102 protein-coding genes (2 of these 102 running past the window's edge) are annotated in these 113,176 nt (G+C 69.8%); 48 read left to right on the top strand and 54 right to left on the bottom strand.

Features of this window, described 5'->3' with window-relative positions; genetic code table 11:
* The 5 genes in view from nbaC to GTZ93_RS03805 are tightly spaced (each overlapping or abutting the next) and all read left to right on the top strand, a layout consistent with a single transcriptional unit that may run on beyond the window.
* Positions 1-502 carry the 3' portion of a 3-hydroxyanthranilate 3,4-dioxygenase gene (gene nbaC / locus GTZ93_RS03825; RefSeq protein ID WP_120577672.1) on the top strand. Its footprint begins 23 nt before the window's first position, so 502 of the gene's 525 nt are visible here — the last part of the coding sequence; its start codon lies beyond the left edge, outside the window; the stop codon is at positions 500-502.
* Entirely contained in the window at positions 499-1,515 is a 1,017-nt protein-coding gene (locus GTZ93_RS03820; RefSeq protein ID WP_139919682.1) for an amidohydrolase family protein, read from the top strand. The genes nbaC and GTZ93_RS03820 overlap by 4 nt, the downstream gene beginning before the upstream one ends.
* On the top strand, positions 1,512-2,789 hold the full coding sequence (gene kynU, locus GTZ93_RS03815) for a kynureninase (RefSeq protein WP_139919683.1): 1,278 nt from the start codon (positions 1,512-1,514) through the stop codon (positions 2,787-2,789). Before GTZ93_RS03820 ends, kynU begins: the two co-directional genes overlap by 4 nt.
* Positions 2,776-4,167: an FAD-dependent oxidoreductase gene (locus tag GTZ93_RS03810; RefSeq protein ID WP_139919684.1), complete on the top strand. Its 1,392-nt coding sequence runs from the start codon at positions 2,776-2,778 to the stop codon at positions 4,165-4,167. The genes kynU and GTZ93_RS03810 overlap by 14 nt, the downstream gene beginning before the upstream one ends.
* Positions 4,157-4,882: an SDR family oxidoreductase gene (locus GTZ93_RS03805; protein ID WP_261777582.1), complete on the top strand. Its 726-nt coding sequence runs from the start codon at positions 4,157-4,159 to the stop codon at positions 4,880-4,882. Before GTZ93_RS03810 ends, GTZ93_RS03805 begins: the two co-directional genes overlap by 11 nt.
* Here GTZ93_RS03805 and GTZ93_RS03800 read toward each other — a convergent pair.
* Positions 4,879-5,388 carry a hypothetical protein gene (locus GTZ93_RS03800; protein WP_139919686.1) on the bottom strand — a complete coding sequence of 170 codons (510 nt, stop codon included), beginning with the start codon at positions 5,386-5,388 and terminating at the stop codon, positions 4,879-4,881. The genes GTZ93_RS03805 and GTZ93_RS03800 overlap by 4 nt on opposite strands.
* Positions 5,389-5,503: 115 nt before the next feature.
* On the opposite strand from GTZ93_RS03800, the gene GTZ93_RS03795 reads away from it, so the two are divergent.
* From GTZ93_RS03795 to GTZ93_RS03780, 4 genes are all read left to right on the top strand, one after another.
* Complete coding sequence (locus GTZ93_RS03795) at positions 5,504-5,983, top strand: hypothetical protein (RefSeq protein WP_139919687.1); 480 nt, start codon at positions 5,504-5,506, stop codon at positions 5,981-5,983.
* Complete coding sequence (locus tag GTZ93_RS42605; protein ID WP_257979288.1) at positions 5,980-6,561, top strand: hypothetical protein; 582 nt, start codon at positions 5,980-5,982, stop codon at positions 6,559-6,561. Before GTZ93_RS03795 ends, GTZ93_RS42605 begins: the two co-directional genes overlap by 4 nt.
* Positions 6,562-6,730: 169 nt before the next feature.
* Positions 6,731-9,895 carry a TonB-dependent receptor gene (locus GTZ93_RS03785; protein WP_167547879.1) on the top strand — a complete coding sequence of 1,055 codons (3,165 nt, stop codon included), beginning with the start codon at positions 6,731-6,733 and terminating at the stop codon, positions 9,893-9,895.
* Between the two features lie 40 nt (positions 9,896-9,935).
* A complete protein-coding gene (locus GTZ93_RS03780) occupies positions 9,936-10,688 on the top strand; it encodes a hypothetical protein (protein WP_257979289.1) in 753 nt (250 codons plus the stop codon).
* Here the strand turns inward: GTZ93_RS03780 and GTZ93_RS03775 are convergent.
* Positions 10,660-11,373, bottom strand: a complete 714-nt coding sequence (locus tag GTZ93_RS03775) for an HAD family hydrolase (RefSeq protein ID WP_120577663.1) — start codon at positions 11,371-11,373, stop codon at positions 10,660-10,662. The genes GTZ93_RS03780 and GTZ93_RS03775 overlap by 29 nt on opposite strands.
* Before the next feature lie 212 nt (positions 11,374-11,585).
* On the opposite strand from GTZ93_RS03775, the gene GTZ93_RS03770 reads away from it, so the two are divergent.
* The 4 genes from GTZ93_RS03770 (at position 11,586) to GTZ93_RS03755 (ending at position 14,635) form a co-directional block, all read left to right on the top strand.
* Entirely contained in the window at positions 11,586-13,229 is a 1,644-nt protein-coding gene (locus GTZ93_RS03770; RefSeq protein ID WP_120577662.1) for a sigma 54-interacting transcriptional regulator, read from the top strand.
* Between the two features lie 18 nt (positions 13,230-13,247).
* Complete coding sequence (locus GTZ93_RS03765) at positions 13,248-13,619, top strand: hypothetical protein (protein ID WP_257979438.1); 372 nt, start codon at positions 13,248-13,250, stop codon at positions 13,617-13,619.
* Between the two features lie 141 nt (positions 13,620-13,760).
* Positions 13,761-14,138, top strand: a complete 378-nt coding sequence (locus GTZ93_RS03760; RefSeq protein WP_257979439.1) for a hypothetical protein — start codon at positions 13,761-13,763, stop codon at positions 14,136-14,138.
* Positions 14,139-14,275: 137 nt separating this feature from the next.
* Positions 14,276-14,635 carry a hypothetical protein gene (locus GTZ93_RS03755; protein ID WP_139921953.1) on the top strand — a complete coding sequence of 120 codons (360 nt, stop codon included), beginning with the start codon at positions 14,276-14,278 and terminating at the stop codon, positions 14,633-14,635.
* Positions 14,636-14,640: 5 nt separating this feature from the next.
* Here the strand turns inward: GTZ93_RS03755 and GTZ93_RS03750 are convergent, their stop codons facing one another.
* The 6 genes from GTZ93_RS03750 to GTZ93_RS03725 all read right to left on the bottom strand — a co-directional run bounded on the left by GTZ93_RS03750 (position 14,641) and on the right by GTZ93_RS03725 (position 26,254).
* A complete protein-coding gene (locus GTZ93_RS03750; RefSeq protein WP_139921955.1) occupies positions 14,641-18,183 on the bottom strand; it encodes a serine/threonine-protein kinase in 3,543 nt (1,180 codons plus the stop codon).
* Between the two features lie 122 nt (positions 18,184-18,305).
* Positions 18,306-21,542 carry a DUF4215 domain-containing protein gene (locus GTZ93_RS03745; RefSeq protein ID WP_167547803.1) on the bottom strand — a complete coding sequence of 1,079 codons (3,237 nt, stop codon included), beginning with the start codon at positions 21,540-21,542 and terminating at the stop codon, positions 18,306-18,308.
* A gap of 12 nt (positions 21,543-21,554) precedes the next feature.
* Entirely contained in the window at positions 21,555-23,324 is a 1,770-nt protein-coding gene (locus GTZ93_RS03740) for an OmpA family protein (RefSeq protein WP_139921957.1), read from the bottom strand.
* Between the two features lie 222 nt (positions 23,325-23,546).
* Positions 23,547-23,963: a nucleoside diphosphate kinase regulator gene (gene rnk, locus GTZ93_RS03735; RefSeq protein WP_120576460.1), complete on the bottom strand. Its 417-nt coding sequence runs from the start codon at positions 23,961-23,963 to the stop codon at positions 23,547-23,549.
* Between the two features lie 363 nt (positions 23,964-24,326).
* Positions 24,327-24,908 carry an imm11 family protein gene (locus tag GTZ93_RS03730; RefSeq protein ID WP_139916295.1) on the bottom strand — a complete coding sequence of 194 codons (582 nt, stop codon included), beginning with the start codon at positions 24,906-24,908 and terminating at the stop codon, positions 24,327-24,329.
* Positions 24,909-24,925: 17 nt separating this feature from the next.
* Positions 24,926-26,254 (bottom strand): AHH domain-containing protein, encoded by a 1,329-nt coding sequence (locus GTZ93_RS03725; protein ID WP_139916296.1) that lies wholly within the window; start codon positions 26,252-26,254, stop codon positions 24,926-24,928.
* 85 nt (positions 26,255-26,339) lie between these two features.
* Between GTZ93_RS03725 and opgC the strand changes: the two genes are divergently transcribed.
* Positions 26,340-27,449 carry an OpgC domain-containing protein gene (gene opgC / locus GTZ93_RS03720; RefSeq protein ID WP_121776069.1) on the top strand — a complete coding sequence of 370 codons (1,110 nt, stop codon included), beginning with the start codon at positions 26,340-26,342 and terminating at the stop codon, positions 27,447-27,449.
* Between the two features lies 1 nt (position 27,450).
* Here the strand turns inward: opgC and GTZ93_RS03715 are convergent, their stop codons facing one another.
* The 5 genes from GTZ93_RS03715 to GTZ93_RS03695 all read right to left on the bottom strand — a co-directional run bounded on the left by GTZ93_RS03715 (position 27,451) and on the right by GTZ93_RS03695 (position 32,392).
* Positions 27,451-28,527: an NAD(P)H-dependent flavin oxidoreductase gene (locus GTZ93_RS03715; protein WP_139916297.1), complete on the bottom strand. Its 1,077-nt coding sequence runs from the start codon at positions 28,525-28,527 to the stop codon at positions 27,451-27,453.
* A gap of 113 nt (positions 28,528-28,640) precedes the next feature.
* The gene (locus GTZ93_RS03710) at positions 28,641-29,027 is read right to left on the bottom strand and encodes a hypothetical protein (RefSeq protein ID WP_139916298.1); all 387 of its coding nucleotides are present in this window, start codon (positions 29,025-29,027) and stop codon (positions 28,641-28,643) included.
* Positions 29,028-29,213: 186 nt separating this feature from the next.
* A complete protein-coding gene (locus GTZ93_RS03705; RefSeq protein ID WP_139916299.1) occupies positions 29,214-30,161 on the bottom strand; it encodes a serine hydrolase in 948 nt (315 codons plus the stop codon).
* A gap of 12 nt (positions 30,162-30,173) precedes the next feature.
* Positions 30,174-31,376 (bottom strand): DUF819 family protein, encoded by a 1,203-nt coding sequence (locus GTZ93_RS03700; protein ID WP_257979050.1) that lies wholly within the window; start codon positions 31,374-31,376, stop codon positions 30,174-30,176.
* Positions 31,373-32,392: a dipeptide epimerase gene (locus tag GTZ93_RS03695; RefSeq protein WP_139916300.1), complete on the bottom strand. Its 1,020-nt coding sequence runs from the start codon at positions 32,390-32,392 to the stop codon at positions 31,373-31,375. Before GTZ93_RS03695 ends, GTZ93_RS03700 begins: the two co-directional genes overlap by 4 nt.
* Before the next feature lie 96 nt (positions 32,393-32,488).
* On the opposite strand from GTZ93_RS03695, the gene GTZ93_RS03690 reads away from it, so the two are divergent.
* Positions 32,489-33,883 carry a M20/M25/M40 family metallo-hydrolase gene (locus GTZ93_RS03690; RefSeq protein ID WP_139916301.1) on the top strand — a complete coding sequence of 465 codons (1,395 nt, stop codon included), beginning with the start codon at positions 32,489-32,491 and terminating at the stop codon, positions 33,881-33,883.
* Between the two features lie 136 nt (positions 33,884-34,019).
* On the opposite strand, the gene GTZ93_RS03685 is transcribed toward GTZ93_RS03690, so the two are convergent.
* From GTZ93_RS03685 to GTZ93_RS03655, 7 genes are all read right to left on the bottom strand, one after another.
* The gene (locus GTZ93_RS03685) at positions 34,020-34,553 is read right to left on the bottom strand and encodes a TetR/AcrR family transcriptional regulator (protein WP_257979051.1); all 534 of its coding nucleotides are present in this window, start codon (positions 34,551-34,553) and stop codon (positions 34,020-34,022) included.
* 76 nt (positions 34,554-34,629) lie between these two features.
* Positions 34,630-35,436 (bottom strand): class I SAM-dependent methyltransferase, encoded by an 807-nt coding sequence (locus tag GTZ93_RS03680; RefSeq protein WP_306464179.1) that lies wholly within the window; start codon positions 35,434-35,436, stop codon positions 34,630-34,632.
* Positions 35,437-35,606: 170 nt separating this feature from the next.
* Positions 35,607-38,483 carry a HEAT repeat domain-containing protein gene (locus GTZ93_RS03675; RefSeq protein WP_139916303.1) on the bottom strand — a complete coding sequence of 959 codons (2,877 nt, stop codon included), beginning with the start codon at positions 38,481-38,483 and terminating at the stop codon, positions 35,607-35,609.
* The gene (locus GTZ93_RS03670) at positions 38,476-39,693 is read right to left on the bottom strand and encodes a VWA domain-containing protein (protein WP_120576473.1); all 1,218 of its coding nucleotides are present in this window, start codon (positions 39,691-39,693) and stop codon (positions 38,476-38,478) included. The genes GTZ93_RS03675 and GTZ93_RS03670 overlap by 8 nt, the downstream gene beginning before the upstream one ends.
* Complete coding sequence (locus GTZ93_RS03665) at positions 39,690-42,002, bottom strand: DUF5682 family protein (protein WP_139916304.1); 2,313 nt, start codon at positions 42,000-42,002, stop codon at positions 39,690-39,692. The genes GTZ93_RS03670 and GTZ93_RS03665 overlap by 4 nt, the downstream gene beginning before the upstream one ends.
* Positions 42,002-43,087, bottom strand: coding sequence for an ATP-binding protein (locus tag GTZ93_RS03660; RefSeq protein WP_120576491.1), 1,086 nt, complete (start codon positions 43,085-43,087; stop codon positions 42,002-42,004). Before GTZ93_RS03660 ends, GTZ93_RS03665 begins: the two co-directional genes overlap by 1 nt.
* Before the next feature lie 104 nt (positions 43,088-43,191).
* A complete protein-coding gene (locus GTZ93_RS03655) occupies positions 43,192-43,710 on the bottom strand; it encodes a class I SAM-dependent methyltransferase (RefSeq protein ID WP_139916305.1) in 519 nt (172 codons plus the stop codon).
* A gap of 120 nt (positions 43,711-43,830) precedes the next feature.
* Between GTZ93_RS03655 and GTZ93_RS03650 the strand changes: the two genes are divergently transcribed.
* From GTZ93_RS03650 to GTZ93_RS03640, 3 genes are all read left to right on the top strand, one after another.
* Entirely contained in the window at positions 43,831-44,532 is a 702-nt protein-coding gene (locus GTZ93_RS03650) for a hypothetical protein (protein WP_139916307.1), read from the top strand.
* A 154-nt stretch (positions 44,533-44,686) separates the two neighbouring features.
* Complete coding sequence (locus GTZ93_RS03645) at positions 44,687-46,018, top strand: ferritin-like domain-containing protein (protein WP_139916308.1); 1,332 nt, start codon at positions 44,687-44,689, stop codon at positions 46,016-46,018.
* Positions 46,015-46,698, top strand: a complete 684-nt coding sequence (locus GTZ93_RS03640) for a hypothetical protein (RefSeq protein WP_139916309.1) — start codon at positions 46,015-46,017, stop codon at positions 46,696-46,698. Before GTZ93_RS03645 ends, GTZ93_RS03640 begins: the two co-directional genes overlap by 4 nt.
* Positions 46,699-46,711: 13 nt before the next feature.
* Here GTZ93_RS03640 and GTZ93_RS03635 read toward each other — a convergent pair whose 3' ends face one another.
* Positions 46,712-47,101 carry a helix-turn-helix domain-containing protein gene (locus GTZ93_RS03635; RefSeq protein ID WP_180946022.1) on the bottom strand — a complete coding sequence of 130 codons (390 nt, stop codon included), beginning with the start codon at positions 47,099-47,101 and terminating at the stop codon, positions 46,712-46,714.
* Between the two features lie 48 nt (positions 47,102-47,149).
* Positions 47,150-47,632 (bottom strand): hypothetical protein, encoded by a 483-nt coding sequence (locus GTZ93_RS03630; RefSeq protein WP_139916312.1) that lies wholly within the window; start codon positions 47,630-47,632, stop codon positions 47,150-47,152.
* Positions 47,633-47,775: 143 nt separating this feature from the next.
* On the opposite strand from GTZ93_RS03630, the gene GTZ93_RS03625 reads away from it, so the two are divergent.
* Together GTZ93_RS03625 and GTZ93_RS03620 are read left to right on the top strand one after the other, a co-directional pair.
* On the top strand, positions 47,776-49,038 hold the full coding sequence (locus GTZ93_RS03625) for a C39 family peptidase (protein ID WP_139916314.1): 1,263 nt from the start codon (positions 47,776-47,778) through the stop codon (positions 49,036-49,038).
* 239 nt (positions 49,039-49,277) lie between these two features.
* Positions 49,278-50,717 carry a glutamine synthetase family protein gene (locus GTZ93_RS03620; RefSeq protein WP_120576478.1) on the top strand — a complete coding sequence of 480 codons (1,440 nt, stop codon included), beginning with the start codon at positions 49,278-49,280 and terminating at the stop codon, positions 50,715-50,717.
* Here the strand turns inward: GTZ93_RS03620 and GTZ93_RS03615 are convergent.
* Entirely contained in the window at positions 50,714-51,562 is an 849-nt protein-coding gene (locus GTZ93_RS03615) for a DUF1206 domain-containing protein (RefSeq protein ID WP_139916316.1), read from the bottom strand. The two genes, GTZ93_RS03620 and GTZ93_RS03615, sit on opposite strands and share 4 nt — an antisense overlap.
* 127 nt (positions 51,563-51,689) lie before the next feature.
* Positions 51,690-52,496, bottom strand: a complete 807-nt coding sequence (locus GTZ93_RS03610) for an alpha/beta hydrolase family protein (RefSeq protein ID WP_139916318.1) — start codon at positions 52,494-52,496, stop codon at positions 51,690-51,692.
* Positions 52,497-52,603: 107 nt separating this feature from the next.
* Between GTZ93_RS03610 and GTZ93_RS03605 the strand changes: the two genes are divergently transcribed.
* Together GTZ93_RS03605 and GTZ93_RS03600 are read left to right on the top strand one after the other, a co-directional pair.
* Positions 52,604-56,089, top strand: coding sequence for a serine/threonine-protein kinase (locus GTZ93_RS03605; protein WP_257979052.1), 3,486 nt, complete (start codon positions 52,604-52,606; stop codon positions 56,087-56,089).
* Positions 56,049-56,366 carry a PaaI family thioesterase gene (locus GTZ93_RS03600; RefSeq protein WP_219629051.1) on the top strand — a complete coding sequence of 106 codons (318 nt, stop codon included), beginning with the start codon at positions 56,049-56,051 and terminating at the stop codon, positions 56,364-56,366. The genes GTZ93_RS03605 and GTZ93_RS03600 overlap by 41 nt, the downstream gene beginning before the upstream one ends.
* A 68-nt stretch (positions 56,367-56,434) precedes the next feature.
* On the opposite strand, the gene GTZ93_RS03595 is transcribed toward GTZ93_RS03600, so the two are convergent.
* Positions 56,435-57,340: an SDR family oxidoreductase gene (locus tag GTZ93_RS03595; RefSeq protein ID WP_139916320.1), complete on the bottom strand. Its 906-nt coding sequence runs from the start codon at positions 57,338-57,340 to the stop codon at positions 56,435-56,437.
* Positions 57,341-57,420: 80 nt separating this feature from the next.
* Between GTZ93_RS03595 and GTZ93_RS03590 the strand changes: the two genes are divergently transcribed.
* Positions 57,421-58,053 carry a TetR/AcrR family transcriptional regulator gene (locus GTZ93_RS03590; RefSeq protein ID WP_139916322.1) on the top strand — a complete coding sequence of 211 codons (633 nt, stop codon included), beginning with the start codon at positions 57,421-57,423 and terminating at the stop codon, positions 58,051-58,053.
* Positions 58,054-58,079: 26 nt separating this feature from the next.
* On the opposite strand, the gene GTZ93_RS03585 is transcribed toward GTZ93_RS03590, so the two are convergent.
* The 3 genes from GTZ93_RS03585 to GTZ93_RS03575 all read right to left on the bottom strand — a co-directional run bounded on the left by GTZ93_RS03585 (position 58,080) and on the right by GTZ93_RS03575 (position 60,708).
* A complete protein-coding gene (locus tag GTZ93_RS03585; protein ID WP_139916324.1) occupies positions 58,080-58,586 on the bottom strand; it encodes a hypothetical protein in 507 nt (168 codons plus the stop codon).
* Positions 58,587-58,656: 70 nt separating this feature from the next.
* The gene (locus GTZ93_RS03580) at positions 58,657-60,282 is read right to left on the bottom strand and encodes a sigma 54-interacting transcriptional regulator (protein WP_139916326.1); all 1,626 of its coding nucleotides are present in this window, start codon (positions 60,280-60,282) and stop codon (positions 58,657-58,659) included.
* Positions 60,283-60,324: 42 nt separating this feature from the next.
* Complete coding sequence (locus GTZ93_RS03575) at positions 60,325-60,708, bottom strand: hypothetical protein (RefSeq protein ID WP_121776049.1); 384 nt, start codon at positions 60,706-60,708, stop codon at positions 60,325-60,327.
* 236 nt (positions 60,709-60,944) lie between these two features.
* Here GTZ93_RS03575 and GTZ93_RS03570 point away from each other — a divergent pair, with 236 nt between their 5' ends.
* Both GTZ93_RS03570 and GTZ93_RS03565 read left to right on the top strand, forming a co-directional pair.
* Positions 60,945-61,559: a DUF2378 family protein gene (locus GTZ93_RS03570; protein ID WP_161662644.1), complete on the top strand. Its 615-nt coding sequence runs from the start codon at positions 60,945-60,947 to the stop codon at positions 61,557-61,559.
* 20 nt (positions 61,560-61,579) lie between these two features.
* On the top strand, positions 61,580-61,981 hold the full coding sequence (locus tag GTZ93_RS03565) for a TonB family protein (protein ID WP_120597243.1): 402 nt from the start codon (positions 61,580-61,582) through the stop codon (positions 61,979-61,981).
* Here GTZ93_RS03565 and GTZ93_RS03560 read toward each other — a convergent pair.
* Positions 61,968-62,981 (bottom strand): zinc-dependent alcohol dehydrogenase family protein, encoded by a 1,014-nt coding sequence (locus tag GTZ93_RS03560; protein WP_120597244.1) that lies wholly within the window; start codon positions 62,979-62,981, stop codon positions 61,968-61,970. The two genes, GTZ93_RS03565 and GTZ93_RS03560, sit on opposite strands and share 14 nt — an antisense overlap.
* Positions 62,982-63,028: 47 nt before the next feature.
* Here GTZ93_RS03560 and GTZ93_RS03555 point away from each other — a divergent pair, with 47 nt between their 5' ends.
* Both GTZ93_RS03555 and GTZ93_RS03550 read left to right on the top strand, forming a co-directional pair.
* Positions 63,029-63,661 carry a hypothetical protein gene (locus GTZ93_RS03555; RefSeq protein ID WP_139923536.1) on the top strand — a complete coding sequence of 211 codons (633 nt, stop codon included), beginning with the start codon at positions 63,029-63,031 and terminating at the stop codon, positions 63,659-63,661.
* Between the two features lie 86 nt (positions 63,662-63,747).
* A complete protein-coding gene (locus GTZ93_RS03550; RefSeq protein WP_139923538.1) occupies positions 63,748-65,226 on the top strand; it encodes a S28 family serine protease in 1,479 nt (492 codons plus the stop codon).
* A 5-nt stretch (positions 65,227-65,231) separates the two neighbouring features.
* Here the strand turns inward: GTZ93_RS03550 and GTZ93_RS03545 are convergent, their stop codons facing one another.
* Entirely contained in the window at positions 65,232-66,137 is a 906-nt protein-coding gene (locus tag GTZ93_RS03545; protein ID WP_139923540.1) for a LysR family transcriptional regulator, read from the bottom strand.
* A 110-nt stretch (positions 66,138-66,247) separates the two neighbouring features.
* Here GTZ93_RS03545 and GTZ93_RS03540 point away from each other — a divergent pair, with 110 nt between their 5' ends.
* A complete protein-coding gene (locus GTZ93_RS03540; protein WP_161662643.1) occupies positions 66,248-67,294 on the top strand; it encodes an NAD(P)-dependent alcohol dehydrogenase in 1,047 nt (348 codons plus the stop codon).
* Here the strand turns inward: GTZ93_RS03540 and GTZ93_RS03535 are convergent.
* The 4 genes from GTZ93_RS03535 to poxB all read right to left on the bottom strand — a co-directional run bounded on the left by GTZ93_RS03535 (position 67,278) and on the right by poxB (position 70,753).
* Positions 67,278-67,742 (bottom strand): DoxX family membrane protein, encoded by a 465-nt coding sequence (locus GTZ93_RS03535; protein ID WP_120576450.1) that lies wholly within the window; start codon positions 67,740-67,742, stop codon positions 67,278-67,280. The genes GTZ93_RS03540 and GTZ93_RS03535 overlap by 17 nt on opposite strands.
* 83 nt (positions 67,743-67,825) lie before the next feature.
* Entirely contained in the window at positions 67,826-68,341 is a 516-nt protein-coding gene (locus GTZ93_RS03530) for a DUF2306 domain-containing protein (protein WP_139916511.1), read from the bottom strand.
* A 30-nt stretch (positions 68,342-68,371) separates the two neighbouring features.
* Positions 68,372-68,890, bottom strand: a complete 519-nt coding sequence (locus tag GTZ93_RS03525) for an RNA polymerase sigma factor (RefSeq protein WP_120576448.1) — start codon at positions 68,888-68,890, stop codon at positions 68,372-68,374.
* Positions 68,891-69,016: 126 nt separating this feature from the next.
* On the bottom strand, positions 69,017-70,753 hold the full coding sequence (gene poxB, locus GTZ93_RS03520; protein WP_139916509.1) for a ubiquinone-dependent pyruvate dehydrogenase: 1,737 nt from the start codon (positions 70,751-70,753) through the stop codon (positions 69,017-69,019).
* A gap of 217 nt (positions 70,754-70,970) precedes the next feature.
* On the opposite strand from poxB, the gene GTZ93_RS03515 reads away from it, so the two are divergent.
* Entirely contained in the window at positions 70,971-72,485 is a 1,515-nt protein-coding gene (locus GTZ93_RS03515) for an MBL fold metallo-hydrolase (protein ID WP_139916507.1), read from the top strand.
* A 157-nt stretch (positions 72,486-72,642) separates the two neighbouring features.
* Here GTZ93_RS03515 and GTZ93_RS03510 read toward each other — a convergent pair whose 3' ends face one another.
* The 3 genes from GTZ93_RS03510 to GTZ93_RS03500 are packed head-to-tail and all read right to left on the bottom strand — an operon-like array spanning position 72,643 to position 75,613.
* A complete protein-coding gene (locus GTZ93_RS03510; protein WP_139916506.1) occupies positions 72,643-73,425 on the bottom strand; it encodes a LytR/AlgR family response regulator transcription factor in 783 nt (260 codons plus the stop codon).
* Positions 73,418-74,539, bottom strand: coding sequence for a sensor histidine kinase (locus GTZ93_RS43195; RefSeq protein WP_139916504.1), 1,122 nt, complete (start codon positions 74,537-74,539; stop codon positions 73,418-73,420). The genes GTZ93_RS03510 and GTZ93_RS43195 overlap by 8 nt, the downstream gene beginning before the upstream one ends.
* A gap of 54 nt (positions 74,540-74,593) precedes the next feature.
* On the bottom strand, positions 74,594-75,613 hold the full coding sequence (locus tag GTZ93_RS03500; protein ID WP_139916502.1) for a zinc-binding alcohol dehydrogenase family protein: 1,020 nt from the start codon (positions 75,611-75,613) through the stop codon (positions 74,594-74,596).
* An 87-nt stretch (positions 75,614-75,700) separates the two neighbouring features.
* On the opposite strand from GTZ93_RS03500, the gene GTZ93_RS03495 reads away from it, so the two are divergent.
* A complete protein-coding gene (locus tag GTZ93_RS03495) occupies positions 75,701-76,081 on the top strand; it encodes a winged helix-turn-helix transcriptional regulator (protein WP_139916500.1) in 381 nt (126 codons plus the stop codon).
* A 13-nt stretch (positions 76,082-76,094) separates the two neighbouring features.
* On the opposite strand, the gene trhA is transcribed toward GTZ93_RS03495, so the two are convergent.
* Positions 76,095-76,730: a PAQR family membrane homeostasis protein TrhA gene (trhA, locus tag GTZ93_RS03490; protein WP_139916498.1), complete on the bottom strand. Its 636-nt coding sequence runs from the start codon at positions 76,728-76,730 to the stop codon at positions 76,095-76,097.
* Positions 76,731-76,879: 149 nt separating this feature from the next.
* On the opposite strand from trhA, the gene GTZ93_RS03485 reads away from it, so the two are divergent.
* Complete coding sequence (locus GTZ93_RS03485) at positions 76,880-77,518, top strand: TetR/AcrR family transcriptional regulator (RefSeq protein WP_169819916.1); 639 nt, start codon at positions 76,880-76,882, stop codon at positions 77,516-77,518.
* Positions 77,519-77,520: 2 nt separating this feature from the next.
* Here GTZ93_RS03485 and GTZ93_RS03480 read toward each other — a convergent pair whose 3' ends face one another.
* Complete coding sequence (locus GTZ93_RS03480) at positions 77,521-79,434, bottom strand: propionate--CoA ligase (RefSeq protein WP_139916496.1); 1,914 nt, start codon at positions 79,432-79,434, stop codon at positions 77,521-77,523.
* A gap of 111 nt (positions 79,435-79,545) precedes the next feature.
* Between GTZ93_RS03480 and GTZ93_RS03475 the strand changes: the two genes are divergently transcribed.
* The 4 genes from GTZ93_RS03475 to GTZ93_RS03460 all read left to right on the top strand — a co-directional run bounded on the left by GTZ93_RS03475 (position 79,546) and on the right by GTZ93_RS03460 (position 86,068).
* Entirely contained in the window at positions 79,546-79,944 is a 399-nt protein-coding gene (locus GTZ93_RS03475; protein ID WP_139916494.1) for a hypothetical protein, read from the top strand.
* 34 nt (positions 79,945-79,978) lie between these two features.
* Positions 79,979-80,500 (top strand): hypothetical protein, encoded by a 522-nt coding sequence (locus GTZ93_RS03470; protein WP_139916493.1) that lies wholly within the window; start codon positions 79,979-79,981, stop codon positions 80,498-80,500.
* Between the two features lie 173 nt (positions 80,501-80,673).
* Positions 80,674-82,533 carry a hypothetical protein gene (locus tag GTZ93_RS03465; protein WP_139916491.1) on the top strand — a complete coding sequence of 620 codons (1,860 nt, stop codon included), beginning with the start codon at positions 80,674-80,676 and terminating at the stop codon, positions 82,531-82,533.
* A gap of 40 nt (positions 82,534-82,573) precedes the next feature.
* A complete protein-coding gene (locus GTZ93_RS03460) occupies positions 82,574-86,068 on the top strand; it encodes a hypothetical protein (RefSeq protein ID WP_139916489.1) in 3,495 nt (1,164 codons plus the stop codon).
* Positions 86,069-86,129: 61 nt separating this feature from the next.
* Here GTZ93_RS03460 and GTZ93_RS03455 read toward each other — a convergent pair whose 3' ends face one another.
* On the bottom strand, positions 86,130-86,960 hold the full coding sequence (locus GTZ93_RS03455) for a hypothetical protein (RefSeq protein WP_139916487.1): 831 nt from the start codon (positions 86,958-86,960) through the stop codon (positions 86,130-86,132).
* A 304-nt stretch (positions 86,961-87,264) separates the two neighbouring features.
* Here GTZ93_RS03455 and GTZ93_RS03450 point away from each other — a divergent pair, with 304 nt between their 5' ends.
* Complete coding sequence (locus GTZ93_RS03450; RefSeq protein ID WP_139916485.1) at positions 87,265-88,617, top strand: cytochrome P450; 1,353 nt, start codon at positions 87,265-87,267, stop codon at positions 88,615-88,617.
* A gap of 12 nt (positions 88,618-88,629) precedes the next feature.
* On the opposite strand, the gene GTZ93_RS03445 is transcribed toward GTZ93_RS03450, so the two are convergent.
* Positions 88,630-89,097 carry an SMI1/KNR4 family protein gene (locus tag GTZ93_RS03445; protein ID WP_139916483.1) on the bottom strand — a complete coding sequence of 156 codons (468 nt, stop codon included), beginning with the start codon at positions 89,095-89,097 and terminating at the stop codon, positions 88,630-88,632.
* 4 nt (positions 89,098-89,101) lie between these two features.
* On the bottom strand, positions 89,102-89,725 hold the full coding sequence (locus GTZ93_RS03440; RefSeq protein ID WP_167547802.1) for a hypothetical protein: 624 nt from the start codon (positions 89,723-89,725) through the stop codon (positions 89,102-89,104).
* Positions 89,726-89,855: 130 nt separating this feature from the next.
* Between GTZ93_RS03440 and GTZ93_RS03435 the strand changes: the two genes are divergently transcribed.
* From GTZ93_RS03435 to GTZ93_RS03410, 6 genes are all read left to right on the top strand, one after another.
* Positions 89,856-91,331, top strand: a complete 1,476-nt coding sequence (locus tag GTZ93_RS03435; RefSeq protein ID WP_139916481.1) for a DUF2252 domain-containing protein — start codon at positions 89,856-89,858, stop codon at positions 91,329-91,331.
* A gap of 37 nt (positions 91,332-91,368) precedes the next feature.
* On the top strand, positions 91,369-92,673 hold the full coding sequence (locus GTZ93_RS03430) for an AHH domain-containing protein (RefSeq protein ID WP_139916515.1): 1,305 nt from the start codon (positions 91,369-91,371) through the stop codon (positions 92,671-92,673).
* 1 nt (position 92,674) lies between these two features.
* Positions 92,675-93,271, top strand: a complete 597-nt coding sequence (locus GTZ93_RS03425) for an imm11 family protein (RefSeq protein ID WP_139916479.1) — start codon at positions 92,675-92,677, stop codon at positions 93,269-93,271.
* 63 nt (positions 93,272-93,334) lie between these two features.
* Positions 93,335-93,685 carry a DUF2019 domain-containing protein gene (locus tag GTZ93_RS03420; protein WP_139916478.1) on the top strand — a complete coding sequence of 117 codons (351 nt, stop codon included), beginning with the start codon at positions 93,335-93,337 and terminating at the stop codon, positions 93,683-93,685.
* Positions 93,686-93,704: 19 nt separating this feature from the next.
* The gene (locus GTZ93_RS43380) at positions 93,705-94,079 is read left to right on the top strand and encodes a DUF2019 domain-containing protein (RefSeq protein ID WP_139916476.1); all 375 of its coding nucleotides are present in this window, start codon (positions 93,705-93,707) and stop codon (positions 94,077-94,079) included.
* Positions 94,080-94,138: 59 nt separating this feature from the next.
* Complete coding sequence (locus tag GTZ93_RS03410) at positions 94,139-94,489, top strand: DUF2019 domain-containing protein (protein WP_139916474.1); 351 nt, start codon at positions 94,139-94,141, stop codon at positions 94,487-94,489.
* A 12-nt stretch (positions 94,490-94,501) separates the two neighbouring features.
* On the opposite strand, the gene GTZ93_RS03405 is transcribed toward GTZ93_RS03410, so the two are convergent.
* Genes GTZ93_RS03405 through GTZ93_RS03355 form a run of 11 tightly spaced genes read right to left on the bottom strand, consistent with a single transcriptional unit; the run spans position 94,502 to position 104,862 of the window.
* Positions 94,502-95,404, bottom strand: a complete 903-nt coding sequence (locus GTZ93_RS03405; RefSeq protein ID WP_139916473.1) for a MerR family transcriptional regulator — start codon at positions 95,402-95,404, stop codon at positions 94,502-94,504.
* A gap of 12 nt (positions 95,405-95,416) precedes the next feature.
* On the bottom strand, positions 95,417-96,277 hold the full coding sequence (locus GTZ93_RS03400) for a MerR family transcriptional regulator (protein ID WP_139916471.1): 861 nt from the start codon (positions 96,275-96,277) through the stop codon (positions 95,417-95,419).
* Positions 96,274-96,951: a lysophospholipid acyltransferase family protein gene (locus GTZ93_RS03395; protein WP_139916469.1), complete on the bottom strand. Its 678-nt coding sequence runs from the start codon at positions 96,949-96,951 to the stop codon at positions 96,274-96,276. Before GTZ93_RS03395 ends, GTZ93_RS03400 begins: the two co-directional genes overlap by 4 nt.
* Positions 96,948-97,295, bottom strand: coding sequence for a lycopene cyclase domain-containing protein (locus tag GTZ93_RS03390; protein WP_120596448.1), 348 nt, complete (start codon positions 97,293-97,295; stop codon positions 96,948-96,950). Before GTZ93_RS03390 ends, GTZ93_RS03395 begins: the two co-directional genes overlap by 4 nt.
* Entirely contained in the window at positions 97,292-97,675 is a 384-nt protein-coding gene (locus tag GTZ93_RS03385; RefSeq protein ID WP_139916467.1) for a lycopene cyclase domain-containing protein, read from the bottom strand. The genes GTZ93_RS03390 and GTZ93_RS03385 overlap by 4 nt, the downstream gene beginning before the upstream one ends.
* On the bottom strand, positions 97,672-98,790 hold the full coding sequence (locus GTZ93_RS03380; RefSeq protein WP_139916464.1) for a glycosyltransferase family 2 protein: 1,119 nt from the start codon (positions 98,788-98,790) through the stop codon (positions 97,672-97,674). The genes GTZ93_RS03385 and GTZ93_RS03380 overlap by 4 nt, the downstream gene beginning before the upstream one ends.
* On the bottom strand, positions 98,787-99,746 hold the full coding sequence (locus tag GTZ93_RS03375; protein ID WP_139916463.1) for a carotenoid 1,2-hydratase: 960 nt from the start codon (positions 99,744-99,746) through the stop codon (positions 98,787-98,789). The genes GTZ93_RS03380 and GTZ93_RS03375 overlap by 4 nt, the downstream gene beginning before the upstream one ends.
* Positions 99,743-101,194 carry a phytoene desaturase family protein gene (locus GTZ93_RS03370; RefSeq protein ID WP_139916462.1) on the bottom strand — a complete coding sequence of 484 codons (1,452 nt, stop codon included), beginning with the start codon at positions 101,192-101,194 and terminating at the stop codon, positions 99,743-99,745. The genes GTZ93_RS03375 and GTZ93_RS03370 overlap by 4 nt, the downstream gene beginning before the upstream one ends.
* Positions 101,191-102,225 carry a phytoene/squalene synthase family protein gene (locus GTZ93_RS03365; protein WP_139916460.1) on the bottom strand — a complete coding sequence of 345 codons (1,035 nt, stop codon included), beginning with the start codon at positions 102,223-102,225 and terminating at the stop codon, positions 101,191-101,193. Before GTZ93_RS03365 ends, GTZ93_RS03370 begins: the two co-directional genes overlap by 4 nt.
* A complete protein-coding gene (locus tag GTZ93_RS03360) occupies positions 102,222-103,763 on the bottom strand; it encodes a phytoene desaturase family protein (protein WP_161662642.1) in 1,542 nt (513 codons plus the stop codon). Before GTZ93_RS03360 ends, GTZ93_RS03365 begins: the two co-directional genes overlap by 4 nt.
* A 10-nt stretch (positions 103,764-103,773) precedes the next feature.
* Positions 103,774-104,862: a polyprenyl synthetase family protein gene (locus GTZ93_RS03355; RefSeq protein WP_139923573.1), complete on the bottom strand. Its 1,089-nt coding sequence runs from the start codon at positions 104,860-104,862 to the stop codon at positions 103,774-103,776.
* Positions 104,863-104,984: 122 nt separating this feature from the next.
* On the opposite strand from GTZ93_RS03355, the gene GTZ93_RS03350 reads away from it, so the two are divergent.
* The 6 genes from GTZ93_RS03350 to GTZ93_RS03325 all read left to right on the top strand — a co-directional run bounded on the left by GTZ93_RS03350 (position 104,985) and on the right by GTZ93_RS03325 (position 110,498).
* Positions 104,985-105,548, top strand: coding sequence for a hypothetical protein (locus tag GTZ93_RS03350; protein WP_139923575.1), 564 nt, complete (start codon positions 104,985-104,987; stop codon positions 105,546-105,548).
* A complete protein-coding gene (locus GTZ93_RS03345) occupies positions 105,545-106,453 on the top strand; it encodes a TIGR01777 family oxidoreductase (RefSeq protein ID WP_139923577.1) in 909 nt (302 codons plus the stop codon). Before GTZ93_RS03350 ends, GTZ93_RS03345 begins: the two co-directional genes overlap by 4 nt.
* Before the next feature lie 98 nt (positions 106,454-106,551).
* Positions 106,552-107,604, top strand: coding sequence for an alpha/beta hydrolase-fold protein (locus GTZ93_RS03340; protein WP_139923579.1), 1,053 nt, complete (start codon positions 106,552-106,554; stop codon positions 107,602-107,604).
* A gap of 257 nt (positions 107,605-107,861) precedes the next feature.
* A complete protein-coding gene (locus GTZ93_RS03335) occupies positions 107,862-108,461 on the top strand; it encodes a hypothetical protein (protein ID WP_139923580.1) in 600 nt (199 codons plus the stop codon).
* Between the two features lie 116 nt (positions 108,462-108,577).
* Positions 108,578-109,834: a metallophosphoesterase gene (locus GTZ93_RS03330; RefSeq protein WP_161662641.1), complete on the top strand. Its 1,257-nt coding sequence runs from the start codon at positions 108,578-108,580 to the stop codon at positions 109,832-109,834.
* Between the two features lie 19 nt (positions 109,835-109,853).
* Positions 109,854-110,498 carry a TetR/AcrR family transcriptional regulator gene (locus GTZ93_RS03325; RefSeq protein ID WP_120579821.1) on the top strand — a complete coding sequence of 215 codons (645 nt, stop codon included), beginning with the start codon at positions 109,854-109,856 and terminating at the stop codon, positions 110,496-110,498.
* Positions 110,499-110,635: 137 nt separating this feature from the next.
* Here the strand turns inward: GTZ93_RS03325 and GTZ93_RS03320 are convergent, their stop codons facing one another.
* Positions 110,636-113,176, bottom strand: partial view of a lamin tail domain-containing protein gene (locus GTZ93_RS03320; protein WP_139921580.1) — the 3' portion only. It continues 2,052 nt past the right edge of the window; the window shows 2,541 of its 4,593 coding nt (coding positions 2,053-4,593); the start codon falls outside the window, past its right edge; the stop codon is at positions 110,636-110,638.

The following is a 113,176-nucleotide window of genomic DNA, read 5'->3' as shown; positions in this document are numbered from 1 at the left end:
CTTCAAGAAGTGGATCGACGAGCACCGCCCCCTGCTCAAGCCGCCCGTGGGCAACCAGCAGGTGTGGGAGGACCGGGACTTCATGGTCACGGTGGTGGGCGGGCCCAACTCGCGCACGGACTTCCACGTCAACGAGGGCGAGGAGTTCTTCTACCAACTGGAGGGCGACATCACCCTGCGCGTCATCGACGACGGCCAGGTGCAGGACGTCCCCATCCGCGAGGGCGAAATCTTCCTGTTGCCGCCCAAGGTGCCGCACTCGCCGCAGCGGCCCGCGGGCACCATCGGGCTGGTGCTGGAGCGCCGCCGCCAGCCGCAGGAGCTGGATTCGTTCCTGTGGCTGTGCCCGAAGTGCGGCGAGAAGCTCTATGAGGAGTCGCTGCACGTCACCAACCTGGTGACGCAGCTGCCGCCGGTGTTCGAGCACTTCTACGGCAACCCCGAGAACTGCACGTGCAAGAAGTGCGGCACGAAGGTGGCGCGGGGTGGTGCGCCCAAGTGAAGGTCGACATCCACACGCACCTCCTCCCCCCGGAGCTGCCCCGGTTCGCCGAGCGCTTCGGCTACGGCGGCTTCATCGCGCTGGACCACCACGCGCCCTGCCGCGCGCGGATGATGCGGGACGACGGGAAGTTCTTCCGCGAGATTGAAAGCAACTGCTGGGACCCCAAGCAGCGCATCGTGGAATGCGACGCGCACGGCGTCCAGGTGCAGGTGCTGTCCACGGTGCCGGTGCTGTTCAGCTATTGGGCGAAGCCGCAGGACGGGCTGGAGGTGGCGCGCTTCCTCAACGACCACCTGGCCGGCGCGGTGGCGACAGCGCCCAAGCGCTTCGTGGGCCTGGGCACGGTGCCGCTCCAATCCACCGCCCTGGCGGTCAAGGAATTGGAGCGCTGCGTGCGCACGCTGGGGTTCGCGGGCGTGCAGATTGGCAGCCACGTCAATGACCTGAACCTGTCCGACCCGGCCCTCTTCCCCTTCTTCCAGGCGGCGAGCGACCTGGGCGCGGCCGTCTTCGTGCACCCGTGGGACATGATGGGTGAGGCGAAGATGGCGAAGTACTGGCTGCCGTGGCTGGTGGGGATGCCGGCGGAGGTGTCGCTGGCCATCTGCTCGCTCATCTTCGGCGGGGTGATGGAGCGGCTGCCGAAGCTGCGGCTCGCGTTCGCGCACGGCGGCGGAGCGTTCCCCGGCACGCTGGGCCGCATCCAGCACGGCTTCGAGGTTCGCCCGGACCTGGTCGCGGTGGACAACAAGGTCGCGCCGCGCGACTACCTGGGAAGGTTCTGGGTGGACTCGCTGGTGCACGACGCGGAGACGTTGCGCGGCATCGTGAAGCTGTTCGGCGCGGACAAGGTGGCGCTGGGCAGTGACTATCCCTTCCCGCTGGGCGAGGAGCGGCCCGGCACGCTCATCGAGTCGCTGACGGACCTGGCGCCTTCCGTGCGCGAGCAACTGCTGTCCCGAAATGCCCTGGAGTGGCTGGGGCGCTCGCACGAGGACTTCGCACCATGACGGCCCCTGTCTACGAGAACACCGATGTGTTCGCCTACGGCCTGGACGCAGCGGATCCGCTGAGGCCCCTGCGCGACGAGTTCCTCTTCCCGCCCGCTCCCTCTGGAGCGCCGGCCATCTACCTGGCGGGCAATTCGCTGGGGTTGCAGCCGCGCAAGGCGCGCAAGTACGTGCAGATGGAGATGGAGGACTGGGAGCGGCTGGGCGTGGAGGGCCACGTGCACGGCCGCCACCCGTGGCTGCCCTACCACGAGCAGCTCACCGAGATGGTGGCGCGGGTGGTGGGCGCGCAGCCCGTGGAAGTCGTGGTGATGAACACCCTGTCGGTGAACCTGCACCTGATGATGGTGTCGTTCTACCGGCCCACGCGTGAGCGCTTCAAGATCCTGATTGAAGGCGGCGCCTTCCCGTCGGACCAGTACGCGGTGGCGTCGCAGGCGCGCTTCCACGGCTACGACCCGAAGGAGGCCATCGTCCGGCTGATGCCCCGCGAGGGCGAGGACACGCTGCGCTCCGAGGACATCCTGGAGGCCATCGAGCGGCACGGGAAGGAGCTCGCGCTGGTGATGCTGGGCAGCGTGAACTACCTCACCGGACAGGCGTTCGACCTGCGCGAGATTACGCGCGTGGCGCACGCGCAGGGCTGCAAGGTGGGCTTCGACCTGGCGCACGGGGCGGGCAACCTGAAGCTGTCGCTGCACGACGACGGGCCGGACTTCGCGGTGTGGTGTTCGTACAAGTACCTCAACGGCGGACCGGGCAGCCTGGGCGGCGTGTTCGTGCACGAGCGCCACGCGCACTCGCCCCAACTGCCGCGCTTCGAGGGCTGGTGGGGGCACAACAAGGCCACGCGCTTCGAGATGGGCCCCACCTTCGACCCGCTGCCGGGCGCGGAGGGGTGGCAGCTGTCCAACCCGCCCATCTTCCAGTTGGCGGCGCTGCGTTCGTCGCTGGAGCTGTTCGACAGAGCGACGATGGCGGCCCTGCGCGCGAAGAGCGACCAGCTGACGGGCTACCTGGAGTTCCTGCTGGACCGGCTGCCCGCGGGGTACGTCACCATCACCACGCCGCGAGATTTGAAGCAGCGCGGGGCGCAGCTGTCCCTGCGCTTCAAGGGCGAGCCGAAGCGGCTGCTCCAGCGGCTGTCCGCGGCCGGCATCATCTGCGACTTCCGCGAGCCGGACATCATCCGCGCCGCGCCCGCGCCCCTCTACAACACGTACCTGGACGTCTTCCGCTTCGTGAAGGCGCTGGAGGCCCATGCCCTCGAATGAGTCGAAGCTGACGGTGGTGGGAGCGGGCCTGGTGGGTTCGCTGCTCTCGCTGTACCTGGCCCGCCGGGGCCACACGGTGGAGGTGCTGGAGCGCCGCCCGGACATGCGCCGCGAGACGCTGGACGCGGGGCGCTCCATCAACCTGGCCATCTCCACGCGCGGACTGCATGCCTTGCGGCAGGTGGGCCTGGAGGAGGAGGCGCTGAAGCACGCCATCCCCATGCGCGGGCGGGTCATCCACCCGGTGAAGGGCGAGCTGGCCTTCCAGCCGTATGGGAAGGATGACTCGCAGCACATCAACTCCCTGTCACGCGGCTGGCTGAACAAGTTCCTGATGACACAGGCGGAGGCCACGGGCCGCGTGTCCATCCGCTTCCGGCAGCGGGTGACGCAGGCGGATCCGGCGGCGGGGGCGCTCACGGTGCTGGATGAGGCCACGGGCGCGACGCGGGAGGTCCGCGACGCGGTGGTGTTCGGCACGGACGGCTCGGGTTCGGCGGTGCGGCAGGCGCTGCAATCGCAGACGGGTTCCCAGGCGGACTCGCAGACGCTGGGGCATGGCTACAAGGAGCTGACGATTCCGCCGGGCGAGGGCGGGCGCTTCCAGATGGAGAAGCACGCGCTGCACATCTGGCCGCGCGGCACGTACATGCTCATCGCGCTGCCGAATGAAGACGGCAGCTTCACGTGCACGCTGTTCCTGCCGTGGGAGGGGCCGGTGAGCTTCGCGTCGCTCCACACGCCCGCCGCGCTGGAGGCGTTCTTCCAGGAGCAGTTCCCGGACGCGAAGGCGCTGATTCCCGGGCTGGTGGAGGAGTTCTTCTCCCGGCCCACCGGACAGATGGTGACGGTGAAGTGCGCGCCGTGGCACGCGGAAGGAAGCACGCTGCTGCTGGGTGACGCGGCGCACGCGATGGTCCCCTTCTACGGGCAGGGGATGAACTGCGGCTTCGAGGACTGCGTGGTGCTGGACTCGCTGCTGGAGCGGCGGACGGACTGGGCGGCGGCTTTCGATGCGTTCGAGCGGCTGCGCAAGACGAACGCGGACGCCATCGCGGACATGGCGGTGGAGAACTTCATCGAGATGCGCGACAGCACGGCGGATCCGCGCTTCCTGTTGGAGAAGGGCGTGGAGAAGGTGCTGCTCAACGCGTTCCCGGGTGAGTTCGTCAGCCGCTACTCGCTGGTGAGCTTCAGCCGCGTGCCCTATCGGCTGGCGTACGGCGTGGGCGCAATCGCGGGCGGCATCGTGTCGGAGCTGGCTCGGGAGCTGAAGCGGCCGGAGGACGTGGACCTGGACCTGGCGGCGAAGCTGATTCGCGGCCGGCTGACCCCTTTCATGGAGGAGCACGCGGATGGATTTCGGCTTGAAGGGTAGGCGGGCGCTGGTGACGGGCGCGTCATCGGGGCTGGGGCGCGCCATCGCGGACACGCTGGTGAAGGAGCGCGCGACGGTGGCGGTGTCCTCGCGAGGCGGGGAGAAGCTCCAGAAGGCAGCGAAGGAGCTGGGCGCGGCGCTGGCGGTGCCGTGTGATTTGACTCAGCCGGGGGCCGCGCGTGGGTTGGTGCGCGAAGTCACGCAGAAGCTGGGCGGCCTGGACGTGCTGGTGGTGAACGCGGGAGGCCCGCCGTCCGGTGGCTTCGAAGCCATCACGGTGGAGCAATGGCAGACAGGGTTCCAGAGCCTGTGGCTGGCCACGGTGGATGCGATTCAAGAAGCGCTGCCGGGCATGAAGGCACAGGGCTGGGGCCGCATCGTGCTGGTGACGTCCACGGCGGCGCGCGAGGCGATGAACAACCTCACGGTGTCCAACGGCCTACGCGCGGGGTTGCTGGGGCTGGTGAAGACCCTGAGCAATGAAGTGGCGCCGTATGGCATCACGGTGAACGCGGCGCTGCCGGGCTACCACGCGACGGACCGGATGAAGGACCTGGGCCTGTCCGACGAGAAGGTGGCGCCGAACATCCCCGCGAGGCGGCTGGGCAGGCCGGAGGAGTTCGCGGCGCTGGTGACGTTCCTGGCGTCGGAGCCGGCCGCGTATATCAGCGGCCAGTCCATTGCCTGCGACGGTGGAGCGCTGAAGGGCTTCTAGGGTCCCATGTGCACAATCAGGTAGAGCAGGCACGTGCCGGCACCCACGGACAATGACACGGCCCACACCGCTGCCGAGGAGATGGCTCGCAGCAGTCCGTAGGCGCCCAACAGCGCCGCGGACACGAGCCATCCACCGAAGAAGCAGGACACGAACGCAAGCGACGTGAGCCAGTACGACAGGTCGCAGTTCGAGCCCAGGCATTCGCCGCCCGGCAGTGGCAGTGAGTACTTGTCGAGGACGACGGCCACGGCCCCCAGCCCCGAGAGCAGCGCCCCCGCCAACGACAGCCACTTCCAGGCCTTCCCGGAGAGCGAGAAGGCGCCACCACTCCGCCAGTTCGGCGCCCGGCGCAAGGTGACGATGACGAGGGCCAGCAAGCCCAGGCCCAGCACCAGCGACGCCGGGAGCGCGGCGGCGCCTCTGAACGCCGTCGCCAGCATCGACAAACCAAAGAGGAAGGCGCCGAGGGACAGGGCGGCGAAGAGCGCGAGGCGTGAGGTCATCAGGGCTGTTGTTATATGCCGATTCCTCGTAACTCAGCGGACAGCCCGCCCCCTGAGACGATGGAGCTTTAAGAGGATTTTGAAGTGACGTCGGTGGCCTTCCGGGGGGAAGGCCATGGACGCGACGAGGCGGGCGGTATGCCTGGGGCTGGCGTGGTTGATCACGGGCTGTGCGATGAGAACCGGAACCGTGGTGGAGGGGAACCTCCAGCCCCGGCACTTCCGGTTCGTCACGGTCATTGAACAGACAGAGCCGGGCCCAGGAGGCTGGAGGGAAGCCTGTGTCCATGTTCCGCTACGGCGTGACACGGGAGAGATCTTCAAGTGCACGCTGGGCGTTGGACTCCCCATCCACGCCAAAGGCTCGGAACCGATTCCGGTGGAACTGGCCCAACGCATCTCGGCGAACTGCGCCAATCTGGCGGCTCAGACCGTGTTCAGTTCGACCACGCCGGTAACAGCCCTCGGGCTCGCGTGTGAGGAGTTCAGGACGACCTTCGGGATCGCGCTTGAGGGGGCCATCCTTGGCTCGCGAGTCAGGCAGCAGTGCCACCCGGCAACCCTCTCCCTCAAGTCCAAGGCCAGGAAGCCATGACGCCTTCCGCTGAAGAATTGCTCGCGGTTGCTCGTCTCTACTGGGGCACCGACCAGGCCTATGTCTTCCGGCAAGAACCTGGTCCCGAGGATCTTCGCTACCAAGCCCTCTGGGAGGAGAAGAAGGTGGAGAGGCCCCGCTGGGGAGCCTTCGTGAAGACGCTTCGAGCAGCGCTTCCCGGGTGCGATGCCTGGGACTACGCGCCGGGCCTGGCGAACCCCAGCTTCTGCGTGCTGGTCTACCCGCATCAGGAGCAGGACATGATGCGCCCGCAGATCACCTGGACGGTCGCCGGGTACCTCAGCATCCTGGCCCCCCTCTACACCGTGCACTGCGTTCGCCGGGTCTTCCTCGCGAAACGCCTCATGGAGTCGAAGGTCTTCCTCGGCCCCGTCCCGCTGGAGCTGCAAGGCATCGCGGACACGCTCGCCCGACATATCGAAGCGGAGTTCGGCGCCGCCGCCCTGCCGCTCGAAGTCGCGCAGACGCCCATCCCCCTCTACGTCAACTTCATGAAGCCGCCGGAGACCACGCTCTTCCACGCGCTCTTCACCTCCGAGCCCGGGAACATCCTCTGAGCTCCCTCCCCGGCCTGACGCAGCGAGCCAGCTGTTTTCCGCTCTGGCGGCAAAGTCTTTTTGATTTGGGCTGGTGGATTTCTCGCGTTTTGAGACAGAGTTCGCCGCCTTCGCCGGGAGGGGCGCAGACGTGCTCAGACGAATCTGTTTCATCCGTGGGCTGTGGCTCATGGTCGTGTTGTGGGGCGCCGGGGCCTGGGCCCAGGGCAACTCGGTCATCACCGGGACCCTGACGAACACGCTCGACAAGAAGCCGCTGGTGGATGTCGTGGTCACCGCCACCTCGCCCCAGTTGCAGGGCGAGCGCACCGTGCTCTCCGACAAGAGCGGCCTGTACCGCATCCCCCAGCTTCCGCCGGGCACGTACACGCTGCGCTTCGAGGCCCAGGGCTATCAGCCCTATGCCCGCGACGGCATCCTGCTGCGCATCGACCGCACCATCCGCTTCAACGCGGAGCTGGCTCCGGACTCCCTGAGCTCCGACGTCGAGGTCGTCGGCTCGCCTCCGACCTTGGACGTGGGCTCCAGCGCCGCGGGCGTCACCGTGGACCAGGACTTCATCCGCAACATCGCCGTCATCCGCCCCGGCACCAAGGGCTCCGCGTCCCGCTCCTTTGAAGGCCTGGCCGAGCTGGCCCCCGGCGCCACCGAGGACCGCTACGGCGTGAGCATCAGCGGCAGCTCCTCACCTGAGAGCCAGTACGTCGTGGACGGCCTGTCCGTGAACGACCCCGGCGTGGGCACGCTGGGCACGCCCCTGTCCGTGGAGTTCGTGAAGGAGGTCAACATCATCACCGGCGGCTACATGCCGGAGTACGGCCGCTCCACTGGCGGCGTGCTCAACGTCGTCACCAAGTCCGGCTCCAACGAGTTCCACGGCTCCGTGTTCGCCAACTACGCGCCCGGCGCGTTCCAGACGTCCGGCAAGGAGATATTGCGCGAAGGCAGCGTCATCTCCGCGCAGGGCAGCGCCCACAACCTGGGCGACTTCGGCTTCGACCTGGGCGGCCCCCTCCTCAAGGACAAGCTCTGGTTCTACGTGGGCGTCGCGCCGTCCTTCAATCGCATCCAGGTGGACCGCCAGCTCAGCAGCTACGAGCTGTGCTCGGAGGTGGACCTCGAGAACGGCTGCTCCGCCGTGGGCGCGCGCCGCAAGGACCCCACCACCGGCTTCTCCCAGGTGAACCCCATCGAAGGCAGCCGCACCAGCCGCTTCGCCGACGAGCGCAGCGTGCAGTACCTGGGCAAGCTCACCTACAACTTCAACCCGGACCACAGCCTGTCCGTGTCCGCGTTCGGCACGCCGCGCTCCTCCGGCGGCAGCGGCAAGTACTCCTTCAGCGACGACGGCGAGCCGGAGGTGTGCACCAGCCTGTCGTGCACCGCCTTCGTGCAGGGCGCGTATGAAGCCATCGCCACCCGGCGCAGCAACAGCGCCATGGACATCGTCGCGAAGCAGGCGTCGTCCTTCTTCGACAAGAAGCTGCTCGTGGACGCGACGCTCGGCTGGCACCACCAGGCGGACTCCATCCTCCCGTCGGACGGCTCCGGCCTGGGCTCCGGCGAGGGCCTGTCCGCGAAGTCCAACATCGCCTGGCGCCGCACCCGCAACCCGGGGTTCCACACCATCAACGAGTTCGAGACGCTCCCATACGCGGACGCCTGCGGCACCACGCCCGAGGAGCAGCGGCTGCGTTGCCCCGTGGCGGCCTATTCCACCGGCGGCCCCGGCACCATCAGCATCCAGCGGCTGGACCGTGTGCAGGGCAAGGTGATGGGCACGTACCTGCTGGAGGCCCTGGGCCACCACATCCTCAAGGCGGGCGCGGACATCGAGCGGATGAGCTTCTACAACAAGCGCGCGCGCACCGGCCTCACGCCCTGGCAGGAGTGCACCGGCGGCGACTGCTTCTTCAGCCTCAACCAGTACGGCTACCTGCAGGGCCCGGACATCCCGGTGTTCCTGCCCAACAAGGAAGGCACCTCCACGTCCACCACCGTGGGCGGCTTCCTCCAGGACAGCTGGTCCGTCATGGACAAGGTCACCGTCAACGTGGGCCTGCGCTACGACGTGCAGACCATCTACGGCCTGGACGGCGAGGTGGGCCTGCACCTGCCCAACCAGTGGTCCCCGCGCCTGGGCGTCATCTACGACCCGACGCAGAGTGGCCGCGCCAAGCTCTTCGCCAACTACGCGCGCTTCTTCGAGAACGTCCCCCTGGACATGGCGGACCTGTCCTTCCCGCAGCAGCAGCTGCTGTCCGCCACCTACGACTCGCCCCCGTGCGTTCCCTCCCGTGAGGATTCGCTGCTCGGGGACTGCACCCAGAACGTCAACCGCCAGCCCATTGGCAACCGCGAGAGCCCCAACCAGCTGTGGGACGCGCAGGGCGGCGACCGCGTGCCGGTGGATCCCCAGATTCGCGCCCAGTCCGCGGACGAGTTCGTGCTGGGCGGTGAGTACGAGCTCTTCACCGCGAGCCGCCTGGGCGCCACGTACACCCGGCGCTACCTCAACGACGTCATCGAGGACATGAGCCGCGACGACGGCAGCACCTTCTTCCTGGGCAACCCGGGCAAGGGCTACTCCACGGACTTCCCGCTGGCCCGGCGCGAGTACGACGCGGTCAACCTCTACTTCCAGCGCGCCTTCACCAACGGGTGGCTGGCCCAGGGCAGCTACACCTGGTCCACCCTGCGCGGGAACTACTCCGGCCTGTTCCGCGCGGACACCGGCCAGCTGTCCCCCAACCTCACGCGCGACTTCGACCTGGTGTCGCTCACCGTCAACCGCGAGGGCCAGCTGCCCGGAGACCGCACGCATTCCTTCAAGGTGTTCGCCGCGAAGGAGCTGGTGCTGGGGCCGAGCACCAGCATCAACGTGGGCGGCAACTACCGGGCGCGCTCCGGCGCGCCGCTCAACTACCTGGGCGCGCACCCGCGCCGCAGCGGTTCGGAGACGTTCATCCTGCCGCGCGGCAGCGCGGGCCGGCTGCCCTGGGTGCACGGCGTGGACGGGCACGTGGGCCTCAACCAGCGGCTGGTGAAGGACTACGTCCTCACGGTGTCCCTGGACGTGTTCAACCTCTTCAACTTCCAGCAGTACACGGACGTGGACCAGACCTTCACCACCACGCGCGTGTACGCCATCGAGCAGGGCGGCAAGCCGGACGACCTCACCGCCTGCCTCACCCAGGACAACCCCAACTGCAAGGTCATCTCCACCGCCACGAACAAGCCCATTGGCGAGGCGGACATCAACCCCAACTTCAAGCGGCCCACCGCCTACCAGGCTCCGCGCTCCATCCGCCTGGGCGCGAAGCTCAGCTTCTAGGTCTTGAGCCATGAGGACTCCCGCGATGAAGTTTCGTTGGATGGCAGTGAGTGCAGGGCTCGCGGCGGCGGCCGTCGCCGTGGGTGCGTGCGGCAGCGAACCGGAGCCCGAGTGCGTCGTGGCTCGCGCCGTGTCGGACGGCTCCACCGGCTCGTTCGCCGCGACGTACCAGCTCAAGCCCGGGCAGAACCCGGACCTTGTCTGCGCGCAGCTGAAGCCAGAGCCGCTGGGGCTGCAGAAGTTCTTCAGCCCGGACCCGGCCGCGCCCGACACCGTGGGCGTGCGCAGCGCGCGGCTGGGCAAGTTGCTGGCGGACTTCGCGTCCCGGCTGACGGAGGACTCGAAGGCGACCGCCACCGCGGTGGGCCCCTTCGCCTCCGTGACGCCGGGGGCGGACCACTTCTGCTCGGTGCCGGATTTGACGCCCACGCGGCTGGAGGTGCCCGCTTCCACGGCGCCTGACGGCGGACCGCTGCCCGCGCAGGACTTCGGCTACGCGTGGAGCAACCTGCGCATCTACAACACGCCGGAGATTCCGGGCACGCAGTTCACCGCGGACCTCGTGTACTCGGAGAACGGCTGCAGCGCCGAGTACACCGTGAAGGGCATCTGGCCGGTGGTGAAGTGCCAGAACAGCGCCACGAAGCTGCCGGACGACGCGCTGTGCGACCCGTACGCGGACTACGACGCGGGCCGGCTGCGCGGCTCCGGCATCAACCCGCTGTTCCCCGTGAAGTGCGACCCGGACGCGCTCATCTGCGTGCTCACGGGTGAGGTGCCGTCGGCGCCGTGAAGCCGTGACTTCCGGGACGCAGCGCCTGCGGCAGGTCCCGGAAGTCCTTCACCAGCCAGTCCGGCCGCTCGCGCACCAGGACCTCGCGCGGAAACGACGTGGCGACGGCGACACACGCCGCGCCCGCGGCCCGCGCGGCTCGAAGCCCCGCCACCGCGTCCTCGAACACCACGCACGCGTGCGGCGGGACGCCCAGCGCGGCGGAGGCCTTGAGGTACACCTCGGGATCCGGCTTGCCCCGCGACACGTCCGTGGACGTCACGCGCACGGGGAACAGGTGCTCCAGCCCCACTCGCTCCAGGGCCCGCTCCGCGTTCTGGGCCAGGGCGCTCGTGCCCAGGGCCCAGGGCACGCCCGCCCGCTTCAAGGACATCAGGTAGGCGCCCACGCCGGGGACGGGGGACACCGGCTCGTGGTCGAGCAGCCGGTGGAAGGCCCGCTCCCGGTCGTCCGTGAGCACGGCCACCTGCTCGTCATCCAACTCCGCGCCGAACCACGCGCGCAGCGTCTCCCCGGCCCGCAGGCCGTTGGTGGCGAGCAGCTGCTCGCGCGTGGGCACGTAGCCCCGCTCGCGAGCGAACTCATCCCAGACGCGGTAGTGCAGTTCGGTCGTGTCGATGACGACGCCGTCCAGGTCGAAGAGGACGGCGCCGAAGACAGGGATGTTCGAGTTCGATGGAGTCATGAAGGTCGCGCTCCCTCTCGAAGAACCACACGGCACGCGCCACAAACCTATTCATTGGATGGGGCGCGGGCGTGGCTCCCGCTCCTACGGCCCGTGCCCACCATGCGAGCAGCCGTGGGGACGGGCCCCCGCCGGAGCAGGTAGGAGCGCGAAGGAACGCCGCCTGCCAGGCCCCGGGGCAGCCAGCCCGTTGTAGGCTGCCTGGGAGGTCCATGCCGCTCAAGAACCCCACGAACTTCTCCACGACCGCCGTCCGCACCCAGGGCACGCCCTCCCAGGCCGCCCAGGTGATGCCGGCGTTGACGCTCATTGGCCATGCCCAGCCCCAGCGCATCGGGGAGCGGCTGCTGCTGGACGGGTTGCTGTCCGGAGAGCGCGCGGTGGCCCTGTCCCGCAACGCACCGGACTTCAGCCGTCCGGGGGCGGTGCTGGCGTTGCCCCTGGGTGACCCCTTCCTCAGCCGGACTCCGGTGCGCTTCGAGGCGGGGACGGACGGCAGCGTGCGGCTGCGGGTGCCGGAGGGCGGGACGCCGGTGTGGGTGGGCAGTGAGCCGGTGCGCGGCGGGCGGGAGTTCCCCGCGCAGGCGCTGGTGGCGGGCGTGCCGCTGGTGCTCGCCGGGCGCGTGGCGCTGCTGCTGCACCAGGCCACCGTGCGCGGCGCCAGTGCCCAGACGGAGCTGGCGGGGCTGGGCATGGTGGGCGACAGCGAGGGCGTCGTCCGCGTGCGCGAGGACGTGCTCCGCGTGGCCGACCTCCTGGTCCCCGTGCTGGTGCGAGGCGAGACGGGCACGGGCAAGGAGCTGGTGGCGAGAGCGCTCCATGCGCGGAGCCCGCGCCGCGCCGGGCCCTTCGTCAGCGTCAACCTGGGCGCCCTGGCCAAGGACCTCATCGCCGCGGAGCTGTTCGGCGCGGTGCGGGGTGCGTTCACCGGCGCCGCGCGCGACCGGGAGGGTTTCTTCCGCGCGGCCCACGGCGGCACGCTCTTCCTGGACGAGGTGGCGGAGGCGCCCCCGGAGGTCCAGGCGGCGCTGCTGCGCGTGCTGGAGACCCAGGAGGTCTATCCCGTGGGGGCGCAGACCCCGGTGCGCGTGGACGTGCGGCTCGTCACCGCCACGGACGCGGACCTGGAGGCGCACATCCGCGACGGCCACTTCAAGGCCCCGCTGCTGCACCGGCTGGCGGGCTTCGAAATCACCGTGCCGCCGCTGCGCGAGCGCCGCGAGGACATCGCACCGCTGTTCCTCCACTTCGCGCGCCAGGAGCTGGAGTCCACGGGCGAGGCGGGGCGGCTGAGTTCCTCGGATGCGCGCGCGGAGCCGTGGCTGCCCGCGTCGCTCGCCGCGCGGCTGGTGCGCTCCGCGTGGCCCGGCAACGTGCGCCAGCTTCGCAACGTCGCGCGGCAGCTCGTGATTGGAAGCCGGGGGCTACCCGGGCTGCGCGTGGATGCGCGGCTGGAGCAGTCACTGGACGCCGACGCGCTCCCCATCCCCGGGCAACCCCTGACCGAGCGGTCGCCATCCCCTGCCTCGGAGGACACGCCCGCGCCTTCGGAGACGCGCGCACCCGCGCGGCGCAAGCCGTCGGAGGTGAGCGAGCAGGAGGTGCTGGAGGCCCTGCGCGCCTGTGCGTGGGACTTGAAGGCCACCGCGGACTGGCTGGGCATCCCGCGCTCCTCCGTGTACGTGCTCATCGACAAGAGCTCGCTCCTGCGGACCGCGCGCGACCTGAGCCCGGAGGAAATCACCCGCTGCTTCCACGAATGCGAGGGCGACCTGGACCGCATGGTGCAGAAGCTGGAGGTCTCCCGCCGCGCGCTCCATCGCCGCGTGCGTGAGCTGGGATTGGACGCGAGCTGAGCTGGTATGGCGTCTGCAATGGCCACGGAAACCATGCCCACCAACACCACCACCATCGACGTCTCCACGACCCCTGTCACCTACAGCCCCAGCCCCGATGTGAAGCACGGCGACAAGGTGGTCTTCACGTTGGGCAACGCGCTCAACGCCACCGCCACCATCACGTTCCCCGACGGTACCTGCCTCACCACGTCCGGCCCGTACACGCTCGGAGGCCCCACGATGGCGACCGCGCCCCTGACCGTCGCCCTGACGGCGGCTCGCGGGGTCTATTCCTTCGACGTGGACTTCAACAGCGGGCAGGAGTCCCTGGCCCGCAAGGGCCACGAGTGGGACCGGAAGAACGGCGGCATCGACGTGACCAGCGACCCGCCGGAGAAGCGCGCCTGACGGACGGACACGTCAGCTCCTGGACCGTGACGTGTCACTGACGCGTCCGGGAGCGCGTGACCGCTGTCGCAGCCGTGAAACATCCGAGCACGTATTCGAGACATGCATGTTGGTACAGGTGCTGCAATGCTGCGCGGACCTATGGCCAACATCACAGTCGACCTCTCCACGGTTCCCGTCACCTACAGCCCCGGTCCGGAAGTGAAACACGGTGACACGGTGGTCTTCTCGCTGGGCAGCTACCCTCCGGGCGCGACCGCCACCATCACGTTCCCGACCGGGAACTGCCTCACCGTTTCCGCCTCGAACCCGTACCCGTACGAGCTCGGAGGGACCCACGCGCTGGCGACCTCCCCGCTGACCGTCTCGATGACGGCGTTGAAGCGGGTCTACGAATTCGACGCGACCATCGACGATGGGTCGAGCACCCGGAGCGAGGACAAGGTCGATCCGCTCAAGCTGGACCGGAAGAACGGCGGCATCGACGTGACCAGCGACCCGCCGGAGGAGCGCGCCTAACCGACGGACACGTCAGCCCCGGACCGTGCCCTGTCATTGACGTGTCCGGGGTCCTGCCCCGTGTCGCGGCCGTGAAACATCCCAGCGGTGTTCACGGTCCGCGCACTGGTACAGGCGATGCAATGCAGTCCGGGCCTATGGCCCTCATGACAGTGACGCTCTCCCCCAAGGACATCACCTACGACCCGTCGCCGGAGGTGAAGCACGGCGACCTGGTGGTCTTCGTGATGGCTGGTTACGCGGCTGACGCCACCGCGCTCGTGTCGTTCCACCACGATGATTGCTTCACCGCGCGGAGCCCGTTCAAGCTGACCAGCGACAACGCGGCGCCCGTGCCGCTGACCGTCGCCCCCCACGCGAAGCGAGGGATGCATCCCTTCCAGGTGCGCATCCACACGCGAAGGGTCCAGGACGACAGCTCCATCGAGGGGCAATCGGACCGCAAGAACGGCGGCATCGACGTGACGAGCGATCCCCCGGAGGAGGCCCGCCGGTAGTCTCCTCAGGGCGTGGGTGCGTCGGCCACGTCCTCCGGGGCCGGGGGTCCGGCGCGAAGCGCTGCCAGTCCGTCCCGCACCTCGCGCGCCCGGCTCCATCGGGGACGGGCCGCCACCACCGCGTCAGCCAGCGCCAGTCCCCGCGTCAGCCCGGCCGCCGCGTCCTGCCCTTCACGGATGCGCCACCGCGCCCAGGCGCCGTGGAGCTCCGCCGCCGCGAGCCGGTACTCCAGCCTGGGGTCGAGCTTCAGCGCCTCCTCGAAGGCCTCCGCCGCGCGCGTGAACTCGCCGTCCGCCGCGCCGTGGCCCCGCGCCATCCAACGCGCACGGACGCCGGATGCCTCCGCCAGGTAGCGCCAGGCATTGCCCAGGCGCGGATTCTGCTCGCGGGCCCGGTTCAGCGCCGTCTCCGCCTTCGTCAGGTCCGCCGCCGGGTCTCGCGCCTGTGACAGCGTCCACGCCGCGTGGCGCACCCAGGCCTTGCCCAGGTTCGCCAGCAGGTCCGCGTCGTCCGGCAGCCGCTTCAGCGCCTCCGAGTAGTCGTCCACCGCGGCGCGCAGCGCGACGCTCGGGTCCTCGCCCTTCGCGAGCTGGAGCTCCGCGCGGAAGACCTCCCACTCGCCCAGGTTGTTGAAGGCGAAGCCCTGCGTGGGCGCCAGGGCGCGGGCCTTCTCGAAGGATGCCTTCGCCTCGTCGAGCAGGGCCTTCGTGTCGCCGCCCTCCTCCGCGCGCAGCTCCGCCTGCCAGAACACCGCGGAGCCCAGCGCGTTGTGGAGCGCGGGCTGCTTCGCGTTGAGCGCCAGCCCCTGCCGGTACAGCGTCAGGGCGCGCTCCAGGTCCACGCTCACGTCCTCGCCCTTCAGGTAGCGGGCTCGCGCGAGCTGCTCCGCCACCTCCGCGCCGTTGAAGCACGCGCTGAAGTTGTCCGGGTTGAGGGACAGGGCCCGCGTGAGCGCGCTGTTCGCGAGGCGCAGGTCGCCCATCGCATCCGGCGCGTTCCGGGCGTCCGCCCGCTTGCGGTACGCGACGCCCAGGTTGATCCACGAGAACGGCTGCTGCTCGCTCAGCTGGAGCGCCGCCTGGTACTCGGCGATGGCCTTGTCCAACAGAGGCAGCGGATCTCCGCCGCGCGCGGCCTCCGCGTCCGCCTGCCCCTGCCAGGTCAGGCCCAGGTTGGCGTGGAACGCGTAGTCGCGGTCCTCCGGGCGCAGCTGTTCGAAGGAGGCAATCGCGAGCTTCAGCTGTCCGCGCGGGTCCTCCCCGCGCAGCTGCTGGTAGCGCGCCCACTGGCGATGCGTCAGGGCCCGCTCCAGCGGGATGCGTTCGCTCGGCGTGGCCACGGCCTCCGCGGTGCGCAGCGCGGCCAGGGACTTCTCCAGCAGCGCCTCCACTCCCTCCCCGCCCTGGTTCGTGCGCTGCTCCGCGAGCCGGCGGTGGAAGCGCGACACCAGCACCAGCGAGCGGGCATGGTCCGGCGCGGCTGCGAGCGCGCGAGACAGCGCCTCCAGGCCCCGCTCGTAGTGCGGCAGGATGTTTCCCTCGCCGTACAGCTCCATCACCAGCGCGGCCAGCTCCAGCCGCCCCAGCACCGAGTGCACCACGGGCTGGCTCTCCGCGGTGGCGACAGCGGCGGCGTACGCCTCGCGGCTCAGCGCCAGGTCCGCCTGCGAACCCGCGCGGTCCCCGCCGTTCCAGCGCCGCGTGGCGCGTGCGAGCAGGATGTCGCCACGCAGCAGCGGCGCCTCGTAGAACCACGGCGACTGCGTGCCCGGCGCGTCCAGCAGCGCCAGCGCGTCCTCCGGCCGGTCCTCGTAGAAGGCGAACAGGGCCTTCACGAACGACGGCGGCGCGGGCACGTCCGGCCCCTCCGCCTGGCGCAGGTACGCGAGCGCCGGGTCGCGGTAGCGCCCGTTCAGCTCCTTGAGCCGGGCCTCGCGCTGCGCGGGGGCTCGGCGCTCCACGTCCAGCAGCAGCTGCTCGCGGTACAGGTGGCCCAGCGTCTGAGCCAGCGCCCAGGCCACGCGGGGCTCGCGGAAGCCGTGCGCCCACGCAGACTCCAGCTTCTCTCTCGCGCCGTCCAGGTCATCCAGCGCGAACAGGGCGCGGCCCAGCGCGTACTCGCCGGGGCCCACCGCCTGCTCGCCCGCGCGGGAAATCTCCTGCTCCAGCGCGGCCATGCTCGCGCGCAGCGCCTCGCGGTCCTTGCGCGTGTCGTGCAGACGCGACAGGGCGGAGTAGCGCGCCGAGGACTCGATGCGCTCCACGCGCTCGGTGAACGCTCGGGCCAGCCGCTCGCGTTCGGCCACCTCTCCGCGCGCGAGCTGCGCTTGCGTGAGCGCGCCGGCCACCACCGCCACCACCGTGCCACCCAGCGCCAGCGCCGCGCGGTGCTTGCGGACCTTCTTGCCCAGCCAGTAGCGCGCGCCATGGCGGGCTCGCACCGGCTCGCCGGACAGGAAGCGCTCCAGGTCGTCCGTGAAGGCGCGCACGGAGTCGTAGCGGAGCGGCCGCTCCTTCTCCAGGCACTTGAGAACGACGGCCTCCAGGTCCTCCGGGATGTCCGGCTCCAGCGCGCGCGGGCGCGGAGGCGGCTCCGTCTGGAGCTTCGCGAGCACCTCCTTCTCCGTCCCGCCGGTGAAGGGAGGCTGCCCGGTGAGCAGCGCATATAATGTAGCGCCCAGCGCGTAGACGTCCGCGCGGCGGTCCAGGCGGTGGCCTTCGCCGCGGGCCTGCTCGGGCGGCATGTAGTGCGGCGTGCCCAGCACCGCGTTCGGGGTGGTGCTGTCCTCGCGCCAGTCCCGCGCCAGGCCGAAGTCCATCACGAACGGGTGGAAGCCTCCGTCCTCCGTGCGCTCCACCAGGATGTTGCCGGGCTTCAGGTCTCGGTGGACCAGCCCCACGCGGTGCGCGGCGTGCACGCCCTCCGCGGCCTGGCACAGCACCCAGACGCGCTGCTCCAGTGTGAGCGAGTTGGAGAGCTGCCCCAGCGACGGGCCCTCCACGTAGCGCATGGCGATGAAGGCGTGGCCGCGCACCTCGCCCACTTCGTAGACCTCGCACACGCGCTCGTGGCGCACGCGGGCCTGGGCACGGGCCTCGGACAGGAAGCGGCGGGCCAGCTCCGGGTCCCCGTCGCGCACGAACTTGAGGGCCACGTTGCGGCGCAGGAGCGGGTCATAGGCCAGGAACACCTGCCCCATGCCGCCCTGCCCCAGGAAGCGCACGGGCTCGTAGCGGTCCCAGCCGGGCACCGGGAACGAGGGCACGCCATGCACGGCCAGCGAGGACGGAATCGCCGTGCCCAGCGTGGCGGCCTCCTGGATGGGCGCTTCACCCCGGTCCGTAACGCCGCGAGCCAGGTCCTGCCGCAAGAGGTCCAGGGTGTCCTCCGTCAGCCGGCCCCGCTCCTTCAACAGCTCCAGGGGCCTGCGGTGCAGGCGAAGGGCCTCCTCGCGCAGGGCCGCCGCCTCCTCGGAGGACAGCAGCCCCTCGTCCAGCGCGAGCAGGACCTCCTCCTCGTAAGACGCTTGATGACCTGCCCCGGGCACGGACGAAGCATACGGGGAAGGCAGGGGGACGCGGGAGCGCCGCCGGAAGGGCGCCATGAGAGGGAGCGAGGGGGCGCTCCCGGGAAGGGGGTAGGCCCTCCCCTCCGGCGGGCTCCGCGAGGCTATGCGGCGCGGCGCTGACGGCGGCGCAGCCCCGGCACTCCCATCAGGCCCAGGAGGGCCAGCCAGGAGGCATCCGGCGCGGTGCTGCACCCGCCGCCCGCGAAGGCGCGCGTGTTCACCACCGTCCAGGTGTACTCCGCCGGGGTCGCATCCGTGTTGCCGCTGCCATCCACCGCGCGGACGCGCAGGACGTGGTCCCCGCTGCCGACGGTGTAGCTGTCACGGCACGGGCCCCAGGCGCCACCGTCGAGGCTGCACTCGAACGTGGAGCCCACTTCCGTGGAGGCGTACTCGAAGTCCGCCGTGCGGTCGGAGGTGGTCGGCGCCGGGCCCTTCACGATGGACGTGTCCGGGGCCTGGTTGTCCAGCACCACGCTGTCCACCACGAAGGGGACGGTGGCGGACGGAGGGCTGGTGATGCCCGCGGGCGATTCGGCCGTGGCCGTCACGCTGTGCGGGCCGTCCGTCAGCGGCGTCGTGGGCACGCAGCTCCACTTGCCGGCCGCGTCCACGGTGGCGGTGCAGATGACGGTCGTGCCTTCACGCACCGTCACCAGCGCGCCGGGCTCGCCGGTGCCGGTGATGGCGGGCGTGCCGGTGGTGACAGTGGTGTTCGCCTCGGGGCCGGTGATGACCGGGGCCGGGACCTCCGTGTCCACGATGAAGGGGACGGCGGTGGACGGGGGGCTGGTGGTGCTCGTGGACGTCTCGGCCGTGGCCGTCACGTTGTGCGGGCCATCCACCAGCGGCGCCGTGGGCGTGCAGGTCCAGTTGCCGGCCGCGTCGGCGGTGGCGGTGCAGACCACGGTGCCGCCCTCACGCACCGTCACCTGCGCGTTGGGCACGCTGGTACCGGTGATGGGAGGCGTGCCGGTGGTCACGGTGGAGTTCGCCGTGGGGCCGGTGATGACCGGGGCCGGCGTCACGGGCTGGGGCTCCTGCGCCACGCACAACTGGGTGGACAGGTCGCAGTACGCCTCGCAGACGTTGGACGCGTTGCACGCCTGGCCCACCTCCAGCAGGCAGCGCGGCGAGCAGGTGTCTCCGCCCACCAGGTTGCCGTCGTCGCACACCTCGGCGCCCGCGCGGATGCCGTCGCCGCAGGTGGTGCCGCAGGCGCTGGGCGCGCCGTTGCAGCTGTAGCCCGGCTCCACGGCGCAGGTGGCGTTGCAGCCGTCGCCGCTGGCCGCGTTGCCGTCGTCGCACGACTCGCCCACGTCCACCGTGCCGTTGCCGCAGGTGTTGAAGCACACGTTGCCAGGGGCGGGGCAGCTCCAGCCCGGCTCCACGGCGCAGGTGGCGTTGCAGCCGTCGCCGCTGGCCGCGTTGCCGTCGTCGCACGCCTCGGCGCCCGCGCGGATGCCGTCGCCGCAGAGGGTGGCGCAGGTGCTGGGCTGACCCGAGCAGCTGTAGCCCGGCTCCACGCGGCAGCCATTGGAGCAGCCGTCGCCGGACGACTGGTCCGCGTCGTCGCACGTCTCGTTCGGATCCAGGGCGCCATTGCCGCACGACTGGACGCACACGGAGGGGCCGTTGGACGGCGTGGAGCAGGCATAGCCGCCCTCCACGCGGCACTCGGTGGCGCAGCCGTCACCGGACGCGAGGTTGCCGTCGTCGCACTGCTCGCCCGGGTCCATGTTGCCGTTGCCGCACGTCTTCGCGCAGGGCTGGCCCGGCGTGGCGCAGGCATAGCCCAGCTCCAGGGTGCAGGCGTTGGAGCAGCCATCGTTCAGGTTCGTGTTGCCGTCGTCGCACAGCTCACCGGCGTTGAGCACGCCGTTGCCGCACAGCGGGGCGCAGACGGACGGGGCGCCGTTGCAGGAGTAGCCCGTCTCGATGCGGCACGCCGCGGAGCAGCCGTCGGAGCTGAACACGTTGCCGTCGTCGCACTGCTCTCCCGCGTTGATGGTGCCGTTGCCGCAGGTGGCCGCGCAAACCTGGCCCGGCGTAGGGCAGGCGTAGCCGTCCTCCACGCGGCAGCTGGCGTTGCAGCCGTCGTTCGCGGCGGTGTTGCCGTCGTCGCACTGCTCACCGGGGTTCAGGTTGCCGTTGCCGCACGTCTTGGCGCAGGTGCTGGGCGCGCCGGCGCAGCCATAGCCGGACTCGATGCCACAGGTGGCGTTGCAGCCGTCGCCCGCCGTGGTGTTGCCGTCGTCGCACTCCTCGCGCGGGGAGACGGCGCCGTCACCGCAGCGGTCGTCGTAGGCGTCCACGAAGAGGTAGCGGAAGGCGTTCGGCGGGCTGGCCTCGTTCTCGTTGCACAGCTCGATGCGGTTGAGGCCCGCGTGCCAGGCCGCGTTGGTGCCGAACTCGCGGAAGATGTTCTTCTGCCAGGGCTGGCCGGGCGGGTCGTTCACGGTGACGGGCGAGATGGCCACGCCGTTCACCTTCGCGCCGTCGAACTGGTTGTCATTGAAGGTGGCCAGGCGCAGGCGGAACTGCGCGATGTTGGTCGTCGAGGGGATGAGGAAGTCCTGGTACACGCACGTCTGCAGGCCCTGGGGCGCCATGAAGCGCGCGGTCTGCATCTCCAGCGGCCAGTCGTTGGCGTTGCGCACGCCGGTGTCCGCGCCGGTGGTGGTGCCGGAGTAGAACCAGTGCGTATCCACCGCGCCCGTGGGCAGGCGGCGGTTCTGCGCGTCCACGCCGGTGTTGAACACCGCCACACCCGCCCTCACGCAGCGGCTGGGGCTGCCCGCGCAGGCGAAGCCGGGCTCCACTTCGCACTGGAGGCTGCAGCCGTCGCCCTCGAAGCGGTTGCCGTCGTCGCAGATCTCCTGCGCGTAGGACGGGTACTGGCGGTTGTCGAACACGCCGTTGCCACACAGCGACAAATCACACGTGGCCGAACAGCCGTTGCTGCCGCTGGCGGTGTCGCCGTCGTCGCACAGCTCGCCGGTGTTCACCACGTTGTTGCCACACAGGCTCGCCAACGAGCACGCGCTGCCGGGCACGTTGCACAGGTAGCCCGCCTCCACGGTGCCGGTGGACGAACAGCCGTCCCCGCTCACCGTGTTGCCGTCGTCGCACTGCTCGCCGGGCTGGAGCTTGCCGTCACCCACGAGCGCGGACGCCTGGCTCGTGAGCACGGGTTCGGAGGCAGCGGGCCGCGGCGTGGCGGACTCGCAGCCAGCAAGGAGGAACAGCGAACACAGGGCCAGCGCGTGGAAGCCCGCGCCCAGCGCCATCCGGGGTGAATCTCCCCGGACAAGGGAATGCATCAGGGTCTTGAACATGAACGGTCTGCCTTACTTCCGAAGGGTGTCGGGGGAAGAGGAGGAGGCCGGCGTCGTCTGCACGCCCTCGGCCTCTCCGACGATCTTGAACTCGACGCGGCGGTTCTTCGCGCGGCCGTCCGCCTTCGCGTTGTCCGCGATGGGTTGCGTGGGCCCGAAGCCCTGCGCCACCAACCGCTCGCGCTGCACGCCCTTGCTCACGAGGTAGTCCACCACCGCCTCGGCGCGCTTCTGGGACAGCTCCAGGTTGTAGGAGGCCTTGCCGGTGTTGTCGGTGTGGCCTTCCACGCGCACCTTCTCGATGTCCGGATGGGACACGAGGATGGACGCGACCTTGTCGAGCACCGCGTTGCTGCGCTTCTGGATGACGGCCTTGTTGTTCTCGAAGAACACGGCCTCCATGATGCGGATGCTGCCGGAGTCGATGCGCGCGACGGGCGCCTCCTTGCAGCCGCCGTTGGCCTCGGTGCCGGGCTCGTCCGGGCAGTTGTCCAGGCGGTCCACGATGCCGTCGCCGTCACGGTCGGGCTCCACGTCCGGGCAGCCGTCCTTGTCCTTGTAGCTGTTGAACGTCTCCGGCTCCTTCGGGCACTGGTCCTTGGAGTCCACGATGCCGTCCCCGTCGGAGTCAGGGTCGTCCGGGCAGCCGTCCTCGTCCTCGAAGCCGTTCTTGTTCTCCGCCTGCGTGGGGCACTTGTCCGCCAGGTTGGGGATGCCGTCCTGGTCGTCGTCCTTGTCCGGGCAGCCCTGGAGCTGCGCCAGGCCGGCCGTCGTGGGGCACTGGTCGTCGCTGTTCTTCACGCCGTCGCCGTCGGCATCCAGGTCGGGACACTCGGCGGCCACGTGGGGCTGGCCCGCGATACAGACGGGGCCCTTGGGCGCGGGAGGCGTGCCGAAGGACACACCGGCGAGCACGCGGAAGCGCGGCGTGCCGGGCGTCTGGCCAAAGCCCGGGCCGCCCATGACGTACACCTCGGTGCCGTCAGCGGTGGGGACGCGCAGGCCCAGGAGCGCTTCCATCGAGCTGGGCGAGTCCTGGGTGGGAATGGTGCCGCGCAGGATGACTTCTTCGCGCAGGCCCCAGAGGGCGGCGGACAGGTTGACGCCGCCGTTCACCTCCACGCCCATCTCGTCGAGGTAGGGCTGCGTCTGCGGCGTCAGCGCGTACGTCTTCGTGCGCACGAGCGCGCCGACGTCCGCGCCCACGCGGAAGGTGCCGCCCAGCTGCTTGCCGGCGCCCAGGCGCGGGGAGAAGGTGAAGCCCTCGTCACGGGTGAGGGCGGCCTTGCTGCCCAGGGGCAGGGCCGCGGCCAGGTGCAGACCCAGGTCCATCGGTCCGCCCCGGCTCTCGGAGAGGAAGCCCACGCGCGCCTGGACCCACGGCGTGCCGAGCGCGCTGGTGGTGGGACGGGACACGCCATTCGACGCGGTCTCCGGGCCCCACTGGGCGACGATGGGCACCTGCGCGCCCAATTCCAGCCAGTTCGTGAGGGAGTACGCCGCGGTGATGTGCGTCGTCACGCGGTTGGAGATGATGTCGGCCTGCCGCTCGTCGTTCTCCACCAGGACGAGGGGCCGGTTCTCGTAGTGCGCCGTCAACCCGATGCGGAACTGACCCGCGGGGAGCAGGTCACCGGTGGACAGCACGAGGCTGTCACGCATGGCGGGGTTGAGCTGCAGGCGCTCCAGTTCGATGCCCGGAATGGTGCTCTGGGCCTGGGCGCTGAAGGCGCAAAGGACGGCCAGTCCTCCGAGCCTTAGGTGATGCCTTCGTGCGAACAAGCGTTCCTCCACATGCACACGCGGACGCAAGAGCGTCGCGCGTCCCTTCGCCAGGCGAGGGGTACGCGGACGAGTGCATGCCAGGGGCCAGGAGGTGTCAGGAAGACAACGTCCAGCAATCGCGCGGGGATGCGGCGGGGGGGCCGGCCTCCCCGGGGTGGGAATGACGCGTCAGCGCGGGACGCGGACACGGCGCTGACGCGTCATGGGAGGACGCGGGGCCTACAGGTGGAAGTGACCGGCGGCCTCCGGCTGGTAGGGCACGGCGATGATGCGCAGGCGGCGGGTGCGGCCCTGGGGGAGGGGCCACTCCACGGTCTGGCCCACGGACAGGCCCAGGAGGGCGCTGCCCACGGGGGCGAGGATGGAGATGCGGCCGGCGTCGCTGTTGGCGTCCTTGGGATAGACGAGCGTGACTTCGCGCGTCTCGCCGGCCTCTTCGTCTTCATAGACGACGGTGCTGTTCATGGTGACGACGTCGCGGGGAATGGTGCTGGAGGACGTGACGACGGCGCGGGCGAGCTCGGACTCCAGCTGCTCCACGAGCTCGGCGTTGCGAGCGTTGCCGTATTGTTCGACGACGCGCTCCAGGCGCTGCAGGTCGGTGTCGGTGACAATGAGGGAGTGGTCGTGGGTCATGGCGGTTGCCTCCTGTGGGAAGGGGGATGGGGACGGCATGCACACCTGGAAAGGTGGGCGTGCGTGGCGCGAAGGTTCAGTGGGGGTGGAGCGGACGCCGTCCGTCGTGAGCTACGCGAGACGGGCGGCGTGGGTGACAAGCCAGGCGGTGGCTCGGCCGTGCGCGGGCAGCGTCCGGCGCACGGAAATCCGGCGCGGAGCACGCTGCAGGCAGGCTGTGAGCGAAACCGTCATCTGACGAGGAACCCGGGGGTTGCGACTGCGGTGAAGTGCTGAATGTAGCCGTGTGCGCCCTGATTGCAACCGAGCCTCGGAAACAAGCGGCCTGGCGGACAGTCGCCGTGACGCACGGAGGCGCGGAAATCAGCGGAGCGGGGACACGTCCTTGAACTGAACACCCGTGGCGCCAATCGATTCCAGCGCGAGCTTGATGTCCTCGGGGACGACGAGGACCACTTCCCAGTGCAGGGGCCGGAAGACCCTCGCGCTACCGAGCCGTGTGGTGTCGATGCGCATGCCCCACACGGAGAGATAGGTGCCTACCTTCTCCGTCAGCCCATCCTTGGGCATCCAGTACCGTGCTTCCTCCGAAGCCTCATCGTCGATGCAGTTCACGCGGCGGATGGCGTTCAGGATGAAGAAGTCGTCGGACTGGCCCTCGATGTCCACGGGGAAGAGCTGGACGTCGTTCGGGGCCAGTTGCTCGAAGATGGCGGCCACCCGCGAGGTGACCACCGGAGTGCTGAACGCCGCGTGGGAGTAGTCGAGTGCGTTGCCTGGGATCTCCACCGGGACCCGCAGGCTCCCTTCCCACGAGCTTGGTCGGCCCATCCGGAACTGCCAGGAGTCCTCAAGGTCCCGCCCTTGGGCGTCCTCTGGATGCCCCAGTTCCCAGCGGCCCTCAATGTACACGTCATCAGCGAGTTCGAAATATCGCAAGGACATGGGTCGGGTTCCTGCACTCACTCCGTGCGGGTCACCAGCTTGTTGAGGAAGCTGCCCTTCTGGACGATTTCACTCGCCAGAGCGCGCAGCGCACCTTTCAACGCCTCTCGGCATTGGTCGATGGTTTTGCAGGTCGCCGTTGCCTGTTCAAGCCGTTGATGGACTCTTTCATGGTACTCACGAGGATGCGGACCTCGGTGGCCGGGAACGTCCACCTGATTCTCGGGATCATTCAGTGACATCCCGCCCTTGTCGAAGATCCGCTGGTATCGCGGAGTCCAAGGCCCACCGTTCGCGGTGGACGTGCTGAACTTGTCGGATGCGATGTGGTGCTTCGGCCCCGGCACCTCCACGGGCCCGCCAGTCGCCACCGCACCCGGCGCCAGGGTGAGCAGGATGTCACCCGTCGTGGATACGGCGATGGACTCCACCTGAGCGACCGCGCCCAACCGGAAGCCACCCTCCGCCACGCCCACGAGTGACGCCTGCGCCGAACCGGGCAACGTGGGCACCTTCGCGGCCAGTGTCTCCGCCGTGCTGCCCAGCGCCGCCGTGGCCAGCATCACGAAGGCCCGCGCGGCGTTCTGGCCCATCACCTCGCCGTACTGCTCTCCCGCGTCCCGAAGCTCATCGAAGGTCGTGGCCTCCGACACCGCGTCCGCGAGCCGCATCCAGCCCTGGATGAGGCTCCACACCGTGTCGACGCCCAGGTAGGCGATGAGCACCGCCGTCATCGTCGCCGCGACACCCTTGGACACGGGCTCCGGCAACAGCCACAAGCCCAGATACAAGGCGCCAGTCGTGACAATCATGGAGAGCACCGCCCCGCGATCCGTCATGCCCCGCAGCGCGTCCTCCGTCTCGTCCCACACCGAGTCCAACGCGATGGAGAAGGCGAGCGTGCGCTTGCCGTCCTCGTCCAACGTGGGCCCTCGCTCCAGCAGGTGGAGACAATCGCCAGCGAGCGCCTTGCTCTTGCACCATCGGCCATAGGCCGCCGCCAGCTCCGCCTCCGGTGCATCGTTGAGTCGGAGGCGTCCGCGCCCAGGTTCGTGCACGGAGATGAGCCCCAGGTGTCCACGCACGTGGGCATAGGGGCGTGACGGAAGCGAAGCTGCCAGCAGCCGGCGGGCCGCCTCCATGGGGTACGAGGAAACAGGCGCGGTGCGTGCGAGCCCCGCGACCGCGGACACGAAGGCGTCTTCGTCCAGCGCCACGGGCCGGACGTCCCGCTGCGGCGTGTGGACACGGGTGGGTCCTCGGCCCGTACCGAGCCGCACGTTTCGGGACGCCGCACAGCCGGTCCCCACGAGCAGCATCCACGCGATGACGGTTGCGTGCGTCATCCGGACAGTGACACTGGATCCGAGCGACCGGGGCGGTTTACCCGGGACGTGGGGCTGTGGCATGGGTGAAGAGAGTCTACCCGCCATGAAACGCCGCCCCGAGTTCGACAGCCTGCGCGGAGTGCTGCTCGTCCTGATGACGCTGACGCACCTGCCCACCCGGCTGAGTGTCATCGGCAATCAGCCGTTCGGCTTCGTGTCCGCCGCCGAGGGCTTCGTGTTCCTCTCCGCGTTCCTCGTGGGCGTGGTGCACGCGAAGAAGCTGGGGACCTCGAGCCCCGTGGCGATGTTCAAGAGCCTCTGGAGCCGCGCCCTCAAGGTGTACGGCTACCACGTCGCCCTGCTCTCCTTCGCGTTCACCATCATCGCCACGCTGGGCGTCGCCGCGCGCAGGCCCGCCATCCACAACCTGCTCGGGTTCTTCCATCAGGACCCGTTCACCGCCCTGTGGAGCAGCCTGTTCCTCCTCTACTGTCCCCCGCTGCTCGACATCCTTCCGCTCTATGTCGTGCTGCTGCTGCTCACGCCCGCCGTGCTGCTCGGTGCGCGCAAGGAGGGCTGGTCCCGGGTGCTGGGACTGAGCGCCCTCATCTGGGTCTGGGCGCAGGTGGGCCTCAAGCGCGCCCTGTATGACCTGCTCGTCGCCATCCCCGTGCTGCCGTGGCCGCCGTTGAGCATCGACCTGTCGGGCGCGTTCGACCTGTTCGCGTGGCAGTTCCTCTGGGTGCTCGGGGTGTGGATGGGCGTGGCCCGCGCCACCGCGCCGGAGCAGCGCGAGCCCGTGTCGCGCCGGCTCCTCACGGGCGCCATCGTCGTCAGCCTGGGGTTCTTCGTCGTGCGCCACCTCGACGTGGACCTGGGCGCCGCGGGGGTGCTGTTCGACAAGTGGTCGCTCGCGCCGCTGCGGCTCGTGAACTTCCTGGCCGTGGCGTTGCTGGCGAGTTGGCTCGCGCCCCGCCTGTTCCAATGGCTGCGTCCCAAGGTGCTGGAGGCGCTGGGACAGGCATCGCTGCCCGTGTTCGCCGTGCACGTGGTGCTGTGCCTGCTCAGCCTGTCGCTGCTGGACGAGAACGAGGACCCGCTGGACTACTGGGATGAAGCCGCGGTCCTCGTGGCCACGTTCTGCAGCATGTACTTCGTGGCGCTGCGCCAGCGCATCGCGGGCCGGAGCGTGGGCCCGCCGTCGACGTCCTGAGTCAGCCGCGCACGGCGGCCAGCGCGGCGTCGGTCTCCGCCACCAGGGCGCGCACCAGGTCCGCCGCGGGGCCCTCTCGCGAGAGGCCAATGCCCTGCCCCGCCCACAGGGCCATGAAGCGCGTGTCGTTCTGCTTCGACGATGCGGCCCGCAGCGTGCGCGTGGCTCCGTGCTGCTGTGGGAACGGCAGGATGGCGCCGGCCTCCTCCAGCGTGGTCGTCAGCTCGTTGGGTATCGCGCGGGCCGGGCGGCCGGAGAAGGCGCGGGTGATGCGTGACGATTCATCCCGGGCCTCGCGCAACAGCGCCTTGTGGGCCGCCGCCGCGCTGGATTCCTGGCACCGCAGGAACGCCGTGCCCAGCTGCACGGCCGCCGCACCCAGCATCCGGGCCGCCGCGATGCCGCGTCCATCCATGATGCCGCCGCTGGCGATGACCGGCACCCGCACGGCGTCCACCATTTGAGGCACGAACGCCATCGTGCCCACCATGCCCGCCTCGAACGAACCGCCGAAGGAGCCCCGGTGGCCTCCCGCCTCCGACCCCTGCGCGACAATCGCATCCACGCCCGCGGCCTCCAGGGCCTGGGCCTCGCGCACGTTCGTCGCCGTGCCCACGACAAGGATGCCGCGCGACCGGAACGCCTCCAGCACCGGCGCGGGCGGAATGCCGAAAGTGAAGCTGAACACCGTGGGCGCCGCGTCGAGCACGGCCTCCACCTGCTTCGCGAAGTCCGGCATCGCGGACGCAGGAATCACGGGAGGAGGCAACCCCAGTGCCGCATGGAAGCGCTCAATGATGGCGAGCGTGGGCCCCGGGTCCGCGGGAGCCACCGCGGGCTGGGGAGCGAAGAGGTTGATGGCGTAGGGCCGAGAGGTGAGTGAGCGCACCGCGCGGGCCTGCTGGACGATGTCCTCCGGCTGCACGTACGCGGCGCCCAGCGAGCCCAGGCCTCCTGCCTCCGACACCGCCGCGACCAACTCCGGCGGCGTCAGGCCCCCTGCCATCGGAGCCTGGATGATCGAATGCACCACCCCAAGCCGCTCCGAGAACCTACGCCACGCCTGCGGATCCATCATGGCCACACCTCCCGTGACTCACGTCGGACAGCATTAACGGCTCGGCCGCACATCGCAGTCCCGCGCACTCCGGAAGCATCAGCCCTGCTTCCACGCTCCATGCCGAGCGCGCGTCATGTCCTGTACTTCCCCGTATCCAGGTAGGTACTGAGGGGCCCGGTGAAAGGCCGGCGGGAGTACCACCAGGTCGTGCCAGCGGGTATCCAGAATCTCGACAAGGCCTGGCCCCCGTCGTCTCGGGTCGCGGCCCGGAACATCTCGTCGGCCTCCGCGACCAGGCGTCTCAGCACGTCCACGGCAGGCTGGGGACACTTCGCCATGATGAACTCCAGCGCGTCCCGGCTCGTCAGCCAATAGATGAAGTCATCAATGCCGTCCGGATAGTCCGCAACGGTCTCCGCAGTCTGCTGCCATCGATACAGATACGCCTCGACGGGATAGCCGGGTTCCGTCCACACCGAGGCCCGCATGTACGTGGTCAGCGACTCCAGGACCTTCAATTCGTCTTCGGTACAACGTGGCCGTTTCTTCATGAGTTCAATGGCGCTGCAAGGTCACACCGCGAGCGCGCCAGGCTTCCACGCATCAAGACCGTCCCGGACCGGCACGGTCAAAACCTGTCCGACTGTCGGACAGGTTTTCGCGGTCCGCCTCCGTCGGGGAGGCCCCGCGAGTTTCTCACCTTCTCATTCACAGTCGTAGTTCGGCGCGGGAGCCCCGGGCTCCAGCACCACGGGTGCCGGACCGCCATCCCGCGCCACGGCCTCCCCACAATCCAGCGCCGCGTCCTTCGCCAGGTGCCGGTACAAGACACACGACGCGCGCTCCACGAAGAACGCCTGCTTCGGCCAGTCCGGTCCTCGCGAGGCCAGGATGGCCACCGCGTACCGTCCTCCGTCCGGCAGCGTCACCAGCCCCACCTCGTTGAGCACGTTGTAGCGCGCGTCATCTCCACAGCATCCCGGCGGCAGCCACCCGCCCTTGTGCTGGAGCGACGCGCGGGCGCTCGCGGGCAGGCGCGTTCCCAGCCACCCGCCGCAGCCGTCCCGAGGCGTCAACTCCATCCACTTCAGCAGCCGCGCCGTGGGCTCCGGCTCCAACAACTCCCGGCGGTCCAACCGCGCCAGGAACGACACCATGTCGTCCGCGCAGAAGTAGTTGTCCCGCCCCATCACGCGCGGAGAGTTCGTCGCCCAGCGCTCCCGGCCGTAGTTCCACTTCGTCAGCGCCGTGTGCCCCAGGCCCAGGCCGCGAAGATAGACATTGATGGCATCCGGGCCACCTACCAGGTCGATGACCTCGCCGGATGCCTCGTTGTCCGACGTGCGGAACACCTTCTCCGCGAGCGGTGCCACCGTCGCCAGGTCCCTCTGTCCCAACGCCGCCGCCACCCAGAACACCTTCGCGGAGCTGGCGGAGATGTGCGGCTCCAGGCCGGAGACGCTCGCCGTCTCCCCCGTGCGCAGGTCCATCACCGCGAGCGACAGGTCCGTCCCGGGCGACAGGCGCGTGGCCTCGCCCGCCAGCGACTCCACCACCGCCTTCAGGGACTCACGCGGAGGAGCGCCCGCCTCCGGCCTCGTCGCGCAACCACCCACCGCCAGGAGCCCTGCCCAGAGCAGCACCGTCCGCATCCACGACTCCCTTCAGTGAATCAGCCGGTGCACCTGCTCCAGCATCAGCGCCGTCACCAGCCCGCAGTACGTCCCCAGCACATACCCCAGCACCGCGAGCAGCACGCCCACCGGCGCGAGCGCGGGATGGAACGCCGCCGCCACCACCGACGCGGAGGCCGTGCCGCCCACGTTCGCCTGCGACCCCACCGCCGCGAAGAACACCGGTGCCTTCAACCACCGGCGCGTGCCCATCGTCACCGCCGCGTGGATGCACATCCACAGCGCCCCCACCGCCACCAGCGCGGGCGCATCCCACAGCCGCCGGAACTCCGCCTGCGCGCCAATCGTCGCCACCAGCAGGTACAGGAACAGCGAACCCATCCGGCTCGCCCCTGCGCCCTCCAGCCTGCGCACCGGCGTGAACGACAGCACCACGCCCACCGTCGTCACCAGCAGCACCACCCACGTGAAGCCCGTCACCACGTTGCCCAGGTCCGGCAGCATCTTCGCCAGCGCCGTGCACACCACCGTCACGCCGAACGCCACCGCCAGCATCGAGAGCAGGTCGGACAAACTCGCGGGCCGGGCGGACGCCGCTTGAATGCGCGCGGACTCCTCGCGCACGTGGTCCAGCGCGGTCCGGTCCGCGCCGATGCTCGCGTCCATCGCCTTCTCACGCCCGGCGAAGGACAGCAGCACCGCCGTCCACACGTTGGACACGCCCACGTCCACCACCACCAGCATGCTCAACGTGCTGTCCAGCGCGCCCACGCTCTGGCCAATCGCCACGAAGTTCGCGCTGCCGCCAATCCACGACCCGCTGAGCGCCGCCAATCCCTTCCACGCCTGGTCCCCCAGCTCCGCCGGCACCAGCCACCCCAACGCCAGATACGCGAGCGGCCCGCCCACCATGATGCCCACCGAGCCCGCCAGGAACACGCCCACCGCATTGCGCCCCAGCCGGGCGATGGCGGGCAGGTCCACCGACAGCACCAGCAACACCAGGCTCGCGGGCAGCAGGTACACGCGCGTGAAGCGGTACAGCTCCGACTGCGTGGGGATGACGCCCGTGTTCGACAGCAGCGTCGGCACGAAGTACGCGAACACCAGCAGCGGCACGACGTTGAAGAACCGCGCCACCGCCGGGTAGCGCTGCAACGCATACAATCCCGCCAGCACCGCGAGCAGCACGGCGAGCACCGCCATCGGGTCCTGGATGAGCGGTGGCGTCACCGGGGCTCCACGCCCAGGCCCGCGCCCGCTCCCAACTGGATGCGGCCCTGCACCACCGGATGCGCGCGGTACGGGTCCTCCGCGAGCAGCAGGTTGCCGTCCAGGTCCACCCAATCCACCAGCGGCGCCAGGTGCGCGCCCGCCGCGATGCCCAGCCCCGTCTCCACCATGCAGCCCAGCATCACCTTCAGGCCGCACGCGCGCGCTGTCTCGATGATGCGAAGTGCCTCACGGATGCCGCCGCTCTTCTGGAGCTTCACGTTGATGCCGTGGAAGCCCTCCGCCAGCTTCGGCACGTCCGACGCCTTCGTCAGCGACTCGTCCGCCACCAGCGGCAGCGGCGAGCGCGCGCGCAGCCACTTCGCGCCCTCCACGTCCGCCGCGGGCAACGGCTGCTCCACCAGCTCCACGCCCTGCGTGGACAACCACTGGATGTGCGCCAGCGCCTCGTCCGGCTTCCATGCCTCGTTCGCGTCCACGCGGATGGTCTGCTCCGTGAGCGCGCGCACCGTGCCGAACACCTCCTGCACGCGGTCCGCGCCCAGCTTCACCTTCAGCACCGGGAAGTCCGCCGCCTCGCGCACCTTCACGGCCAGCGTCTCCGGCACATCGATGCCAATGGACATGGACGTCACCGGCTGCCGCGAGGGGTCCACGCCCAGCATCCGGTACAGCGGCACGCCCATCACCTTGCCCGCCCAGTCATGCAGCGCCAGGTCCACCGCCGCCTTCGCCGCGGGGTTGTCCGGCAGCGCCGCGTCCACGGCCTCGGACACGTCGCGGAAGTGGCGCAGGTCGCGGCCCTCCAGCACTGGGGCCAACTTGTGGAGTGCCGCCTCCACCGTCTCCCACGACTCGCCGTAGCGCACGTTCGGCGCGGCCTCGCCGTACCCCACGTGGCCTTCCGAGCGCACCTCCACGAACACGTTGCGCTTCACCGTGCTCGTGCCCCGGGCGATGGTCCAGGCGTGACGCAGCGGCAGTTCCACGGTGCGAAAGCTCAACGGCGAGGCCATGGCGGAATCCCTCCAGGGCCCTTCCCTTAACACGGCACTCCTTGCAAACACCGCTTCCGTTGCCTTCCCAGGGCGGAAGGCGCGAGCCTCTCGGCCATGCGTCTTCTGCCCCTCGTCATCGCCTTGTTCGCGCTGGGTCCAAGCCACGCCGCGTCATCCCGTCCCGCGCCGAAGGACGAACTGAGGACGCTGCTCGCGGAGCTCATCGCCGCGGACACCTCCAATCCGCCCGGCAACGAGACGGCCGCGGCCCAGGTGGCGGCGAAGTGGCTGCGCGAAGCCGGCATCGAAGCGGAGCTCATCGAGCCCTCGCCCGGGCGCGGCAACCTGCTGGTGCGCTTGAAGGGCAGCGGCAAGGGCCGGCCGGTGCTCGTGCTCGCGCACCTGGACACGGTGCCCGCCGTGAAGACCGAGTGGGTCACCGACCCGTGGACACTCACGGAGAAGGACGGCCTGCTCTACGGACGCGGCGTGCAGGACAACAAGGGCATGGCCGCGGCGAGCATCCTCGCGCTGCGCCGGCTGAAGCAGGAGGGCGGCACGCGCTCGCGCGACATCCTGCTGTACCTAGGCGCGGATGAAGAGGTGGGCTCCGGACAGGGACTGGACTGGATGATGGAGCACCGGCCGGAGCTGAAGGAGGCGGAGTTCGCGCTCAACGAGGGCGGCCTCACGGAACTGTCGCCGGACCGCAAGGAGGTGCGCTTCGTGGCGCTCCAGGCCGCGGAGCGCGTGTCCCGCAACGTGACGCTCAAGGCCACCGGCCCCGGAGGTCACTCCTCCGCGCCGCCCGTGGATGCGGGGCCCCTGGTGCGGGTGGCCGCGGCGGTGGCGCGAGTGGGCGCCCTCACCTTCCCAGCGCACCTGACGCCCGCCGCCAGGCTCCACGTGCAGGGCCGAGCACAGGCGACTCCCGGCGAGCTGGGCGAAGCACTGCGCCGCATCGCCGGATCGCCAGACGCGCCGCCCGAGGACGCCGTGACCACCGTGGCCCGGCTGGACCCCGCGCTGGGCGCCGTGCTGCGCACCACCTGCGTGCCCACTGTGTTCAAGGCGGGCACGAAGTCCAACGTCATCCCCGCCACGGCCGAGGCCACCGTGAACTGCCGCCTGCTGCCGGACGCGGATCCGAAGGCCGTGCGCGAGCGCATCGTCGCCGCGGTGAATGACCCCGACATCCAGGTGGAGATGAACGTGTCGCCGCCGGACTCGCCCATGTCGCCCGTGGGGGACAACGCCATGTTCCGCGCGGTGAAGGCCGCCGCGGCGAAGGTGTGGCCGAAGGCGCCGGTGATTCCTCGCATGTCCACGGGCACCACCGAGTCCGCCACGCTGCGCCGCGCGGGCATCCACGCCTATGGCATCGATCTCTTCGCGCTGACGCCGGACGACGCACGCACCGCGCACGCCCCCAACGAGCGCGTCCCGGTGACGTCCCTCCAGCCCGGCGCGGAGTTCGTCTACCTCACGCTGAAGCACCTGACGCGCTGACGCACCGGCACCACCGCCCCGAGGGCCCAGGCGACACGCCCGGCTCTTGCTCAGGAGACGTGCGTGAACCCCAGCAGTACCGTGGTGGCTCTCCGGCTGGGTGAGCCACCGTCACGGAGCCTCGCGGGCAGCCAGGCTATTTGCGCGTGAGCTCTTCGATTCGGCGGATGACCGCCGCACGCGTCTGGTTTGAGACCGTGCGGTGCTCGAGCAGGTCCGACATCCACAACCCGTCAATCGCCAGACGGCAGAGCGTGAGCTCCGGCGACTCTTGCTCCTGGGGGCTGAGTTGCTCCTCCCGCGCCTCGTCCCAGATGGAGCTCCAGAGCTCCCGGACCTCCGGGTCGAAGAGCATGAGCCCGATGAGCGAGCGCATGACGTGGGCCTCGCCGTCATCGGCGGGAGCGGCGACCGTCACCCGGAGATACGCGCGCGTTCCCCTGCCTTTGGCGTCCGGATCCTTCGCCATCTCGGCGGCGACCGCCCCGGCGAAGCGCTGGGTCACGTCGTCGAACAGCGCATCGAGCAGAATGGGCTTGGTCTGGAAATGCTGCAGTAGGTCTTCCTTTGGGACACCTGCCCGCCCCGCGATGGCATCGAGCGTCACTGCCTGAAGCCCCTGAGCCAGGATGAGGTCCGCGGCCGCCCTAAGAAGCTTCTCGCGGGTCACGTCAGGCTCCATGTTCCTCGACTCGGTCATCGACATCACCTCTCGCGACAGGAATGCCGCCGCCCGTCTTTCCCAGTTAATCACGAGTAACGCAGGGGAGGCTCGGAGTCTCATCCGACCTTCCCGTGTCAGGTTGATGCGGTGGGACCGGAAGGTATTGCTGAAGCCAGACCTTCTCGAGCCCCCAGGTGAACAGCATCCAATGGGAGGAGTGGCCACTGAAGCCCTCCGCCTCGATGGGACGGGTGACGGTGATGATGCGCGTGCCAGGGGCGCAGGTGCGCAGGTGGGTGACAAGCCGGGCCTTCGTCTCCGGGCTGAACGCCACCCAGTTGCAGAAGATGTGGGTCGCTTCACCCAGGGGCTCGCGGGTCATGTCGCCCACGGTGAGCGTGATGCCCGCCGGCTGAAGCCACGGCGCCACGCGCGCCACGTGGTCCGAAATCAGCTCCACGCCATGCGCCTCGGCGCCCCACCAGCGCGCGGCGAGCAGCACGCGTCCGCGCCCCGCACCCAGGTCCACCACCCGGCTGCCGCGCCCCACGCCCGCCCTCTTGAGGAACCACAACGCCGTCACCAGCGGCGTCTCGCCGTACATCAGCTCGCGGAATGACTGTCCCGTGGTCTGGAGCGCCCGCGTCATCTCGAAGGTGCGTCGCCAACGGAAGGGCGTCCACAGGATGCGCTGCCACCACAATCCCATGTACGGCTTCAGGAGCCGGGGGCGGAGGAGCAGCAACAGCAGGTCGGTGACGCGCAGCACGACCGCGATGACGATGCCCTGCATCTGGAGCGACAGCCGCTCGAAGAACGGCAGGTCGAACTCGCCCATCGTGTCGTCGCGGCGCGGTGGAGGCGCGGGAGGAGGAGCAGGTTCCGTCATGCCGCGCGGAGGCTGTCCGGATTCGGGACGCCACGCAATGGCTGCGCGTCGGACCGGGACGCGCTGGGAAGCCGTTCCCCGTGCCGGTCTCCCCCACCCGCATCGACCTCGCCTCGAAGCTGTCGAACTGAACGCACCGCCGAGAGGAGCTCGGCGGCGGGTCCACGGCCTCACAGGAGCTTCTTCGCCGCCTTGGCCAGGGCCTTGTCCGCGGCCAGCGCGGGCACCTCCATGAGGCGCTGGGCGATGTGCTTGCCCACCGCCGTACTCGACGCCGCCACCTTCAGGTACACGGCCGCGCGAGCCAGCAGGTCCGGATGTTCGAGGGACGCCTTGAGACGGGCCTCCAGCGCCCTGGCCAGGTCGGTGGGCTGGAAGTTCTCGAAGACGCTCCGGAACGCCTTCCGCTCCAGCTCCTCCGGGCGCCGCTCGGCCAGGTCCAGCGCGGGTTGCAGCAGCGCCAGCCCCAGCGAGCGCATGGCCTCCGCGACGACGCCGGGCTTCCACCCGTCCACGAAAGCCAGCAGCAGGGCCTCCGCGCCGCGCACGTCGCCCAGCATGCCCAGCGCGTACACGGCGTGCTTCGCCTCCACGTCGTCGTGGCCTCGGCCCTGCACCATCAGGATGAACCGGTCGAGGACCTCCGCGTCCCCCATCCGGGCCAGCGCCTCCGCCGCCTCACGCCGCACCTCGCGCGCCGGGTCCCCGTGCAGCACCTGGCGCAGCACGGGCATGGCCACCGTGCCCAGGTCCGCCAGCATGGCCACGGCCGCCCCGCGCGCGTCCTTCGTCGTCTCGGACAGCGCCGCCTGCATCAGCGGCACCGCCTTCTCCTTGCGGCGCCGCGAGAGTTCCACCACCGCCGCCTCGCCCGCCTCGCGGGCCTGCACGTCCTCCAGCGTCTCCTTCGCGAACAGGCGCAGGCCCATGTCATGGCCCTTGCGCGTCACCGCGTCCAATTCACGCCGCGCCTGCACTCCGCCCATCGCGCCCAGCACGCGGAGGGCGGTGCGGCGCACCATGCGGCTGTGGTGCTCACCGAGCGCGCTCCGCACGGAGCCCAGCGCGTTCTCGCCCAACGCCGCCACCGTCCGCGCCACGAAGGCGCTCGCCGCGCCGTCGCTCCACGTCGGGTAGAACTCCCGCGCCAGGACGTCCGGCCCCAGGCTCGCGTAGTAGCGCGCCGCGTGCGCCGCCGCCTCGTAGCGCGTCAGCTCCCCGCGCGCCCGGCGCACCATGGCCTCGCCCGGGGTCAGCACCTCCTCCGGCTTCTGCACGTGGATGCTCGGGTGCGTGGGCACGGACTCCAGCTGGGACAGGTCCACCTGCACCGCGCCCGACAGCCGCACCAGCGCGATGCCCAGCACCTGGTACACCTTGATGAAGTCGTCCAGCCGCTCCGCCGGGTCCGCCCGCTGCGCCAGCGCCTCCAGCAGCGCGCCCGGCTTCTCCAGCCCCAGCTCCTTCAGCCGGGACACCAGCGGCTCCACCGTGCGAGGGCTCACCGCCGACAGGCCGCTGGCGAACGCGTCCGCCAGCTCATCGCGCACCTCCGCCAGCGCGATGGCCGCCCGCGACGCACCCGCCGCCCGTGCCGCATCCGCCCAGCCACTTCGAGGCAGCGCGTTCGGCGCGGCGGGGGCCCGCACGCGACCGCGACGGCGGGGCGACACGGGCGCGTCCTCCGCGCGGCCCAGCGTGCGCAGGTCCAGTCCTTCCGGCGTCCGCACCACCACGGCCGAGGGGAACAGCGTGGGCAGTGCCGCCTCCAGGCCCACGTCGCCCAGCACCGCCACGAGCTTCGCGTCCTCCAGCGCGGTGGACAGCGGCTCCTCCAGCGACGGGTCCACCGGCAGGAAGAGGCCGCGTCCCGTGCCGTCCACGAACTGCGAGCGGGCCCCGCTGGCGAGCAGCGTCTCCGCCCGCACGGACACCGGCAGCAGGTCCGGCGCGAACACGTCCTTGCGGTGCTCCTGGAAGGCCGTCATCACCGCGCCCACGTCCGGCAGCGCCACCTCCACCAGCCGCTCCAGCGCCGCCCGGTCCACCGACGGCGCGTCCTTCCACGATTCCAGGTCCAGCCGGTGCGGCGCGAAGCCCGGGTACTGCCCGCCGTGCGCACCCTGGAGTACGGCACCCGCGTGGCTGTTCTTCGGCGCCACCGTCTTGAGGTTCGCGGGGAGGATCTGCTTCTCGCTGTAGTGCCCGCCCGACACCAGGTCCACGAAGCGGCTCTCGCGGACCATGAACCGGTCCGGCGTCACCTTGGAGGAGAACGCGTACTCCACCAGCTTGAGCCCCTCGACGGGCGCGCGGTCCTTCTTCGTCCACGTCTTGCCGATGAGCTCCTCGACGTGGCGGGGCTCCAGCGCATCACCGCCCAGGTGCTTCTCCACCTTGCGCGCGGTGAGCAGCATGTCCGCCACCAGGTCCGCGTACACCGGCGCCTCGAAGGTCCCCGTGCGAGCCGCCGCCGCGTCCAGCAGGCCCGCCAGCTCCACCGCCCGCGCGGACAGCCGCCGCAGGCCATTGGCCCGGAGCGCCTCGCCCAGCGCGCGCACCTGCTCCGGCCGGTCCGCGCCCAGCGACGCCACGCCCGACAGCCCCAGCTCGCGCACCAGCGTGGACACCTGCCCCACGCCCGCCTTCATCAGGTCGCCCGTTTCGGCCTTGCCCTTCTTCACGCTCTTCTTCGCGCCGCCAGAGCCCGCGGGCGCGGCCGGGGCCGCCTCCGCCGTGACGAAGGCCTGCGGCGCCCGGGCCCACGCCACCAGCAGCGCCGCCGCGTGCTTGCAGAAGGGGCGCGAGCGCGCCGCCATGCACGAGCACCGCCCCTTCACGTCCGAGCGCGCCTCGCCGAACACCAGCGACACCTTGTAGGGCGTCGCCCCGGAGCCCGCCGCGTCCGCGAAGAGCCGGTTCTCGTAGCGCGACAGGTTGGTGAGCTGCTTGCCGTCGAACAGCTCCGAGCCCTTCTGCAGCTCCGCCTTGTCGCTGATGATCTCCGTCATTGCGCCCATCCCGATGACGGGCCGTACCTCAGCCATGACGCTCCCCCTTCTTGTCGACGGACGCGAGCAGCGGCGCCAGGTCCTGGTTGCGCATCACCCGCTCCACCACGTCCACCAGCTTGCGGGGCGTGCACCCGAAGCACGGAATCCCCAGCGCGGTGAGCTGCTCCGCCATCGCGTGGTCATAGGACGGCCGCCCGCTGTCCGACAGCGCCAGCAGGCACAGCACCTTGGAGCGTGAGTCCACCAACTGCCTCAAGCGGGCCACCAGCTCCTCGGCGTTGCCGCCTTCGTACAGGTCGGTGATGAGGATGAAGAGCGTCTTCTCCGGCCGGCGCACGTAGTGCTCCTGCGCGTACGCCACCGCCCGGTTGATGTCCGTGCCCCCGCCCAGCTGCGCGGAGAAGAGCACCTCCACCGGGTCCGCCAGCACGGGCGTCATGTCGACGATCTCCGTGTCGAACAGCACCAGGCTGGTCTTCAGCACGTCCAGCGACGCGAAGATGGCCGCCATCACGGAGCTGTACACCACGCTCTCCGCCATGGAGCCGGACTGGTCCACCACCAGCGTCACGTCCCACTCGTGGTGACGGCGCTGGTTGGGCCAGAAGTAGAAGCGCTCCGGGATGAGCCTCTTTCTCTCCGCATCCCAGCCCTTCAGGTTGGAGCGGATGGTGCGGCGCCAGTCGATGTTGCGCGCGATGGGGATGGGGCTCGTCCGGTCGCGCCTGAGCGCCCCCATCACCGCCGTGCGCAGCGGGGACTCCAGCTTCTTGCGCAGGTCCTCCACCACCTCGCGGATGATGGCGCGCGCGGTGTCCTTGGCCTGCTCCGGGATGAGCCCCCGGGCGCTCACCAGCGTCGTCACCAGCTCCAGGTTCTTGTCCAGGAAGGGCAGCGTCTCCGGCTCGAAGAGCAGCTGGGTGAGCCCCTTCTTCTCGATGGCGTCCTTCTGCACCAGCGCGATGACGTCGTCCTGGAAGAAGTCGCGCAGCGCGCCCAGCCACTTGGGCAGGTACGGCTTGGAGCCACCCCGCCCGGCCGAGCGCTCGCCGTAGACGAAGGAGAGCGCGTCATCCAGGCCCTCCAGGTCGTCGCCCGTCAGGTCCACCGTGCCCGCCCCGGCGCCCAGCGCGCTCAGGGAAGGGCAGGAGCCCGTCTTCTCCGCCTCCGGGCCCAGCGCCAGCCGCCAGCGCAAGAGCGCGTCGCGGTCCTTCGGGTCCAGGTCCTTGGGGTCCACGCTCATAGCAGGTCATCCAGGTCGTCGAGCGCCTTGCCCAGGTCCGCGCTCAGGTCCTTCAGCGTCGCCTTGTCCTTCTCCTCCAGCACCGCCTTCACCGCGCGGCCCTTGTCCTTCAACTGGCGCACGCCCATCACGTTCTCCATCAGGTAGCGGCGCTCGGTGGCCCCCAGCGCGCCCAGCGCCCGGCGCAGCACCGGCAGCGTCTGCCGGAAGCGCTCCGGCTCCACGCTGGTGAGGAAGTCATCCAGCGCCTTCACCACGTCTCGGCTCTTCACCAGCACCAGCGCGTTCACCTGGAGGAAGCCCTCCAGGTACGCCGCCGCGTCCGAGGGCTCCACCGCCGCGGACAGCCGCCGGCCCACCTCCAGCGCCACGTCCGCCTCCGGCAGCTCGCGAGCCAGGTACAACAGGCCCGTGGCCAGGCCCGACGTGGACGGGTGCACCGCGTGGCTCCCCATCAACCCGCGAGCCTCCGCGAGCCAGCCCTCCTTGTCCGCGCGGGGCTGGGACAGCGCCACCTCGTGCAGCGTGCGCAGCGCCTCCAGCACCGGGGGCACGCCTTCCGGAGCGCAGGCACTGGCCTCGCGCACACGCAGGAGCGCCCGGCCGAAGGTCTTCTCCCCCAGGGCCGCCACCGCCTCGTCACCCACGTCCGAGTGCGCGCGCGAGGTGCCATAGGCCATCAACCCCGACAGCGCCCGCGCCGCGGAGGCCAGCGACGGCAGGTCCGCGTCCGTGGCCGCGAGCGCGTCACAGGCCTTGAGCGCCTGCGCCACCGTCTGGGAACAGCCGGTGATGACGGACTCCAGGAGCACGTCCGCCGCCTCCGCCGTCGTCTTCGCCTGCGTCAGCCGCTCCTGGAGCACGCGCGTCGTCACGCCCTCCAGCGAGTCGCCCAACACAATCTTCTCCACCAGCGCCACGTCCGTGGACGGAGTCCACTGCGCCTGCCAGGCCTCGCGCACCCGAGTGAGCGCCGCGTAGCCGCCGGCCTCTGCCTCCGCGCCCTGCTTGCGTGACGACCCCGTGCCGGACAGCGACGCGTACGGGATGCCCGCCACGCGCAGCCGGTGGAGGAACACGGAGGAGCCCACCTCCACCGGATTGTTGAGCCGCAGCGTGAACGTCTCCGGGCTGTCCGTGCGCGGCAGCCGCCGCTCACCCACCTCGCGCCAGAACTCCGCCTGGAGCGAGTTCTGCCCGATGCGGCTCGCCACCTGCCCCACTTCGTGGCCGATGACGCTCTTCCACAGGAAGCTGTCCACGTGCGTCGCGTCACCACGGCACAGCGTGGCTACGGTGGCCTCGCGCAGCTCGTCCAGGCCCGGGGCGCTCTTCTCGCGCAGGTCCGACAGCGTCACCGCCAGGCGGTACGCCTCCAGCACGTCCGAAAGCGACGCGGAGAAGCCGCGCATCCGCAGGTGCGACGCGAAGTCCAGCAACACCTCCAGCGTGGCCCGCCGGAAGTCGCAGTTCGCCTCGTGGGCCTTCTGGTAGAAGTGCGGCGCCCGGTTGCCCGCGCCGTATCCCAGCTGCTCCGCCAGACGCGGGAAGCTGTACGGAATCACCGTCACCGCGCACGGCCCGGCCGCGGGCAGCTTCGCCTCCTCCTTCGGATCCACGTCCCCCGCCAGGAACGCCGCGGTGTGCGCCGCGCCCGCCACCACCGCCACCTTCTCCGGCGCCACGCCGCCCGCCACCACCTCCAGCACCTTGCGCGCCATGAAGGCGTCGCGCTGACGGTGATAGGCCAACCGGGGCCCCGCGTTGACCACGTCCGCCCAGGCGGTGAGCACCGGCCGGAACTGCTCCGGGCTCCAGTCCGGCGCCTCGAAGGACGCCTCCCAGAACTCCTCGAAGGAGCGGAACCCCTGCGAGCGCGCGAACGCCTCCGTGAGCGGAATGGCTTCGTCGGGAACGGGCTCGCTGCCCTCCGTGGCCTCCGTCTCCACGCCTGGCCCGGGCACATGGCGGTCCACCGCGAGGCTGACGCCCACCGGGATGTCGATGAACTCCGCCCGCGCGCCGTTCGCCCGGGCCCACTTCAGCGCCTGGTACTCCGGCGAGTACGCCGCGAAGGGCCACAGCGACGAGGACGGGGTGCCGTCCGTGCGGTAGCCCAGGATGGCCACGGGCGGCCGGGTCTGCTTGTCGCACAGCACGTCCACCAGCGCCGTCGCGTCGCAGGGCCCCTCCACCAGGACGACGGCGGGCTTCACGCGCTCCAGCCACTTCAGGAGCACCGCGGTGGTACGCGGCGAGTGGTGACGGACCGGGAAGTGCTGCACCCGGGAGAGCAGTGCCAGGTCCATCAGCCCCTCAAGAGCTTCTTGCTCGCGGTGTACAGCTCCTTCCACGGGCCCGTGCGGCTCTTGGCCACCGTCTCCATGTACTCGCGCAGCGCCTTCACGTCGTCTTCCTGCTCCTTCACCACCGCGCCCACCAGCGACGCAGCCAGCTCCTGCGACGTCACCGTCCCGGAGCCGAACTGCTGCGCGAGGATGGAGCTGTTGAACAGCACGCTGATGGCCTCCGCCGTGGACAGCACCGCGCCCGGCGTGCGCACCTTCGTCTTGCCGTCCTTCGTCACGCCCTTGCGCAGCTCGTGGAAGAGCGTCAGCAGCACGCGCGACAGCTCCTCCGGCGGCGGCACGCCCACCTGGTAGTCCGTGCGCAGCTCCGCCTCGCGCTTGGTGACGATTTGGATCTCCTGCTCCAGGTCCTCCACCACCGGCACGGTGACGAAGTTGAAGCGGCGCTTGAGCGCGGCGCTCATCTCGTTGACGCCGCGGTCGCGCGTGTTCGCGGTGGCGATGAGGTTGAAGCCACGCTGCGCGCTCGTGATCTCCCCCAGCTCCGGCACCGACACCTGCTTCTCCGACAGGATGGAGATGAGCGAGTCTTGAATCTCCGGCGACGTGCGCGTCACCTCTTCAAAGCGGGCGAACTTGCCCGTGCGCATGGCGCGCAGGATGGGCGACGGCACCAGCGCTTCGGGCGTGGGCCCCTGCGCGAGCAGCAGCGCGTAGTTCCACGAGTACTTGATGTGGTCCTCGCTGGTCCCCGCCGTGCCCTGGACGACGAGCGCGGACGTGCCGCTGACGGCCGCGGAGAGGTGCTCCGACAGCCAGCTCTTCGCGGTGCCCGGCTCGCCCACGAGCATCAGCGCGCGGTCGGACGCGAGCGTGGCGATGCACACCTGGATGAGCCCCTTGTCACCCACGTACTTGGGCGTGATGGCCACGCCCCCCACGGGCTTGGGACTGCCCAGGATGTACGTCTCCACGGCGCGAGGCGAAAGCGCCCAACCCGGTGGGCGGGGCTTGTCGTCATGCGCGGCGAGGGCGTCCAGCTCGTTCTTGTACTTCGCTTCGGCAGGCAGGCGGATGTCCGGCATGAGCTGCACGCTATCCACTCAGTCTGACATCCGGCAAACGCTTCGGCTGCCTGGCGGGTCGCTTCGAAATCGGCGGCACTCCCCACCCGATGGGGGCCGTGCCGCTACCCGGACGCCTGCCCCACGACGCACGCACGCGACGGCGCGGCGGGAACGGTTCGCATGGTGAAACCCTGCGACTCCAGGCTCCGCGCGGCCACCATGGCGAAGCGCTTCGCGTGAGCGGCGACGGGCGCTTCATGAAAGAGGTAGAGCGCGCCACCGGGACGCAGGTGTTCCCGCAGCCGCGAAAGCTCCACGCGGACGTCGTCCTCCGCGAACAGGCTGACGTTGATGGCGAAGGCGACATCGAACAGCTCGCGCCCCAGGTCCACCTCCGCGAGCGTCCCGATGCGAGCCAGGACATGTCCCGCGCGGACGGCATCCGCGTTCCGTCGCAGCGCCTGGGTGATCATCTTCTCCGAACGGTCGATGCCCAGGACGCCCCCATCGCGCAGCCGCGAGGCCACGAGCCCCAGCGCGATGCCATGGCCACACCCCACCTCCAGCACCCGCGCGTCCGGAGCGAGGGACAGCACCTCCATCGCCCAGCGGAACCTGGGCGCGACCGGACCCGTGCTCATGCGCGCAGCGTGGCGTCCAGGCCCCACCCCCTCAACTTTTCGAGCCCTCCCTCACGTGAGGAGGTGTTGGCATCCCCATTGCTGAGGCCATCGGACACACGTCCTTCCCAGGAGCCTCCCTTGAACATCCATCGACTGCGTCGTCTCTTCTCGCGGGCCTCGCTCGCCCTGCCCCTGGTGCTGGCGGGCTGTGGCGGACCGGAGGGCAGCGTGGACCTGACGGGTTACTCGGAGATCGCTTGCACGGACCAGGGCATCTCCGTCAGCGGCCTGACGGTGACGCCGGCACCGGACTTCGTGCAACTGCGCTACTTCGACTCCTACAAAGAAGATGGCCAGGCGCCCGCCCCTCCCCTCAGCCTGAGCTCCTCCGGCCAGCCTTGCGCGACGGCCACGGACGTCCCCGCGTGTGAGACCGCGCTGGAGAACGCGATCGTCACCGACGGATTCCACTTCGGCTGCCAGGGCAAGGGCGGCTGCACCAGGTCCCACTTCCTGGTGACGACCCGGGGTGACGAGGTGAAGACGTATTCGACGGGTGTGGAGGTCCAGCGGTTGCTGGGTGTCATCGACACGGAACAGGAGGCGGTGCTCAAGGCCTTCGCGTCCAGCTACTCCTTCCTCTGCGGAGACAAGAAGCAGGGCGCGGTGAAGAAGAACACGGATGGCAGCTTCAATGTCATTGGGACGAATGGCCATGCCTGCGGGCCGGGCTCGGAGCTGACCCAGCACGTGCTGAAGGTGAAGGGCTCCGGTGAGGTCGAGGAGCTGGAGACGCGCGTCCTGGAGGAGGGCGACTCGGTCTGCCCTGCCGGCCAGTAGGGCTCCAGGTCGCCCTGCGAGCGCGGCGCCCAGGTCGCGTCCCCCTCAACTTTCCGAGTCCCCCTCAGCCTTCCCTGGGGAGCTCCCCAGGGAAGACGCCCTGGCATCCGCATTGCTCAGGGTCCCGGACACACGCCCTTCCCAGGAGCCTCCCTTGAACATCCATCGACTGCGCCGTCTCTTCTCGCGAGCCCTGCATGCCTCGCTCGCCACGCCCCTGGTGCTGGCGGGCTGTGACGGCTCGGAGGGCAGCGTGGACTTGAAGGACTACTCGGAGGTCGCGTGCACGGTTCAGGGCCTGTCCGTCAGTGACCTGACGCTGACGCCGGAGCAGGACTTCGTGCAGCTCCGCTACATCAACCCCAACGGAGGCCAGGCGCCCTCCACCTACGTCAACGTGAGTTCCTCCGGCGAGCCCTGCGCGACGGCCACCGACGTCCCCGCGTGCACGACCGCGCTGCAGAACGCGAACGTCACCTCCGGCTTCCACCACGTCTGCGTGGACTTCTGCAGCGAGTCCTTCCTGGTGACGACCCGGGGTGACGAGGTGAAGACGCACGCGACGCTGGAGGAGCTCCAGCAGGTGCTGGGCACCATCGACACGGAACAGGAGGCGGTGCTCAAGACCTTCGCGTCCGGCTACTCCCTCCTCTGCGGAGACAAGAAGTATGGCGCGGTGAAGAAGAACGCGGATGGCAGCTTCAACGTCGTCGCGACGAAGGGCTACGCCTGCGGACCGGGCACGGAGCTGACGCAGCACGTGGTGCGCGTCTCCGCTTCCGGCGAGCTCCAGGAGCAGGAGAAGCGCGTCCTGGAGAAGGGAGACCCCAACTGCAACATCGGCCGTCGGCCGGTGGGGCTCCAGGTCGCGGAAGCCTGCGAGAGCCCGGAGGCGCTGGGCCGCTACTTCGCGAACGCGGCGCACCTCGAAGCCGCGTCCGTGCACGCGTTCCTGCGACTGCGGGATGAACTGGCGATGCACGGCGCGGACGTGGGCCTCCAGGACGCGGCGCGAAGGAGCGCCATGGAGGAGGTCCAGCACGCCCAGGTGACAGAGCGGCTCGCGCACCGCTTCGGTGGCACGCCCCAGCGTCCGGTGGTGGAGGAGTTGCCGCCGCGCTCACTCGTGGACGTAGCGATGGAGAACGCCGTGGAGGGCTGCGTGCGCGAGACGTACGGCGCGCTGCTCGCGCACCACCAGGCGATGCACGCGCGCGACCTGGAGGTGCGGCAGGCCATGGTCCGCATCGCGGAGGATGAGACGCGACACGCGGCGCTGTCCTGGGACATCGACCAGTGGGCCCGGACGCGCCTGTCCGCGGAGGAGCGTGCAACGCTGCGCGAGGCACAGAAGCGCGCGGTGGCACTCCTGCGCCGGGACGTCGCGGTACCGCTCGACGCGAGCATCGTCACGGAAGCGGGCATGCCCACGCCGGAGACGGCCCTGGCACTGCTGGACACGCTGGAACAGGACCTCTGGGCGTGAGTCGCTTCTTCTCACGAGCCCTGGTGGGCATGACGCTGCTGTTGGCCGGCTGTGATTCCTCGGCGGACACGGACGGATACAGGCAGGTCGACTGCTCGTATTGGTGGAGCCGCCATCCGCTCTTCGACAGCCTTCGTCCCGCGGCGGGACTGGATGCGGTCCAGGTCCGCAGCACGCGCGATCCGGCTCCATCGACGGGCCCGGCCTCCGGCAGCATCGCCTCCTGGGGGCAGGCCTGCGCGACAGCCACCGACGTCCCCGCATGTCAGGCCGCCGTGGATGCGGCACGGCCGTCCGAAGGCTTCCACTCCTCCTGTGTCGCAGGAGCCTGCTCCTACCGCTTCCTGCTCACGACGCAGGGAGACCAGGTGCGGACCCACTCCACGTCGGCCTCCGTCCGGGAGGTGCTGGGGACCATCGACACGGAGCAGGAGGCCGTCCTCATGGTCTACGCGATGGGTTACGACTTCCTCTGCTACGACGTAAGCCAGGGGGGCGTGAAGGCGAACGCGGACGGCAGCTTCGACGTCATCGGATTCCGGGGCATCCAATGCGACCGGGACCTCCCCATCACGCAGCACGTCCTCCATGTGTCCGAGTCCGGAGAGGTCCGTGAGATGGAAAGCCACGTGCTCCAAGGCGGCGAGGAGACGTGTGGCCCACCCGGCGCGCCCCCCTGAGCCAGCACGCCAGTCACGCGGGCTCGAGTTCGCGTGACCGGGTCGACCCCTTCCGCACGGCGCGGCCCTTCTTCGCGGCGACGGAGCGGCGGGGCCGAGCGGGAGCCACGGCGCTTCCCACGGGCTCCAGCCGGAACATGTGGCCCATCGCATGGGCCATCCGGAAGAGCGTCAGCCCGGTGGCGTTCGCTTTTCCCGACTCAATCTTGCTGATCTCACTCTGGGGCACGCCGGCCCTCACGGAGAGCTGCGCCTGCGTCAGGCCCTGCGCCTTCCGCAGCATGGCCAACTCCCGGGCGATACGGAAACGGTCACGCTGGGCCTGAAGCTCCGCTTGAGCGGCAGGCCCCTCATCCGCAGCTTCCTTCTCCACGAAAGCAGTCAGGTCCTTGAGGGTGCGCACGAAGCCTCCAGCCAGAACAATATTCCTATAACCCATGATGAACAACCGCTACTTCCCGTCCTTCGGCTTCCCTGCTCCCTTGTTCCGATGCTTCTCGCGCTGTTTGAATCGGACCAGTCGAGCCTCAGCGATAGCAATCTGCTGCTGCTGGTATCGCTTGGACGGGTTGCGCCCTTTGTCGTAGCCGTGGAGCACCAAGGCCCGCTTGCGCCCATGCGGATGGAAGAAGAGGCGAAGGAGAATCTCCTCGCCCATGTCCTCCGGATGAGGCGCCCTGGGCGGTTTGCCAACGCGTTTCAGGAGTTGCGCCGCATCTTGCCGCAAGCGCAGTTCGATGACGCCGCCTCCCAGGTTCTTGCCGAATTCGGTGCCCACGATGTCGGGGCCCATTGGCGCGACAAGCTCCTCCAACGCCGCGGTCACAGCGCGTCGCTGCGCTGGAGAGAGTTCCTCGGTCATCCATTTGAAGACGGGCGAGGAGCCATTCGCTTCCTCGTAGAACTCAACCGTATAGATAGAGGCTTGGGTCATCGCGGTGACCCCACCGGGTCGCGCCCAGCGCTCTACCAACCACGTCTGACATTCCAGCGCATGGACCCGAATCTGTCTGCCCGGCTCGACTTTCCAGGAATCCAACTTGAGCCCACGCATGAGCGTTTGCGAAACTCGCTCCCGTGAACGCCCGCGCTCGCGTCCTCTCCGCTGTCCTGCTGGCCACCTGCATCTGGGGCTGCGCCTCCTCGCCGCCGTCGGCCCCGCCGGACACGTCGTCTCCGGAGGCCGGCTCGCCCGCGCGCCTGTGGCAGAAGACGTCCGTGTCAGGCGACCTCTCGCGCTTCTCCCGTGACGGCACGCGCGTCACCGCGGAAGGCGCGCTGGAGCTGGACCCCACCACTGCGAAAGACGGCACCGACCCGTTCCCCGCGGGCGGCTGGCTGGACGGCGGCAGCTTCTACAACGGCGGCTCCTTCCGCGTTGGCACCGCCACCTCTGAAGTCCAGTCCGTCCCCGGTGGCTTCGACAGCGTGGTGCCGTCCTTCGACGCGCAGACGCCTCCCGGCACCTGGGTGAAGCTCACCGTCTCCGCCCGCATCGAAGGCACCTGGACCAAGGACTACGAGCTGGGCGTCTGGGCCTTCGACACCACCACCGTCGCGCGCCACAGCGTGGACAACCAGGGCGACGCCGACGGCAACGTCCTCACCGACACCCTCAACCTCAAGCGCCGCGCGGACGCCCTGCGCGTCACCGTCCACCTCTTCTCCGAACGCCCTGACATCAGCCCTCGCGTCCGTGCGCTCGCCGCCGCCGTCACCGATACGCGCCTCAAGCCCCAGGACGCCACGTCGGACCGCACCGGGTGGGGCGTCGTGCTCGACGTGCCGGGCTACTCGCAGATGATCTACCCCGACGGCGGCGAGGTCTGGTGCTCCCCCACGTCCACCACCATGCTGCTCGGCTACTGGAGCCGGAAGCTGGGCCGCGCGGACCTGGAACACCCCGTGCCCACCGCCGCCGCCCACACCTATGACTGGGTCTACAAGGGCACCGGCAACTGGAGCTTCAACACCGCCTACGCCGCCAGCATGTCCAACGGCGCCCTGCACGGACTCGTCGCCCGCTTCGACTCGTTCGCCCCCGTGGAGCGCCTCGTCGCCGCCGGCATCCCCGTCAGCATCAGCATCGCCTACGAACCCGGAGAGCTTCCCGGCGGCGCCTCCCGCCGCACCGACGGCCACCTCATCGTCGTGAAGGGCTTCACCGACACCGGCGACGTCGTCGTCAACGACCCTGCTTTCGGCTCCAACGAAACCACCCACGCCACCTACCCCCGCGCCGAGCTGTGGCGTGCCTGGCAGCACTCCCGGGGCGCCGCGTACGTGCTGTGGCCCGCCGGCACCGCCCTGCCCGAGCAGGGGCTCGTCCCCCTCCCGTAGCCCGCGTCCGAATGCGGACACGCGACCAACGCAGCGCGGCGCGCAGTGTCCACTGGCCGGGGCGTCAGACACCCCGTCCCTTGACGTTCAGGCGTCCGTGCGCGACCCGACAAGACCTTTAGCCTTCAGTCCGCCTAAATTAGGCTTGATTTCGGGTCGCGGAATGTAAATACCTGCGACCGCGATTTTGATGTTCCCGCCGGTACTCCGGAACCGGGGACACGCCTGGAGGCAGGACCATGGAGCAGAAGCCGCTGCGGGACTTCCTGGAGATTCCCTACGACGAGCTGGAGGAACTCAACCTCAAGGTGAAGCGCCAGCGCATCAAGCGCGAGTCGCCGGACAAGGTTCGCGAGGAGCGGATCAAGTACCTGACCGACGAGAAGCGCATCAAGGCCGTCACCGTGTGCTTCACCGACCTGGAAGGTCGGCTGCACATGCTGGACTACGACAAGAAGTTCCTCCTCAAGAGCGCGGACAACCTCACCTTCGACGGCTCCTCCATCCGCGGCTTCTCCGCGCAGGCGGAGAGCGACCTGCGCCTGAACGTGGACTGGAGCGCGTTCTACTGGCTGCCGTCCGACATCTTCGGCCCCGGCAAGGTGCTCGCGTTCTGCGAAGTGCTGGAGCGCGACGGCACGCCGTACCACTCGGACATGCGCGGCCAGCTCAAGCGCGCCACCGAGCAGCTGTTCCAGAAGGACGGCACCGTGTTCCACGCGGCGCCGGAAATCGAAGGCTTCCTCTTCAAGAGCCGTGACGCCGAGCGCCACTACCACGAAGAGGGCAAGTTCGAGTTCATCTCCATCGGCGGCTACTACCACGCGCTGCCGGGCGACGGGCTGCGCACCTTCATCGACAAGGCCGCGGAAGCGCAGCGCGCCATGGGCTTCGAGAACGAGAAGGACCACCCGGAGGTGGCGCCCTCCCAGTTCGAGATGAACTTCTCCTACAGCGAGGCGCTGGTCGCCGCCGACCAGATCCAGCTCTACAAGCTGCTCTGCCGCCAGGTCGCCGCGCAGCAGGGGCTGACGGCCAGCTTCCTGCCCAAGCCCGTCACCGGCGTGAACGGCAACGGCATGCACATCAACATGTCGCTGTCGAAGAACAACAAGAACCTCTTCTACGACAAGGGCGGTCAGGACGGACTGTCGTCCATGGGCTGGGAGTTCATCGACCGCATCCTGAACAACGCGAACGACATCTGCCTGGTGCTCAACTCCAGCGTGAACTCGTACCGCCGGTTGGATCCGCACTACGAGGCGCCCAACCAGATCAAGGCCTCCGCGAACAACCGCGGCGCCATGGTGCGCATCCCGTTCGGCAACGAGCGCAGCGCGCGCGTCGAGTGCCGTTCGGTGGCGCCGGACGCGAACCCGTACATGGTGCTCTTCACGCTGCTGAAGACCGGCCTGGAGGGCCCGCAGCCGCAGGAGGACGCGGAGACCAAGCGCAGCCGCACGCGCTTCCTGCCGGACAACATCTACGACGCGGTGCGCTTCTTCAAGGGCAGCCAGTTCATCGCGCAGACGCTGGGTGAGCAGGTGCAGGGCAAGTACGCGGAGCTGAAGGTGTCCTCCGCGGACCGTTGCCCCAAGCAGCTGGGAACCCGCGTGAAGGACGCGGAGATCCAGTTCCACCATGAGGTGACGAACCAGTACCTCTGGAACCTCTTCTAGAGTTCGCGGTAGCGCGCCTGGAGGAACAGGTAGGCGGCGTAGGCCACCAGGCCCGCCGCCACCACTCCCAGCAGCACGTCGCCCGCGGGTTGGCGGGCGACGACGGTCAGGGCCTCTCCCAGGCCCTTGGCCTCGCCCGGGTTCGCGTCCACGCCCGCGAGCACCAGGAAGCCGCCAATGACGGCGAACACCACGCCACGCGCGGCGATGCCGAACTGGCACACCCGCTCCACGCGGTGCTGATGCGCCGCCGCCAGGCCCGTGAGCGTGAGCTTCTCCCGGAACTTCGCCTTCCACGCCGTGTGGAACTGCTTCAGCGCGAAGCCGACGATGCCCAGCCCCACCAGCACCACCAGGACGCGGCCGAAGGGCTGCTCCATCAGCGTCGCCGTCCAGCCCTGGGTGCCCTTGCCCTTCCCCTGTGACGCGCCCACCACGGTCTTCACGGCGAACAGCGCCAGCGAGCCGTAGATGACGCCGCTCACGAAGTACATGGCGCGAGTGGCGATGCCCTTCGCGTCCGAGCCCTTGTCCTCCGTGTCCGCGAACGCCTGCGCGAATCTCCAGATGACGTAGCCGACGAGGCCCACGGCCAGGAGCGACAAGAGCACGATGCCAAAGGGCCCGTGCGCTACGGTGGAGACAGCGCCGTGGCTGTCCGTGGCGCGTCCGCCCTCGCCCGCCGCGAGCTTCAGCGCGAGCACGCCGATGATGGCGTAGACGCAGCCCTTGGCCGCGTAGCCCATGCGGCCCAGCTTCTTCGCCCACGGGTGGTTCGCGGCTTCCTTCGCGCCGCGCGACAGCCGCTCCATCCCTGGCCCGCGCATCACGTCCATCGTCGCCATGCGGTCTGCTCCTCCCGGTCTTCCGAACCGAAGGACAGGGTGCGCATCCGGAGGCGCGAACGGGCGCAAGGTGCTCCCCCCGGTCCCCCATCCGGGCGGGGAGCAGTGGGCCCGGCTGGCTGGCTGCTCAGCGCAGGTTCTTCACGGCCTGGACCACGCGGGGCCACTCCTTGGAGCGCGGGTCGATGAGCTCGAAGTGGCCCGCGCCCTTCAGGGGCACCAGGTGCACGGGGTCCTTCTGCTGGACGCCCCGGGCGTGGAAGCCCTCACTGACCTTCAGCGGAACGGTGTCGTCCTCGGTGCCATGGAGGAGGACCTGCGGCAGCTTCAGGGGCTGGAGCGCGGCGGGGGACGCCACGGCGTAGCGCTCCGGGACCTGTTCTGGGGTGCCGCCCATGAAGGTCTTCACGATGCCGTTGCCCAGGTCCAGCGCGGCGCCCTGCGAGAGGTCCAGGACACCGGCCAGGGACACCACGCCCTTCAGCTTCAGCGGGGCGTCGCGGTAGAGCGGATGCTTCGGCGGGAGGCGGTGCCGCGCGGCGAGCCACATGGCCAGGTGTCCGCCCGCGGAGTGGCCCATGGCCACCACGTTGGAGAGGTCCAGCCCCAGCGACGGAGCCGCGCTCATCAGGTGGTCCGCCGCGGAGGCCACGTCCTCCAGGGTGCCGGGGAAGCCACCGCCGTCCTGGCCCACGCGCCGGTACTCCAGGCTCCACGTCGCGAAGCCGCGCTTCGTCAGGTCCGCGCACAGGTGGCCCGCGTGCTCCAGGCCGTACTCCGCGCGCCAGAAGCCGCCGTGGACGAAGAGGACCACGGGGTGCGGGCCCTTACCCTTGGGTTTGCGCAGCTCGGTGAACTGCTGCGGGGCTTCGCCATAGGCGATGCGCGCGTCAGGCGGCGGCTGCGGCGTTTCCAGGACCCACATGGAGCTCATGCCGCGCATCTTGGGAACGGGCGGCCGGGCACCGCAAGTCGTGCCGCGCCGCCGTGCGTGGGGGACGGAGGCTCCGGTACGCTTTCGCGCGATGGGAGCGTGCTGGCGTGCTTGAGGCGAACGAAGCGGAGCTGCGCATGGCGCTGGCCGAAGGCCTGCTCTCCCGCGAGGACGTAGACACCCTGCGCGAGGAGGCGGTGCGGCGCGGCGTGTCCCCGTTGCAGCTCCTCGTGGAGCGAGGGCGGCTCACAGGGGATTCGCTCGTGTCGCTGCGACGGAGCATGGAGGTGGAGAGGAACGCCCCACCGGGCACCGCGGACGACACGCTGCCTCCGGGCGCAGTACCCGCCACCGTGGTGGACGGTCCCGCGTTCCCGGTGCCGCACTGGACGCTCTACCGGCCCCTCCGCTTCCTGGGTCAGGGCGGAATGGGCCGCGTCTTCCTGGCCCGGGACCTGCGGCTGCACCGCGACGTGGCGCTGAAGTTCGTCCGCGATGAGGACCCGGAGCTGTCCCGCCGCTTCATCTCCGAGGCCCGCGCCCAGGCCCGCGTGGACCACGAACGCGTCTGCCGCGTGTACGAGGTCGGTGAAGTCCAGGGCCGCGCGTACATCGCCATGCAGTACATCGCGGGGGCGCCGCTGCACACGCTCGCCGGCACGCTGTCCGTGGAGCAGAAGGCGCTCGTGCTCCGTGACGCCACGCTGGGCGTGCACGCGGCCCATCTGGCCGGGCTCGTGCACCGTGATCTCAAGCCCTCCAACATCCTCGTGGAGCGTGGCGAGGACGGCGCCCTGCGCCCCTACGTCATGGACTTCGGCCTGGCGCGCGACTGGTCCAGCGACGATGCCGCCACCGCCACCGGTACCGTGCTGGGCACGCCCCAGTACATGGCCCCCGAACAGGCCCGGGGCGAGGTCACCCGGCTGGACCGGCGCGCGGACATCTACAGTCTGGGCGCCACGCTGTATCACCTGCTCACCGGCCAACCGCCTGTCACGGGTGCCAATGGATTGGAGGTGCTCGGACGCATCGCCACCCAGGAGCCTCGCCGTCCGCGTGAGCTGGACGCCGGGATTCCGGCGGACCTGGAGGCCATCGTCCTCAAGTGTCTGGAGAAGGACCGCTCGCGGCGCTACGGATCCGCGCGAGCACTGGCGGACGACCTCACGCGGTTCCTCGAAGGCGACCGGGTGCTCGCGCGCACGGGCCCCACGTACCGCGTGCGCAAGTGGATGGCCCGTCACAGGGTCGCCGTCGTCGTCGCGAGCATCACCGGGTTCGCCGTGGCGGGCGCCGTGGGCCAGGGCGTGATGGCCCGGCGGGAGGTGTCTCGGCGCGAAGCCCTGACCCGGCGCTTCACCGAGGGCGTCGAACGCATCGAGGCCCAGGCCCGCTACTCCGGCCAGGCGCCCCTGCACGACACGCGGCCCGACCGCGAGGCGATGCGCGCCCGCATGCGCGACATCGAAGCCTCCATGCGCGACGCCGGTCCCGTCGCGGAAGGCCCAGGCCATTACGCCTTGGGGCGCGGGTTCCTGGCGCTGGGGGACGAGGAGTCCGCGCTCACGCACCTGGAGACAGCCTGGGCGAAGGGCTTCCGTGAGCCTCGCGTGGCGTATGCGCTCGCGCTGGTGCTGGGCCATCGCTACCAGCGCGAGCGATTGGAGGCGGACCGCATCCCGGACGCGGCCAGCCGCGAGGCGAAGCGGCGCGAAGCCTGGACGCACTCCCGTGACCCGGCGCTGGCCTTCCTGGAGCAGGGCCGAGGCGCGGAGGTGCCCGCCTCCGAATACGCGGAGGCCCTTCGCGCCTTCCATCAGGAGCGCTTCGAGGACGCGCTGAAGTCACTGGACGCGCTGGGCGCACGGCTGCCGTGGTTCCACGAAGCGCCGCGGCTCCGGGGCGACGTGCTGCTCGCTCGCGCCGTGCGCCATGCACTGGCGAGTGAACGCGACGCGGCCCGGGACGACCTGGAGGCCGGACGGCGGTCCTATGACGCGGCGGCGGACATCGGCCGCAGTGTGTCCGCCGTGCACCGTGCGCGGGCGGAGCTGGAGCAGGAGGCCCTGTTCCTGGAACTGTCCGGCAAGGGCGACGTGCTGCCCGCGTACACGCGCGGGATGGAGGCCGTGTCACGCGCGCGCACGGCGGCTCCGGATGAAGCGGACACCTGGGTGCTGGAGGCCCGGCTCCACCGGAGCCTTGCCCAGGCGAGCCTCAGCAGTGGAGGCGACATGGAGCCGCTCCTCACGCGCACGCTCGACGCGGCGAAGGAGGCGCTGCGGCTTGCTCCCGAGAAGGTGGAGGCACGCCACGCGCTGGCCATGGGTTGGTGGCAGTGGGCCCGGTACCGTCAGGACCGGAACGAGGATCCGCGCGAGCAACTGCGGGCCGCCGTCGCCGCCTTCGAGTCCATTCCCGAGTCCGCGCGCGACTACGACTTCCACCTGGACCTGGGGCTCGTCTTCAAGGTGTGGGCGGATTCAGAGGACGGGCGAGGCGGGGACTCGCTGCCCTTCCGGCAGCAGGCCATCGCGTCCTACCGGCGGGCGTTGGAGCTGGACGCGAAGCGGCCGGATGCGTGGATCAACCTGGGCACGGCCTACGTGAACCGAGCCAACCATCCGCGCGCACCGTCGAAGGACACGGACCTGGAAGAAGCTCGGACGGCGCTGGAGCGCGCGAGCACGCTCGACCCGGGGCACGTCGTCGCGTGGTTCTACCTGGCGGAGGTGCACCGCACGCTCGCCTTGCGCCTGCGAGACCACGGCGGCGACGCGGGGCCAGGACTCGCCCACGCGCTGGAGGCCTATCGCCAGGGCGTCGCCATCAACGCGAAGCTGCCGCCGCTCCAGAACGGCGTGGGGACCATCCTGCTCGACCAGGCCCGCGAGGCGTGGGACCGGGGAGACTCACCAGAGCCCCTGTTGGACCAGGCGGAGCAGGCTTTCCTCCAGGCCATCGCCATCGCGCCCAAGGTGGGCTTCGCGCACAACAACCTGGGCGAGGTGCGCATGTGGCGCGCGACCTGGCGCCTGCTGCTCGACCAGGATCCCACCGCGAGCGCGAAGGAGGCACAGGCCAAGCTCCAGCAGGCCACCACGTTGCTGCCTGGACTCGCGGAGCCGTGGGCCAACCTGGGCCAGGTGCACTACACCGTGGCCGCGTACGCGCTGAAGCACGGGAAGGATCCACGACCTGCGCTCGCTCAGGCCACGGAGGCGCTGGAGCGTGCGTTGAAGCTCAACCCATCACTCGCACAGGCATGGCGCTGGCGGGGAGAAGCGCGGGCGCTCCAGGCTCGCGAGGAGGCCCGGCGGGGACAGAAACCAGACGCGTCCTTCCAGGCCGCCGCGAGCGACTTCCAGAAGGCACTGGAGCTGGATCCCGAGAACCTGGATCCGCGCCTGGCCTACAGCGCGCTCCTTCGCGAATGGGGCGCGACGGCCTCCGGTCCGGACGCACGAGCCCACCTCCAGCAGGGACTGTCACTCATGGATGCCGTGCTCACCGCGCGCCCCCGGTGGAAGGACGCGAGCATCTTGCGCGATGATCTGCGTCGCGCACTCGCGAAGCAGCCACCGGAGTGACGGCCTGGCGCGGGTTGGTGAATGCACGGCATCTTCGCCGCTCCAGGTGTCGCCGGGCGAGGTCTTCATCGAGCTGCCGCTCCGGGAGGACCTCACGCAGCAGCACGGCTATCTGCACGCGGCCATCGTCGACAGTGCCTGTGGCTACGCGGCGCACTCCCTGATGCCCGTGGACGCCGCCGTCCTGACGGTGGAGTACAACGTGAACTTCCTCAAGCCCATCGCGACCATGCTCGCGACGATGATGGCCGTGAGCCAGCGGGAGACCTCGGGGTGATGCGTCCCGGATGACCGGGCTTCAGCGCCTGCCCATGGCGCCGAAGCTCCCGCGCATCTTCGTCACGCTCACTTCATCAGCGCGCCAGTGTCCGCCGCGAAGTAGTGGTCGTCGTCCAGGTCGGCCAGGAGCCCGGGCTCGACGGGACGCCAGCCGAGCTGTTCGCGCGTGAGGGCGCTCGACGCGGTGGCATCGCGCCCGAAGAACATGCCCAGGACCCCCAGGAAGTTGCCCGCCTCTTCTGGCGCCTTCGAGACGACCGGCACCCCCAACCGGCGGCCGATGACGCTCGCGATCTCCCGGGTGGGCACGCCCTCGTCAGCGACGGCGTGGAGCCTGGAACCCGCGGGGGCTCGCTCCAGCGCGAGCCGGAAGAGCCGGGCCGCGTCGAACCGGTGCACGGAGGACCAACGGTGCGCCCCATCCCCGACGTAGACGGCCATGCCATTCCGGCGCGCGGAGGTGATGAGATGCGGCACGAAGCCATGGTCCCCCTTGCCGTGGACCGACGGCGGAAGCCGCACGATGGACGAGCGCACGCCGCGCGCCGCCAGCGCGATCATCACATCCTCCGACAGGCCGCGCCCCTGCGAGGCCGCCGGGTCGGTCTCCACGGAGGCACGCCCCTTCGCGAGGCCAAATATCCCCGAGGCAATGACGAGGGGCCGCTGGGAGCCCTGGAGCTCCGCGCCCATCGCCTCGATCGCGCGCGTGTCGGCGCGCATGGAAGCCTCGTAGTTGGAGAAGTCGTGGATGAACGCCAGGTGGATGACGCCGTCCGCCTTCGCCGCTCCCGCGCGCAGGCTGTCCGGGTCGTCCAGCGAACCGCGATGCACCTCCGCCCCCGCCGCCTCCAGGGCTCGGGCCGAAGCGTCCGAGCGGGCAAGGCCCACCACCTGATGCCCCGCCCCCAGGAGTTCAGGGACGACCGCCGAGCCGATGAAACCAGACGCACCCGTCACGAATACGCGCATGGAAAGCTCCTTGATGTCAGCTGCTGACATCACTAGTAACAAGTGATGTCAGTGACTGCAATCAGGTTATGCTTGGGCCCATGGGCCGCTGGGAACCCAACGCACGAGACCGGCTGGCACAGGCCGCGATAACCCTGTTCCTGGAGTACGGGTACGACCGGACGACGGTGGAGGAGATCGCCGCGCGCGCGGGGCTCACCGAGCGGACGTTCTTCCGCTACTTCACCGACAAGAAGGAGGTCCTGTTCGGGGGCTCGGAAGCGCTCCACGAACGCATCGTCTCCACCATCGCGGAGGCGCCCCAGGAGACCGCGCCGCTCGATACGGTCGCCGCCGCCCTCGAGTCCATGGCTCCCTTCTTCAAGGACCGCCGTGACCATGCCCGGGCGCGCCAGGCACTCCTCGCCGCGCACGCGGAGCTGCGGGAGCGCGAGCTGATCAAGCTGGCCTCTCTCGCCTCGGCTGCCGCGGACGCGCTTCGAAAGCGCGGCGTCACCGAGCCCACCGCGAGCCTGGCCGCCGAGGCCGGCATCGCCGTCTTCAAGGTCGCGTTCGAGCGCTGGCTCGAGGACCCGAAGGCGCAGGACCTCTCACGGCACATCCAGCTCGGCCTCGAAGAGCTCCGGGCCGTCACCGCGAGCACCAGCACCACCGTGACGCCAGCCGCGCCGCCACGGCAGCCCGCCAGGCCGGCCAGGGCCCGCAAGCCCTGACGCGGTCCGCCCTACTGGCGCAGGCTTCAGTCCTCGCCGCGCCCGGTGACCTCCAGCGTGCCGTTGACGGTCTGCCGGATGCCCTCGGACTGCGTGGACTGTGTGCACTTCGAGCAGTCGCTCGTGGGGCAGGACCAGAGGGACGTTCTCGTCCCCGGCTCGTCCCCGGACTTCAGCGTCCACGTCTCGCTCTTGCACGCGCGCACCAGCAGGGGGTTCTTCTTCGAGCCATCCTCGAGGAAACTGCTTTCATGCACGCGGATGCACCGGTCCTGCTGCACCTGGGACACGAAGCCCACCGTCTGCCCGGGCAGCGCCTTCACCGTCGTGCTGCTGAAGTGCACCTTACCGTCCGTGCTGGCGGTGATGGTCACCAGCACGTCCGCCTGGGGAGGCGTCGGGTTCACCGCGCAGGGCTGCACCGGCCCGCTGTCGGACGATCCTGCTTCGGAGGAGGGGGGACGGGTACCACCGCTGGCACAGGCCAGCAGCAGCCCGGTGAGGCACAGCGGAAAGAGGACGCGGCTTCGCATGGGAGACCTCCAGGAGGATGAGAACGGACGACGGCTCAGCATCTAGCGTGCCACGCGGCGGGTCCGCTGCTCACGTCCCCTTCGCCGTAAGCCCCAGCTCCTTCAGCCGCCGCCCCAGCGCGCGCTTCGACACCTCCAGCGTGCGCACCATCGCGTCCAGGTCGCCGCCGCAGGCCTCGAAGCAGCGGGTGATTTCGTCCGCGCCCAGGTCCCCGGCGGTGCGCAGGTTCGGGCTGCGCTCGATGAGGTCGTAGACGGACGGGCGCGGAATGCCCAACGCGTCCGCCGTGGCCTTCAGGTCCCACGCGCTCGCCCGCAGCGCGGCCAGCAGCTCCGCCTCCGTCACCTGCGACGGCTTGCGCCGGGGCACCGCCACCTCGCGCGCCTCCGGAGCCCCCGCGGGCATCGCCGCCGGATCCCGAGCAGGTGCCACGGCACCGGAGGCCGCAGCGCCCAGCGCTTCGTCCAGCTGTGGATCCACCTGCAGCCGCGCCTGCCCCCGGCTTCCAATGACCAGCTGCCGCGTGAGGTTGCGAAGCTGCCGGATGTTCCCCGGCCACGCCGCCCGCACCAGCCGCGACGCCAGCGCCGCGGGCAGCCACGGCTCCGCGTGCGGATCCTCCGTGTCCAGCCGCGCCGCCTCTCCCAGCGCCGCCAGCTCCTCGCGCGCGAAGTGGAAGAACAACCGGCCCACGTCCTCGCGCCGCTCGCGCAGGGCGGGGACGCGCAGGTCGTAGCCCGCCAACCGGTGCAGCAACGGCGCCTTGAAGCGCCCGTCGCGGATCTGATCCTCCAGGTGCGCGTCCGTCGCGGCGATGAGCCGCACGTCGACCGTCACCGGCTGGCTGGCGCCCACGGGGTACAGCTCCCCCGTCTCCAACACGCGCAGGAGCATCACCTGCACTTCCGGCGGCGCCTCGCCCACCTCGTCCAGGAACAGCGTGCCCCCGTGCGCGGCGCGGAAGAAGCCCTCGCGGTCCTGGGTGGCTCCGGAGTACGCGCCCTTGCGCGAACCGAACAGCTCCGCCGCCGCCAGCTCCTTGGGGATGGCTCCCAGGTTGACGCTGACGAAGCGCTCCTCCCGGCGCGGTGACAGCCGGTGGATGGCCTGCGCCACCAGCTCCTTGCCCGTGCCCGTCTCGCCCCGGATGAGCACCGACACGTCCAGGTCCGCCACCCGCTCGATGTGCTTGCGCAGCCGACGCAGGCCCGCGCTCTCGCCCACCATGCCAGGCGTGTCCGCCATGCCCTCGCCGTCCAGCTCCACCGTGTGCAGCAGCAGCACCACGCGGCCCGACAGCTCCAGCGCCACTCCGTCCATCAACTCCGCCGGCCCGAAGTCCCTCGCGCCCTGGAGCAGCACGCCCGCCGCGACCACGTGCGTGCCATCCTCCGGCACCGTCAGGCGTACGCCCCCATCCGGCAGAGCGGAGAGCTCCAGCGGCTTGCGGCTCACGAACGGATCCGCCAGCGGCAGCCCCAGCGAGCTGCCCGGCTTCGCGAAGTCCGGCGCGTTGCGAGACAGGGCCAGGGTCCGCCCCGCCACCACCGCGTCCAACAGCAGCCGCTCCCCCACGCGCCGGGGCACCGGATGGGACACCACCGTCAGCGCGGGCACGGCGCGGGGAGCCACCCGCGAGCCTCCGCGCTCCTTCATCGCGGCCGTGGAGACATCGGCGAGGGGGTCGTGCGGCATGGCCCACGACCCTACCGCACCCGCTCCCGGCTTCCCGCGCCGTCAGCGCTTCGCCGCCTTGGGCGCCAGGCTCACCGTGACGGTGTAGTTGCCGGAGCCCTGGCTGAACGACACCGTGGAGGAGATGTCGTAGTTGGCGCTCTTCGCGATGACGCCCGGGCCGGAGGCGTGCGACCAGCGGTTGTCCCACCACAGCACGAACTGGTCCGTCGACGGGCTGGCGCCGCACGAGTACGTCACGGCTCCCTCGTCCCCCATCAGCCCCCAGTTGGGCTCCGCGGTGAACAGGTTCTGCGGTCCCCCCTGCGTCGACACGTTGGGCGGCGTCGACGGGCTGAGGGCCCCGTGGTCGATGGTGGGAGTGCCCGGCAGCCAGTTGGCACCGCTGGTGTTGTTGGCGACGAAAATCACGGAGGGAGTGCCCATGGTCTTGCTCCTAGGTGGGTTGAGGTGACGCCTCCTCCCCCAAAGCAACCGCGATGCCACGCCCCGCTCCCTCGGAGGAGTCGCTCCGGCCCCCCCTTTCGACGCGTCGAACCGCGTCGGCCGACCCGTCGGGCCGCGTGCCGCACTGCGTTTTCGAACACTCCGCGTCATGTTCTTGAGAACTGGGAACCTACCGGGTTGAGGCGGCCCCGCTCACGCGGGTAGCGTGGGAGGACATGCCGACGACCCCCGAACGCCTTGTCTTCCAGCAGAGCTTCGAAGGGCTGATTCGCGCCCTGGGTGACCACCTGGACGAGCCCTGCGCGCGGCAGCTGCGCGACGCCGGCATCGACCCTCGCGGGAAGCTGGCGGTGGCCTATCCCCTGGAGGTGTGGGTGGAGTCGCTGAAGCTGGCGTCGTCCGTGCTCGCGCCCGCGGCCACGCTGGACGACGGCGCGGAGGTGGTGGGCCGGCGCTTCCTGGAGGGCTACGGGTCCACGCTCATTGGCAGCGCGCTCCTGGCGGGCGTGCGGCTGTTGGGGCCGCACCGGATGCTGGAGCGGATGACGCGCAACCTGCGCACGGGCACCAACTACCTGGAGGCGCGGCTGGAGCAGACGGGGCCCACGCGCTACGTGCTCACCTGCCGCCCGGTGGTGATCGCCGGCTTCTACCGGGGCCTCTTCTCCGCCGGCCTGGAGATGAGCGGCGCGCATGGCGCCTCCGTGGTGCTGATGAGGGCCGCGGGCGACGCGGCCGTGTACGACCTGTCCTGGCAGCCGGAGAAGGGCGTGGGCAAGCCCCCCGAAGCGAAGCCCCTCCCCCCCCGAGGCCCCCAGCCGAGGAGCTGAGCGGGCCCTATATTCGGCCCATGCTCCGCATCCCGAAAACCGCCGTGGTGGTGCTCGCGCTGGCCCTCGCTTCCGGGGCCCTGGCCGCGAGCGGCAGTCCCCAGCTCCAGACGTACTTCCAGGGCTCGGTGGACAGCCCCACCTACCAGCAGCAGGCCTTCCAGCGGGTGGCGAAGGCCTGGAAGCAGCCGGGCCCCAAGGGCACGCCGGCCCTGGGCAAGAAGACCATCGTCCAGGCCGTGCTCGACAAGGACGGCAAGCTGATCTCCACCGCCATCCTCACCGAATCCGGCGCCAAGGCCTGGGACGCCGCCGCGCTCGCCGCGGTGAAGAAGGCGGCGCCCTTCCCGCCCATGCCCAAGGGCACCACCACGCCCACGGTGGAGGCCCACTTCCACTTCGCGTGGGTCAGCTCACCTTGATGACAATCTTCCCGAAGTGCGCGCCCTGCTTCATGTGCTCGAAGGCGGCGCGCGCTTCCGCGAAGGGGAACACGCGGTCCACCACCGGGTGGACGTCATGGAGCGTGAACGCGCGCGTCAGCGCCTCGAAGGACTGACGGTGGCCCACGAACACGCCCTGCACGCGCAGGTTCTGCATCAGGATGGGGACCAGGGACACGGAGCCCGCCCCGCCGGACAGCACGCCGATGACGGACACGGTGCCGCCCACGCGCAGCGCCTTGAGTGACTTCTCGAACGTCCCCGAGCCGCCCACCTCCACCACGTGGTCCACGCCCACGCCTCCGGTGAGCGTGCGCGCCGCCTTCTCCCAGTCCGGGGTGGTGACGTAGTTGATGCCCTCCTGCGCGCCCAGCTTCAGGGCCCGCTCCAGCTTGTCGTCGCGGCTGGACGTGGCGATGACGTGCGCGCCGAACAGCCGGGCAATCTGCAGCGCGAAGATGGACACGCCGCCCGTGCCCTGGACCAGCACCGTGTCCCCGGCCTTGAGCGCACCTTGAGTGACGAGCGCGCTCCACGCGGTCACCGCCGCGCACGGCAGCGTGGCGGCCTCCTCGTCGGTGAGGTACGCGGGCGTGAGCACCACGCCGTCCTCGTGCAGGAGCATCGTGTCCGCGAGCGCGCCATCCAGCGGCCCGCCCAGCGTGGTGGCGGTGATGGCCTTCGTCGGCTCACCGGCCTGCCAGCCCTGCGCGAACAGCGTCATCACCCGGTCGCCTGGCTTCACGCGGGTGACGCCCGGCCCCACCGCGTCCACCACGCCCGCGCCATCTGAGTTGGGCACCAGCGGCAGCTTCTGGCGAGGGTTGTAGCGGCCCTCCACCATCATCAGGTCGCGCGAGTTGAGGCTCGTGGCCTTCACGCGCACGCGCACCTGGAAGGGTCCAGGCACGGGGTCCGGCCGCTCCGCGCGCACCAGGTTGTCCAGACCGAAGGCACCGCGAATCTCGTAGACGTTCATGGCTCAAGAACTTAGAGCCAGGACCCTCCACCGAACAGGGTCCCACCATGTCACTGCTTCAGAAGTTGATGGAACACGCCTCGCTCCACGAGCCCTGCGGGACGGCCGGGAAGCGGGCCCAGCTCAAGGCCGGACTCCCAGCCTCCGCCACGACGAAGCAGGTGGACGGAGACCTGACGCTGACGGAGGGAACGGACCTCGTCTTCGAAGAGGGCCGTGTCCACGTGAAGGGCCACCTCCTCCTGGAGGACCAGTCCCGCCTGCTGGTCGCGGGGGACCTGGTGGTGGAGGGCAACATCATCCACGAAGGATTCGACTACGCCCTGCTCTTCGCGGGCGGCTCCATCCAGGCGGACAACCTCCTCTTCCACGGCGAGCTGGTCGCGCTGGGAAGCCTCACCCTGCGCGGCGGGGCCTGGACCTACTACAACGACTACTCAACCTACGCGGACACGCTGACGGCTCGCGCGGTGGTGGCCGACGACCGCGCGGACGCCGTGGACCAGGTCCACGCGGACACGCACCTCCAAGGACACTCCCAGGTCATCGCAGGGGCGCTGGAGCAGTTGCTGCACCCCGAGGCCTGGAGCCGATACCAGCAGGGCTCCTACGCCGCGCTGGCCAGACATCTGCGCCAGGGCCAGCCGTTGCTGCGCGATTCACCTCCACCGCGCAAGTAATTGCCGGGAGCACCCGGGACGTCCTTCTTCTGGAAATACAGGACCGGCATGTTCGTTCTGTTTTTCTCCCAAGGAGGGCTTTACCCATGTCACGTTTCTTCAGTCGTCCCGCGGTGCTGGCGTGCGCGCTGGCACTGGGGCTCCAGGCCTGCGGCGGCAGCGAGCTTCCCCCCGAGTCCATCGCCCCGAGCGCGCCCGAGGTCCAGGCGCAATCCCTGACACAGGACACGGCGCCGGACATCCTGGCGCAATTGCAGGCGGTCCCCGGCCTCACGGTGTTGCAGGAGCGGCCGCCCAGCCCGTCGGGCGCGCGCATCTTCGTGCTGGCCTATGACCAGCCGGCGGACCACCTGCACCCCAATGGCACGCGCTTCCAGCAGCGGATGACGCTGGTCTTCCGGAACGCGGAGGCGCCCATGGTGCTGGCCAGCACGGGCTACGGCATCAGCACGTCCCCCGGCCAGACGGAGCCCACCTTCCTGCTGCAGGGCAACCAGCTGCAGGTGGAGCACCGCTTCTTCGGGCCCTCCATTCCGCAGCCCGCGAACTGGCGGCTGCTCAGCATCGAGCAGGCGGCGGCGGACCACCACCGCATCGTCCAGGCGTTCAAGCCGCTCTTCCCGGGCAAGTGGATCAGCACCGGCGGCAGCAAGGGCGGCATGACGTCGCTCTATCACCGGGCGTTCTTCCCGCGAGACGTGGATGCCACGGTGGCCTACGTGGCGCCCAACAGCTACGGCACGCAGGACCCGCGCTACGTGAAGTTCCTGAGCAAGCTGGGCACGCCCGCGTGCCGCGAGAGCATCCGCGGCTTCCAGCGTGAAGTGCTGGAGCGGCGCACGGAGACGGAGCCGCTCTTCCAGGCGACGGCCGCGGCGTACTACGGCAGCACCTACGACTTCCTGGGCGTGGACAAGGCGCTGGAGTTCAGCGCCCTCGAGTTCGCCTTCGCCTTCTGGCAGTACGGCGACGCGTCGCTGTGTGACGAGATTCCCCCGCCGGGAGGCTCCGCGCAGGGGCTGGTGGACTTCCTGGATTATGTGGTCGGCCTCTCGTACATGAGCGACGGGGACCTGGACTACTACGCGCCCTACGACTTCCAGGCCGCCACGCAGCTGGGCAGCTACGCGTCCGACGAGGCCCACCTGCGCGGCGTCCTGCGCTATCCCCGGGGCTACGACCCGCGGGCGCTCGTGCCCTTCGACATGCGGCCGTACCCCTTCAACCCCTTCGTGATGCCCATCGTAGAGGGCTGGGTGAAGGCGTTCGGCGAGCGCATCCTGCTCGTCTACGGAGAGAACGACCCCTGGTCCACGGGCGCGTTCAGCGTGAGCGCGCGCAATGACTCCTACCGGTTCTACCAGCCGGGCGGCAACCACGGCTCCCGCATCACGGGCCTGCCGGAGGCGGAGCAGGCCGTGGCGCTGGAGCGGCTGCGGAGCTGGGCGGGGCTGCCCACGGAGAGCGCCGCCACCCTGAGCCTGCGGGCCCGGAGCGCGGCGTCCGCGGACCTGCCCGTCACCACGGGCGTGGTGGACCGCCGCCGCGGCCCGCCGCGCGACTGACCCTTTCAGGGCCGTTCGGCCGTCACCTCGCGGGCCACGTCCAGGAAGGCGCGGAACGCGGGGGACACCTGGGCGCGGCTGGGGAAGTAGAGGAACAACCCCTCCATCCACGCCGCGTAGGGTTCCAGGACCAGCTTCAGGGTGCCGCGCTTCAAGCGCGGCACGATGGTGGGCTCAAAGGCATACATGAGCGCCAGGCCCGCCTCCGCCATCGCCACCAGCACCTCCTCGTTGGTGGCGAGCACGGGGCCGCGCACGGGGATGCGCCAGGTCTTCTTGCCGCGCTCCAACTCCCACGCGTACTTCGCGCCGGTGGTCGGCAGGAGGATGTTCACGCAGTCGTGTTCCAGCAGGTCCTCCGGGCGCTGGGGCGTGCCCTTGCGCTTGAGGTACGCGGGCGAGCCCACCACCACGTAGCGGAACCGCTTGGACAGACGCACCTGCACCATGTCCCGCTCGACGGCCTCGAACGGGCGGATGCCCGCGTCCAGGCCCTCCGCGACGATGTCCACGAAGCGGTCCTCGATGCGCAGCTCCACCTCCACCTGGGGATGGCGCTGGGCGAAGCGCAGCAGGATGGGCGTCACCACCGTGGACAGGGAGATGGTGGGCACGGACAGCCGCACGCGGCCCGTGACCTCGCCCGCGCTGGCCGTGGCGGTCTCCAGCGCCTCCAGGGCCTGCGCCACGGAAGGACCGGCGCGCTCCAGCAGCCGCTGGCCCGCGTCCGTCAGCGCCACGCTCCGCGTCGTGCGGGTCAGCAGCGGCACGCCCAGCCGTGATTCCAGCTGGCGCACCTGCTGGCTCAGCGCGGACGGGGAGATGCCCAGCTCGATGGCCGCCGCCGCGAAGCTGCGCCGGCGTCCCACGGCGAGGAAGGCGTTCAGGGCATTGAGGGGCGTGGTGGCCATTCGGAAGTTTTCCGACATGCCGCGTGCGGATTCCATCCGTTTCGCGAACAGCCTCCCAGGGACATCTTTCCGGGCGTCGGAAGCGACACATTCCCTCAGGAGCACTGCCCATGATTTCCGCTCGCGGTTACGCGGCCCCGGATGCCTCTTCCCCTCTTGCCCCCTTCCCCTTCGAGCGCCGCGAGCCCGGCCCGCGCGACGTGCAGCTGGACGTCCTCTACTGCGGCGTCTGCCATACGGACCTGCACATGGCCCGGAACGACTGGGGCTTCTCGGCCTACCCGCTGGTGCCGGGGCACGAAATCGTGGGCCGCGTCGTCCGCGTGGGCAGCGAGGTGACGAAGTTCCGCCCGGGAGACCTGGCGGGCGTGGGCACGATGGTGGACTCGTGCCGCGCCTGCACGGACTGCCGGGACGGGTACGAGCAGTACTGCAAGGTCCAGGGCGTCCTGACCTATGGCAGCCGGGAGAAGGACGGGAAGGGCATCACGCAGGGCGGGTATTCGGACCGGCTCGTGGTGGACGAGCACTTCGCGCTGAAGGTGCCCGCGAACCTGGACCCCGCGGCGGTGGCGCCGCTGCTCTGCGCGGGCATCACCACGTACTCACCGCTGCGGCACTGGAAGGTGGGGCCGGGGCAGAAGGTGGGCGTGGTGGGGCTGGGCGGGCTGGGGCACCTGGGCGTGAAGTTCGCGCTCGCGCTGGGCGCGCACGTGACCGTCTTCAGCCACACGGACCGCAAGAAGCAGGATGCGCTGCGGATGGGCGCCCACGAAGTGGTCGTGTCATCGAGGCCGGAGGAGATGGCGGCGAAGGCGAACAGCCTCGACTTCATCCTCGACACCGTCTCCGCGGCCCACGACGTCAACGCCTACCTGGAGCTGCTGCGGCGCGACGGGCACCTGGTGCTGGTGGGCTTCCCGGCCCGGCCGCTGGAGGTGGCCCCCGTCTCGCTCCTCTCCCGGCGCGCGAGCTTCTCCGGCTCCGGCACCGGCGGCCTGCCGGAGACGCAGGCCATGCTCGACTTCTGCGGCGAGCACGGCATCGTCTCCGACATCGAACTGATTCCCATTCAAGGCATCAACGAAGCGTTCACGCGGCTGGAGAAGGGCGACGTGAAGTACCGCTTCGTCATCGACCTCAAGAGCCTGGGTTGACCTTCATGGCGAGCATCGGGCGGTACGCCGCCCGGTAGGACCAGGCCAGGAAGATTTCGGCCGCCAGGAGCATCACGGCCAGGCCCAGGCCCGACGGCGCGAGGAAGGCGTGCGTCAGGAAGATGTTCACGATGACCGGGGCGATGAGCGCCAGCGCCAGCGGGACGAAGCGGTTGGCCAGCAGCAGCAGGCCCACCACCGTCTCCGTGCCCTTCACCAGCGCGAACAGGAAGCCCGTCGCCTTCATCGCGATGCCAAAGGCCACCGCCGGATCCGCCGGGTTCAGGTCCTTGGGCATGGGAATGAACTCCAGGAACCCGTTCAGGCCGAAGACGAAGAACACCAGCCCCATGAATACGCGGGCCGCCGTCGGCAGGAAGCGGGCGAACGACTTCTTCTTCGGGGTGGCGTCCACCCCGGGGGTGGAGGAGGAAAGGGTGGCGTCCATGACGTGCTCCGTTCAGGTGGAAATCGTGGGCCTTCTACTCCACGTCGATTCAGGCCCACACGAATCGACACGCCCCGCGTTTTTCAGCGGTTCGGCACTCCGCCTACATGGCCGTACGTCCGAGCGCGCAGCCGCAGCACCTGGTACGTGGCGCCGCAGAGGAACAGGCCCAGCAGCGTCGCCAGGGCGGCCTGCACCAGGGGGGACTGCGGGCTGTCGGCCAGGGGCTTGTCGGCGGGCAGCCGGGTCAGCGTCTCGTTGATACCCGGCACCAGCAGCACCATGAAGCTGGCGGAGTACGTGAGGGTCCGCACGTACTCCGTGGCGCGGCCGAACACGCCCAGGCCTGGCGCCGCCGCGCCCACCGCCATGAGCAGCAGCGCGATGAGCCCCAGCGCGTGGCCCGGGTTGAAGCCGCCCGTGCTGGACAGGCCGAACGACGTCACCACCGACGTCACCATGCTGGCGACGTACGCCTTGCCGACACGCGTCCCCGGGTCGATGCGCCCGTCGCGCACGAAGGCCCAGACGCCGAAGACGATGGGAGGCACGCTCACGAGCGTGTGGATGATGCCCAGGAGGGACAGGGGGTTCGCCATGACAGGACTCCAGATGAGAGGGATTGAGCTTCAGGCCAGCAGGTATTCGCGGATCATCACGCGGGCGCGGTGCAGGCGGCTCTTCACCGCCGCCGGCTCCAACGACAGGCGCTCGGCCATCTCGCGGATGGAGAGCGCTTCGAAGTCGCGCAGCACGACGACCTCCAGGTACTGCGGCGGCAGCGACTCCAGCGCGGACGCCATGTCCAGCCGCAGCGAGTCCGGCGTGTGCGCGGACATCCACTGGTCCACGAGCGCTTCCTCGTAGGGGTCGTTCCTCAGCACCGTGCGGGCCAGCCGGCGGCACTCGCGCTGGACGATTCGGAACATCCACCCGGAGAACGACGCCAGCTTGCGCACGGCGGACAGCTGGCGGGACATCACCAGCAGGGCCTCCTGGACCGCGTCGTCCACGTCGCTGATGAGGCAGCGCTTCTGCGCATAGCGCCGGAGGTTCGGCTGCTGGAGTTGCAGCAGGTGCACCATCGCGTCGCGGTCACCGGCGTGGGCCGCGAGCAACAGCGCGTCGGGAGTGGTGGTCGAACCCATGGAGGCGGCCTCGTGCGACGGGGAAAATCCCCATTCGCCAGATAAGAGGCGGCCACGAGGCGAATGGATTCGCGGCCCTGCTGATTTTTCTCCAGCCCCGCCCAACCGCTGGAAATGCCAGGGGTTTCAGCGCCAGAGGTTGGTGCGTGCCAGCTCCAGCACCTCGTTGGTGCGGCCGTTGAGCAGGGCCTTGATGCCGAACAGGGTGAAGCCCGCTGCCATGGCCGCGGTGATGCGCGGTGGCATCACCAGCTCCGCCTTGCTGACCACGGCGTCCACCAGCACGGGCCCAGGCGTCGCGAGCGCCAGTTGGATGGCTTCATCCACCTGCGCCGGGTCCTCCACGCGCAGGCCCTTGACGCCCACGGCCTCCGCCAGCGCGGCGAAGTTCGGGTTCTGGAGCGCCGTGCCCACGTCGAGCATGCCGCCCACCTGCTGTTCCATGGCCACGAAGCCCAGGGAGCTGTTGTTGAACACCACGACCTTGATGGGCAGCCCCAGCTGCACCAGGCCGATGAAGTCCCCCATCAGCATCGTGAAGCCGCCGTCACCGGAGAAGGAGATGACCTGCCGGTCCGGGAAGGCCTTCTGCGCGCCAATGGCCTGCGCCAAGGCACTCGCCATGGAGCCGTGGTTGAAGGACCCCACCAACCGCCGGCCGCCCTTCATGGTCGCGTAGCGCGCGGCCCAGACCGTGGGCAGGCCCACGTCGCAGGTGAAGATGGCGTCGTCCGCCGCCTGGAGGTCGAACGCGCGGGCCACCTGCGGCGGGTGGATGGGCTTCCTGCCCACCGTGCCCTGCCCCAGCGAGTCCAGCTCCTCGCGCGTCTTGCGGTAGTGCACGAGCGCGCGCTCCAGGTGCTTCGTGTCGCGCTTCGCTTCGATGCGGGGAAGGAGCGCCTGGACGGTGGCGGACACGCTGCCCACCACGCCCAGGTCCACCCGCGTGCGCTTGCCGATGTTCTCCGCGCGCACGTCCACCTGGATGATCCGCGTATCGGCGCCGTCCGGGTAGAACTGCCGGTAGGGGAAGTCCGTGCCCAGCATCAGGAGCACGTCGCAGTCGATCATCGCCCAGTATCCAGACGCGTAGCCGATGAGCCCCGTGAGCCCCACGAAGTGGGGGTTGTCCTTCTCCACGAACTCCTTGCCTCGGAGCGCGGAGACGACGGGCGCCTGGAGCCGCTTCGCCAGCTCCACCACCTGAGCGCCCGCGCCCTCGCAGCCCGCGCCGCACAGCAGCGTCACGCGCCCGCCGCGGTTGAGCAGCGCGGCCATCTGCTCCACCTGCGCGGATGAGGGCATCAGCTGGGACAGCGACGCGCGCAGCGATTCCGGCGTAGGGGCGCGAGCGTCCTCCGCCTTCAGCATGGCGATGTCGCCGGGGAGCACCACCACGGCCACGCCGCCCTTGCCCACCGCGCTGCGGACGGCGATCTCCGCCGTGCGCTGCATCTGGTTGGGCCCGGAGACCAGCTCGCAGTAGTGGCTGCACTCCTTGAAGAGCGACTCCGGATGGGTCTCCTGGAAGTAGCCGGTGCCCAGCTCCACGGAGGGAATCTGCGCGGCGATGGCCAGCACCGGCGCCCGGCTGCGGTGGCAGTCATACAGGCCGTTGATGAGGTGCAGGTTGCCGGGGCCGCAGCTCCCCGCGCACACGGCGAGCTGCCCGGTGAGGTGCGCCTCCGCGCCCGCTGCGAAGGCGGCGGCCTCCTCGTTGCGCATGGGCACCCATTCGATGTCGCCCCGGCGGCGCAGCGAGTCCGTGAGGGCGTTCAAGCTGTCGCCCACCACGCCATAGATGCGCTTCACCCCCGCGAGCGCGAGGACCTCCACGAACTGGTCCGCCACCGTCTTCTTCATGGTCCATCCCTCGCCTGGGCCGGTTCACCCTGGGCGAAGATGTGCACCGTCCCGCTGGCTCGCGACCGGCCGTGCAGCCGGGCCCCCAGCAAGGCTGGCTGCCCGGTGCAGTCGGGCGGTCGCCATTCGCCGCGCCCCGAGCACCGTTCGCCGCGCCATTCAGGTCACTGGCGGCATGGCCCCTGGAGGCAGGTACCGTCCGCGACATCGTGGGGCCATGCGAAGCCCCCTGCTGTTGTCCGCTGTCACGGCGCTGCTGCTCACCCTGCCCGCCTCCGCCGCCGAGGACCCGGGCCGCGCCCACGTCCGCGCCGCCGCCGAGGCCATGGGCGGCGAGGCTCGGCTCCGCGCGCTCAAGAGCCTGCGTCTTCGAGGCGTGGGCCACTGGAACCTGCTGGAGCAGTCCGAGCGCCCCACGCCGCCCTTCCTCGTCATGTACGAGCAGTTCGAAGAGGTGCGCGACCTGCGCCGGGGCCGCCTGAGCCAGAAGTCGGAGAGCCGCGGGATGGTGATGGATGAGTGGAAGGGAGTGACGATGCTGCTGGCCGACGGCGTTGCGGCAGCGGACTTCCAGGGCAAATGGAGACCGCTGGGCGCCGCGCAGCTCCAGGACATGCAGGAGCGACTGACCTTCGCGCCGGAGCACGTCTTGCTCGCGGCCCTGGACGCCAAGGACCTGCGAGCCCAGGCGGACACGGTGCTGCAGGAGGTGCCCCACCACGTCGTCACCTTCCATCAGGACCGCGCGAGCGTGCGCCTGTTCCTCAACGCCCGCACGGGCCTGCCCACCGCCGTGGAGACGGTGGACGCGCATCCGGAGGACCCTTTCTGGAGCGTCTGGGGAGACGTGCGAACCGTGTTGTCCTTCCAGGCGTGGACGTTGGAGCCGGGAGGCCTGCGCTACCCGCGCCACTGGGAGTGGGCGCGCAACGGTCAGGCCCACCACTCCGTCACGGTGACGGCGGTGACGGTGGATCCGCCGCTCGCGGACGCGGACTTCGCCGTGGCGGATGACGTGAAGCAGGGCTTCGAGGCCCGCCGCGCGAGGAAGCTGGACGAAGCCCCCGCGGTCCGTCCGGAAGCCCCGCCCGTGGAGGTGGCGCCAGGTGTGGTGCAGCTGCCGGGAGCGTGGAACGTGGCGCTGGTGGCGCAAGACGACGGCGTGGTGGTGGTGGAGGGCCCGCTCGCGTCCGGCTATTCGGCGCGAGTGCTGGACGAGGCCGCGAAGCGCTTCCCAGGCATGAAGGTGAAGGCCGTGGTGTCCACCAGCGACGCATGGCCGCACATCGGCGGACTGCGCGAGTACGTGGCCCGGGGCATCCCGGTGTACGTGCTGGACCTCAACCGCACGCTGGTGGAGCGGCTGGTGGCGGCGCCACGCACGCTCGTGCCGGACACGCTCGCCAGGAAGCCGCGAGCAGCGAAGCTCCAGGTCGTCGACGCGCGGCGCGTGCTGGGCACCGGGAAGAACCGGCTGGAGCTCGTCCCGGTGCGCACGGAGACGGGGGAGCGGATGCTGTTCGCGTGGCTACCGGAGCACCGGCTGCTCTACACGTCCGACCTGGTGCAGCCCCAGCCGGACGGCACGTTCTTCAACGTGCAGCAGGTGGACGAAACGGTGGAGGTGGCCGCGCGAGAGAAGCTCCCGGTGTCCCAGGTGTTCGGCATGCACCTGAAGCCCACGGATTGGAGCACCCTCACCACCGCCGTGGACAAGGTCCGCAAGCCCTGAGGCCCTCGGCCAAGAACCCTGTCGCCACCGATGAGAAAGTGAGAACCCAGCCGGGCCACCCCGTCGGCGGCGCACAGCGAAAACCTGTCCGACTGTCGGACAGGTTTTGGAAGACCGCGCCCGGCGGGCGCGGGCCAACCTGGGCTGTCGGGCGGCTTCAGCGAGCCCGGCCCAGTCGCCGCTCCAGGTGCTCGCGGCGGCTACGACTCACGCGCAGGCGCATGCCGCTTCGCAGCACCACCACCTGCTCCGTGGGCGAGGGCCGGTGCACTTCTTGAATGCACGCCACGTTGACGATGGCGGAGCGGTGGATGCGCACGAAGCGCTCCGGGTCCAACCGCGCCTCCAGGGCCGCCAGGCTCTCGCGCAGCACGTGGGCCTTGCCGTCCGCGTGCAGCGTGACGCAGTAGTCGTCCGCCTCTACCCACTCGATGTCCGCGACCGGGACGAGCACGGAGCGCAGCCCCACCCGCACCAGCAGCCGGTCCGCGGGAGGCTCGGCGGGCCTTGGTGCCGGGCCCGCGTCCGCCAGCAGGTCCGCGAGTCGCCGTCCCAGCTCGGCGGCCTCGCCAGCGCGCAGCCTCTGACGAGCCCGTGCCAGCGCCTCGTCGAAGCGCGCGTCGTCGAAGGGCTTCACCAGGTAGTCCACCGCGTGCACGTCGAAGGCCTTCACGGCGAAGGTGTCGAACGCGGTGATGAAGATGACAGTGGGCATCTGCTCCACGCCCACTTCGCGCAGCACTCCGAAGCCATCCAGCTCCGGCATCTGCACGTCCAGCAGCACCAGGTGAGGACGCTGGGCACGGATGGCATCCACCGCTTCGCGGCCGTCGCGGCACTCGCCGCACACCACCGCGTCCGGATGGCGTGCCAGGGCCTGCCGCAATCCCTTCCGGGCCAGCGGCTCGTCGTCCACCAGCAGCACCCGCAGCTCAGCCATGCGCCACCCCAGCGGCGCCCGGAATGGAACGCCAGGGCAGCAGGACCGTGGCCACGGTGCCCTGCCCTTCCGCATTGGCGACTCCCAGCCGCCCCGCTTCGCCGTAGAGCTGCGACAGACGCGCGCGCGTGTTCGACAGGCCGATGCCCGTTGCCGCTTCCAGGTCGAAGTCCCGAGGCAACCCCGGACCGTCGTCACGCACGGTCAGCTCCAGCGCGTCTCCGCACCGCCGTGCGCCGATGCGCAGCACCCCGGCTGCGGAGCGCACGCCGATGCCGTGGCGGAGCGCGTTCTCCGCGAGCGGCTGGAGCACCAGATGGGGCACTCGGGCCTCCAGCGCTTCCGGCTCCACCGCCCACTCCACTCGCAGCCGGTCCGCGAAGCGCAGCTGCTGGAGCTCCAGGTAGCGCGACAACACAGCCACCTCGTCGCGCAGGGACACCTCCTGGGTGGCGCCCTGCTGGAGCAACTGCCGGAGCAGGTCGCTCAACAGCACCAGCATGCGCGCGGCCTCCTCCGTCTCCTTCTCGCGCACCAGCACCACGATGGCGTTGAGCGTGTTGAAGAGGAAATGCGGCTGCAATTGCGTCTGGAGCGCGAGCAACCGTGACTCGGCCAGCTGCACCGCGAGCGTCGCGGCCTGCCGCTCGCTGTCCCTCGCCCGCTGGGAGGCCCGGGTGGCGGAGGCCACCGCCAGCACCGTCGAGTAGGCCATGCCCATCATTGGCAGCCAGCCCCACCATGCACGCAGCCACCGCGCGGCCCAGGTGGCATCCCGCCCCGGCATGAACTGCGCCGTCGTCAGCGCGTACACGGCGGCGAACAGGGCGCCCATGCCCAGACACGCCGCCAGGTGCACCAAGACGGGGCGCGGCCTCGGAGGACTCAGGGGCTCGCGCGCGGCGAGCCGGGTGAGCCACGGCGTGAGGGGCAGCCACACGTACCATGCGGGCATCTGCGCCGCGAACACCCGCCACAGCGCGGGCGCCCCGGCCATGTCCCGGCTGAACGTGTACGTCTCCAGCGCGGAGAAGAGCGCGGGCACGGACCACGCGGCGGCCCGCTTCGCCCAGGCACGCCACGCGCTTCCAGAGGTGTCTTCCACAGTGCCCACGAGGCCCGCGAGTCTACCGGCGCGCGCCGCGGACTTCACTGCCTCCGCGAGGACTCAGGGAAAGCCGCTGAGCACAATCTTGCCCAGCGTGCGGCCCGTCTCCACCGCCGCGTGCGCGCGCCGGAGGTTGGCGGCGGAGAGCGGACCGAAGTCCTGCGTCATGGTGGTCCGCAGCGTCCCCGCCTCCACCAGGTCCGCCACCGCGTCGAGCAGCCGCTGCTGGGAGAGCGGATCCGCGTCGTAGAGCGCGCGCGTGAACATCAGCTCCCAGTGGAGCGCCAGGCTCTTGCGCTTCATCGCGTTCACGTCGAGCGGCGTCTGCGGGTCGTCGATGATGCCCAGGTGCCCGAAGGGCGCCATCAGCTCCACCAGCTGCGCGAAGTGCTGCTCCGTCGCGGTGAGCGCCATCACGTAGCGCACGCCGCCCGGCACCAGCGCCTTCACCTGCTCGGCCAGGGGCTGGCGGTGGTCCACCACGTGGTGCGCGCCCAGGGACTTGCACCACTCCACCGTCTCCGGCCGCGACGCCGTGGCGATGACCGTGAGGTCCGTCAGCTTGCTGGCGATTTGAATCGCCATGGACCCCACGCCGCCCGCGCCGCCCACCACGAGCAGCGCATCCTTGGGAGTGCCCGTCTTCTGTTGGGGCACGCCCAGGCGCTCGAACAGCAGCTCCCACGCGGTGATGGAGGTGAGGGGCATGGCGGCCGCCTGGGCGAACGTCAGCCCCTTCGGCTTGCGGCCGACGATGCGCGCGTCCACGACGTGCAGCTCGGAGTCCGTGCCGGGCTTCGCGATGGAGCCCGCGTAGAACACTTCATCTCCGGGGCGGAAGCGCTTCACGTCCTTGCCCACGGCCTCCACCACGCCGGCCGCATCCCAGCCGAGCACGCGCGGCGAGGACTCCACCTTGTCCTTGGGCGCGCGGACCTTCACGTCCACGGGGTTCACGGAGACGGCGCGCACGCGCACCAGCAGGTCTCCAGGACCGGGCGTGGGGTCCGGCAGCTCCACGTCGACGAAGGCTTCGGGATGGTCACTGGGGAGGTACTTCGTGAGGGCGACGGCTCGCATTGGGGGCTCCTTTGCGTGCAACATCGTCCCGAAGGTCGGAACGGACAAGTACGCAGGATTTCCGCCCATACGCACGAAAAGGGAACCATGGCCCGGCACAAGACCTATGACTGCTCCGCCGGTTGTCCGGTGTCCGCGACGCTGGATGTGATTGGCGGCAAGTGGAAGGGGCTCATCCTCTACCACCTGCTCGAAGGCACGCTGCGCTTCGGCGAACTGCGCAAGCGCATCCCGGACGTCACGCAGCGGATGCTCACGCAGCACCTGCGCGAACTGGAGGAGAGCGGGCTCGTGCACCGGCAGGTGTACGCGGAGGTGCCTCCGCGCGTCGAGTACAGCCTCACGACGCAGGGCCAGACGCTGCGAGGCGTGATTGCCGCGCTCAAGTCCTGGGGAGAGACCTACCTGGGCCGGAAGGCTCCGGAGCTCGCGGCCTCGAAGCGCCGGCTCGCCGTGGCGGGGCGCTGAAGGGAAGCGCGCCCTACCCCGCCGCGCGCACCAGGCGCAGCACCAGCACGAAGTGCAACCCCGCGCCCACCAGCGTCATGGCGTGGAACACCTCGTGGTAGCCGAAGACGCCGGGCCGGGGATTGGGCCGCTTGAAGGCATACGCGAGCGCGCCCAGCGTGTACGCCAGCCCCCCGGCGATGATGAGCACGATGGCGGAAGACCCCACCGCGCGGAAGACGTCGCCGAAGTACGGCATCATCGTCCACCCCACCCCGATGGCCAGCGCCGCCGTCACCCACTTGGGCGCGCCCACCCAGAACATCGACTGGAGGATGCCCAGCAGCGCCCCCGCGTAGAGCCACGCCATCAGCGGGTTGCCCACCTCGGGAGGCAGCCCCAGCAGGATGACCGGCGTGTACGTCCCCGCGATGAGCAGGAAGATGGCCGCGTGGTCCGCCCGGCGCATCCACGCGCGGGCCTTCGGCGACCAGTTCACCCGGTGGTACGTCGCGCTGATGGTGAACAGCCCCACCAGGCTCAGCGCGTACAGCGCCGACGCCAGCATCGTGCGAGGCGTGGGCGCCATCGCCACCAGCACCACGCCCGCGCCCACCGAGAAGGCCGCCGCCCACTGGTGCAACACCCCGCGCAGCTTCGGCTTCTCCATTCCCAACACCACCGCGCTCACGCGCGCCCCATGACGGACTCGACACCCTTCGAAACGAAGCATTTCATGACGGTGGCGACTCCACGCTTCCCCTACGGAATGGTAGGTTTCGGTCCGGTAAGTTACCGATGGGTAGGTTAGAGGTCAACTTGAAGAAGAAACAGCGGCTCACGGGCGCGGAACGCCGGATCCAGTTGATGGAGATCGGCCGGTCGGTCTTCGCCTCGAAGGGCTACGAGGCAACCTCGATTGAAGAGGTCGCCCAGCAGGCGGGCGTGTCCAAGCCCATCGTCTACGAGCACTTCGGCGCGAAGGAAGGGCTGTACGCGGCCATCGTGGACCGGGAGCTGGAGGACCTGGTGGCGCGCGTGTCCGCGAGCATCGCGCAGGGCACGCCCCGGCAGCGCTTCGAGGACGCGGTGCTGGCGTTCATGTCCTACGTGAAGGAGGAGCCGGCGGGCTTCGCGGTGCTCACGCGGGACTCGCCCACGGCGGCGGCGCGGCGCGGACTGACGCGCGTCATCGACGACCTGGCCCAGCGCGTGAGCGACGTCTTCCGCAGCGAGTTCGAGCGCGCCGGCTACCCGTCCAAGGTGGCGCCCATCTACGCCAACGCGCTGGTGGGCATGGTGACGCAGGTGGGCCACTGGTGGGCCGCGGAGGGCAAGTCCTTCTCCACGGAGAACGTGGCCCGCCACGTCGCCGCGCTCGGGTGGATGGGATTGAGACACCTGCCCAAGGACCCGGCGGCCCCCGGCGCGAAGCGCGAGCCGAAGCGCCGGAGCTGAGGCTACGCCTTCGGAGGCCGCGCCTTGAGCGCCGCCTGGATGCCTTCCAGCGCGCCCGGGTCCTCGATGGTGGTGAGGTCTCCCGGCTCGCGGTCCTCCGCCACGGCCTGGATGCTGCGGCGGAGCAGCTTCCCGGAGCGCGTCTTGGGCAGGTTCGCCACCACGTACACCGCCGCGGGGCGGGCCACCGCGCCCAGCGTCCGGCCCACCGTGTCCATCACCTCGCGCGAGAGGGCATCCCGGTCCTCCTCGCGTTGCAGGCGCACGGGGTCCTTGGGCACGGCGAAGGCCATCACCACCTGGCCCTTGAGCTCGTCCTTCACGCCCACCACCGCCACCTCCGCGATGGCCGGATGGCCGCTGATGGCCTCTTCAATCTCACGCGTGCCCAGGCGGTGGCCCGCCACGTTGATGACGTCGTCGGTGCGGCCCAGGATGAAGTAGTCCCCATCCGCGTCGCGCGTGGCCCAATCGAAGGTGTTGTAGAGGGGCGTGTCGAAGCTCGCGAAGTACGTGGAGACGAAGCGCGCGTCGTCGCCCCACACCGTGGACAGACAGCCCGGCGGCAGCGGCGGCTGAATCACCAGCACGCCCTTCTGGTCCGCCGCCGTCACTTCTTCGCCGCTCAGCCCGTCCACCAGCTTCACGCGATAGCCATAGATGGCCGCGCCCGGTGAACCCAGCTTGCGCTTGCGCGGCTCCACCCCGGGAACGGGCCCGAGGATGGGCCAGCCCGTCTCCGTCTGCCAGTAGTTGTCCAACACCTGCGTGGACGGCAGCGCGTCCGAAATCCACGCGTGCGTGGGCGCGTCCAGCGGCTCTCCCGCGAGGAACAGGTAGCGCAGGCTGGACGTGTCGTGGCGCTTCAAGAACGCCGCGTCCTGCTTCTTCAGGATGCGGATGGCCGTGGGCGACGTGAACATCACGCTCACCTTGTACTGCTCAATGAGCCGCCACCAGACGGCGGCGTCCGGGCGGATGGGCAGGCCCTCGTAGAGCACCGTCGTCATGCCGTTCAGCAGCGGGCCGTAGACGATGTACGAATGGCCCACCACCCAGCCGATGTCTGAGGCGGTGAACATCACCTCGCCGGGCTGGCCCGTGTAGATGTGGCGCATGGACGCGGCCAGCGCCACCGCGTAACCGCCCGTGTCGCGCTGCACGCCCTTGGGCTTCCCGGTGGTGCCGGACGTGTAGAGGATGTAGCTGGGCTCCGAGGACTCCATCCACTCCACCGGCACCTGGGCCCCCTCGTGCTCGCGGCCCAGCGTGGCGAAGTCCACGTCGCGCTCCGGCGTGACGGGGCTGTTGGGCACGAGCCCCCGGTCCACCACCAGCACGCGCGCGGGAGGGTGCTTCGCGAGCGTGAGGGCCTCATCCACCAGCGGCTTGTAGGGGACGACCCGGCCCGCGCGCATGCCCGCGTCCGCTGTCACCAGCAGGACAGGCTTTGCGTCGTCGATGCGCATGGCCAGGCTGTGCGCCGCGAAGCCGCCGAACACCACCGAGTGGATGGCCCCCAGGCGCGTGCAGGCCAGCAGCACGAAGACGGCCTCCGGCACCATGGGCATGTAGACGATGACGCGGTCCCCGCGCTTCACGCCCAGCGAGCGCAGCATGGCCGCCGTCCGGTTCACCTCCGCGTGGAGTTGCGCATAGGTGTACTGGCGGCGCTGGTCCGTCTCGGTGGACTCGAAGACGAGCGCCAGCTGGTCCGCGCGGGTGGCCAGGTGCCGGTCCACGGCGTTGTGGCACAGGTTGGTGCGCCCGCCGACGAACCAGCGCGCGAAGGGCGGCCGGGAGTCGTCCAGCACCGCGTCGAAAGGCCGCTCCCAGTCGATGAGCCGGGCCTGCTCCGCCCAGAACGCCTCCGGCGCTTCGATGGAGCGGCGGTAGAAGTCCAGATAGCTGCCCATGCGGACGCTCCTGCGAAGGGGATGTGCGCGGACGATACCGGAAAGCCGCGCGGGAATAATCGCGGACCCCGGCGTAACCCCTTCAGCCGTTCCACTGAAGGAGTCCGCACCATGAAGCGTTTCACGCAGGCGTTGGGGATGTCCGCCGCGCTGGTCCTGCTGGCCGTGCCCGTGGCTTATGCCGGGTCGAAGACGCAGTTCTTCGTGACCATCAACGCGACCGCCCGCACGGCGTACGGCGCGATGGGCACGGCGCGCAACAGCGCGGACACCGTCCAGAACATCTATTGCCGCACCTTCGCGGACGTGACGTTGGGTGAGTCGGTGCGGTGCTTCGCCAACAACACGGCGAGCGGCAACGTGTCCTGCTACTCGTACTCGCCGGCGCTCGTCCGCAGCGTCCAGTCCGCCAACGACTCGGCGTACATCTATTTCACCTGGGACGCGGGCGGCGTCTGTCAGACCATCGACGTGCTCAAGGGCTCGCACCTGGAGCCGAAGGCTCCGTAGTCCCGCTGCTTGCGTCACGCCCCCGGAGCCTTCGATGAAGACCTTCCTCCAGACACTGTTGTCACAGGTCCCGGGCATCGCGCTCGGCATCACCGGGGGCGTGGCGCTGACCTTCGCCACCCTGGAGTCGCGGGTGGAGCGGATGCTGGACGCGAAGCTGGAAGCGCAGCTCGCCCGACTTCGTCCCCTCGTGCAGTCCCGCCCCGCACCCGCTTCCGTCGTGATGCAGGCACAGGACTCCCGCGAGGAGCTGCGGCTCATCCGGGAACAGCTCGCCGTGCTCGCGACCCGGCAGCCCATGGAGGCTCCTCCGCCCACGGAGCCCGTGGAGGAGGCGCGCCCGGCCCCCACTCCCGAACAGGTGGAGGCGTCCCGTCAGAGCCAACAGGTCCTGGCGGAGGCCATCACGAGGGGCCGCTGGACGGAAGCGGATCAACAGCGCTTCCACCAGGCCCTCCGCGCGGGGACCCGCGACGAGCTCGAGGCCATGGAGCAGCGCCTGTCCCTGGCCATCAACAGCGGCCAGCTCCGGCCGGCGCTGGGCGACGAGCGGTAGCGCGTGACACGACGCACGTGCGTCCTGTCAGCACGCAGCGTGGGGCGCGTGCGCGGGCCGTGGATGTGATCACGCGGGGTTGAGCCCTGGTCCTGACCTTGCAGTTGGAGCGGGTGCGTCCGTGAAACAGGTTTTGTTTCACGGCAGGTGTCCCCCTCTTGCCAGGTCCTTCCGTGACGATCTCCACGACCCTCACCATCCAGAACAACTCCGGCTGCCCCATCGATGGCCGTGGCACGCCTGACTACAAGGACGGCACGCTCAGCGGATCCGCGCCCGCCACCAGCATCGCGGCGGGCTCCAGCACGACCTTCAAGATCGAGCAGAAGAACTCCGTCTCCCCCGGCCCCGAAGGCACGGTGACGTACAAGCTGGAGACGGGGAACGAGCAGGTGCCCCTCTCCTTCTACTGGGACTTCGCCAGCGGCCCGGTGCACGAGGAGCACTACACCGCCACCACGAACGCCAGCCTCGCGCCGGTGGTCATCACCCAGACGGACGCGAGCGGAGACCACCACGCGACCACCTACCGGGTGGACTTCAAGCCGCGCGCGCCCCATGAGTGGGACCTAGTGTGGGCGCTGTCCGTGGGCCTCATCAACAAGCAACTGCACGCGCTGCGCTACTACCAGCTCATCCCGTCCTCCTTCACGCAAGCCGCCAGCGGAGGCGCGCAGCTCACCGTGACGGCCATGGGCGACCCGACCGTGTCGGTGCCCGACGACCAGACGACCCACCTGGACGTGCACCTGCCCTTCACCACCGCGACCCTCCAGTACGTGGAGTCAGGCGCGACGAAGACGCAGGACCTGTCGGGGACGACGGTCATCGTGTCGCTGGACCTGTCGCAGGCGCAGGTGACGGACCCCAACACGCTGGCCGCCACGTCGGAGGCGAAGCAGCACATCCAGGGCCTCCAGTCGCTCAACTACTCCGTCTACCGCCTCTTCCTGGACCTGGCCCAGCCGTCGCTGTTCCGCGCGCTCCAGGTGGTGAACGCGAGCAACCAGTCCGTGTCACTCAGCCAGGCCGCGCAGAGCGCGCTCCAGGCCACGCTGGCCGGCGTGGGGCACATGGACGTGGCGTACACGACGCAGGCCCCGGGCAGCCCCGCGAGCATCGTCCCCACGTTCGCGAAGGAGCGCACGACCCGCTACAGCACCAACGGGAACTTCAGCACGCTCAACGTGTGCATGATGAGCCGGGGCCGGAAGGAGCCCAACTGGAACTCGCGCTTCGGCTTCCCCGCGCCGCTGGCCGCCACCACCAACCCGGACGGCACCCCGGCGGAGGCCCGCGCGAGGCTGTTCCTCAGCCAGGACACGCTGGGCGAGGGCTACCTCAAGCCGACGGTGCTGCCCGCCATCCTGAGGGCCTCCGGCATCCCCGGCACCATCTCGCGGCTGGCGCCGCTGATGTACCAGTGCGTCGGCTCGCGCAATAACTCCAGCAAGAACGACGGCCGGGGGGAGTTCGTCCAGGTGGACAACGGCTTCGACCAGTACGTGCGCGGCACGGAGACCATCGTCTTCACCACCCAGCCCAACCTCACCCAGACCGACCGCTGCACGGTGGCGATGAACGGCCAGTTCCAGGTGAACATCGAGGCCAGCCAGTATCCCCTGGACTTCATCGGGCTGGGCCTGAAGGACGTCCTGGGAAAGGCCACCTACGTGCAGCCCTGGACGGGCACCATCACCCTCGCGGCCGGAAACGGCGGCAAGCTGGTGACGTCCGTGAGCATCGTGCTGGGCAAGGCCCCGGCGCCGGACGTGGACAAGACCCTGGATGGCTGGGTCTTCAACGCGTTGAACAAGCTGTTCAACTGGTCCTCCACGTCGCCGCAGGACGAAATCACGCAGAAGGCGCAGGACTTCGCCAACAACCTGGCCGCGACCTTCCAGAACAACGCCTCCATGTCGCTGGATATCGAGGACTGCGTCGTGCTGCCCACGGGCTCCGCGCATGACTACAGCCAGTTCGTCTTCAACTCGGAAGGCGCCGTCCAGGTGGACGTGTCGTTCCCCGGCTGAACGTCCCCGTCCCTTCCAAAGACATCCAAGGAACCCATCCATGTCCCAGACAACCCAAACGGGCTCGGCGACCGTTTCCTCCAGCCTGATGTACAACTACCTGGCCGCCACCTCCGTGGACGCGGCCTATCCCCTCGCCTCCGCGGAGGACACCGGCGGCTCGCCGCTGCTGTTCAGCGTGGGCGCGTCCTCGGCGAACACCGCGCGCAAGACGCTGTGGGTGATGTTGCGCGACACCACCGTGACGACTGGCTGGCGCCAGGTCGAGCTCAGCCCGGACGCGAACCACGACGTGCAGGGCTACGCGGTGGTCCAGGCCCCCTCCGGCCAGGTCATCATCGCCGTGGCCATGGATGACGGCGCGGGCGGCAGCCACGTGTTCGTCTCCCCCGCCCTCACGCCCACGCCGGACGGCGGCCCATGGAACACGCTCAACACGGCGTGGGTCCAGCGCAACGGCGCTCCCGGCGGCATGCCCGTGCAGCGGCTCCTGCTGGGCGATTTCGTCAGCGCCAGCGAGGCGCCGCTGCTGGTGGCGGAGGTGAAGAACACGAACGGCTCCACCGGCCGATACTTCGTGGATGCGTCCACGAGCGCCACGAACAGCGCGTGGGTGAACTGGGCGCCGCCCAAGGACATGCAGACGCTGCACGACGTGGTGGTGGCCCGAGCCTCCATCACCGGCATCTCCTATCGGGGCACCTGGTCGCTGTTCGACGACAACACCGGTAAGCGGTGCCTCACCTTCACCAGCCTCCTGGACCCGTCCACCAACACCACGCATTCGCTGTCGGTGACGGCGCCGTCGGGCGGCCGCTGCCTGTGGGCGCTGGAGGACCGTCAGAACCAGGGCCTGAGCGCGCTGTACGTGGGCGGTGACGGGCTGTCGTGGTTCCCCTCCACGGGGCTGAAGAACGCGAAGAGCACCGCGCTGGCCATCGCGTCCTCGAACGTTCTGTCCGGTGTCACCTCCGTGCTGGCGCAGCAGGACTCCCAGCGCGTCAGCGTGTGGGCGGTGGACGGCAGCCAGCGGCTGTTCTCCCTGAACAACACGGTGGGCGCCACGGAGGGCTGGTCCGCGCCGCTCCAGCAGCGCGAGCACGTGGCCCGGCTGGCCCCGCGTCGCAACCAGAAGCGCTCCACGGGGGAGCTGTTCGTGACCTCCACGGACAACAGCCTCATCACGTACCTGTGGCAGGACCCGGACACCACCGCGTGGCAGAACACGGACATGGTGCTGCCCACGCTGGCCAACGGGCAGGAGTTCCCCAGCTACACCACGGTGGTGCGCTTCACCGACGCGCAGGGCGCGGCGCTGGTGGGCCAGCCGGTGCAGGTGAACTCCTCCGAGTGGTCCCGCGTGATGGTGAACGGCTACTGGACGGACCTGGACACCAGCACGCGCGTGGAGGTGAAGACAGATGCCAGCGGCACGGTGACGCTCATCAACAAGGTGTCCGACGTGGGCACGCCCGTGTTCCGCTTCAGCGCGCCGTTCCTCGCGCAGGACGTGACGGCGGACCCCAGCGCGGAGCTGCGCGCGAACCTGGCCGCGAAGCTGAAGGGCCAGGACCTGTCCCAGTGGACGAAGTCGGACGGCACGCCCATGGTGCCCCCCGGCGCGGACCCGGACCTGGTGGCGCAGGTGCAGGCGTCGCTCCAGCAGCTGATGGACAACATGGACAGCCTGCCCGCGGACGGCTCGTCGGCGCCCCTGGAGCCGGCGGCGCCCACGGCGATGGCGAAGACCCAGACGTCCTTCGCGGTGCTGGGCAACGTGACGAACGCCATCGAGACGGCCGCGGGCGACGTGCTCCAGGCGCTGAAGAGCGCCGCGGGCGCCGTCTACGAATACGTCATCCAGCCCATCCTCAGCGGCACGAAGACGCTGCTCCAGTTCTTCGTGAAGATTGGCGAGCAGGTGGTGACGTTCGTCGTGCGCACCATCAAGGAGGCGCTCCAGCTCATCAGCTGGCTGTTCCAACAACTGGCGGTGCTGATTGAAGACATCATTGCGTTCCTGGGCTTCCTGTTCGCGTGGGACGACATCCTGGCCACCCAGCGCGTGATGGAGGCGATGACCAAGGACGTGGTCCTCGCGCTCGCGGGCAGCATGAAGGGCATGGAGGCCTCCATCACGGAGTACTTCAACGGGCTCATCGCGAAGTGGGACGGCGTCTGCCAGACGGCGCTGGGCATGCCGGACGTGACGACGCAGCAGGTGGTGACGCAGACGCAGGCCGCGCAGACGCCGGAGCAGAAGTCCGCCACCGACTGCCTCACCACCAGCCCGGGCGCGACCTTCTCCTCCTACCAAGTGTCCCACGGCGGCATCGGCGACAGCACGGCCGATGACTCCGACGCGCCGGTGGCGCAGGCCGTCACCGACTTCCTCCAGACGGTGGGGAACATCCTGTCGGACGTCGCGGACTCGGTGAAGGAGCTGTGCCAGGGCCTCCAGATGATGGTGCGGCAGGGCACCGTCAGCCTGCACTCCATCGTCCAGCTGTTGGCGGGCGAGGCCGCGAAGACGCTGCTCGCCGCCGCCAGGGACCTGCTGGTGGGCCTGTGCGAGGTCATCGCGGACGTGAGCCAGGCGATTCTCGACGACGTGCTCCTGCGCCCGTTCAACATCCCGGTCCTGAGCTGGCTGTACAAGAAGCTCACGGGCGAGGACTCGCTGACGATGCTGGGCGCGCTCAGCCTGCTCGCGGCCATCCCCGTCACGATTGTCTTCAAGCTGCTGACGGGCCATGCGCCCATCCCCGAGCAGAAGCAATCCAGCTTCATGCGGGTCATGACGCCCTGGCGGACGACGTCACTGGTGGCGCTGCCCGAGTCGAAGGACGACAACGGCGACAACGTGATTGGCGACTCCGCCCACAACTACTCGGTCATCGGCGGTGCGCTCTCGATCATCTCCTCGTTCTGCTACACGCTCTTCCTGACAGGGGGGCAGCTCACGAAGAGCGCGCCCGCGCAGCGGTGGTTCTCCACCGGGCAGACCGTCGCGACCTGGACGGGGGTGGCGGGGAGCTTCCCCTTCGACGAGGACGTGCCCTCGCAGCAGTTGGACCGGATGGTCTGGGCGCTCTATTCCCTGGAGGCCGTGGTCACCGGACTCGTGTCCCTGCTGAGCTGGACGCGGGGCGCGGACGTGGAGTCGAAGGGACTGGCGAAGGCGCTGGAGATGACGGACAGCACGCTGCTCACGTTCATGGGACTCGTGAGCCTGGTCCTGTCTGTCGTCAGCTACATCCTGGAGCTGGATGGGGAGATCGCCCCCTCCGTGCCCTACCACTCCACCTTCTGGGACACGGAGAAGTTCGGCGCCAACGTCCTGTCCTTCGGCGGCATGACGGGAGAGGGCATGGCGGGCCTCATCCCGGGCGAAGCCGACAAGGCGCTCATCCTCGCGGGCTCGGCGGTCGCGGAGTGGGGAGCGCTCCTGCTCGACGTCACGCGCTGGGCGGACGCCGTCCTCTACAACAACCCGGGTGACGGCTCGAACAAGAAGCTCTTCCAGCTCTGGTGAATCCCACGCCCCCGTCCCCTGGCACGAAGCCGGGGGACGGGAGGTGTTTCACCGAAACGGCTTAGCGAGCCTGGGCGCCGTCGGCGCTGACCAGGGCGGTGGCCTCGTTCACGATGGTGTAGCTGCCGGCGGAGCCCTTCACGTCGATGCCGGAGAAGTGGCGGTAGGGATAGGCGCCGTCGCCGATCTGCTCCACCAGCTCCAGGGTGTCACCGGTGAGCTGCTGGCCATTCACCTGGGTGGTGAAGGTCTTGCCCTTGAGGCTCATGCGCCAGATGCAGGCGCCGTCCTCGGTCTGGGGCACGGAGTCCGCGCGCACGGCGAACGGGAACGGCAGATGGCGGAAGTCGATGGCCGCGAAGCCCCAGGCCATGTACACGTTGCCCATCCAGTCGGTGAAGATGACGACGCGGGCCGCGGGCTCATGGGTGCCGCCGCCCTGGAACACGCCGTCGCGGTACACGTTGACGCGATAGGTGGAGCCACCGGCCGTGCCGGTGAAGGCGGGCGCCACGGACAACTGCGACCCGTTCGCGCTCGGCGTGACGCTCAGGGTGCTGACCACCTGGTCCGCGTCACGCGCGGCCAGCGAGAACTGGCCCTGACCGCCGCCCAGGTTCATCCGCGCGGCCTGCTGCCAGCCCGTCGCGTTGGAGAACCGGCTGGCCACGCCGTTCGCGGTCCCCTGCGCGAGCCCGAACACCTGGAGCCCCTCCGCCGTGGCGGCCAGCTGCGCGTTGCCCACCGCGCAGCTCTGGATGCCATTGAACCGCGAGACACAGCCCTGCGCCTGCGACTCCTGCGTGCCCGTGGGGGCCTGCGCGCTGTCGTCCGGCCCCTGGCAACCCGCCAGGGACAGGAACGCCGCCGCCATCACGAATCCGGTCTTCATCGTCCGCATGTCTTCAACCTCGAAATGGGGTGTGTTTCACCCGGTGGGTGAAACACCGCGCGCGAGACATCCGCCCCGCGAGCGGTGCCGACGGCCTCTGCACCCTCCGAGCCAGTAACATGCGAAAACAAATTTCCCTGACTCCCATGCAAAAACAGCTGACGCGGTAAGTCGCGGTGGCCCCGCATGTCACACGCGGCTGGGTTTGTAGCGTGCGCCGTCACCGTTGGGCCTCCACCGGACTGGCTCGGGTACACTCGAGCGCTCGGGAAGGTCTTTTGTGCCCCCGTCCAGGAGTTGCCGCATGCACGCCGCCCCTTCCGACTCCGCGGTCCTTCCGCCCTCACTTCCCGCGGGGCTGCCGTGGGTGGGCCAGGGGCTGGAGTACCGGAAGGATCCGCTGGGCTTCTTCCTGCGCTACGCGGACCGGGGCGCGGTGGTGCGAACCCGCTTCGTGGGGACGGACGTCTACCTGCTCAACACGTCGGAGGCCATCGAGCACGTGTTGGTGAAGAACTTCCGCAACTACCCGAAGGACGCCTTCCAGAAGCGCGCCCTGGAGGCGGTGGTGGGCCACGGCCTGTTCACCAGCCACGGCGACTTCTGGATGCGGCGGCGGCGGATGATGCAGCCGGCCTTCCACAAGAACCTGCTGGCCGCGCACGGGAGCGTGGCGGTGAAGGCCGCGAACACCTGGATGGCGTCACGGCGGGAGGGCGAGGCGTTCGACGCGTACCCGGAGATGATGGCGCTGACGTTGGACGTGGTGGCGGAGACGCTCTTCGGCGCGAACCTCTCCGCGCAGGCGAGGGAGCTGGGACGGGCGATGGAGGCGGTGATGCTGCATGCCCAGCACCTCTTCGACACGCCCATCACGCTGCCCGCCTGGGTGCCCACGCCAGGACAGCTGCGGTTCAGGGCCGGCCTGCGCGCATTGCACGCCGTCGTGGACGACGTGGTGGAGCGCCGAAGGAAGCAGGGAGGCCCTGGAGAGGACCTGCTGGGCCTGATGCTGGAGGCACAGGCCGAGGACGGCGAGCACCTGACGGACGCGCAGCTGCGCGACGAATGTCTGACATTGATGATCGCCGGACATGAGACGACCGCCGCCGCGCTGGCGCTCAGTCTGTGGTTGCTGGCGCGTCATCCGGAGGCGGAAGCAGCGCTGCGGCGGGAGCTGTCCACGGTGTTGGGAGGCCGCGAGCCCACGGTGGCGGACCTGCCGTCACTGCCGTACTGCGAGCAGGTGGTGAAGGAGTCGCTGCGTCTGTATCCGCCCGCGTGGGGAATGAGCCGGGTGGCTGAGCAGGACGACCGGATGGACGGAGTCCACGTGCCAGCAGGGACGGTGGTCGCGTGGTCCCAGTGGGCGCTGCACCGGGACGCGAGCCACTTCCAGGAGCCGGAGTCCTTCCGACCCGAGCGCTGGGCGGACGGGCTGGAGCGGCGCATCCCGCGCTTTGCCTACTGTCCCTTCGGAGGAGGGCCCCGGCTCTGCATCGGCGCGGGCTCCGCGCTGATGGTCATTCGCCTGGTGCTGGCCACGGTGCTCCAGCGCTTCCACTTCGACGCCGCGCCGGGGCCCGCACCCGAGGTTCTTCCCGCCATCACCCTGCGTCCAAAGGGCGGCATCCCGCTCACGCCACGGGCGGTTTAGCGCCCGAGGTGCCTACTCCTCGCGGAGCCAGAACCAGCGCCCATTGGAGCGGAGCGCTCCGCCGAGGAACGCTGAGAACGAGTTTGCGATCTGGCGGCAGTAGTCCGGGTTCGGGAACGCTTCGTTGTAGCCATCGCGGATGGAATACCTGCCGTCCTGCTGGCGCCCCACGTCGAGCAGAATGTAATTGCTGTCCTGCACTTCAGCGATGACGTACCAGGACGCGGGCCCCCCGCGGTCGGTGTCGTCCTTGCGCATCACCACTCGCGCACGACGAATCCGCTCCAGGGGAAGGAATGAGAAGGCAGGGTCGACTGAGTCGAACAGGTCCGCGCCATCGCAGTGCAGATAGAAGGCGCGAAGGTCCGGATCCAGGCGCCATCCCACCCTTTGCTCAAACGCTTCGATTTGTTCTGGCGTCGCGGGTGGGCGCGCGTGGTGGAGGCGTGACACCTCTTCGAGCATCTCCCTCATCGACATGGGCCTACTCTCCATAGGGATGGTCCGGGCCCACCTGGGTCCACGGAGGCTCGTTCGCGTAGCACTGGTTATAGAGGCCAAAGAGATCCTGGTGGATCTCCTTGGGGAACGGGAGGACGTTGTCCCAATCCGTGGGATTGCCGCCATGCCAGAGGTCGCGGATGTGGTGCCCCTCGAAGGGCTTCCCGTTGGCCTCGGTGGGCCACGCTCCGAAGCGGTCCGCCCACTGCCCACGAAACCCCTCGCGTCCGTTCTTCCAACGACTCCGGGCGGCTTCTGTCTGCTGCGAGCTGAGCGTCCCGAAGTTGCAGCAGCAGTGCGCCATGCCAAAGCGGCTCCCGGCCCTGACCACGGTGCCCGCGAAGTCCATCTTCACGTCCGCCAACCACATGCAGCCCTGAAGCACATGCCCACTCCCGGCGCACTTCTCCTGGCAGTAGGTCATGAGCTGCGAGCTGCACTGCCACGGCCCGTAATAGATGACGGTCCGGAACTGGCCTCCGCCGGGCACGTCCACTTGGGGTCCCACCCACTTGCGGACAGGCCCGGTGGTGGCGGCGGGGAATGGCGTTTCGGCGCACGCGGTCAGGAGCAGCGCTCCAACGAGGACTACCAGTTTGAGCTGCATCGGGTGGGACTCTACTCAACGGTGAACACTGCATCCGCCCCTGCTCCAGGGGTGGGCGATTTTCCGGCCCCGGACGCTTCCGGTTCCGAGATGCCGGTCCCACTTTTGGCGGTGAGGAGTCACACACCCCATGGATGCGGACGGCACATCCGAGCTGGGAGCCGCGAAGGTTCCCCTCGTATCCAACCAGAAACAGCAGCGCACGCGGCGCACGCCCCGGAAGCTGAAGCCCTCGCGGCTGCAGGCCGTGGACTTCCGCTCCGTGGAGGAGCGCATGGACGCGGGCCGCGCCCTGCGCAAGCGCTGTCCCCGGAGCAGCCACGCCGCGTGGAAGGCCTTCCGGGGACGCGACCCGCTCGCGCAGCTCAAGGAGTCCGACGCCACGCGGTTGCCGTGGCTGGTGCCCGTGCGCCATGAGCGCATGTCCGAGTCCCCGTTCGCCTTCCTGCGCGGCACGCCCTTCGTCATGGCGCGCGACCTGGCACACACGCCGCACAGCGGCCTGCGCAGCCAGATTTGCGGCGACGCGCACCTGGCCAACTTCGGCCTGTTCGGCACGCCCGAGCGCAACCTCATCTTCGACCTCAACGACTTCGACGAGACGCTGCCCGGCCCCTTCGAATGGGACGTGAAGCGCCTGGCCGCGAGCTTCGTCGTGGCCGCGAAGCAGAACGGCCTGGGTGCCCGCTGCGGCAAGAAGGCCGCGCGCAAGGCCGTGGAGTCCTACCGGCTCACGATGCGCGAGTTGACGACCCGGAGCCTCCTGGAGGTCTGGTCGCTCCACGTGGACGCGAAGGAGCTGAAGAACTCCGACTCCGTCGACACCGCGAAGCTCGCCGCGGAGGCGGTGGAGAAGGCGAAGCGCCACACGAGCGCGCACGCGGTGGAGAAGCTCACCGTGGAGCGCAACGGCCAGCGACACCTGGCCTACCAGCCGCCCCTGCTCTTCCCGCTCAGCGCGGTGAAGATGGACGTGTCGCCCAAGGAGCTGGATCGGCGCATCAAGCGGCTCACGGTGGGCTACCTGGAGTCGCTGGACGGCGCGGTGAGGGATTTGTGCCTGCGCTACCGGCGCAAGGAGTGGGGCTTCAAGGTCGTGGGAGTGGGCAGCGTGGGGCTGCAGGCCTACGTCGTGCTGTGTGAAGGCAACGGCGGGGAGGACCCGTTGGTGTTGCAGCTCAAGGAGGCCAAGGCCTCCGTGCTGGAGCCCTACCTGGGTCCCAGCGAGTTCCACAGCGCGGGAGAGCGCGTGGTGGTGGGCCAGCGGCGCATGCAGGCCTTCTCCGACCTGTTCCTCGGCTGGACGGAAGTGGAGGGCATGGGCGCCTTCTACGTGCGCCAGCTGCGCGACATGAAGGGCTCGCTGGACGCGGAGAAGATGGAGGGGCCGGTGTTCCAGGACTACGCGGACGCGTGTGGAGCCACCCTGGCCCGTGCCCACGCGCGCACCGGAGACGCCGCGCTCATCGCGGGATACCTGGGCGGCAACGACCACTTCGACGAGGCCATCGCGGAGTTCGCCTGTGCCTATTCGGATCAGGTGGACTCGGACTACGGGCACCTCATCGACGCGCAGGCGAAAGCCCTGGAGGCCCTGACGCACTGAGGTCAGGATGCCGCGCTTCCTGAGCTTGGGGAGCGCCATGAGGCTGGCCGGAGCCGTCACGCTGTTGCTGCTGCTCGCGACGGGGTGTGCGACCCGCCGCATTGTCCATATCGATACCGGGAGCGGACCCCGGGTTGTCCACGAGCCGGTGGAGGCCGCCCCGGTCCAGGTGAGCGAGGACGCGTTCACGTCCGCCCTCACGCAGCTCATCCTGGACATGCGCATGGACGTTGCCTTCCGTGAGGCGGAAGCAGCGGATGCGCGAGGGTGGGTGCGGTCCAGGACGCTGCTCGCCTCCTCAAAGGGCCTCGCGGACCCTGGCTCGGGGAGTTCGCCTGAATCGTTGTACGCGCGCCTCTGCCCCGAGAAGGATGACTGCCTGGACCTGGTAGGCGGGGCGGGGCTGACGTTCTCGCGCAAGGACCGGACGCTCATGGCCTTGTCCTTCGCGCTCGATAGCGTGTGGGAGAGCGTCGAGGCCGAAGTTGGCAAGATGCTCAACCCGGCGGTACTCAAGGCCATGGTGACGTCGGCCGCGCTGAGCGTGCTTCTCACCATGACGCTGCCCGAGCCTGTCACCAAGGTCATCGCCGTGGCGCTGACGGCCGCCATGGTGGCCTACCTGGGCATCGTGCCGGTCTGGGAGATCGGCCGGGGCTTCGTGCGACTTTGGGATGACGCAGGGACGGCAACGGCCGTCATCGAACTGCAGGACATCGGTCACCGGTTCGGGCGGGTGTTGGGGACCAACGGCACGCGCGTCCTGGTGCTGCTCGTCACGGCGGCGCTTGGCGGGAAGAACGCCATGGCGGCCCAGGGCCCCAAGCTCCCAGGCTTCACCCAGGCCGCGCTCCGAGGACAAGCCGAGGCGGGATTCTCACTTGGGGCAGCGCTGAATGGGGGCGTGACATCCATCGCGCTGCCCGCCACAGGTGTGCTCAACGTCACGCTCGCACCGGGTGCCGTCGCAGCGATTGCGATGTACCAGCAGGGACGAATACCCGGTGACGCAGAGGGCCCTGTTCATCACATCTGCACCAACAAGAATCTGGTCTCCGCTCTGTCCGGCGGCCCGTGGACACCGTTGTGTGAAAAGCTATTCGGCCGAGCAGGAATGAAGCTGGACGATGTTGCGAATCAAGTGCGACTGAACTCCCACCAAGGTCCGCACCCTCGTGCGTACCATCAAGCCGTGGTCAACCGACTTCAAACAGCACTGGGAAATTGCAGGTCCCAAGGGACGTGTCGTGACCGCCTGCTCGAAGAGCTTGCGAGGATTGCCAATGACCTGCTTACGCAAGGCTCGGACTTGCGGCGCATGATTGTGAAAGGCGGGGAGTAAGATGGCGCGCGTATTCCATGCCGTGGAGATTGCCGATGTGCCCCAATGGTGCCTCGACACGCCCGCACCAGCAGCGGGTGGCACCCTGGATGAGCCTTGGATGTTCGTAGAAGGCAGGTTCGTGAAGGAGCCAGGGCGCCTCAAGACCAGGCCTTTGAGCCTGGGCGAGATGCGGACCCTGACGGTGGGCAACGCGGATCAGACGCCCGTCGCGAATGAGCAGGCCGCGAGCGTCTTCCGTAAACTTGCACCTGACGACGTACAGTTGTTCCCAGTTGATGTCGAGGGGACACCTGGACGGTTCTACATCGTCAATGCAACCAAGCGCTTCCAGTGCATTGACGAAAAAAACTCTCGGGAGGTTCAAGTATACCCTCCAGACGGCGCTGTGCCTGAACGGGTGGGAGAGTACCGCTCGATTACAGGCCTGCGGATTGACACCTCGAAGCTTGACGACGTGCATGTCTTTCGACCGAAGGGGTGGGAAGTCGCCCTGATTGTTTCCGAGGAGATCAAGAACGCACTTGAGGAAGTCGGGAATCTGGGAGTGCATTTCGAGCGCGTGACGGGCCCGCATGAGCCTTTCGAAAGTGGCTGAGCACGCAACCCAATGCGATTTCGGCTTACTCGTAATAGAAAACATCAAGAAGGGAATCTGGCGATGACTTTGGAGGGTCTGGTCAGGGAGTTTGCCGAGAATGTCGCGGCACAGACGGACGCGATCTTCCAGGTGGGTGCGGATCCCGAGGACAAATACGGCGACCGGTACATCGCGGCCTTTGACGAACTCCGTGCCCAAGGTAACAAAGGAAGAGAGGCGCTTTGTATCCTCCTGAAACACCCCAGGATGGACGTGAGGGCTACGGCTGCGGCCTTCCTGCTCCGTTACCGCACCGCCGCAGCCGGGGCGGTACTGGAAGAGGCTGCAAAAGGAGAGGGGCTTGTTGCCTTTGGCGCCCAACAGACGTTGAGAGGGTGGGAAGAAGGCGTCTGGGACCTGGATCCGGAATAGGGGCGGGCCCCGCTCGAGCATGAAGACACAGGACCTCAAGGCGTCAGGGACAGAGGAGTTGATTGCGCGTTTTCGCGAGGTTTCAGCCAGGCACGGGCGCCTACTGAATGCGCGCGACACTCGGGCTGCAAACAAGGACTACCTTCTCGCGGCAGCCGTCAGGAGAGAACTGCGTACCCGTGGGTCCGATGCGGAGAAATGCCTGCTGCTATTGCTGACCGATCCGGAGCCAGGAACGCGGTATTGGGCCGCGACAGCCACCCTGGGCTTCGCTCCCAGCGAGGCAGAACGTGCGCTTGCCATGTTGGCGGAGCCGCCGCCGACTCTACTGAGTGTGAGTGCGGCCATGACCCTTGATGCGTGGAAGAGCGGAACCCTTCCCCAGGAAGGGTAGAACCGTTCCAGTTGGCGGACCGGATGCGTGGCGGCCCCTGAAGGGAGACGTACCTGGCGATGACTCTGGAAGGATGGGTCAGGCAGTTCGCGGACAACGTCGCCGCCCAGACCGACGCGATCTGGCAGGGCGACGCGAAGGCCGGAAACCGACGCGCGAGGAAATACATCTCCGCTTTCGAGCAACTCCGGGCGCATGGGGATGCAGGCCGCGAAGCGCTTACGGTGCTTTTCAGTCATCCAAGGATGGATGTGCGAGTCATGGCCGCGGCCTACCTGCTTCGCTACCGGACGCATGAGGCACGCGAGGTCTTGATGGAGGCGGCCAGGGGCGAAGGACTCGTGCCATTCAAGGCAGGGCAGACCTTGAAACGCTGGGATGAGGGCACCTGGGCCCTGGATCCGGAATAGCGACGAGGACGCTCAGCCCGCCATCCGCGTCCAGTCATCTTCGTGGGCAAAGAGCCTCACACCCTTGCGTTCGCAAACCTCCGCGTGCACCTGGGCGGCGGGGCCTCCCACCCAGAGGGGCAGGCCCTTGGGCAGTGCATCCCTGATGCGCGTGAGGACATCCTCGAACACCGTGGCGCCCCGGTTCGTCACCGCTGACAGGCCCACCACGTCTGGCTTTGCCCGGGCCACCATCTCGCCCAGCCCTTCCGTCGGCACGCGCTGCCCCAACAGCGTCACCCGCATGCCCGCGTGGCGCAGCCGCAGCGCAACGCCCAGCAGGCCAATCTCGTGCTCCTCCTCCGGGAAGCACGCCAGCACCGCGTGCTTGCGTCCTCCCCGTGGGGCACCGTGCAGCAGGCTCACCAGCCGCTCGCGCACGACCTGCGTCACCAGGTGCTCCTGCGCGACCGTCAACGTGCCCGCGTGCCAACGGTCGCCCACCTCGCGCTGCACCGGCACCAGCACGTCCTCGAAGGCTTTCAACGGCGGCAGCGCCGTCAGCACCTCGTCCAGGATGCGCACGACGCGGGGCTGATCATATGCCTCGGCCGCGGCCATCACCGCCGCGCGCCACGTCTCCGGCTGCGACCCGGTCCGCGCCTGAAGATTCTCGATGGGCGCGGAAGACACCACGTCCAGCTCCGCGCGCAGCTGGGGCAGAAGCTTCGCAGCCTCGCTGATGGCAACACCCTCGTCCGTCAGCGCCTTGAGCCGCTTGAGCAGGGCTACGTCACGGTCGGTGTAGACGCGATAGCCCGCGGGCGTGCGCTCCGGCTCGAGCACCCCGTAGCGGCGCTCCCAGGCCCGGATGAGCTCCACCCGGACCCCCGACAACTCCGCGGCGATGTGGATGCGATAGGTGCGCTCAGCCATGGTGTGCGTGCTTCACGGTCGGTTTTGCGCGTTTCGCGCCTGCTGCCAGACGGCGATGAGCTCCTCCGTGGACTCCGCGTACTGCGCGCCCAGGGTGAACAGCGTCTTCAGGTGCTCCCGCGCCCCAGGCCCGCCTACCACCACCGGCACCGGCGCGCACGCATGCATCGCTTCGGACAACACCGAGACGAAGTCGGCCGAGTCCCGGCGGCGGATGAACGACAGCGCCACCAGGTCCGGGCGCACCTGCAAACAGGCCCCCTCCAACGCCTCCGCGGGCGTGTCCGCCCCCAGCAGCGTCACCCGCCAGCCCCGCGCCTTCAGGTGCACGCCCAGCGCGAGCAGCCCGCCCTCGTGGTGGTCCCTCGCAGGACACGCCAGGACTCCCCGGGGCCCTTCGCCCACACGCGCCATCCCCGCCAGCAGCATGCGCAGCCGATGCCGCACCAGCGCGGACGCCATGTGCTCGCGCGCCACGTCCAGGCGCGAGGCCATCTCGCGCAGCAGCGGAATGAGGACGGTGTCGCAATACGTGGTCGCGGACAGTCCCACCTGGGCCGCGGACAGCGCCGCGTCCGCGGCCTCCGAGTCCAGCACCATCACCGCCGCCCAGAAGCGCTCCACATGCCGCGCCAACGGAGGGACGGACGTCCGGGGCTCGTCGCGCACCTGGGCGATGGCCTCGCTCACCGAGAGGCCCTCTTCCATCAGCTTCGCCACCCGGCGGACGGCCTCCACCTCGTCGCGTGAATAGACGCGGTAGTTGTTCTCGCTGCGCTCCGGGCGCGGGAAGCCATGGCGGCGCTCCCAGGCGCGCAGGGTGGCCTCGCGGATGCCGGTGAGCCGGGCGATGGTGCGGATGCGCAGGCTCATGGGCTCAAGCCTCGCGCGCGGTCCCAGCGCTCCGCCACGCCTCGCGCCCCCGCCATCTTCCGCGTGAAGCCCTCCAGGCTCTTGGCCTCGGATACCCGCCGCACCACCGTCTCCAGCCCGCTCTGGAAGCGCTCCAGGGGACCGGCCTCGTGGACCTCGCCCACCTCCAGCAAGACGTCCGGACGCTCGTGCTCGAAGAAGGCGTAGCGGATGGCGATGGGCACGCACTCCGCCTTCGCCGCGCGGGCCAGCAACTCCACGCCGCGCTCCAGCTTCAGCGGGTGGACACCGAAGGGCCGGTGCTCGCCTTCCGGAAAGACACACACCGCGGCGCGCGGCTTGCGCAGCAACTCCTTCGCGTACCGCAGCGAGGACAGGGACGACATCGCGTCCTGCTTGCGGATGCTGAAGGCGCCCATCTTCGTGTGGAAGGGATAGCGGCGGAGGTTCTCCTCGTCCATGAGGCAGTACCCGTCCCAGCCCGCCGCCTGGCAGAGCTGGTGCAGCACGAAGCCATCCCACCAGTTGGAGTGGTTCAGGTAGACGAGCCGGCCCACGCCGTCAGTGGGCAGCTCGCCGCGCACCCACAGGCCCCTGAACGTCGAGCGGACCTTCCACCCGATGTACCGGTCCACCGCCCACCCGAAGGGCCCACCCTTGGCCGCGCGAATCAAGACGCCCGAGCCTCCCGGAGCCGCAGGAGCGCCGTGAACAGCGCGAGCCCCAGCGACACCAGCACGCTCGTGATGAGGAAGAAGAGGATCTCCTCCAGCGGTACGGCGCCGATGAACACGCCCACGTGGCGTCCCTCTCCGAAGTTCCAGATACCAGTGGAGATGGCCAGGTGATCCGCGATGGACAGGTACACGCCAACGACCAGGGCCGGGGGCAGCACCGCGCGCAGCACCTCGCCCGAGCGGGACTTGTAGTGGTTCACGAGCACCGCCAGCTGGATGGCAATCACAGGCAGCGTCCACGCCAGCAGGTGGATGAGGTACGCCCAGCGCGTCTCCATCATGGCGACACCTCGGAAGGCTCCAGGGTCCGCTCCGCGCGGACGGACTTCTGCTCGCGGGACACGGGCTGTGGCTTCTTCGCCAGCACGCGCTCCAGCCGGTCGCGCGCCCACAAGCCCACGAGCAGCGTCTGGAGACCGAAGAAGAGGTACTCCTCCAAAGGCAGGTAGCCCAGCTTCACGCCCCAGATGCGCTCCGGGTCGAAGCCCCACAGGCCCCACTTCACGGCCATGTTGTCCCACGGCGACGTGGCCGCGTAGACGACGATGAACAGCAAGCCCATGGGCGCGAGCCCGCGCCACGACAGCGTGCGGCGGTAGCGCACGAGCAGGAACAGGATGGGCAGGACGACGAAGATGCCCAGGAAGCGCGCGTAGGTCATCCCGGGCCTCCACTCCACTGCGACGCCACCCGCACCATGCGTCCCCCAGCTTCCAGCGCGTAGGTATGGCCGCGCCAGGTCACCCTTCCCTGCCGCGTCAGCGAGGCCGCGAAGGCCACGAGCAGCAGCAACTCACCCTGCATCCAGTCCGTCAGCGCGTGGCCCCGGTCCACTTCCGAAGGCACACGGCTCAGCGCGGCGAGGCGCAGCGACAGCAACGTGCGCACGGCGACGAGCGCCGCCACTGCGAGCCATACGGTGACCTCATGAAGCCACGCGGCGAGCAGCAGCAGCGGCACGGTGGGCGTGAAGAGCAGCGGCACGGTGGGATACAGACCGGGCCTGTGGCTCGCGAGCACCTGCATCCAGCGCGTGAAACGCTCCAGCGGCACGCGCCACGACGTCCCGTTGGCGACAGGCACCCACGCAGGTGAGGGGCTCAGGGCCACGTCCAGGCCACGCGCGTGCAGTCGCTTCGCCAGCTCCAGGTCCTCGCCAATGTGGTCCGACAGTCCGACCAGTTCTTCCGCCGCGCGCGGTGACAGCCCGAGCGCCTTGCCGCACACAGCCTGCGCGCCCGCGCTCATCGCGTGCAGCGCGCGGAAGCTGTGATGCGTGTAGCGAAGCAGCCCCGCCATCGCGCGGCCCGCCGCGTCCATCGCGCCCACGGGCGTGGGAGCAGCGGTGCTCAAGGCGGCGCCGGCCACGAGCGGAGAGGCCAGGCCCTCCACCAGCGCGCCCGTCACCGCCACGTCCGCGTCCACCGCGAGCACCACGCGCCCTCGAACATCGAGCGTCTCCAGGGCGTAGAGCAGATGGCCCACCTTGCGGTTGGGGCACACGGGGTCGCTCGGAAGCCAGCGCACGCCCTCGGCCAGGCGCGGCCGGTACGGAGACAGCACCACCTGCTCCAGTGGACCCGCGTAGTCGATGGTGTGCGCCAGGTTCTCCAGCTCCAGCGGCGTGGGCGCATCCACGGGGCGCAGGAGCAGCACGGAAGGCAGTGGCCCTCCGACCGTCACGGGTGCACGGCGATACAGCCGCGCCAGCGCCACCGCGCTGAAGCCACCGGCCATCACCGTCCACCCGAGCGTGAAGAAGCCGAGCGCGTTCATGCCGCCTTCCCCACGCGCGTGCGGAAGTGCGCCATCCAGCGGATGAACGGGGAATGGAAGCGGCGGAAGTCCGCCACCTCTCCCATCGTGTCCAGCGTGTCCCGCCGCGACTCCAGGCGCGCGTAGAAGGGCGACGACTCCAGCAGGTGCGGTACGCCCACCACCTCGTTGCCCGTGTGCAGCTTCGAGGGGACGCGCAGCCCCCAGCCCGTCAGGTTCGTGGGACGCGCCTCGGGGTTCGGGCCACGCTCGCACACCACGCCATTCGCGCCCGCAATCATGCGCACCGGCGCCACGCCGTCCGGCAGGTGGTAGTCCACCACCGTGTGGTTCGCGTGGTGCGTGCGCGCCCAGTGCCAGCCGGACAGCCGCGCGCCCAGCAACTCCTGGCCGTGGTTCGTGTCGTGGTAGCCCATCCCCTCCGCCGTCACGCCCAGCGTGGACACCTCCAGCCGGGCCTCGGAGCGGGGCGCCAATGCCTGCCAGTAATGCGGCAGGCCCGGCATGAGCTGCACCTCCGTGCCCCGCCCCGTCAGCGGCCGCAACGTCAGGCTGGCGCGCACCGGGCGGCCCCACGGCGCCGTCCCGTCATCCACGTCCATGCGCACCGTGCCATCCACCGCGTGCGTCAACGTGGAGCGGCCGATGCGCAGCCGTCCCGGCCCCTGCATCTCCACGCGCGGGTACTCGCTCAGCACCCACAACTTGCGCACACCCTGGTGGTAGAGCGCGAAGTTCACCGCGCTGTACGCCAGCGGATGGCCTCCACGCCGGGCCGCGACGGAGTAACGCGGCGAGAACAACGACCCCAGCATGAAGATGCACACCGCGCTGTACGGCCCTGCGCTCACGTCCGCGTAGAACCAGCGGTACGCCCCCGCCATGTCCGGCAGCGCGGGCAGCGCGCACGACTCCGCCGCGTCGGAGAGGAGGTTCTGCGCGAGGCCGGGCTTCATGCGACCTCCCGCAGGTGCGCGGACGCCATCTGGGCCGCGAACCGGCCCGACAGCATCACCAGCGGAACCCCGCCGCCCGGATGCGTGCCGCCGCCCGCGAAGAACAGCCCCGGCGTGCCGCCCCGGATGCGCGGCCTGCGGAACGGACCGAAGCGGCCGTGCGGCAGGAAGCCGTAGATGGAACCACCCGGAGCCCCGCGCGCCGCCAGGTCCACCGGCGAGCGCTGCCCCACCACGCGCACGCGCCCCTTCAACGCCGGGTAGTGCCGCACGAGCTTCTCGAACATCTGCTCGCGCACTCGCTCCGCGCTGGACTCCCAATCACGCCGGGCCTGTTCCGCCCTGCCCTCCTCCAGAGGCATGGCCGGCGCGTTCACCATCACGAACAGCCCCGTGCGGCCCGGCGGCGCCATGCTTGAATCCGTGGCGGACGGGTTGCAGACATACACCGTGGGGTCCTCGGCGAGCTGACCCGCGAAGAGTTCATCGAACTCCTTCCGGTAATCTCCGCCGAACATCACCGCGTGGTGCGGCACCGCCGTGCGCCCCTCCACCTCCAGGAGCAGCACGAAGCCGGACAGCGACAGCGGCTCCGACTCCCGGCGCAGCGACGCCAGAGGATCCGCGTTCACCACCACGCTGTCGAACACCTCCGCGACCGGCTCCACGCGGTAGCCTTCGGTGATGCGCTCGAAGCGCGCGCGCGTGTCCAGGTGCACCGTCACACCCAACCGCCGCACCGCCTGCCCCAGCGCATCCACCAGCGCGCCGATGCCGCCTCGCACGTGGTGCACGCCATACGCATGTTCGATGTGCGGGATGAGCGCGAACGCCGCGCTGGACGCATACGGCGACCCGCCCGCGTAGGTGGCGAAGCGCCCCACGTACTGCCGCAGGTGGTGCGTCTGGAAGTGCTTCGCCGCCAGCGCGTGCAGCGTGTCCATCTTCATCCCGGCCAACATCGCGCCGATGCCCCGGCGGGCCACGCGTGCCATGAAGCCGGCCATGCCCTCGAAGGGGGCTTCCAGGTAGGGCTCGCCCGCCGCACGCCAGATGGCCGCGGCCTCCGCGTAGAAGGAGTGCACGCCCTTGCGCTCCACGGGCCGCAGCTCCGCGGCGCTGTCCGCCATGCGCTCCAGGTCCTTGTACGCCGTGAAGCCGCACCCGTCCGTGAAGTGGTAGGTGCACTGCGGCTCCAGCTCCGTGAACGGCGGCAGCAGGTCCAGCGCGCCCAACTGCTCGAACGTGCCGCGCACCAGCGCCGGCAACGTGAGCAGCGTGGGGCCCGTGTCCAGCGTGAGCCCCTCCACCATCACCGCCTGCGCCTTGCCGCCCAGCGTCGGGCCGCTTTCGAACAGCGTCACCGCGTGGCCCTCCTTCGCCAGGAGGCCCGCGGCCGTCAGCCCACCAATGCCGCCGCCAATCACCGCCACGCGCGAGGCTTTCATCGCGAGCCTCCCGTGCCCGTGGGCAACAGCGGCACCGGCGCGGACGGCAGGGCCAGGGGCGCTTCCGGCAGCGCGGCTCGGGGCCGAAGGAACACGGTCGCCGTCAGCTCCAGCTTGCGCCCCGTCGTCGTGTGGGCCCGGCCGCTGAACACGTCGTAATCCCGCGCCTCGATGTCACGCAGGATGTCGCCGTAGATGGAGCCCATCAGCCGCACCATGCGCTGGCTGCCAAAGCCGGTGAGATAGTGCACGCCCGCCGCCGCCCGCGCGTAGTACGCCCGCGCGCGCTGGATTTGGAAGCGCATGAAGTCACGCCACTTCGCGTCCACCCGTCCCGCGCGCAGGTCGTCCTCGGTGATGCCGAAGGCCCGCAGCTCCTCGGAGGGCAGGTACACCCGGCCGCGCTCCAGGTCCTCGCGCACGTCGCGCAGGATGTTGGTGAGCTGCATCGCGCGGCCCAGGTCCGCCGCCGGCTCCACCGCGCGAGCGTCCACACAGCCCAGCACCGGCGTCAGCATCAACCCGACCACACCTGCAACCCTGTAGCAGTACAGGTCCAATTCCTCCCACGTGTCGTAGCGCACCTTCGTCAGGTCCATCTCCATGCCGGAGATGAGGTCCTGGAAGGGCTGCTCGGGAATCCGGTAGTGGTGGATGGTGTGGCGCAGCGCCGCGAACTCGCTCGGGTCCCACGGCGACGGCGCGTCCGCGGAGGGCTGGCGCGCGGACGGCGGTCCCAGTTCCTTCGAGGCCAATTCCGGCAGCGGCAGGTACACCTCCGCCACGCGCTCGCGAGCCCGGGCCAGGCGCGTCGCCAGGTCCATGGGCGCTTCGCCCGGCAGCGCGCTCTCGCCCGCATCCACCAGGTCGTCCAGCCGCCGGCAGAAGGCATACAGCGCGAAGGCCGCCTTCTTCCGCTGTCCGAAGAGGAGGTACGACGCGAAGAAGAAGCTCTTCGCGTGGTGGCGCGTGACGACCCGTGCGCGCCGGTAGCCCTGCGCGATGAGCGCCGAGGAAGCGGTGACGCTCATGCCGCCACCTCCACCGCCGGAGCGCCCGCGCGAGGCGACAGCGCCACGCCCTGCTTCTGGGCCCACTCCGTCAGCCGTTCGGTGACGAGCCGCGCGGAGATGAGCACCGTGGGCAGGCCCGTGCCCGGCTGCGTGGAGGCGCCCACGAAGAAGAGGTTCTTCACGCGGGGGTCCACGTTGGCCGGACGGAAGGGACCAATCTGGAAGAAGTTCTGCGCCAGCCCGAACGCGCTCCCGCGCGCCAGGTTGTACGTGCCCGCCCAGTCATCCGGGGTGAAGACGCGCTCCACTTCGATGTCCGCCTCCAGGTCCGGGTACCCCAGCTCCGCCATGCGCTGGAACACCTTCGCGCGCACCTTCGGGCCCTCCACCTTCCAGTCCATCCCCGGGTGCTGATGCGGCACCGGCACCAGCACGTAGAGCGAGTCCTTCCCCTCCGGCGCCAGTGACGAATCCGTGCGCGTGGGCACGTTGACGTAGAAGCTGGGGTCCTCCGGCACGCGGAAGCGCTGGAAGATGTCTTCGAACGAGCCCGCGTAGTCCCGGCCGAACATCACGTTGTGATGCAGCAGGCCCGGCACCTTCTTCTTCATGCCCAGGTAGAGCATGTAGCCGCTGGAGGTGAAGCGCAGCTTCTCCCCCCGCTTGAACGGCGCGTCCTTCGGATCCAGCAGCTTCTCGTACGCATACGGCAGGTCCGCGTTGCACAGGACGGCATCCGCGGACACCACCTCGCCGCCCGCGAGCCGCACGCCCGTGGTGCGCCCGCCTTCGGTGAGGATGCGCTCCACCGCCTGGCCATAGTGCAGCGTCACGCCCTCCTCACGCGCCAGGCGCTCCAGCGCGAGCGGAATGGCATACAGGCCGCCCTTCGGGAACCAGATGCCCACGCCCAGCTCCGTGAAGGGCAACAGGCCATACACCGCGGGCGACTCGAAGGGAGACACACCCAGATACATGGTCTGGAACGTCATCGCCGCGCGCAGCCGGTCGTCCTGGAAGTAGCGGCTGACGTCCGCGTACATGCGGCGGTGCGCGCGTGCCTTGAAAATCTTCGCCAGCACCCGGGGGGAGAAGTAGTCGCTCACGCCGTTGAAGTTGCGGCCCACGAAGTGGTCCAGGCTGATGCGGTACTGCTCACGGCCCTGCGCCATGAAGGCCAGGTAACGCTGGAAGCTGCCCGGCTCCACGCGCTCCAGCTCGCGGCCCATGGTGCACAGCTCGGAAGTGAAGGTGACGTCCGAGCCGTCGCGGAAGTGCACCCGGTAGTTCGGGTCGCACCGCACCAGCGTGAGGTAGTCCTCGATGCGGCGGCCCAGCGCGCGGAAGGTCTCCTCGAACACCTCCGGCATCAGCACGATGGTGGGGCCCACGTCCCACGTAAAGCCATCCACCTGGAGCTGGTTGCACCGGCCTCCCGGGCCGTGCGTCTTCTCGAAGACCTGGACGTCGAAGCCCTGCCTCGCGAGCCTCGCCGCCGCGGCCAGTCCGCCCACCCCCGCGCCCACCACCACCACCCGCTTGCCCTGTGCGCTCATGACGGTGTCCTCAGGAAGCGCGACGCGACAGCCGGGTGATGAGGGCATCCAGCAGATCCCTCAGACCATGGGGGTTGGGCAGCGCCTGCAGGCTCCGCCGCGCCGAACGCGACGCCCGCTCCACCGCGCGCTCACACGCCGCACGGCCGCCGAAGTGCTCCACCAGCTCCCGCGCACGGGCGAGCGCCGCGTCGTCCTTGCACTCCACCGGCAGCGCCCACAGCTGCTCCAATTCCTCGCGGCCCTCGGGCGTGGCGCGCACGTACGCGGCCACCACCGGGAAGGTGCGCTTGGCCTGCATGAAGTCGCCGTCGGACGCCTTGCCCGCCACGGCCGCGTCGCCGAACAGACCGATGAGGTCGTCGCGCAGCTGGTACGCGAGCCCCACCGAGCGCCCCACCCGCTCCAGGCCCTCCAACAGCCCCGCGTCCGCGCCGCCCAGCATCGCGCCACACACCAGCGGGGCGCAGAAGCCGTAGCGCGCCGTCTTGAGGTGCGCCACGCGCAGCGTCTGGAAGAGCGACATCTCCGCCAGCGGCACGCGCGCCAGGTCCAGGTCCAGGTACTGCCCCGCCGCCGTGTGCCGGCACACGCCCAGGTAGTAGCGCGCCACGCTGGATGCTCCCGGCAGCCCCGACTCCAGCATCGCCTCCAGCGAGCGCGCGAAGAGGTGGTCCCCCATCACCACCGCCAGGTCCTCGCCCGGCCGGCCCGGAGCCAGCATCCGGTGCAGCACCGGCCCGCCCCGTCGCAGCTCCGCTTGATCCGCCACGTCGTCGTGGATGAGCAGGAACGTGTGCAAGAGCTCCAGCCCCGCGGCGAAGCGCCACAGCCCCGGCGGCACCGCGGTGCTCCCGCGCGCCAGCCCGTGCCCAGCCAGCACCAGCGCCGGCCTCAGCCGCTTCGCCGGCCGCAGCGCATAGGCCCTCGCCTGCGCCGCCGCGTGTGTCCAACGTGCGTCCAGGGCCTGCTCGTCCGGCAGCTCGAACAGCTGCGCGAGCGCGCCCTCCACCTGCGCCTGCACGAGCTCCAACCAGGCTTGTTCAGGGTGTGCTGCTCCGGCGGAGGTCTGCTGCACGTTGGGAAGCAGGGTGGCCATACAGCGGATCTCCGGAATCGGGAGCACGGCAGCAGCCTTCTCACCTAGAGGTAGCGTTTGCGTCCAGAGATTGTCAAGACTATGTCTAAGGTTTGCAAAAACCTTGTACACGGAGACTCCCGATGAAGGCGTGGATCGCAGGCGCGTTGACGGTGACCCTGGCGGCGGGAAGCGCGGGTGGCGCCGCTCCGAATCCGGAGCCCGTGGACGCGACGTTAAGCACCAGCAGCGGAGAGCGGGTTCAGCTGGCCCGTTGGCGTGGGAAACCCGTCATCCTCTTCTACGAGGACAAAGACTCCACGACACTCAACGCCGCGCTGAAGACGGAGCTGTTCACCCGGGGACGCGAGCACGGCCTTCTGCAGAGTGCGTTCGTGGTCGCGGTGGCCAATCTGGAGAAATACGACTTCTTTCCCGCGCGGGAGATCGCCCTGTCGTACGTGCGTGACGAGGAGAAGAAGGCCGGCGTGCCCATCCTGGTGGACCTGAAGGGCACCCTGGGCCAGGAGCCCTTGAAGCTGCCCACCAAGACGTCCACCGTGATGCTGCTGGACGCGGAGGGCGCGCCGGTCTACCGCCACTCCGGGCGCATGAAGCCGGAGGAGCAGGCCCGCTTCTTCACCGCCCTGAGTGAGCTGGTGGGCCAGGACCTGACCGCTGACCGAGAAAAGGAGGCCCCCCCTTGAGGGTGACCTGCACGGGCGCCACCGGCTTCCTCGGTCCAGGCCTTGTCCAAGGTTTGTTGGAGGCCGGCCACACGGTGCACGTGCTCAGCCGGAACGTGGAACACGCGCTCGGCCGGCTGCCCGCCGGAGTCACGGGCTCCTATTTCGATGGGAGCACGCCGCTGTCGCCGGACGCGCTCGCGGGCGCGGAAGGCGTGGTGCACCTGGCCGGGGAGCCGGTGGACCAACGTTGGACGCATGAAGCGAAGCACCGCATCCACCTCAGCCGCGTGGAGGGCACGCGCGTGCTGGTGGAGGCGATGAAGCAGGCAGGCAGCGTGCGGCACTTCGTCTGCGCGTCGGCGGTAGGCTTCTACGGCGGCGCCCGGGCGGGACAGACGCTGACGGAGGAGGACCCGCCCGGCGACGACTTCCTCGCCCACGTGTGCCAGGACTGGGAAGCGCAAGCCCTGCGCGCGGAGGAAGCGGGCATCCGCACCGTGCGGCTGCGCATCGGCGTGGTGCTGCACCCGGCGGGCGGCGTGCTGCACCGGATGCTGCCGGTGTTCCGCATGGGCGCGGGCGCGAAGGTGGGCAACGGCCAGCAGTACGTCAGCTGGGTGCACAGAGAAGACCTCTTCCAGCTGATGCGCTTCGCGCTGGAGCACACCGCGATGTCCGGCCCGGTGAACGCCACGTCACCGGAGCCCGTCACCAACGCAACCTTCGCGCACATGCTGGGCGCGGTGCTGGAGCGGCCCGCGGCGCTGTCGGTGCCGGGGGTGGTCCTCAAGGCGCGCTTCGGGGAGATGGCGCGCGTGGCGCTGGAGGGCCAGCGGGTGATGCCCCGGCGCGCGCTGGAGGCGGGCTTCCAGTTCCGCTACCCCGACCTGACCGGAGCGCTGCGCGACCTGCTGTCGCCCTGAGCGGCCGCAAGCGTGATGTCCGCGGGTGGACGCGGATCCACGTCAGCCACGCTCCCCATCCCAGGCTCCAGGCGCAGTGCATACAGTGCGCGCCACGCATGGACGACACCCGGACGCTGGAAGCCCGCGCACGCAAAGAGGGCACGCCGCTCATCGACGGAGACACCGCCACCTTCGTGTGGAAGGGCCCCCGGCAGGTCTTCCTCCAGGGAGACTTCCAGGACTGGCGCGGCACGCCCCTGCCGCTGGAGCGCGTGGGCAAGGGGCTGTGGGCGCGCTCGCTGGCGCTGCCCGAGGACGCCTACGTCGAATACGCGCTCCAGGATGCGAAGGGCCGCCGCGTGCGCGACGCCTTCAACCCGCGCCGCTCCGACAACGGCTTCGGCGACTTCAACCACTGCTTCTGGATGCCGAAGGGCGCAGCGACCCCGCTGGGCAAGCGCATCCGGAACGTGCCCAGGGGCCGCGTGACACGCCACCAGCTGGCGACGCACGAGTGCGCCGTGGGAAAGAAGCGCGCGGTGGCCCTCTACGCGCCGCCCGTGAAAGGCCCCGTGCCGCTCGTGGTGGTGCTGGACGGCGACGACTACCTCCAGCGCGTCCAGCTGCCCGTGGTGGTGGACAACCTGATCGCCGCGGGCCGCATGCGCCCGGTGGCCATGGCCTTCGTGGCCAACGGCGGCCCGGCCCGCACCCTCGAGTACGCGTGCAGCGAGGCCACCGTCGCCTTCCTGCACCAGCACGTGCTCCCCCTGGCCCGCGAGCACCTGTCGCTGGTGGATGAGCAGCGCACGCCGGGCGCGCACGCGGTGCTGGGCTCGTCGCTGGGCGGCCTCATGGCGCTCTTCGTGGCCCAACGCCTGCCGCACGTCTTCGGCCGCGTCCTGTCCCAGTCCGGCGCCTTCTCCATCGAAGGCACCGACATGGTCGTCTTCGACCTGGCCCGGCGCACCGCCCAGCCGCCCCTCCATGTCTGGATGGACTGCGGCCGCTTCGAGGGCCTCCAGGACGGCAACCAGCGCCTCCTGCCCCTCCTCCAGGCGGCCGGGCACCGCGCCACGTACCGGACCTACAGCGGGGGCCATAATTACCCCGCGTGGCAGACCAGCCTCCCGGCCGGCCTTGAAGAAATCTTCTCGACCCCTGGGTGACGCATCGCGGCGAAGCGCCGGATTTCCGTCCGGGATGAAAGCCCCCTGGAATCAAGGGGTTGGCCGGGAAGGAAGGCGGCCAAGGCCGGATGATCCAGGATTGAGAGGGGGCTCTGACGCGGCATGCGGGCGGCCGGACAGGGCCTGTGGACTGGGGGGCTACGCAACCCTGGGGAAGGACGGCCCGATAACAGATGTAGGTGCGCAACCCGGAGCGAGTACCGCGACGGGCCTTCCCCCGCGCCTGGAGTCCCCTCATGTCTCGCGTCGATGGTGGCAATCGCCCGTCCATTCCCCCGAAGCGCTCGGAGTTCGAGCGGTCCGAGCGGAGCGACGTCACGCGCGACAGCAAGCCGGGAGCCCAGGGCCGGACGCCCGCCAACCCCAACGTGCGCTCCTTCCAGGGCCGCAGCGACTTCGAGCCCGCGCGCCCCACCGCCGGGCGCCCCACGCCTCCGCAGACCCAGGCCGTGAAGGCCCCGCCCTCTCCGGCGGACGCGGAGTCCATCGCCCAGGCGGACATGGAGCTGGGGCTCCTGGAGGAGTTCCCGGACGCGGACGCGCAGAGCGGCATCGCCTCCGCCATGCTGCACGCGCACGCGGACGCGCCCGTGTCGCAGAACCGCATCGTGGAGCGGCTGAAGCAGGACGGCCGCCTGGAGTCGCTCTTCGGCGAGGTCTTCCGCGAGGACAACCCGTACGTGGAGCAGCCGCACAAGAACGCCATCGTGAAGGCGCTCGACACGGCGCTCTCCCGCGGCACGGTGACCGGCGACGACCTGCGCGCCTTCTCCCGTGGCACCTACGCCCAGGAGTGGCAGCAGATCGGCGCCGCGCTGGGCACCAGCAGCAAGTAGCCAGCAGCCGGGCTCCCAGGCTCCAGGCTCCAGGCTCGGAGTTCCCTCGCCGCTTCACGCTTCTTCACGCGCATGCCGGTTGCGCCGTGGCGCGTGAACGTGAAGATGGGCCTCCCATGGTGGAAAGCCCGTTGCGCATCATCCTGTTCGTCCTCCTCGTCAGCGTCGCGTCGGTCTACGTCCACGTCTACCTGTACCGGCGCCTCTTCCGCGACACGTCCACGAACCGCGCCTGGCGTACCGCCGGCAAGGTGCTGCTGACGGCGCTGTGCGTGCCGCTGCTGCTGTCCTGGGTGGTGACGCGCATCATCCCCTCCGCGTTCATCGTCGCCGTGTTCGCGTGGACGTGGATGGGCGTCGCCGTCTACCTGCTGCTCTCCCTGGCGCTGCTGGGCGCGGTGCGCTGGCTCGTGGCGCGCACGCGTGGCCACCGGGGCGTCGCCGCGCCGCTCGCCACGCCCGCGCCGGACCCCGCCACGCCGCCGTCCCTGTCGGACCTGGCCGTCACCGTGCCGCCCCCGCCTCCCGCCGTGCCCCCCGTGGACGAAGCGCGCCGGTTGTTCCTCTCGCGGGCCACCGCGGGCGGCGCGGTGCTCGCGGCGGGCGGCCTCACCGGCTACGGCATGTGGAGCGCCTTCCATCCGCCGGTGGTCAACGAGGTCGCGGTGCGGCTGCCCGGCCTGCCCAAGGCGCTGGATGGCTTCACCATCGTCCACATGAGCGACATCCACGTGGGCCCCGTCATCCAGCGGCGATTCATGGACGAGCTGGTGCGGCGGGCCAACGCGCTCAAGCCGGACCTGGTCGCCATCACCGGCGACCTGGTGGACGGCACGGTGGCGGACCTGCGCCACTCCGTCGCCGCGCTCCAGAACCTCCAGGCGCGCGCGGGCACGCACTTCATCACCGGCAACCACGAGTACTACTGGAACGCCAGCACCTGGGCGGACGCGCTCACCGGCCTGGGCGTCACCGTGTTGCGAAATCGTCACGTGACGATTGGAGACGCGGGCGGCGCGTTGGACCTGGTGGGCGTGGACGACTGGTCCATGCGTAACGGCCCCAAGGGTTACAACCTGGACGCCGCCCTCCAGGGCCGGAATCCGGACCACGCCGCCGTGCTGCTCGCGCACCAACCATCCAATTGGGATGTGGCCGCGAAGGCAGGCATGGGCTTGCAACTGTCCGGACATACCCACGGCGGCCAGTTCTTCCCGTTCACCGTCGCCGTCTCCGCCATCTGGAAGCACGACGCCGGCCTCTTCCAGGAAGGCGACAACCACCTCTATGTCAGCCGGGGCACCGGTTTCTGGGGCCCACCCCTTCGCGTCGCCGCGCCGTCTGAAATCGTTAAGGTGACGCTCCTGGCGTGAGGTGTAGATTTACCCGGAAATGAGCAAGGAACCAGCGAAGCGCGAAATCAAACAGGAGCGGGCCGCGCGAACGCGGGTCGAAATCCTGGAGGCCGCCATCAATTTGTTCGCTCGGCGGGGCTACCTGTCGACGACGATGTCGGACCTGGCGAAAGCCATCCGGATGACGCCGGGCGCGCTTTACTGGCATTTCCCTACAAAGGAAGACCTGCTCCTGGCGGCCATCGATGAATTGCATCAGCGCTACCTGATGGAGTTCGCGCCGCTGCTCGCCGAGCGCCGCATCCTGTCCGGCCGGGAGCAGCTGGTGTTCGTGGTGTCCCGCACGTCGCAGTTCCTGCGCTACCACCGCGAATACGGCATCTTCTTCGGGATGCTGTCCGCCGAGTCCGCGGAGTCCAACGACCGCGTGGCGGAGGCACTGCGTGACAAGATTTCCCTCTACGTGGCGGTGCTGGCGGGGATGATCCGCTTCGGCCAGAAGCGCAATGAGTTCCGCCAGGAGGTGGACCCGCTGCACATGGCCCACACGATGATGGGCGGCTACCTGGGCATCCTGCTGCACCACAACCTGTTCCGCGCCGCCGTGAACTACGACCCGCTGATGGCGTCGTTGGATCAGATCCTCTCCGGCGGCCTCCACGTGCGCGGCCCCATGGGCTGATGCGCTGACCCCACCGGGCCGGGCGGCCCGGAAGAACAGACGCCCGGTCCCCCATGTGAGGGGACCGGGCGTTTTTCATTTCAGGGAGGCTTCAGCCCCCGCTCCCCCGGTGAGGGGAGCGGGGCGGGATGCCGGGACTACGGCATCTCGGTGGGGCTCGACGCGTTCTGCGGCTGACGCGCCGTGCGCTGCACGAAGTCCGCCGCGTTGTTGTCCGTGTCCTGGCCGTTGCCAGCGAGTTCGTCCTCGCCGCCCGCGCCCATGGTCGCGGCGGTGGACGACGCCCGGGCCTTGCGCTCCACGCTGCCGCCGTTGGCGATGGTCCCGGGGACGGAGCTCTTGCCTTCCGCCTGGTCCGCGGTCCCGTAGCCGACCTTGTCCACCGCCGTCTCCGAAGCGCCCGTGCCGAGCGTCGAGGGCCCGATGCGGATGTGCCCGCCCGCGGCCGCCATGGAGAAGGACGAGCCCCAGCTCGCGTTACCCGTCACGGAGCCGACGTACTTGGCGTTCGTCACAAGGAAGAAGCCATGCGCCGCGATCTTCGAGCCAGCGGGAATCTCGAAGTTGCCCGAATAGGCCGTGCCGGTGGTTGCCTTCATGTACTGCAGCCTCCAGCCGCCGATATCCACTTCCGCATTGGTCGGGTTGTAGAGCTCGACGAACTCGTCGTCCGAGCCACCCGGGCCCCCGGGGGCCAGCTCACTGATGACCACGTGGCCCTGGGGCGCGGCCACCGTCACGGCCGCCTCCTTCGTCACGCCCTGGTAGGACGCGGTGAGCTGGCCTTCGCCCGTGGCCTCGGTGGCGGTGAAGACGACCGTGGCGGTCGTCTGACCTTCCGGCACCGTCACCGTCGTGGCCGCCAGCGAGCCCAGCTCCGCGGGCCTGAACGCCACATCCACGGCCGCGCCGCCCGTGGGGGCCTTGCGGTCCAGCGTGACGGTGAACGTCTGCGTCGTGCCCACCGTCACCGTCACCGTGGCCGGCGTGACGCTGGCGAGCTTCGCGGGCGGAGGCAGCACGGTCAGCTGCGCCGAGCGCGTGATGCCGTTGAGCGAGGCGGACACCGCGCCCGTCCCATCACCCTCCGCGGCGGCGGTGAACGTCACCGTCGCCGTCGTCTCGCCCGCGGCGAACGTCACCGACGTGGCGGACAGCGCGCCGAAGGGCGTGGCCGGCGAGGTCAGCGCCAGCAGCACCTGCACGGGCTCCGTCGGAGCGGACTCCAGCGTCACCGTGAACACCTGGGTCGCGCCCGCGTTCACCGTGGCGGTGGACGGGGTGAGCGAAGAGAGCCGCGGCATGTCCGTGATGACGTTCACCGTGGCGCTCAGCGTGCCCAGCGTCACCGTGCCGGAGCCGGTGCTGGCGTCGTCCACGGTCACGTCGAAGGTGGCCGTCAGCGCGTCCGTCGTCACCGCCTGGGCCGTGACGGTGCCGAAGCCCACGGGGGCCACGGTCACGTCCAGCGTGGTGCCCGCCGGCACCGGCCGGTCGAACGTCACGGTGAAGCGCGCCGTGCCGCCCGGCGCCACGCCCGCCGTCGCCGGGGTGAGGCCCGTGGCGCTGGCCGCCTCGGACTCACCCAGCACGCGCAGCGCGGCCGTCTGGGAGGACGTGCCCAGCGTCGCGGTGAGGGTCACCGAGGCCGCCGCCGCCTTCGCCTCGAGCGCCACCGTGGCGCTCGTCTGGCCCGCGGGGATGACCACCTGCCCGCCCGCCGCGGACAGGGCCGCCGCGTCGCTGGAGGAAACGGTCACGGTGACGTCCACCGGGTAGGCGTTCGCCATCGTCACGGTGAGGGGCTGCGGAATGGCCCGGGTGCCGCCCACGCGCGCGAAGCCGCCGGACGTGAAGCCCGTCAGCGCCGGCAGGGGCGGCAGCGGGATGACCATGTCGGCCGCGCTCCGGGGCAGCACCTTGTGGTCGCCGAAGGTGAAGTTCAGCACGCCGCGCAGCGTGGTGTACTCCGTGCCCAGCACCTGCACGGGGTAGGTGAAGGACTGGTCGTCCACCATCAGGCCCGAGGACGCCGGGTCGCCGGACTTGTTCTCGTTCACGATGAACTCGCGGTTGGTGTTCTCCAGGCGGGTGGTGAAGACGTTGCGGACCTCCACCAGCGTGCCCTCCAGCTCCTTCGCCTTCGGGCCGTTGGTGCGGATGTCCTCCGTGCGCACCACCATCGGGGCCGGCAGCGGGTTGGCCGCGCTGTGCTTCGTCACCTTGCCGTCAGTCACCTCCAGCAGGCCGAAGTACTCCTTCAGCGTGCCCTCCACGCGGATGTTGTCACCCACCGCGACGTCGGCCTTGGGGCTGTAGATGAAGAGGCCGGAGTTCTCCGCGCCCTTGCCCGCCGGGTAGTTCGCCACCTGCACCCAGTAGCCGTTGGTCGCCTTCACATCCACCGCGGTCACCACCACGTCGTCCACCGCTATCTTCCCGTTCACCAGCGACTGGTTGCCGAAGCGGGGCGTCAGCTTCACGTCGTAGACGCTGGTGGCGCACACGCCGCCGGCGAGGATGGTCCCCGTGCACGAGTCGCACGCATCACCCAGGCCGTCGCCGTCCGTGTCCTTCTGGTCCGGGTTGGCCACGAGCGGGCAGTTGTCACCAGGGGCGGCGACGCCGTCGTAGTCGAAGTCGGACGGGTCGGTGACCGAGCACGCGGCCGCGTCATT

The sequence above is a fragment of the Corallococcus exiguus genome (genome assembly GCF_009909105.1).
Lineage (GTDB): Bacteria > Myxococcota > Myxococcia > Myxococcales > Myxococcaceae > Corallococcus > Corallococcus exiguus.
The sequence above is the reverse complement of the archived record's forward strand: the minus strand, read 5'-3'. Positions and strand labels throughout refer to the sequence as shown.

Coding starts and splice junctions, on each gene's coding strand:
- GTZ93_RS03335 (WP_139923580.1), top strand. CDS start 107,862: ATGTCTCGCGTCGATGGTGGCAATCGCCCGTCCATTCCCCCGAAGCGC.
- GTZ93_RS03775 (WP_120577663.1), bottom strand. CDS start 11,373: ATGACTCCATCGAACTCGAACATCCCTGTCTTCGGCGCCGTCCTCTTC.
- GTZ93_RS03770 (WP_120577662.1), top strand. CDS start 11,586: ATGCCGCTCAAGAACCCCACGAACTTCTCCACGACCGCCGTCCGCACC.
- GTZ93_RS03560 (WP_120597244.1), bottom strand. CDS start 62,981: ATGAACGTCTACGAGATTCGCGGTGCCTTCGGTCTGGACAACCTGGTG.
- GTZ93_RS03705 (WP_139916299.1), bottom strand. CDS start 30,161: ATGCGGACGGTGCTGCTCTGGGCAGGGCTCCTGGCGGTGGGTGGTTGC.
- GTZ93_RS03680 (WP_306464179.1), bottom strand. CDS start 35,436: ATGACGGAACCTGCTCCTCCTCCCGCGCCTCCACCGCGCCGCGACGAC.
- GTZ93_RS03600 (WP_219629051.1), top strand. CDS start 56,049: ATGATCTGCGTCGCGCACTCGCGAAGCAGCCACCGGAGTGACGGCCTG.
- GTZ93_RS03480 (WP_139916496.1), bottom strand. CDS start 79,434: ATGGGCAGCTATCTGGACTTCTACCGCCGCTCCATCGAAGCGCCGGAG.
- GTZ93_RS03420 (WP_139916478.1), top strand. CDS start 93,335: ATGACTTTGGAGGGTCTGGTCAGGGAGTTTGCCGAGAATGTCGCGGCA.
- GTZ93_RS03535 (WP_120576450.1), bottom strand. CDS start 67,742: ATGGACGCCACCCTTTCCTCCTCCACCCCCGGGGTGGACGCCACCCCG.
- GTZ93_RS03795 (WP_139919687.1), top strand. CDS start 5,504: ATGGACGCGACGAGGCGGGCGGTATGCCTGGGGCTGGCGTGGTTGATC.
- GTZ93_RS03515 (WP_139916507.1), top strand. CDS start 70,971: ATGCGAAGCCCCCTGCTGTTGTCCGCTGTCACGGCGCTGCTGCTCACC.
- GTZ93_RS03765 (WP_257979438.1), top strand. CDS start 13,248: ATGGCCACGGAAACCATGCCCACCAACACCACCACCATCGACGTCTCC.
- GTZ93_RS03585 (WP_139916324.1), bottom strand. CDS start 58,586: ATGCGAAGCCGCGTCCTCTTTCCGCTGTGCCTCACCGGGCTGCTGCTG.
- GTZ93_RS03430 (WP_139916515.1), top strand. CDS start 91,369: ATGAGGCTGGCCGGAGCCGTCACGCTGTTGCTGCTGCTCGCGACGGGG.
- GTZ93_RS03455 (WP_139916487.1), bottom strand. CDS start 86,960: ATGAAGACCGGATTCGTGATGGCGGCGGCGTTCCTGTCCCTGGCGGGT.
- GTZ93_RS03475 (WP_139916494.1), top strand. CDS start 79,546: ATGAAGCGTTTCACGCAGGCGTTGGGGATGTCCGCCGCGCTGGTCCTG.
- GTZ93_RS03355 (WP_139923573.1), bottom strand. CDS start 104,862: ATGGCCACCCTGCTTCCCAACGTGCAGCAGACCTCCGCCGGAGCAGCA.
- GTZ93_RS03340 (WP_139923579.1), top strand. CDS start 106,552: ATGGACGACACCCGGACGCTGGAAGCCCGCGCACGCAAAGAGGGCACG.
- GTZ93_RS03695 (WP_139916300.1), bottom strand. CDS start 32,392: ATGGCCTCGCCGTTGAGCTTTCGCACCGTGGAACTGCCGCTGCGTCAC.
- GTZ93_RS03730 (WP_139916295.1), bottom strand. CDS start 24,908: ATGTCCTTGCGATATTTCGAACTCGCTGATGACGTGTACATTGAGGGC.
- GTZ93_RS03510 (WP_139916506.1), bottom strand. CDS start 73,425: ATGGCTGAGCTGCGGGTGCTGCTGGTGGACGACGAGCCGCTGGCCCGG.
- GTZ93_RS03655 (WP_139916305.1), bottom strand. CDS start 43,710: ATGAGCACGGGTCCGGTCGCGCCCAGGTTCCGCTGGGCGATGGAGGTG.
- GTZ93_RS03565 (WP_120597243.1), top strand. CDS start 61,580: ATGCTCCGCATCCCGAAAACCGCCGTGGTGGTGCTCGCGCTGGCCCTC.
- GTZ93_RS03745 (WP_167547803.1), bottom strand. CDS start 21,542: ATGTTCAAGACCCTGATGCATTCCCTTGTCCGGGGAGATTCACCCCGG.
- GTZ93_RS03375 (WP_139916463.1), bottom strand. CDS start 99,746: ATGAAGCCCGGCCTCGCGCAGAACCTCCTCTCCGACGCGGCGGAGTCG.
- trhA (WP_139916498.1), bottom strand. CDS start 76,730: ATGGAGAAGCCGAAGCTGCGCGGGGTGTTGCACCAGTGGGCGGCGGCC.
- GTZ93_RS03380 (WP_139916464.1), bottom strand. CDS start 98,790: ATGAACGCGCTCGGCTTCTTCACGCTCGGGTGGACGGTGATGGCCGGT.
- GTZ93_RS03525 (WP_120576448.1), bottom strand. CDS start 68,890: ATGGGTTCGACCACCACTCCCGACGCGCTGTTGCTCGCGGCCCACGCC.
- GTZ93_RS03460 (WP_139916489.1), top strand. CDS start 82,574: ATGTCCCAGACAACCCAAACGGGCTCGGCGACCGTTTCCTCCAGCCTG.
- GTZ93_RS03385 (WP_139916467.1), bottom strand. CDS start 97,675: ATGACCTACGCGCGCTTCCTGGGCATCTTCGTCGTCCTGCCCATCCTG.
- GTZ93_RS42605 (WP_257979288.1), top strand. CDS start 5,980: ATGACGCCTTCCGCTGAAGAATTGCTCGCGGTTGCTCGTCTCTACTGG.
- GTZ93_RS03780 (WP_257979289.1), top strand. CDS start 9,936: ATGGCAGTGAGTGCAGGGCTCGCGGCGGCGGCCGTCGCCGTGGGTGCG.
- GTZ93_RS03725 (WP_139916296.1), bottom strand. CDS start 26,254: ATGACGCACGCAACCGTCATCGCGTGGATGCTGCTCGTGGGGACCGGC.
- GTZ93_RS03495 (WP_139916500.1), top strand. CDS start 75,701: ATGGCCCGGCACAAGACCTATGACTGCTCCGCCGGTTGTCCGGTGTCC.
- GTZ93_RS03660 (WP_120576491.1), bottom strand. CDS start 43,087: ATGCCGGACATCCGCCTGCCTGCCGAAGCGAAGTACAAGAACGAGCTG.
- GTZ93_RS03595 (WP_139916320.1), bottom strand. CDS start 57,340: ATGCGCGTATTCGTGACGGGTGCGTCTGGTTTCATCGGCTCGGCGGTC.
- GTZ93_RS03500 (WP_139916502.1), bottom strand. CDS start 75,613: ATGCGAGCCGTCGCCCTCACGAAGTACCTCCCCAGTGACCATCCCGAA.
- GTZ93_RS03445 (WP_139916483.1), bottom strand. CDS start 89,097: ATGTCGATGAGGGAGATGCTCGAAGAGGTGTCACGCCTCCACCACGCG.
- kynU (WP_139919683.1), top strand. CDS start 1,512: ATGACGGCCCCTGTCTACGAGAACACCGATGTGTTCGCCTACGGCCTG.
- GTZ93_RS03785 (WP_167547879.1), top strand. CDS start 6,731: ATGGTCGTGTTGTGGGGCGCCGGGGCCTGGGCCCAGGGCAACTCGGTC.
- GTZ93_RS03435 (WP_139916481.1), top strand. CDS start 89,856: ATGGATGCGGACGGCACATCCGAGCTGGGAGCCGCGAAGGTTCCCCTC.
- poxB (WP_139916509.1), bottom strand. CDS start 70,753: ATGAAGAAGACGGTGGCGGACCAGTTCGTGGAGGTCCTCGCGCTCGCG.
- GTZ93_RS03580 (WP_139916326.1), bottom strand. CDS start 60,282: ATGCCGCACGACCCCCTCGCCGATGTCTCCACGGCCGCGATGAAGGAG.
- GTZ93_RS03675 (WP_139916303.1), bottom strand. CDS start 38,483: ATGGCTGAGGTACGGCCCGTCATCGGGATGGGCGCAATGACGGAGATC.
- GTZ93_RS03360 (WP_161662642.1), bottom strand. CDS start 103,763: ATGAGCGCACAGGGCAAGCGGGTGGTGGTGGTGGGCGCGGGGGTGGGC.
- GTZ93_RS03615 (WP_139916316.1), bottom strand. CDS start 51,562: ATGGCGACGATGGACGTGATGCGCGGGCCAGGGATGGAGCGGCTGTCG.
- GTZ93_RS03550 (WP_139923538.1), top strand. CDS start 63,748: ATGTCACGTTTCTTCAGTCGTCCCGCGGTGCTGGCGTGCGCGCTGGCA.
- GTZ93_RS03575 (WP_121776049.1), bottom strand. CDS start 60,708: ATGGGCACTCCCTCCGTGATTTTCGTCGCCAACAACACCAGCGGTGCC.
- GTZ93_RS03370 (WP_139916462.1), bottom strand. CDS start 101,194: ATGAAAGCCTCGCGCGTGGCGGTGATTGGCGGCGGCATTGGTGGGCTG.
- GTZ93_RS03630 (WP_139916312.1), bottom strand. CDS start 47,632: ATGACCCAAGCCTCTATCTATACGGTTGAGTTCTACGAGGAAGCGAAT.
- opgC (WP_121776069.1), top strand. CDS start 26,340: ATGAAACGCCGCCCCGAGTTCGACAGCCTGCGCGGAGTGCTGCTCGTC.
- rnk (WP_120576460.1), bottom strand. CDS start 23,963: ATGACCCACGACCACTCCCTCATTGTCACCGACACCGACCTGCAGCGC.
- GTZ93_RS03390 (WP_120596448.1), bottom strand. CDS start 97,295: ATGATGGAGACGCGCTGGGCGTACCTCATCCACCTGCTGGCGTGGACG.
- GTZ93_RS03425 (WP_139916479.1), top strand. CDS start 92,675: ATGGCGCGCGTATTCCATGCCGTGGAGATTGCCGATGTGCCCCAATGG.
- GTZ93_RS03570 (WP_161662644.1), top strand. CDS start 60,945: ATGCCGACGACCCCCGAACGCCTTGTCTTCCAGCAGAGCTTCGAAGGG.
- GTZ93_RS03440 (WP_167547802.1), bottom strand. CDS start 89,725: ATGCAGCTCAAACTGGTAGTCCTCGTTGGAGCGCTGCTCCTGACCGCG.
- GTZ93_RS03450 (WP_139916485.1), top strand. CDS start 87,265: ATGCACGCCGCCCCTTCCGACTCCGCGGTCCTTCCGCCCTCACTTCCC.
- GTZ93_RS03555 (WP_139923536.1), top strand. CDS start 63,029: ATGTCACTGCTTCAGAAGTTGATGGAACACGCCTCGCTCCACGAGCCC.
- GTZ93_RS03610 (WP_139916318.1), bottom strand. CDS start 52,496: ATGAGCTCCATGTGGGTCCTGGAAACGCCGCAGCCGCCGCCTGACGCG.
- GTZ93_RS03620 (WP_120576478.1), top strand. CDS start 49,278: ATGGAGCAGAAGCCGCTGCGGGACTTCCTGGAGATTCCCTACGACGAG.
- GTZ93_RS03330 (WP_161662641.1), top strand. CDS start 108,578: ATGGTGGAAAGCCCGTTGCGCATCATCCTGTTCGTCCTCCTCGTCAGC.
- GTZ93_RS03690 (WP_139916301.1), top strand. CDS start 32,489: ATGCGTCTTCTGCCCCTCGTCATCGCCTTGTTCGCGCTGGGTCCAAGC.
- GTZ93_RS03545 (WP_139923540.1), bottom strand. CDS start 66,137: ATGGCCACCACGCCCCTCAATGCCCTGAACGCCTTCCTCGCCGTGGGA.
- GTZ93_RS03405 (WP_139916473.1), bottom strand. CDS start 95,404: ATGGCTGAGCGCACCTATCGCATCCACATCGCCGCGGAGTTGTCGGGG.
- GTZ93_RS03530 (WP_139916511.1), bottom strand. CDS start 68,341: ATGGCGAACCCCCTGTCCCTCCTGGGCATCATCCACACGCTCGTGAGC.
- GTZ93_RS03670 (WP_120576473.1), bottom strand. CDS start 39,693: ATGAGCGTGGACCCCAAGGACCTGGACCCGAAGGACCGCGACGCGCTC.
- GTZ93_RS03325 (WP_120579821.1), top strand. CDS start 109,854: ATGAGCAAGGAACCAGCGAAGCGCGAAATCAAACAGGAGCGGGCCGCG.
- GTZ93_RS03410 (WP_139916474.1), top strand. CDS start 94,139: ATGACTCTGGAAGGATGGGTCAGGCAGTTCGCGGACAACGTCGCCGCC.
- GTZ93_RS03590 (WP_139916322.1), top strand. CDS start 57,421: ATGGGCCGCTGGGAACCCAACGCACGAGACCGGCTGGCACAGGCCGCG.
- GTZ93_RS43380 (WP_139916476.1), top strand. CDS start 93,705: ATGAAGACACAGGACCTCAAGGCGTCAGGGACAGAGGAGTTGATTGCG.
- GTZ93_RS03350 (WP_139923575.1), top strand. CDS start 104,985: ATGAAGGCGTGGATCGCAGGCGCGTTGACGGTGACCCTGGCGGCGGGA.
- GTZ93_RS03365 (WP_139916460.1), bottom strand. CDS start 102,225: ATGAGCGTCACCGCTTCCTCGGCGCTCATCGCGCAGGGCTACCGGCGC.
- GTZ93_RS03400 (WP_139916471.1), bottom strand. CDS start 96,277: ATGAGCCTGCGCATCCGCACCATCGCCCGGCTCACCGGCATCCGCGAG.
- GTZ93_RS03800 (WP_139919686.1), bottom strand. CDS start 5,388: ATGACCTCACGCCTCGCGCTCTTCGCCGCCCTGTCCCTCGGCGCCTTC.
- GTZ93_RS03540 (WP_161662643.1), top strand. CDS start 66,248: ATGATTTCCGCTCGCGGTTACGCGGCCCCGGATGCCTCTTCCCCTCTT.
- GTZ93_RS03715 (WP_139916297.1), bottom strand. CDS start 28,527: ATGATGGATCCGCAGGCGTGGCGTAGGTTCTCGGAGCGGCTTGGGGTG.
- GTZ93_RS03665 (WP_139916304.1), bottom strand. CDS start 42,002: ATGGACCTGGCACTGCTCTCCCGGGTGCAGCACTTCCCGGTCCGTCAC.
- GTZ93_RS03760 (WP_257979439.1), top strand. CDS start 13,761: ATGGCCAACATCACAGTCGACCTCTCCACGGTTCCCGTCACCTACAGC.
- GTZ93_RS03755 (WP_139921953.1), top strand. CDS start 14,276: ATGGCCCTCATGACAGTGACGCTCTCCCCCAAGGACATCACCTACGAC.
- GTZ93_RS03810 (WP_139919684.1), top strand. CDS start 2,776: ATGCCCTCGAATGAGTCGAAGCTGACGGTGGTGGGAGCGGGCCTGGTG.
- GTZ93_RS03470 (WP_139916493.1), top strand. CDS start 79,979: ATGAAGACCTTCCTCCAGACACTGTTGTCACAGGTCCCGGGCATCGCG.